The 113,493-nt window shown below is 73.0% G+C and carries 106 protein-coding genes, 3 tRNA genes, 1 pseudogene and 1 riboswitch (1 of these 111 only partly in view); of the genes and pseudogenes, 54 read left to right on the top strand and 56 right to left on the bottom strand.

The genetic code is table 11. The features are described 5' to 3' along the window. Positions 1-726 precede the first annotated feature (726 nt). The 5 genes from IF06_RS0114630 to IF06_RS0114650 all read right to left on the bottom strand — a co-directional run bounded on the left by IF06_RS0114630 (position 727) and on the right by IF06_RS0114650 (position 4,974). A tRNA-Val gene (locus tag IF06_RS0114630) sits at positions 727-798 on the bottom strand. A gap of 83 nt (positions 799-881) precedes the next feature. Then, complete coding sequence (locus IF06_RS0114635; protein ID WP_013287822.1) at positions 882-1,349, bottom strand: peroxiredoxin; 468 nt, start codon at positions 1,347-1,349, stop codon at positions 882-884. Positions 1,350-1,430: 81 nt separating this feature from the next. After that, complete coding sequence (locus IF06_RS0114640; RefSeq protein ID WP_013287823.1) at positions 1,431-1,865, bottom strand: DUF3052 domain-containing protein; 435 nt, start codon at positions 1,863-1,865, stop codon at positions 1,431-1,433. Positions 1,866-1,975: 110 nt separating this feature from the next. Then, the gene (locus IF06_RS0114645; protein WP_030271625.1) at positions 1,976-4,441 is read right to left on the bottom strand and encodes a transketolase C-terminal domain-containing protein; all 2,466 of its coding nucleotides are present in this window, start codon (positions 4,439-4,441) and stop codon (positions 1,976-1,978) included. Between the two features lie 62 nt (positions 4,442-4,503). Then, a complete protein-coding gene (locus tag IF06_RS0114650) occupies positions 4,504-4,974 on the bottom strand; it encodes a MarR family winged helix-turn-helix transcriptional regulator (protein ID WP_013287825.1) in 471 nt (156 codons plus the stop codon). A 186-nt stretch (positions 4,975-5,160) separates the two neighbouring features. Between IF06_RS0114650 and IF06_RS0114655 the strand changes: the two genes are divergently transcribed. Beyond that, positions 5,161-6,804 (top strand): alkaline phosphatase D family protein, encoded by a 1,644-nt coding sequence (locus tag IF06_RS0114655; protein WP_030271627.1) that lies wholly within the window; start codon positions 5,161-5,163, stop codon positions 6,802-6,804. Between the two features lie 41 nt (positions 6,805-6,845). On the opposite strand, the gene IF06_RS0114660 is transcribed toward IF06_RS0114655, so the two are convergent. After that, the gene (locus IF06_RS0114660) at positions 6,846-7,250 is read right to left on the bottom strand and encodes a secondary thiamine-phosphate synthase enzyme YjbQ (RefSeq protein ID WP_030271630.1); all 405 of its coding nucleotides are present in this window, start codon (positions 7,248-7,250) and stop codon (positions 6,846-6,848) included. A gap of 189 nt (positions 7,251-7,439) precedes the next feature. Between IF06_RS0114660 and aceE the strand changes: the two genes are divergently transcribed. Continuing rightward, positions 7,440-10,184, top strand: a complete 2,745-nt coding sequence (gene aceE / locus IF06_RS0114665) for a pyruvate dehydrogenase (acetyl-transferring), homodimeric type (protein WP_030271632.1) — start codon at positions 7,440-7,442, stop codon at positions 10,182-10,184. 138 nt (positions 10,185-10,322) lie between these two features. Here the strand turns inward: aceE and IF06_RS0114670 are convergent, their stop codons facing one another. Next, entirely contained in the window at positions 10,323-10,769 is a 447-nt protein-coding gene (locus tag IF06_RS0114670; protein ID WP_013287829.1) for an SRPBCC family protein, read from the bottom strand. A gap of 202 nt (positions 10,770-10,971) precedes the next feature. Between IF06_RS0114670 and IF06_RS0114675 the strand changes: the two genes are divergently transcribed. The 3 genes from IF06_RS0114675 to gltX are packed head-to-tail and all read left to right on the top strand — an operon-like array spanning position 10,972 to position 15,018. Next, positions 10,972-12,285 carry a GH1 family beta-glucosidase gene (locus IF06_RS0114675; RefSeq protein ID WP_030271634.1) on the top strand — a complete coding sequence of 438 codons (1,314 nt, stop codon included), beginning with the start codon at positions 10,972-10,974 and terminating at the stop codon, positions 12,283-12,285. Next, positions 12,282-13,559, top strand: coding sequence for an MFS transporter (locus IF06_RS0114680; RefSeq protein ID WP_013287831.1), 1,278 nt, complete (start codon positions 12,282-12,284; stop codon positions 13,557-13,559). The genes IF06_RS0114675 and IF06_RS0114680 overlap by 4 nt, the downstream gene beginning before the upstream one ends. Before the next feature lie 49 nt (positions 13,560-13,608). Further along, entirely contained in the window at positions 13,609-15,018 is a 1,410-nt protein-coding gene (gene gltX, locus IF06_RS0114685; protein ID WP_030271635.1) for a glutamate--tRNA ligase, read from the top strand. A 169-nt stretch (positions 15,019-15,187) separates the two neighbouring features. Here gltX and IF06_RS0114690 read toward each other — a convergent pair whose 3' ends face one another. Beyond that, the gene (locus tag IF06_RS0114690) at positions 15,188-15,790 is read right to left on the bottom strand and encodes a copper resistance CopC family protein (RefSeq protein WP_013287833.1); all 603 of its coding nucleotides are present in this window, start codon (positions 15,788-15,790) and stop codon (positions 15,188-15,190) included. A gap of 192 nt (positions 15,791-15,982) precedes the next feature. Between IF06_RS0114690 and IF06_RS0114695 the strand changes: the two genes are divergently transcribed. Next, positions 15,983-16,645, top strand: coding sequence for a hypothetical protein (locus tag IF06_RS0114695; RefSeq protein WP_013287834.1), 663 nt, complete (start codon positions 15,983-15,985; stop codon positions 16,643-16,645). A 55-nt stretch (positions 16,646-16,700) separates the two neighbouring features. Here the strand turns inward: IF06_RS0114695 and IF06_RS0114700 are convergent, their stop codons facing one another. Then, positions 16,701-17,030: a hypothetical protein gene (locus IF06_RS0114700; protein WP_013475622.1), complete on the bottom strand. Its 330-nt coding sequence runs from the start codon at positions 17,028-17,030 to the stop codon at positions 16,701-16,703. Between the two features lie 105 nt (positions 17,031-17,135). Here IF06_RS0114700 and IF06_RS0114705 point away from each other — a divergent pair, with 105 nt between their 5' ends. From IF06_RS0114705 to fabF, 5 genes are all read left to right on the top strand, one after another. Continuing rightward, positions 17,136-18,410, top strand: coding sequence for a PucR family transcriptional regulator (locus tag IF06_RS0114705; RefSeq protein WP_269635915.1), 1,275 nt, complete (start codon positions 17,136-17,138; stop codon positions 18,408-18,410). Positions 18,411-18,507: 97 nt separating this feature from the next. Continuing rightward, positions 18,508-19,677: an acyltransferase domain-containing protein gene (locus IF06_RS0114710; RefSeq protein ID WP_030271641.1), complete on the top strand. Its 1,170-nt coding sequence runs from the start codon at positions 18,508-18,510 to the stop codon at positions 19,675-19,677. Beyond that, positions 19,678-20,622: a beta-ketoacyl-ACP synthase III gene (locus tag IF06_RS0114715; protein ID WP_013287838.1), complete on the top strand. Its 945-nt coding sequence runs from the start codon at positions 19,678-19,680 to the stop codon at positions 20,620-20,622. Between the two features lie 83 nt (positions 20,623-20,705). Beyond that, complete coding sequence (locus IF06_RS0114720; RefSeq protein ID WP_007072348.1) at positions 20,706-20,945, top strand: acyl carrier protein; 240 nt, start codon at positions 20,706-20,708, stop codon at positions 20,943-20,945. 2 nt (positions 20,946-20,947) lie between these two features. Beyond that, positions 20,948-22,174 (top strand): beta-ketoacyl-ACP synthase II, encoded by a 1,227-nt coding sequence (gene fabF, locus IF06_RS0114725; RefSeq protein ID WP_013475619.1) that lies wholly within the window; start codon positions 20,948-20,950, stop codon positions 22,172-22,174. Positions 22,175-22,275: 101 nt separating this feature from the next. Here fabF and IF06_RS0114730 read toward each other — a convergent pair whose 3' ends face one another. From IF06_RS0114730 to IF06_RS0114740, 3 genes are all read right to left on the bottom strand, one after another. Further along, positions 22,276-22,497, bottom strand: coding sequence for a hypothetical protein (locus IF06_RS0114730; RefSeq protein WP_013287840.1), 222 nt, complete (start codon positions 22,495-22,497; stop codon positions 22,276-22,278). A 71-nt stretch (positions 22,498-22,568) separates the two neighbouring features. Beyond that, positions 22,569-24,293, bottom strand: coding sequence for a glycoside hydrolase family 3 protein (locus IF06_RS0114735; RefSeq protein ID WP_036310856.1), 1,725 nt, complete (start codon positions 24,291-24,293; stop codon positions 22,569-22,571). 33 nt (positions 24,294-24,326) lie between these two features. Next, positions 24,327-24,818: a DUF3145 domain-containing protein gene (locus tag IF06_RS0114740; protein WP_030271647.1), complete on the bottom strand. Its 492-nt coding sequence runs from the start codon at positions 24,816-24,818 to the stop codon at positions 24,327-24,329. A gap of 327 nt (positions 24,819-25,145) precedes the next feature. On the opposite strand from IF06_RS0114740, the gene IF06_RS0114745 reads away from it, so the two are divergent. Continuing rightward, a complete protein-coding gene (locus IF06_RS0114745; RefSeq protein ID WP_013287842.1) occupies positions 25,146-25,475 on the top strand; it encodes a hypothetical protein in 330 nt (109 codons plus the stop codon). 37 nt (positions 25,476-25,512) lie between these two features. Here IF06_RS0114745 and IF06_RS0114750 read toward each other — a convergent pair whose 3' ends face one another. Beyond that, on the bottom strand, positions 25,513-26,136 hold the full coding sequence (locus IF06_RS0114750; protein WP_013475616.1) for a carbonic anhydrase: 624 nt from the start codon (positions 26,134-26,136) through the stop codon (positions 25,513-25,515). 148 nt (positions 26,137-26,284) lie between these two features. Here IF06_RS0114750 and IF06_RS0114755 point away from each other — a divergent pair, with 148 nt between their 5' ends. From IF06_RS0114755 to IF06_RS0114770, 4 genes are all read left to right on the top strand, one after another. Continuing rightward, on the top strand, positions 26,285-27,199 hold the full coding sequence (locus IF06_RS0114755) for an alpha/beta fold hydrolase (protein ID WP_030271650.1): 915 nt from the start codon (positions 26,285-26,287) through the stop codon (positions 27,197-27,199). A gap of 124 nt (positions 27,200-27,323) precedes the next feature. After that, positions 27,324-29,438, top strand: a complete 2,115-nt coding sequence (locus IF06_RS0114760; protein ID WP_030271652.1) for a HelD family protein — start codon at positions 27,324-27,326, stop codon at positions 29,436-29,438. A 104-nt stretch (positions 29,439-29,542) separates the two neighbouring features. Beyond that, positions 29,543-30,457 carry a cation diffusion facilitator family transporter gene (locus IF06_RS0114765; RefSeq protein WP_030271654.1) on the top strand — a complete coding sequence of 305 codons (915 nt, stop codon included), beginning with the start codon at positions 29,543-29,545 and terminating at the stop codon, positions 30,455-30,457. Between the two features lie 144 nt (positions 30,458-30,601). Further along, positions 30,602-30,732: riboswitch (cyclic di-AMP (ydaO/yuaA leader) on the top strand. A gap of 4 nt (positions 30,733-30,736) precedes the next feature. Then, positions 30,737-31,810: a coiled-coil domain-containing protein gene (locus IF06_RS0114770; protein WP_013475612.1), complete on the top strand. Its 1,074-nt coding sequence runs from the start codon at positions 30,737-30,739 to the stop codon at positions 31,808-31,810. A 25-nt stretch (positions 31,811-31,835) separates the two neighbouring features. On the opposite strand, the gene IF06_RS0114775 is transcribed toward IF06_RS0114770, so the two are convergent. Both IF06_RS0114775 and IF06_RS0114780 read right to left on the bottom strand, forming a co-directional pair. After that, complete coding sequence (locus IF06_RS0114775) at positions 31,836-32,288, bottom strand: SRPBCC family protein (RefSeq protein ID WP_013287848.1); 453 nt, start codon at positions 32,286-32,288, stop codon at positions 31,836-31,838. A gap of 103 nt (positions 32,289-32,391) precedes the next feature. Then, complete coding sequence (locus IF06_RS0114780; RefSeq protein ID WP_013287849.1) at positions 32,392-32,751, bottom strand: STAS domain-containing protein; 360 nt, start codon at positions 32,749-32,751, stop codon at positions 32,392-32,394. 418 nt (positions 32,752-33,169) lie between these two features. Here IF06_RS0114780 and IF06_RS0114785 point away from each other — a divergent pair, with 418 nt between their 5' ends. The 4 genes from IF06_RS0114785 to IF06_RS0114800 all read left to right on the top strand — a co-directional run bounded on the left by IF06_RS0114785 (position 33,170) and on the right by IF06_RS0114800 (position 35,516). After that, entirely contained in the window at positions 33,170-33,574 is a 405-nt protein-coding gene (locus IF06_RS0114785; protein ID WP_013287850.1) for a hypothetical protein, read from the top strand. Positions 33,575-33,734: 160 nt separating this feature from the next. Beyond that, positions 33,735-34,409 carry a BON domain-containing protein gene (locus IF06_RS0114790; protein WP_030271660.1) on the top strand — a complete coding sequence of 225 codons (675 nt, stop codon included), beginning with the start codon at positions 33,735-33,737 and terminating at the stop codon, positions 34,407-34,409. A gap of 58 nt (positions 34,410-34,467) precedes the next feature. Next, positions 34,468-34,965, top strand: coding sequence for a redoxin domain-containing protein (locus IF06_RS0114795; protein ID WP_013475609.1), 498 nt, complete (start codon positions 34,468-34,470; stop codon positions 34,963-34,965). Further along, positions 34,962-35,516 (top strand): DsbA family protein, encoded by a 555-nt coding sequence (locus IF06_RS0114800; protein WP_013475608.1) that lies wholly within the window; start codon positions 34,962-34,964, stop codon positions 35,514-35,516. Before IF06_RS0114795 ends, IF06_RS0114800 begins: the two co-directional genes overlap by 4 nt. Positions 35,517-35,519: 3 nt before the next feature. Here the strand turns inward: IF06_RS0114800 and IF06_RS0114805 are convergent, their stop codons facing one another. Further along, positions 35,520-38,315, bottom strand: a complete 2,796-nt coding sequence (locus IF06_RS0114805) for a LuxR C-terminal-related transcriptional regulator (RefSeq protein ID WP_030271661.1) — start codon at positions 38,313-38,315, stop codon at positions 35,520-35,522. A 155-nt stretch (positions 38,316-38,470) separates the two neighbouring features. Between IF06_RS0114805 and IF06_RS0114810 the strand changes: the two genes are divergently transcribed. From IF06_RS0114810 to serS, 5 genes and pseudogenes are all read left to right on the top strand, one after another. After that, a complete protein-coding gene (locus IF06_RS0114810) occupies positions 38,471-38,914 on the top strand; it encodes a hypothetical protein (RefSeq protein ID WP_013287855.1) in 444 nt (147 codons plus the stop codon). After that, on the top strand, positions 38,911-40,047 hold the full coding sequence (locus IF06_RS0114815) for an alcohol dehydrogenase catalytic domain-containing protein (RefSeq protein WP_030271662.1): 1,137 nt from the start codon (positions 38,911-38,913) through the stop codon (positions 40,045-40,047). Before IF06_RS0114810 ends, IF06_RS0114815 begins: the two co-directional genes overlap by 4 nt. A 31-nt stretch (positions 40,048-40,078) precedes the next feature. Next, a pseudogene (locus tag IF06_RS32165) lies at positions 40,079-41,253 on the top strand (saccharopine dehydrogenase family protein). A 31-nt stretch (positions 41,254-41,284) separates the two neighbouring features. After that, positions 41,285-42,421: a MerR family transcriptional regulator gene (locus IF06_RS0114825; protein ID WP_030271663.1), complete on the top strand. Its 1,137-nt coding sequence runs from the start codon at positions 41,285-41,287 to the stop codon at positions 42,419-42,421. Between the two features lie 427 nt (positions 42,422-42,848). After that, positions 42,849-44,132 (top strand): serine--tRNA ligase, encoded by a 1,284-nt coding sequence (gene serS / locus IF06_RS0114830; protein ID WP_013287859.1) that lies wholly within the window; start codon positions 42,849-42,851, stop codon positions 44,130-44,132. Here serS and IF06_RS0114835 read toward each other — a convergent pair. From IF06_RS0114835 to IF06_RS0114850, 4 genes are read right to left on the bottom strand one after another with little or no spacing between them, the layout of a single operon-like run. Beyond that, positions 44,119-45,096 (bottom strand): cytochrome c biogenesis CcdA family protein, encoded by a 978-nt coding sequence (locus tag IF06_RS0114835; RefSeq protein ID WP_030271664.1) that lies wholly within the window; start codon positions 45,094-45,096, stop codon positions 44,119-44,121. The genes serS and IF06_RS0114835 overlap by 14 nt on opposite strands. Further along, complete coding sequence (locus IF06_RS0114840) at positions 45,093-45,680, bottom strand: TlpA family protein disulfide reductase (protein WP_030271666.1); 588 nt, start codon at positions 45,678-45,680, stop codon at positions 45,093-45,095. The genes IF06_RS0114835 and IF06_RS0114840 overlap by 4 nt, the downstream gene beginning before the upstream one ends. Before the next feature lie 15 nt (positions 45,681-45,695). Beyond that, positions 45,696-47,162: an NADH-quinone oxidoreductase subunit NuoF family protein gene (locus tag IF06_RS0114845; RefSeq protein WP_013287862.1), complete on the bottom strand. Its 1,467-nt coding sequence runs from the start codon at positions 47,160-47,162 to the stop codon at positions 45,696-45,698. Next, positions 47,159-48,859 carry a hypothetical protein gene (locus IF06_RS0114850; protein ID WP_013287863.1) on the bottom strand — a complete coding sequence of 567 codons (1,701 nt, stop codon included), beginning with the start codon at positions 48,857-48,859 and terminating at the stop codon, positions 47,159-47,161. The genes IF06_RS0114845 and IF06_RS0114850 overlap by 4 nt, the downstream gene beginning before the upstream one ends. A gap of 290 nt (positions 48,860-49,149) precedes the next feature. Between IF06_RS0114850 and IF06_RS0114855 the strand changes: the two genes are divergently transcribed. Together IF06_RS0114855 and IF06_RS0114860 are read left to right on the top strand one after the other, a co-directional pair. Next, positions 49,150-50,595, top strand: coding sequence for an alpha-amylase (locus IF06_RS0114855; protein ID WP_030271667.1), 1,446 nt, complete (start codon positions 49,150-49,152; stop codon positions 50,593-50,595). Positions 50,596-50,668: 73 nt separating this feature from the next. Then, positions 50,669-51,559 carry a L,D-transpeptidase gene (locus IF06_RS0114860; protein ID WP_030271669.1) on the top strand — a complete coding sequence of 297 codons (891 nt, stop codon included), beginning with the start codon at positions 50,669-50,671 and terminating at the stop codon, positions 51,557-51,559. 40 nt (positions 51,560-51,599) lie between these two features. On the opposite strand, the gene IF06_RS0114865 is transcribed toward IF06_RS0114860, so the two are convergent. Continuing rightward, on the bottom strand, positions 51,600-52,343 hold the full coding sequence (locus tag IF06_RS0114865; RefSeq protein WP_030271671.1) for an SDR family NAD(P)-dependent oxidoreductase: 744 nt from the start codon (positions 52,341-52,343) through the stop codon (positions 51,600-51,602). Positions 52,344-52,482: 139 nt separating this feature from the next. On the opposite strand from IF06_RS0114865, the gene IF06_RS0114870 reads away from it, so the two are divergent. Beyond that, entirely contained in the window at positions 52,483-53,334 is an 852-nt protein-coding gene (locus IF06_RS0114870; RefSeq protein WP_013287867.1) for an alpha/beta hydrolase, read from the top strand. Positions 53,335-53,348: 14 nt separating this feature from the next. Here IF06_RS0114870 and IF06_RS0114875 read toward each other — a convergent pair whose 3' ends face one another. Together IF06_RS0114875 and IF06_RS0114880 are read right to left on the bottom strand one after the other, a co-directional pair. Beyond that, positions 53,349-53,603, bottom strand: a complete 255-nt coding sequence (locus IF06_RS0114875) for a hypothetical protein (protein ID WP_030271674.1) — start codon at positions 53,601-53,603, stop codon at positions 53,349-53,351. After that, positions 53,600-53,914, bottom strand: a complete 315-nt coding sequence (locus IF06_RS0114880; protein ID WP_030271676.1) for a DivIVA domain-containing protein — start codon at positions 53,912-53,914, stop codon at positions 53,600-53,602. The genes IF06_RS0114875 and IF06_RS0114880 overlap by 4 nt, the downstream gene beginning before the upstream one ends. A 367-nt stretch (positions 53,915-54,281) precedes the next feature. On the opposite strand from IF06_RS0114880, the gene IF06_RS0114885 reads away from it, so the two are divergent. From IF06_RS0114885 to IF06_RS0114905, 4 genes are all read left to right on the top strand, one after another. Further along, positions 54,282-55,160: a helix-turn-helix domain-containing protein gene (locus IF06_RS0114885; protein WP_030271678.1), complete on the top strand. Its 879-nt coding sequence runs from the start codon at positions 54,282-54,284 to the stop codon at positions 55,158-55,160. After that, positions 55,153-55,353 (top strand): DUF397 domain-containing protein, encoded by a 201-nt coding sequence (locus tag IF06_RS0114890; RefSeq protein WP_030271680.1) that lies wholly within the window; start codon positions 55,153-55,155, stop codon positions 55,351-55,353. The genes IF06_RS0114885 and IF06_RS0114890 overlap by 8 nt, the downstream gene beginning before the upstream one ends. Positions 55,354-55,585: 232 nt before the next feature. Beyond that, positions 55,586-55,792: a DUF397 domain-containing protein gene (locus IF06_RS0114900; RefSeq protein WP_030271682.1), complete on the top strand. Its 207-nt coding sequence runs from the start codon at positions 55,586-55,588 to the stop codon at positions 55,790-55,792. 83 nt (positions 55,793-55,875) lie between these two features. Next, positions 55,876-57,015: a site-2 protease family protein gene (locus IF06_RS0114905; RefSeq protein WP_030271684.1), complete on the top strand. Its 1,140-nt coding sequence runs from the start codon at positions 55,876-55,878 to the stop codon at positions 57,013-57,015. A gap of 1 nt (position 57,016) precedes the next feature. On the opposite strand, the gene IF06_RS0114910 is transcribed toward IF06_RS0114905, so the two are convergent. Next, the gene (locus IF06_RS0114910; protein WP_030271687.1) at positions 57,017-58,243 is read right to left on the bottom strand and encodes an FAD-binding protein; all 1,227 of its coding nucleotides are present in this window, start codon (positions 58,241-58,243) and stop codon (positions 57,017-57,019) included. 67 nt (positions 58,244-58,310) lie between these two features. Between IF06_RS0114910 and IF06_RS0114915 the strand changes: the two genes are divergently transcribed. Further along, entirely contained in the window at positions 58,311-58,766 is a 456-nt protein-coding gene (locus tag IF06_RS0114915; protein WP_030271689.1) for a hypothetical protein, read from the top strand. Between the two features lie 192 nt (positions 58,767-58,958). Here the strand turns inward: IF06_RS0114915 and IF06_RS0114920 are convergent, their stop codons facing one another. After that, positions 58,959-59,888 carry an LLM class F420-dependent oxidoreductase gene (locus IF06_RS0114920; protein ID WP_013287879.1) on the bottom strand — a complete coding sequence of 310 codons (930 nt, stop codon included), beginning with the start codon at positions 59,886-59,888 and terminating at the stop codon, positions 58,959-58,961. 87 nt (positions 59,889-59,975) lie between these two features. On the opposite strand from IF06_RS0114920, the gene IF06_RS0114925 reads away from it, so the two are divergent. Both IF06_RS0114925 and IF06_RS0114930 read left to right on the top strand, forming a co-directional pair. Continuing rightward, complete coding sequence (locus IF06_RS0114925) at positions 59,976-60,284, top strand: ArsR/SmtB family transcription factor (RefSeq protein ID WP_013475589.1); 309 nt, start codon at positions 59,976-59,978, stop codon at positions 60,282-60,284. Between the two features lie 3 nt (positions 60,285-60,287). After that, the gene (locus tag IF06_RS0114930; protein ID WP_030271694.1) at positions 60,288-60,818 is read left to right on the top strand and encodes an SRPBCC family protein; all 531 of its coding nucleotides are present in this window, start codon (positions 60,288-60,290) and stop codon (positions 60,816-60,818) included. Between the two features lie 9 nt (positions 60,819-60,827). On the opposite strand, the gene IF06_RS0114935 is transcribed toward IF06_RS0114930, so the two are convergent. Together IF06_RS0114935 and IF06_RS0114940 are read right to left on the bottom strand one after the other, a co-directional pair. Next, positions 60,828-61,211 (bottom strand): hypothetical protein, encoded by a 384-nt coding sequence (locus IF06_RS0114935; RefSeq protein WP_013287882.1) that lies wholly within the window; start codon positions 61,209-61,211, stop codon positions 60,828-60,830. Positions 61,212-61,291: 80 nt separating this feature from the next. Further along, complete coding sequence (locus IF06_RS0114940; RefSeq protein WP_030271696.1) at positions 61,292-62,053, bottom strand: GNAT family N-acetyltransferase; 762 nt, start codon at positions 62,051-62,053, stop codon at positions 61,292-61,294. A gap of 158 nt (positions 62,054-62,211) precedes the next feature. Here IF06_RS0114940 and IF06_RS0114945 point away from each other — a divergent pair, with 158 nt between their 5' ends. Together IF06_RS0114945 and IF06_RS0114950 are read left to right on the top strand one after the other, a co-directional pair. Then, the gene (locus tag IF06_RS0114945) at positions 62,212-62,679 is read left to right on the top strand and encodes an SRPBCC family protein (RefSeq protein ID WP_013475586.1); all 468 of its coding nucleotides are present in this window, start codon (positions 62,212-62,214) and stop codon (positions 62,677-62,679) included. A 369-nt stretch (positions 62,680-63,048) separates the two neighbouring features. Beyond that, positions 63,049-63,483: a hypothetical protein gene (locus tag IF06_RS0114950; RefSeq protein WP_013287887.1), complete on the top strand. Its 435-nt coding sequence runs from the start codon at positions 63,049-63,051 to the stop codon at positions 63,481-63,483. A 144-nt stretch (positions 63,484-63,627) separates the two neighbouring features. Here the strand turns inward: IF06_RS0114950 and IF06_RS0114955 are convergent, their stop codons facing one another. Both IF06_RS0114955 and IF06_RS0114960 read right to left on the bottom strand, forming a co-directional pair. Beyond that, entirely contained in the window at positions 63,628-64,113 is a 486-nt protein-coding gene (locus tag IF06_RS0114955) for a hypothetical protein (RefSeq protein WP_030271698.1), read from the bottom strand. Further along, positions 64,110-64,616, bottom strand: coding sequence for a SigE family RNA polymerase sigma factor (locus IF06_RS0114960; protein WP_013475583.1), 507 nt, complete (start codon positions 64,614-64,616; stop codon positions 64,110-64,112). The genes IF06_RS0114955 and IF06_RS0114960 overlap by 4 nt, the downstream gene beginning before the upstream one ends. Before the next feature lie 135 nt (positions 64,617-64,751). Between IF06_RS0114960 and IF06_RS0114965 the strand changes: the two genes are divergently transcribed. Beyond that, a complete protein-coding gene (locus tag IF06_RS0114965) occupies positions 64,752-65,543 on the top strand; it encodes an aminoglycoside N(3)-acetyltransferase (RefSeq protein WP_030271701.1) in 792 nt (263 codons plus the stop codon). A 131-nt stretch (positions 65,544-65,674) separates the two neighbouring features. On the opposite strand, the gene IF06_RS32170 is transcribed toward IF06_RS0114965, so the two are convergent. Continuing rightward, positions 65,675-66,115 (bottom strand): DUF732 domain-containing protein, encoded by a 441-nt coding sequence (locus IF06_RS32170; protein ID WP_232236686.1) that lies wholly within the window; start codon positions 66,113-66,115, stop codon positions 65,675-65,677. A gap of 72 nt (positions 66,116-66,187) precedes the next feature. Here IF06_RS32170 and IF06_RS0114975 point away from each other — a divergent pair, with 72 nt between their 5' ends. Next, positions 66,188-66,658 carry a hypothetical protein gene (locus IF06_RS0114975; protein ID WP_232236687.1) on the top strand — a complete coding sequence of 157 codons (471 nt, stop codon included), beginning with the start codon at positions 66,188-66,190 and terminating at the stop codon, positions 66,656-66,658. 379 nt (positions 66,659-67,037) lie between these two features. Here IF06_RS0114975 and IF06_RS34345 read toward each other — a convergent pair whose 3' ends face one another. Beyond that, positions 67,038-67,358: a hypothetical protein gene (locus IF06_RS34345; protein WP_232236688.1), complete on the bottom strand. Its 321-nt coding sequence runs from the start codon at positions 67,356-67,358 to the stop codon at positions 67,038-67,040. Here IF06_RS34345 and IF06_RS34350 point away from each other — a divergent pair. After that, positions 67,345-67,677, top strand: a complete 333-nt coding sequence (locus IF06_RS34350; RefSeq protein WP_232236689.1) for a hypothetical protein — start codon at positions 67,345-67,347, stop codon at positions 67,675-67,677. The genes IF06_RS34345 and IF06_RS34350 overlap by 14 nt on opposite strands. Positions 67,678-68,858: 1,181 nt before the next feature. On the opposite strand, the gene IF06_RS0114985 is transcribed toward IF06_RS34350, so the two are convergent. From IF06_RS0114985 to IF06_RS0115000, 4 genes are all read right to left on the bottom strand, one after another. Continuing rightward, on the bottom strand, positions 68,859-69,533 hold the full coding sequence (locus IF06_RS0114985) for an HAD family hydrolase (RefSeq protein WP_232236690.1): 675 nt from the start codon (positions 69,531-69,533) through the stop codon (positions 68,859-68,861). A 452-nt stretch (positions 69,534-69,985) separates the two neighbouring features. Beyond that, entirely contained in the window at positions 69,986-70,828 is an 843-nt protein-coding gene (locus IF06_RS0114990; RefSeq protein WP_030271705.1) for a helix-turn-helix domain-containing protein, read from the bottom strand. Positions 70,829-70,845: 17 nt separating this feature from the next. Further along, entirely contained in the window at positions 70,846-71,391 is a 546-nt protein-coding gene (locus IF06_RS0114995; RefSeq protein ID WP_030271707.1) for a DUF6879 family protein, read from the bottom strand. Between the two features lie 2 nt (positions 71,392-71,393). Beyond that, positions 71,394-71,597, bottom strand: coding sequence for a hypothetical protein (locus IF06_RS0115000; protein ID WP_052166186.1), 204 nt, complete (start codon positions 71,595-71,597; stop codon positions 71,394-71,396). Between the two features lie 274 nt (positions 71,598-71,871). On the opposite strand from IF06_RS0115000, the gene IF06_RS0115005 reads away from it, so the two are divergent. From IF06_RS0115005 to IF06_RS0115030, 7 genes are all read left to right on the top strand, one after another. Further along, entirely contained in the window at positions 71,872-72,300 is a 429-nt protein-coding gene (locus tag IF06_RS0115005) for a hypothetical protein (protein WP_030271711.1), read from the top strand. An 89-nt stretch (positions 72,301-72,389) separates the two neighbouring features. Further along, complete coding sequence (locus IF06_RS0115010; protein WP_157551502.1) at positions 72,390-72,854, top strand: hypothetical protein; 465 nt, start codon at positions 72,390-72,392, stop codon at positions 72,852-72,854. 3 nt (positions 72,855-72,857) lie between these two features. Next, positions 72,858-74,288 carry an FtsK/SpoIIIE domain-containing protein gene (locus IF06_RS0115015; protein ID WP_030271714.1) on the top strand — a complete coding sequence of 477 codons (1,431 nt, stop codon included), beginning with the start codon at positions 72,858-72,860 and terminating at the stop codon, positions 74,286-74,288. Beyond that, a complete protein-coding gene (locus IF06_RS32175; RefSeq protein WP_036310844.1) occupies positions 74,285-74,947 on the top strand; it encodes a hypothetical protein in 663 nt (220 codons plus the stop codon). The genes IF06_RS0115015 and IF06_RS32175 overlap by 4 nt, the downstream gene beginning before the upstream one ends. Next, the gene (locus IF06_RS0115025) at positions 74,944-76,665 is read left to right on the top strand and encodes a replication initiator (RefSeq protein ID WP_030271718.1); all 1,722 of its coding nucleotides are present in this window, start codon (positions 74,944-74,946) and stop codon (positions 76,663-76,665) included. Before IF06_RS32175 ends, IF06_RS0115025 begins: the two co-directional genes overlap by 4 nt. Further along, entirely contained in the window at positions 76,662-76,850 is a 189-nt protein-coding gene (locus IF06_RS33140) for a helix-turn-helix transcriptional regulator (RefSeq protein ID WP_084588817.1), read from the top strand. Before IF06_RS0115025 ends, IF06_RS33140 begins: the two co-directional genes overlap by 4 nt. Further along, positions 76,847-77,980, top strand: coding sequence for a tyrosine-type recombinase/integrase (locus tag IF06_RS0115030; protein WP_036310847.1), 1,134 nt, complete (start codon positions 76,847-76,849; stop codon positions 77,978-77,980). Before IF06_RS33140 ends, IF06_RS0115030 begins: the two co-directional genes overlap by 4 nt. Positions 77,981-77,994: 14 nt before the next feature. On the opposite strand, the gene IF06_RS0115035 is transcribed toward IF06_RS0115030, so the two are convergent. From IF06_RS0115035 to IF06_RS0115050, 4 genes are all read right to left on the bottom strand, one after another. Further along, a tRNA-Ile gene (locus IF06_RS0115035) sits at positions 77,995-78,071 on the bottom strand. 120 nt (positions 78,072-78,191) lie between these two features. Then, the gene (locus IF06_RS0115040) at positions 78,192-79,427 is read right to left on the bottom strand and encodes an NAD(P)/FAD-dependent oxidoreductase (protein WP_030271722.1); all 1,236 of its coding nucleotides are present in this window, start codon (positions 79,425-79,427) and stop codon (positions 78,192-78,194) included. Further along, on the bottom strand, positions 79,420-81,555 hold the full coding sequence (locus IF06_RS0115045) for an MMPL family transporter (protein ID WP_030271724.1): 2,136 nt from the start codon (positions 81,553-81,555) through the stop codon (positions 79,420-79,422). The genes IF06_RS0115040 and IF06_RS0115045 overlap by 8 nt, the downstream gene beginning before the upstream one ends. A 176-nt stretch (positions 81,556-81,731) precedes the next feature. Beyond that, positions 81,732-81,804, bottom strand: a tRNA-Asn gene (locus IF06_RS0115050). Between the two features lie 267 nt (positions 81,805-82,071). Between IF06_RS0115050 and IF06_RS0115055 the strand changes: the two genes are divergently transcribed. After that, the gene (locus tag IF06_RS0115055; protein ID WP_013287896.1) at positions 82,072-82,458 is read left to right on the top strand and encodes a hypothetical protein; all 387 of its coding nucleotides are present in this window, start codon (positions 82,072-82,074) and stop codon (positions 82,456-82,458) included. 96 nt (positions 82,459-82,554) lie between these two features. Beyond that, a complete protein-coding gene (locus tag IF06_RS0115060; protein WP_013287897.1) occupies positions 82,555-83,739 on the top strand; it encodes an ROK family transcriptional regulator in 1,185 nt (394 codons plus the stop codon). A 4-nt stretch (positions 83,740-83,743) separates the two neighbouring features. Here the strand turns inward: IF06_RS0115060 and IF06_RS0115065 are convergent, their stop codons facing one another. The 17 genes from IF06_RS0115065 to IF06_RS0115150 form a co-directional block, all read right to left on the bottom strand. Then, positions 83,744-84,754, bottom strand: coding sequence for a sugar phosphate isomerase/epimerase family protein (locus tag IF06_RS0115065; RefSeq protein WP_013475574.1), 1,011 nt, complete (start codon positions 84,752-84,754; stop codon positions 83,744-83,746). Between the two features lie 173 nt (positions 84,755-84,927). Continuing rightward, a complete protein-coding gene (locus tag IF06_RS0115075; protein WP_030271727.1) occupies positions 84,928-87,036 on the bottom strand; it encodes a ThuA domain-containing protein in 2,109 nt (702 codons plus the stop codon). Positions 87,037-87,053: 17 nt separating this feature from the next. After that, a complete protein-coding gene (locus IF06_RS0115080; RefSeq protein WP_030271729.1) occupies positions 87,054-89,888 on the bottom strand; it encodes an RICIN domain-containing protein in 2,835 nt (944 codons plus the stop codon). Positions 89,889-90,163: 275 nt separating this feature from the next. Further along, complete coding sequence (locus IF06_RS0115085) at positions 90,164-91,231, bottom strand: polyprenyl synthetase family protein (RefSeq protein ID WP_030271731.1); 1,068 nt, start codon at positions 91,229-91,231, stop codon at positions 90,164-90,166. Continuing rightward, positions 91,228-92,622 (bottom strand): alkaline phosphatase family protein, encoded by a 1,395-nt coding sequence (locus tag IF06_RS0115090; RefSeq protein ID WP_030271733.1) that lies wholly within the window; start codon positions 92,620-92,622, stop codon positions 91,228-91,230. The genes IF06_RS0115085 and IF06_RS0115090 overlap by 4 nt, the downstream gene beginning before the upstream one ends. Further along, positions 92,619-93,806, bottom strand: a complete 1,188-nt coding sequence (eboE, locus tag IF06_RS0115095; RefSeq protein WP_030271735.1) for a metabolite traffic protein EboE — start codon at positions 93,804-93,806, stop codon at positions 92,619-92,621. The genes IF06_RS0115090 and eboE overlap by 4 nt, the downstream gene beginning before the upstream one ends. Next, positions 93,806-94,657, bottom strand: a complete 852-nt coding sequence (locus tag IF06_RS0115100) for a TatD family hydrolase (protein WP_030271737.1) — start codon at positions 94,655-94,657, stop codon at positions 93,806-93,808. Before IF06_RS0115100 ends, eboE begins: the two co-directional genes overlap by 1 nt. 1 nt (position 94,658) lies before the next feature. Then, the gene (locus tag IF06_RS0115105) at positions 94,659-95,264 is read right to left on the bottom strand and encodes an EboA domain-containing protein (protein WP_030271739.1); all 606 of its coding nucleotides are present in this window, start codon (positions 95,262-95,264) and stop codon (positions 94,659-94,661) included. A gap of 34 nt (positions 95,265-95,298) precedes the next feature. After that, positions 95,299-96,195, bottom strand: a complete 897-nt coding sequence (locus IF06_RS0115110; RefSeq protein WP_030271741.1) for a sugar phosphate isomerase/epimerase family protein — start codon at positions 96,193-96,195, stop codon at positions 95,299-95,301. Further along, complete coding sequence (locus IF06_RS0115115) at positions 96,192-97,100, bottom strand: SCO3242 family prenyltransferase (protein WP_030271743.1); 909 nt, start codon at positions 97,098-97,100, stop codon at positions 96,192-96,194. The genes IF06_RS0115110 and IF06_RS0115115 overlap by 4 nt, the downstream gene beginning before the upstream one ends. Further along, positions 97,097-98,245, bottom strand: coding sequence for an inositol-3-phosphate synthase (locus IF06_RS0115120; protein ID WP_030271745.1), 1,149 nt, complete (start codon positions 98,243-98,245; stop codon positions 97,097-97,099). Before IF06_RS0115120 ends, IF06_RS0115115 begins: the two co-directional genes overlap by 4 nt. Before the next feature lie 210 nt (positions 98,246-98,455). After that, positions 98,456-99,628, bottom strand: coding sequence for a Gfo/Idh/MocA family protein (locus IF06_RS0115125; RefSeq protein WP_369752285.1), 1,173 nt, complete (start codon positions 99,626-99,628; stop codon positions 98,456-98,458). A gap of 53 nt (positions 99,629-99,681) precedes the next feature. After that, the gene (locus IF06_RS0115130) at positions 99,682-100,734 is read right to left on the bottom strand and encodes a substrate-binding domain-containing protein (protein ID WP_013287910.1); all 1,053 of its coding nucleotides are present in this window, start codon (positions 100,732-100,734) and stop codon (positions 99,682-99,684) included. 93 nt (positions 100,735-100,827) lie between these two features. Then, entirely contained in the window at positions 100,828-101,916 is a 1,089-nt protein-coding gene (locus IF06_RS0115135) for an ABC transporter permease (protein ID WP_013475563.1), read from the bottom strand. Further along, positions 101,913-103,481: a sugar ABC transporter ATP-binding protein gene (locus IF06_RS0115140; protein ID WP_030271749.1), complete on the bottom strand. Its 1,569-nt coding sequence runs from the start codon at positions 103,479-103,481 to the stop codon at positions 101,913-101,915. The genes IF06_RS0115135 and IF06_RS0115140 overlap by 4 nt, the downstream gene beginning before the upstream one ends. Then, positions 103,478-104,656 carry an ROK family protein gene (locus IF06_RS0115145; RefSeq protein ID WP_013287913.1) on the bottom strand — a complete coding sequence of 393 codons (1,179 nt, stop codon included), beginning with the start codon at positions 104,654-104,656 and terminating at the stop codon, positions 103,478-103,480. Before IF06_RS0115145 ends, IF06_RS0115140 begins: the two co-directional genes overlap by 4 nt. Positions 104,657-104,864: 208 nt before the next feature. Then, on the bottom strand, positions 104,865-105,956 hold the full coding sequence (locus IF06_RS0115150) for a YihY/virulence factor BrkB family protein (RefSeq protein WP_030271751.1): 1,092 nt from the start codon (positions 105,954-105,956) through the stop codon (positions 104,865-104,867). A gap of 1,027 nt (positions 105,957-106,983) precedes the next feature. On the opposite strand from IF06_RS0115150, the gene IF06_RS0115155 reads away from it, so the two are divergent. The 5 genes from IF06_RS0115155 to IF06_RS0115175 form a co-directional block, all read left to right on the top strand. Beyond that, positions 106,984-109,230, top strand: coding sequence for a TRAP transporter permease (locus tag IF06_RS0115155; protein WP_030271753.1), 2,247 nt, complete (start codon positions 106,984-106,986; stop codon positions 109,228-109,230). Continuing rightward, positions 109,206-110,225, top strand: a complete 1,020-nt coding sequence (locus IF06_RS0115160) for a TAXI family TRAP transporter solute-binding subunit (protein ID WP_013475559.1) — start codon at positions 109,206-109,208, stop codon at positions 110,223-110,225. Before IF06_RS0115155 ends, IF06_RS0115160 begins: the two co-directional genes overlap by 25 nt. Positions 110,226-110,289: 64 nt before the next feature. After that, positions 110,290-112,626, top strand: a complete 2,337-nt coding sequence (locus IF06_RS0115165; protein ID WP_013287917.1) for a nitrate- and nitrite sensing domain-containing protein — start codon at positions 110,290-110,292, stop codon at positions 112,624-112,626. Further along, complete coding sequence (locus IF06_RS0115170) at positions 112,623-113,015, top strand: roadblock/LC7 domain-containing protein (protein ID WP_013475557.1); 393 nt, start codon at positions 112,623-112,625, stop codon at positions 113,013-113,015. The genes IF06_RS0115165 and IF06_RS0115170 overlap by 4 nt, the downstream gene beginning before the upstream one ends. Beyond that, positions 113,012-113,493, top strand: partial view of a TAXI family TRAP transporter solute-binding subunit gene (locus IF06_RS0115175; protein ID WP_013475556.1) — the 5' portion only. Its footprint extends 487 nt past the window's final position; 482 of the gene's 969 nt are visible here — the first part of the coding sequence; it begins with the start codon at positions 113,012-113,014; the stop codon falls past the right edge of the window. The genes IF06_RS0115170 and IF06_RS0115175 overlap by 4 nt, the downstream gene beginning before the upstream one ends.

The following is a 113,493-nucleotide window of genomic DNA, read 5'->3' on the forward strand; positions in this document are numbered from 1 at the left end:
CCACACAACCGCCCATGATCGACGGTGGCTGCACCCGTTCACACACCACACCAAGCCCCAGCTCAGCCAAGGTCAACATCCCCGGCTGGAGTACTAGCGCCGGAGCAATTTCGCCATCCCCGTCTGCCGTCGACCCGCCCTACTGGGGAGCGGGCCGGGCCCGCCACGTCAAGCGGACCTTGACGCACAGTCGGACGCTGGGGGGTCGGGCGGTGGTCTGCTCGGCTGGCCCGGGTCGGTGGCAGGCGGGATGGCCCGCGCACTCACCCACGGACCGCAACGCGCCGACGGGGTTGCAACCATCTCGGAGCCCGAGCGCCCCCGCCGGAGGCGCAGTAACCGCAGCCCCGCAACCGCCGCCAGCTCGCCGACGCGGCCGGCGTGCGCTCCCCTACGCCGCGCGGGCTCGTGGCCGCGCGGCCCGGCCGGCTGCCGGCCCACCACCCCATCGGTCAACGGCCTGTCGTTCTGCGGCGGCCCCTTGGGCTTCCCGCTCTCCGCGCCAGACGCCGGGCGTGTTGCGTGGCCGGAGTCGGAGCGCCAGCGGAGCGACGGACGCGCGCCCAGGCGGCGGCGCGTGCGGCCCGTTCAGGGCCGCCTTGACGCGATGCGTCAGGCGCTCGGCAAGCTCGATGGACGGCTGTCATAGACCCTATTGCTGTCAGCGTTGCTGTCACCGCCCCGAGGAACGATCTTCTCGGGGCGGTTTCTGCTGGTGGTGAAGGGTGGGCGCGGCAGGTTTCGAACCTGCGACCCCTCGCTTGTAAGGCGAGTGCTCTCCCACTGAGCTACGCGCCCGGAACGCCCGTACGGCGGGCCGGAGCGGCCAGCTTACCTGCCCGCCTCCGGCCCCGCGCAACGACGTGCCTGGGGTGTGGGACTCAGGCGGCGACGGCCTCGGCCAGCGCCTTGCGCCAGCCCTGCTGGTCGCGCGCCTCGCCGGGCATGTTCATCTCGGCGAACCGGACCACGCCGGCCTTGTCGATGACGAAGGTGCCCCGGTTGGCGATGCCCGCGACGTCGTTGAAGACGCCGTACGCCTGCGCCACCGCGCCGTGCGGCCAGAAGTCGGACAGCAGCGGGAACTGGTAGCCCTCCCGGTCGGCCCAGATCTTGTGGGCGTACACGGAGTCGACGCTGACGGTCAGCACCTGGACGTCGTCGTTGACGTACTCGTTGAGGTTGTCCCGCACCTCGCACAGCTCGCCCTGGCAGATGCCGGTGAAGGCGAGCGGGTAGAAGACCAGCAGCACGGTCTTGCTACCGCGGAGGTCGGAGAGCCGGACCTCCTGGTTGTTCTGGTCCTTGAGCAGGAAGTCGGGCGCCTCGGCGCCAACCTCGATGGGCATGCGTGCTCCCTCGGGATCGGGTCTGGAGATGATCAGCCTGCCACACCCGGCGACCGCGGTCGCCGGGTGTGCGGCGCCGCCCTACTTCTTGCTCTTGGACCCGCGACGCATGACGAGGCGGGCTCCGCTCCAGTCGCGGCCGGCGTTGATGGTGGAGGTCTGCTGGAGCCCGGCGGTCTGCGCGCTCTCCGCGACCTCGCTCGGCTCGACGTGACCGTCGCGGCCGGCCTTCGGGGTCAGGAGCCAGACCACGCCGTTGTCCGCGAGCGGCCCGAGGGCGTCGACGAGGAGCTCGAACAGGTCACCGTCGCCGTCGCGGTGCCAGACCAGAACCGCGTCGACCACCTCGTCGGTGTCCTCGTCGACGAGTTCCCCACAGCGGTCGGTCAGGGCGTCCCGGAGATCGGTGTCGACGTCGTCGTCGTAGCCCATCTCCATGACGACCATGCCCGGCTCGATACCGAACCGGTCCGCCAGGCTGCGTACCCCGTCGGCCTGGCCAGCGGTCGCGCTCACTGTCGAGTGCCTCCTCATCTATCCCTGCTCGTGGCGTCGGGTGACACCGTCGGGCTCAGTCCACACAGTTGCGGCTCGCCGCGCAAGTGGCGCACCGGGTGGAACGGAATTTACCGTGCCAGCAGCGTACGGGCACCCTGGGTGATGGCTTCCGCGGAGACCAGAACCTGACGGGCAGCCGGACCTAATGGTACAAACGAGTCAAGTGCGGCTACGCGGCGTGCAGCGCCCACGTACCCGGTGTCGACGAGCGCGGACAGGACGCCCTCGCCCACCCCGCCGGTTCGCCGCGTCTCGTCCACCACCAGCACCCGGCCGGTCGCCGAGGACTCCCTGATGATGTCGGCCACCGGCAGCGGGGCCAGCCAGCGCAGGTCCACCACCCGGCTGCCCACGCCCTCCTCGGCGAGCGTGGCGGCGGCGCGCAGCGACATCCGCACCCCGTTACCGAACGTGATGATGGTGAGGTCCTCGGCGGAGCCGATCCCGTAGACGCGGGCCCGCCCGATCGGCACGTGCCGGTCCGCCCAGGCGCCCGGCTCGGCGTACTCGGTGGTCCACTCGTCGTCACCGTCCGTGTACAGGTCACGCACGTGGTAGAGCGCGATCGGCTCCACGAACACGCAGACGCTGCCGTCCACCCGGGCCGCCGCCAGGCAGGTCCGCAGCATCGGCGCGGCGTCGTCCGGCCGGGCCGGCACGGCCACCACCAGCCCCGGTACGTCCCGCAACGCCCCCAGCGAGTCGTCGTTGCGGTCGTGGCCGCCGAGTCCTTCCGGGCTCGCCAGGCCGGGCACCCGCACCACCATCGGGTTGCGGAACGCGCCCCGGGACAGGAACCGCATGGTGGCCGCCTCGCCGCGGAGCTGGTCCTCGGCGCCGTGCAGCAGGGTCAGGTGGCGGATCTCGGGCACCGGCAGCAGACCGGCCAGCCCGGCGCCGAGCCCGAGCCCGAGGATCGAGGTCGCGTCCGGCAGCGTGTCGAACACGCGCGCCGCCCCGAACCGGTCCCGCAGCCCCTCGGTCACGCCGTACACCCCGCCCTGTGCGGCCACGTCGTGGCCGAAAACCGCCGTCCCGGGGTGGTCGAGCATGCCGTCGGCGAGCGCGGCGTTGATGCTCTGCGCCAGCGTGAGCGGGCCGGTCAGCTCCGGCGGCTTGCCGCCGAACGCCTCCGCCCGCGCTCCGGCGCCCGGCCCGACCGCGTGTGCCGCCGCCTCGGCGACCGCGCGGGACACCCGTACCGGCCGGCGCGGCGCCAGCTCCCGCACGATCTCGACCGGGGAGGCGAGCTTCGGCTCGTCCAGCACCTCCTCGGCGACGCGGCGCAGTTGCCAGCCCCGCTCGTCGTAGCGGGCGAGCAGTTCCTCGCCACTGGCGTACCCGGAGGTCACCAGCAGCCGCGCGGTGGCCAGCAGCGGGTCGCGGGCCGCGTCGCCGTCACCCTGCTCCATCAGGCGGACCGCGCTCAGGTGCAGCACGGCGGGCCGGCGCTGCCGGCGTACCCACTCCGCCGCCTCCGCCGCGACCCGGTAGGTCGCGGCCACGTCCGTGCCGTCGGCGGCGAAGTACCTGATGCCGGGCCGGGCCCGCAGCGTGGCGGCCACCCAGCCCTCGGCGGAGGCGCCGCCGTCGGCGCAGACGAACAGCACCGGGATGCGCAGGCCGGTGTGGTCGTACCAGCCGGTCGTGTTCAGCGCGGCCGTGGCCGCGGCGTGGTCGGCCGCGCCGTCGTCGAAGGCGCAGACCACCACGGCGTCGGCCGGCCAGGGCGCCGCCTCGGCCTCGCCGTCGGCGGGCCGCGCGCCGCGGCGCAGCCGCTCCAGCGCGAGCCCCAGGCCGACGGCGCGCGGCAGGTGCGAACCGGCGGCCGACGTGGTCGGCACGACCGCCAGGTCGGCGCGGCCGAAGACCTTCGCCCGCCCGCCGGCCGCGGGCTCCTCGGCGGAGGCGACGATGCCGCGCAGCACGTCGCGCGCCGCCGCCGCGAACGCGTCGTCGGGCGCGGGCTGCGGCAGATCGGGTACGACGACAGTCGCGTCCCCGTCCGCGTCCACGACGATCCCGGCGCCCACGGGGAGGCTGGCCGCCTCCGTCTCCCCCGGGTCAACGTCGAGATCTTGGTGGGAAACGGCCCCCGGAGGGGCGCTTTCGCTCCAAGATCTTCCCGGTTCCGGGGTGGTGGGTGGGGCGTCGGCGCCGGTCGCGGGCGGCAGGTCCGGCGGGGCTGCGGGGAAGGCGCCGGCGGCCTGGGCCGCGCGCAGGCAGTAGAACGCGCCGGAGCGGGCGTGCAGCAGCGCGGGATCGGTCGGCCGCAGCGCGGCTGCCACCGCGGCGTCGCCCTCGTGACCGGCCGACTCGACAGTGAAGTACCCCTCACCGAAGCCCGACAGCCACCGCCCGGCCAGGTCGAGCAGCCGGCTGGTCAGCTGCGCGTCGAACAGGGCCAGCGCCTGCGCCCCGGTCAACGCACCGCCGTCGGGCAGCGGTTCGGCCAGGTCGCGCCGCTGGTCGGGCGCCCCGAGCGCGGCCAGTTCGGCTCGGAGCCGGTCGTCGAGATCGTGCGGGGTGGTCACGCGGACAGCATTACCGACTCGGGCCCGCCTCGCCCAGTCGGACACGTTCCGCCCGGCGTGGCTCAGACCTGGCCACACTCCTGCGGACAGCCTCCGTCGGAGACCTTGAGCACCAGGTCCCGCAGTGTGGCCAGTTCGTCGGTGCTCAGGGCGTCGAGGAGTCGGGAGTCCGACATCACCTGGCGGACCCGGTCGCGTACCTGCCGCCCCCGCCCGGTGACCACGAGCGCCTTCTGCCGCCGGTCGGCCGGATCGGTACGCCGTTCCACCAGCCCGGCCTGCTCCAGCTTGTCGGCCAGGCCGGTGACGTTGGACCTGTCGCAGCCGAGCTGCTCGGCGAGGTCACGGGCCGGGAGCGGGCGGTCCGGGTCCAGCTCGTGCAGCGCCCGGGCGACCGCCGGGGTGAGGCCCAGCGCCGCGATCCCCTCGTCCTGGTGGTGCCGCAACGCGGCGGCGACGTGCAGGATCCGGCGCACGGTCTCCCCGGCCAGGTCCGCCCGGTCACGGACGGTGGGAACGGTGGATTGCGCCATCCGATCATCGTATGGGCGAGTCGATCTTCGATCAGCCGAACGGTCAGGCACCTCCTGCAACCGATTGCCGATCATGAAGCGCTGTTCGGCGGAAATTCCCGGCCGGTCGTCCGCCCTTCACCTGACGGCCATCGACGTCCGTGAGGCTGCCGGGAGTCGACGAACCGGACTCCGGGGAGGAAAACCGTGGCTCTGTCCCGACGTACCATCCTGCTCAGCGGCGCGGCGCTCGGCGCCGCCGGCGCGGCAGCCGGCCTGCCGGTCGCGGCCGCCGCGTCGCCCGGCCCGCTGCGCCGCGACCCGTTCACGCTCGGCGTGGCCTCCGGCGACCCGGACCACGAGGGCTTCGTGCTCTGGACCCGGCTGGCGCCGGAGCCGCTGGCCGAGGACGGCCTGGGCGGCATGCCGTCGCGGGTCGTGCCGGTGTCCTGGGAGGTGGCCGCCGACGAGCGCTTCCGGCACGTGGTGCGCCGCGGCGTACGGCTGGCCCGGCCGGAGTCTTCGCACAGCGTGCACGTCGAACTGGACGGCCTGCTGCCCGGACGGGAGTACTTCTACCGGTTCCGGGCCGAACGCTGGGCGTCCCCGGCCGGGCGCACCCGCACCGCCCCGGCGCCGTGGTCGATGCCCTCCGCGCTCGCCATGGGCTTCGCCTCCTGCTCGCAGTACGAGCACGGCTACTTCACCGCGTACCGGCGGCTGGCCGAGACCGAGCCGGAGCTGATCCTGCACCTCGGCGACTACCAGTACGAGTACGCCAAGGACACGTACAACGTCCCCGGCGGCAACCCGCGCGACCACGAGGGCCCGGAGACCCGGACGCTGGCGAACTACCGGCAGCGGCACGCCCAGTACAAGACCGACACCGACCTCCAGGCGGCGCACGCGGTCGCGCCCTGGGTGGTGGTCTTCGACGACCACGAGGTGGAGAACAACTGGGCCGACGAGGTGCCCGAGGCGCCCGACCCGGAGTTCCCCGCACGGCGGGCGGCGGCGTTCCAGGCGTACTACGAGAACATGCCGCTGCGCCGCACCTCGATCCCGCGCGGCATCGACATGCAGCTCTACCGGCGGGTGCGCTGGGGCCGGCTGGCCACCTTCCACATGCTCGACACCCGGCAGTACCGGGACGACCAGGCGTGCGGTGACGGCTACAAGAGCTGCGCCGAGGCGTCCGACCCGGCCCGCTCGATCACCGGCGCCGCACAGGAGGCGTGGCTGCTGGACGGCTTCCGCCGTTCCGAGGCCCGCTGGGACCTGCTCGGCCAGCAGGTGTTCTTCGCCCAGCGGGACAACAACTCCGGTCCGCTGACGGTGACGAGCATGGACGCCTGGGACGGGTACGTCGCATCCCGGGACCGGATCACCCGGGGCTGGACGGCCGCCGGGGTGCGCAACCCGGTGGTGCTCACCGGCGACGTGCACGCGCACTGGGCCAGTGACCTGAAGCTGGACTACGCCGACCCGACCTCGCGCACCGTCGGCAGCGAGCTGGTCTGCTCGTCGATCACCTCGACCGGCGACGGCGCCGACTCGCCGACCGGCTCGCACCCGTGGCTGGCGTTCAACCCGCACCTGCGCTTCCAGAACAACCTTCGGGGGTACGTCCGCACCACTATCACCCCGACCGAGCTGACCGCCGACTTCGACGTCCTGCCGTATGTGAGCCGGCCGGACGCGCCCGCGTACACCCGGGCCACGTTCGTGATCGAGGACCGCGTACCCGGGCTGAACCTGACCCACGACCGGCCGCCGGCCGCGGCGCGCACCGCCGGCCCCGGCGTCGACCAGGGCCGGCAGACGGTGGAGGCGGAGACGGTCCGCCCGTGACGGCGCGGCCGGGCCGGGCGTCGCACGCCCGGTCCGGCCGGTCAGCCGGCCAGGAACGAGAAGCGCACCTGACGGTCGGGGTTGTCGCCGTTGGTGTCGACCAGGCAGATCGACTGCCAGGTGCCGAGCTGGAGCCGCCCGCCGAGCACCGGCAGCGTCGCGTACGGCGGCACGAACGCCGGCAGCACGTGGTCGCGGCCGTGCCCGGGTGAGCCGTGCCGGTGCCGCCACCTGTCGTCGGTGGGGAGCAGGTCGTCGAGCGCCCGGAGCAGGTCGTCGTCGGAGCCGGCACCGGTCTCGATGATCGCCAGCCCGGCGGTGGCGTGCGGGACGAAGACGTGCAGCAGGCCGTCGCCGGCCCCGGACACGAACCGTTCGGCCTCGCTCGTGATGTCCCGGACGGTCGGCCGGGAGCCGGTCCGGACGGTGATCACCTCACTGCGCATACGGCGCATTCTGCCGCAGTGCCCGGTTCACCGCCCCGCCCGCCGATAGCGCATCCGGTGATAGCGCAAAGTTACTGATGGGTACCTGTGTTCAGCGTCGCGTCTGGGGGTGGGAGAGGTGACGGCACACGCCACCAGGGGGCAGGATGGCGCTAGAGACCTATCCCACACGAAACCGAGGGAACGCCTGTGGCTACGGAACGCAAGCGCCCGGTGATCACCGCTGGTCTGCCGAGCCAGCTTCCGGACATCGACCCTGAAGAGACCAGCGAATGGGTCGAGTCACTCGACGGTGTCATCGACGAGCGCGGGACAAAGCGAGCCCGGTACGTCATGCTGCGCCTGCTGGAGCGGGCCCGCGAGCGGCAGGTCGGGGTGCCGTCACTGACCACCACCGACTACATCAACACGATCCCGCCGGAGCGCGAACCGTGGTTCCCGGGTGACGAGCATGTCGAGCGGCGGCTGCGGGCGTACATCAGGTGGAACGCCGCGATGCTGGTGCACCGGGCGCAGCGCCCGGAGATCGGCGTCGGTGGGCACATCTCCACGTTCGCCAGCTCGGCGTCCCTCTACGAGGTGGGCTTCAACCACTTCTTCCGGGGCAAGAACCACCCGGGCGGCGGCGACCAGATCTTCTACCAGGGTCACGCCTCCCCCGGCATGTACGCGCGGGCGTTCCTGGAGGGCCGGCTCAGCGAGAGCCAGCTCGACGGCTTCCGGCAGGAGCTGTCGCACCCCGGCGGCGGGCTCCCGTCGTACCCGCACCCGCGGCTGATGCCGGACTTCTGGGAGTTCCCCACCGTCTCCATGGGCCTCGGCCCGCTGAACGCGATCTACCAGGCGCGGTTCAACCGCTACCTGCACCACCGCGGCATCAAGGACACCTCCCAGCAGCACGTCTGGGCGTTCCTCGGCGACGGTGAGATGGACGAGGTCGAGTCGCTCGGCGCGATCGGCGTGGCCGCCCGCGAGGAGCTGGACAACCTCACCTTCGTGATCAACTGCAACCTCCAGCGCCTGGACGGACCGGTCCGCGGCAACGGCAAGGTCATGCAGGAGCTGGAGGCGTTCTTCCGGGGCGCCGGCTGGAACGTCATCAAGGTGGTCTGGGGCCGCGAGTGGGATCCGCTGCTCGCCGCCGACACCGACGGCGCGCTGGTCAACCTGATGAACACCACGCCCGACGGTGACTACCAGACCTACAAGGCGGAGTCCGGTTCGTACGTGCGGGAGCACTTCTTCGGCCGCGACCCGCGGACCCGCAAGATGGTCGAGCACCTGTCCGACGACGAGATCTGGAACCTCAAGCGGGGTGGCCACGACTACCGCAAGCTCTACGCGGCCTACAAGGCGGCGATGGAGCACACCGGCCAGCCGACGGTGATCCTCGCCAAGACAATCAAGGGCTGGACGCTCGGCTCGCACTTCGAGGGCCGCAACGCCACCCATCAGATGAAGAAGCTGACGCTGGAGGACCTGAAGCTCTTCCGCGACCGCCTCTACCTGGACATCCCGGACAAGCAGCTGGAGGAGAACCCGTACCTCCCGCCGTACTACACCCCGGGCGAGAAGTCCGACGAGATCGCGTACCTGAAGGACCGGCGTCAGCAGCTCGGCGGCTACCTGCCCACGCGCAGCACCGCGCGCAAGACGCTGGCCATCCCGGGCACCGAGCGGTTCTCCGACGTCAAGCGCGGGTCGGGCAAGCAGAAGGTCGCCACGACGATGGCGTTCGTCCGCCTGCTCAAGGACATCATGAAGGACAAGGAGTTCGGCAAGCGCTGGGTGCCGATCATCCCGGACGAGGCCCGTACCTTCGGTATGGACTCGCTGTTCCCGACCCAGAAGATCTACTCGCCGCACGGCCAGCGCTACACCTCCGTGGACCGGGAGCTGTTCCTGTCCTACAAGGAGTCGACCACCGGCCAGATCCTGCACGAGGGGATCAACGAGGCCGGTTCGGTGGCCTCGTTCACGGCCGCGGGCACGGCGTACGCCACCCACGGCGAGCCGATGATCCCGCTGTACATCTTCTACTCGATGTTCGGCTTCCAGCGCACGGGCGACGGGTTCTGGGCGGCGGCGGACCAGATGGCGCGGGGCTTCGTGCTCGGCGCGACAGCCGGCCGGACCACGCTCAACGGTGAGGGCCTCCAGCACGAGGACGGCCACTCGCTGCTGCTCGCCGCCACCAACCCGGCGGTGGTCTCCTACGACGCGGCGTTCGCCTTCGAGCTGGCGCACATCGTGGAGAACGGCCTGCACCGGATGTACGGCGAGGCGCCGGAGAACATCTTCTACTACCTCACCATCTACAACGAGCCGATCTTCCAGCCGGCCGAGCCGGAGGGCGTGGACGTCGAGGGCATCCTCAAGGGCATCCACCGCTACTCCCCCGCGCCGCAGGTCGGTGACGACGCGCCGAAGGCGAACATCCTCGCGTCCGGCACCGGCATGCAGTGGGCGCTCAAGGCCCAGCAGCTGCTCGCCGAGGACTGGGGCGTGTCCGCCGACGTGTGGTCGGTGACGTCCTGGACCGAGCTGCGCCGCGACGCGGTGGAGTGCGAGGAGCACAACCTGCTCAACCCGGGCGAGGAGCCGCGCGTGCCGTACATCGCGCGGAAGCTGGCCGACGCCGACGGGCCGAAGGTCGCTGTGAGCGACTGGATGCGCGCGGTGCCGGACCTGATCGCGCGCTGGGTGCCCGGGGACTACACCTCGCTCGGCACCGACGGCTTCGGCATGTCGGACACCCGGCACGCGCTGCGCCGCCACTTCCACGTGGACGCCGAGTCGGTGGCGGTCGCGACGCTGCGCCAGCTCGCGCTGCGCGGCGTGGTGCCGGCGCACGTGCCGGCCGACGCGGCCCGCAAGTACGCGCTGGACGACGTCAACGCCGCCCCGGTCGGCGAGACCGGCGGCGACAGCTGAAAGGAAGGGCCCCTTCTTAACGCCTCCGGTAGAGGAGGGGCCCCTTCTTAACACCTCGGGCACAGACGACGACGGCCCGGCGTCCCTGGCGGGAACGCCGGGCCGTCACCATCGCGGGCGACGCCGGGACGGGCTCGGTCAGCCGACGGCGGCCAGGTCGGTCAGCCGGGCCAGCGAGTCCTCCAGGTCGGCGCCGACCCGGCGCAGGCCGAGCCGGAGCAGGGCCGCCTTGACGGGTCCGGCGGGCCACCGCACAACGATCAGGCGTACGACGGTGCCGCCACCCTCCTCGTCCGGGGTCAGCTGGACGTAGATCTCGGTGCGCGCCTCGGCCCGGGCGCCGGCGCCCTTCGCGCGTTCGCGCCAGCCGATCAGGGTCGGCTCCTGGAAGGCGATCACCTCGGCCTCGTGCGCGGCGCCGCGTCCGGCCTGGACCAGCTGCCGCCGCCCGAATCCCTCCCCGGACAGGACCTCGGCCGCGCGGACTCCCGCCAGCCAGGCCGGCAGCTGCTCGGCGCGCTGCACGACGTCCCAGACCACATCCACCGGCGCCGCCACGTGCGCGCTTCGTTCCACGAGGATCATGAGTATCTTTCCCCCACTTAAATCACATCCGCGATATTTGGCACTCTATGTGTAAATCGGACTTAAGCGGACGGGTTCGGAAAAGACACGCCGAACTCCCTTGCGTCACCCAGTCATCTCGGCCTATGGCGCGTCGGTCCGCAGAGCCCTAGAGTCGCGAGCACGCTTCACGTTCCTGGAGGGTGACTTGACGACCGCGCCGATGCCCGAGTTCCCCGCCGGCTTCCGCTGGGGGGTCTCCACCTCCGCGTACCAGATCGAGGGTGCGACCACAGTCGACGGGCGTGGTCCGTCCATCTGGGACACGTTCGCCCACGACCCGGGCCGGATCGCCGACGGCAGCACCGGCGACCAGGCGTGCGACCACTACCACAGGTACGCCGAGGACACCGCGCTGCTGGCCGGGCTGGGGGTGTCCGCGTACCGGTTCTCGATCGCCTGGCCCCGGATCCAGCCGGCCGGCACCGGCCCGGCGAACGCCGCCGGGCTGGACTTCTACGACCGGCTGGTGGACGGACTGCTCGCCGCCGGTGTGGACCCGGTCGCCACGCTGTTCCACTGGGACCTGCCGCAGGCGCTGGAGGACGCCGGCGGCTGGCTCAACCGGGACACCGCCGCCCGCTTCGCCGAGTACGCCGACCTGACCGCGGCCCGCCTCGGCGACCGGGTGAAGCTCTGGATCACGCTCAACGAGCCGTTCATCCACATGAGCCTCGGCCACGGCATGGGCGAGCACGCGCCGGGCCGCACGCTGCTGTTCGACGCCTTCCCGGTGGCCCACCACCAGCTCCTCGGGCACGGCCTCGCGGTCGCCGCGCTGCGCGCCCGCAGCACGTCCCCGGTGGCGATCGCCAACAACTACTCCCCGGTGCGCCTGGCCGGCGACACCGACGCGGACCGGGCCGCCGCCGCGGCGTACGACGCGCTGCACAACCGCCTGTTCACCGATCCGCTGCTCGGACGCGGCTACCCGGACGCGCTCGGCCCCGACCCCGCAGTGGTACGCGACGGCGACCTGGACGTGATCGCCGCCCCGATCGACGTCCTCGGCGTCAACTACTACAACCCGACCGGCATCCGGGCACCGGAGGCGGGCTCGCCGCTGCCGTTCGAGATCGTGCCGCTGGACGGCTACCCGCGTACCGCGTTCGACTGGCCGGTGGCCCCGGACGGGCTGCGCGAGCTGCTGCTCCTCCTGCACGAGCGGTACGGCGACGCGCTGCCGCCGATCCAGGTCACCGAGAGCGGCTGCGCGTACGACGACGCGCCGGACGCCGACGGCCGGGTGCACGACCCGGAGCGGATCGCGTACCTGGACGGGCACATCCGCGCGGTGCGCGAGGCGATGGCCGGGGGCGTGCCGGTGACCGGGTACTTCGTCTGGTCGCTGCTGGACAACTGGGAGTGGGCCGAGGGCTTCACCAAGCGGTTCGGCCTGGTGCATGTCGACTTCGACACCCAGCGGCGGACGCCGAAGTCGTCGTACACCTGGTTCCGGGATCTGGTCCGGCGGTGACCACTGTGAACCCGACGCCGGCCTCGCTGCCGGCGGCGCTCGCCGAGCCGACCGTCCCGGTACGGCGGAGCTGGATCGCGCTGATCTTCGCGGCCAACCTGGGCGTCTGGATGGCGTTCTTCACCCCGATCCAGGTGCTGCTGCCGCAGCAGGTGGAACGGATCGCCCCGGCCGACAAGGAGGCCATGCTGGCGGTGGTCACCGGCATCGGCGCGCTCGCCGCGGTGCTGGCGAACCCGCTCGCCGGGGCGCTGTCCGACCGCACCTCGCTGCGGCTGGCCAACCGGCACTTCGGCCGCCGCCACGTCTGGACCGCGCTCGGCGCGGTCATCGGCGCGCTCGCCCTGGTGCTGCTGGCCCGGCAGAACACCATCGCCGGGGTGGCGGTGGCCTGGGTCGCAGCGCAGGTCTGCTTCAACGCGATGCTGGCCAGCCTCACCGCCGCGATCCCGGACCGGGTGCCGGTGGCGCAGCGCGGCGGCGTGTCCGGCTGGGTAGGCATCCCGCAGGCGCTGGGTCTGGTGCTCGGCGCGGTGCTGGTCACCGCCGTGGTCACCGGAAACGCCGCCGGGTACGCGGCGATCGCGCTCGCCGTGCTGCTGCTGTCGCTGCCGTTCGCGCTGCTGACCCAGGACGACCACCTGCCCCGGGAGCACCGCTCACCGCTGCGGCTGCGCTCGCTGTTCGCCTCGATGTGGATCAGCCCGCGCCGCCACCCCGACTTCGCCTGGGCGTGGTTCACCCGGTTCCTGGTGCAGACCGGCAACGCGCTGGGCACGCTCTACCTGCTCTACTTCCTCACCGACGGGGTACGGGTGGCCGACCCCGAGGGCTCCCTGCTGGTGCTGATCCTGCTCTACACGCTGGGCATGATGCTCACCGCGGTGGTCGCCGGGCGCATGTCCGACCGCTCCGGCCGGCGCAAGGTCTTCGTGATCACCTCCGGGCTGATCATGGCGGTGGCGGCGGTGCTGCTGGCGGCGGCTCCCACCTGGCCGATGGCGATCGTCGCGGCGCTGCTGCTCGGCGCGGGCTACGGCGTCTACCTGTCGGTGGACGCCGCGCTGATCACCCAGGTGCTGCCCGCCGCCACCGACCGGGCCAAGGACCTCGGCGTGATCAACATCGCCAACTCGGCGCCGCAGGTGCTCGGGCCGGCGCTGTCCGCGCCGATCGTCGTGCACCTCGGCGGCTACCCGACGCTGTACGCGGTCACCGCGGCGGTCACCCTGCTCGGCAGCGCCCTGGTCGTGAAGATCAAGTCGGTGCCCTGACCCGGCCCCCTGCCGGAAACCCCTCGCGGTCCGCCGTAGGCTGGGGGGCGTGACGGTACGTGTACGCTTCGCCCCTTCCCCGACCGGTATGTTCCACGTCGGCGGCGCCCGTTCGGCGCTGCAGAACTGGATCTTCGCCAAGCAGCAGGGCGGGGTGTTCGTGCTGCGCATCGAGGACACCGACGCGGCACGTAACCGGCCCGAGTGGACCGAGGGCATCCTGTCCGCGCTCGACTGGATCGGCATCGCCCGGGGCAGCTACGAGGGCCCGTACTTCCAGTCCTCGTACGCGGGCGAGCACCGGGCCGCCGCGCAGCGGCTGTACGAGGGCGGCCGGGCCTACTACTGCGACTGCACCCGCGAGGACGTGCAGGCGCGTACCGGCCCGCAGCAGCGCGGCTACGACGGCTTCTGCCGGGACCGCGGCCTGGAGCCGGGCGAGGGACGGGCACTGCGTTTCCGGACGCCGGACGAGGGCGAGACAGTGGTGGTCGACCTGGTCCGCGGCGAGCCGACGTTCGAGAACAAGCTGATCGAGGACTTCGTCATCGCCCGTGGCGACGGCTCCCCGGTGTTCCTGCTGGCGAACGTGGTCGACGACATGAGCATGGGCATCACCCACGTGATCCGGGCCGAGGAGCACCTGCCGAACACCCCGAAGCAGCAGCTGCTGTGGGACGCGCTCGGCGTCAAGCCGCCGATCTGGGCGCACGTGCCGGTGGTGGTGAACGAGAAGCGGCAGAAGCTGTCCAAGCGGCGGGACAAGGTCGCGCTGGAGGCGTACCGGGACGAGGGCTACCTCGCCGACGCGATGCGCAACTACCTGATGCTGCTGGGCTGGGCGCCGTCGGGCGACCGGGAGATCGTGCCCTGGTCGGTGATCGAGGAGGAGTTCCGGCTGGACGAGGTGAACCCGTCCCCGGCGTTCTTCGACGAGAAGAAGCTGCGCGCGTTCAACGGCGACTACATCCGGGCGCTGCCGGTGGAGGACTTCGTCGAGGCGTGCCGGCCGTGGCTCACCGGTACCGAGACCATCGCCCCGCCGCCGTGGCAGCCCGACGAGTTCGACCCGGCCGCGTTCGCGGCGGTGGCCCCGCTGGCGCAGACCCGGATCGCGGTGCTCAGCGAGATCGTGCCGAACGTCGACTTCCTGTTCCTGGCCGACCCGCTGATCGACGAGGCGGCATGGGCCAAGGCGATGAAGGAGGGCGCCGCCGACCTGCTGGACGCGGCGATCGTGGCGTTCGAGGCGCTGGAGTCCTGGGACGCCGAGTCGCTGAAGGCCACGCTGGAGGCGGTCGGCGCGGAGCGCGGGCTGAAGCTCGGCAAGGCGCAGGCGCCGGTACGCGTCGCGGTCACCGGGCGCACCGTCGGCCTGCCGCTGTTCGAGTCGCTGGAGGTGCTCGGCCGCGACCGTACGCTGACCCGGCTGCGCGCCGCACGCGTACGCCTGGTCTGAGCCGCGGCACGGCGCCCGTTCCCGACGCTCGGGCGTGTCGTGGCCAGAAAGCGGTTCCTCTATTGGCCGATATGCCTCTGAGTCATAATTATGACTCAGAGGCATATCTGTTTTCGGCGATCATTGCGCCAGCAGTGTCACGCAGAGTGGTCCCGCGCACTGGCCACGATCACCGGCGGGTGGCCCGGCGGCGCAGCAGCAGCCCGCTGCCCAGCGCCGCGAGCACCACCACCGTGCCGGCCGCCCACAGCCAGCCCGTACCCCCGTCATCGTCCGCCCCGGCGGCGGCCGGGGTGGGGCTCGGCACCGCGCTGGTGGGCAGAGCGGCGGAAGTGGCGGGGGCGGCGCTGGTGGGCGGCACCGTCGCCGACGGCGACTCGGCCGGGGTGCCGGTGGTCAGGGTGAACCGGACCTCCCCCTTGATCGGGTGGCCGTCGTCGGAGGCCAGCCGGTAGGTCACGATGTAGAGGCCGGCCGCGCCCGGCCGGAACGGCACGATCACGCGCTTGCCGGAGAACGTCGGCGCGCCGCCGGTAGCGGCCACGTTGTCCGGGCCGGTGACTGTGACCTCGGTCGTCGCCTCCTTCGGCGTGGCGAGGAACCGCAGCTCGATCCGCTCCGGTGCGGCGGCCAGCCGGGCCCCGTCGCGCGGATCACTGCCGGTCAGCGAGTTGTGCGCGGCGGCGGGCGCGGCCGGCAGCAGCGCGAACGCCGCGACCACCCCGAGCACCACCGCCCAGGTACGCGCCACACGGGCGACCCTGCCCCCCATGGTTCCCTCCGTCCGGGTAGGATCCGGCCGATGATCATCGACCGCTCATTGGTCGGTCTCAGCTCGCAGATAGTTCCAAATACTCTTCCACCAGCTGCAACCGAGCGCCGTTCTGCGGAGTCTTTGTGGTGGACACCGGTCCAGTGTGACCTGCAGCGGAAGCCAGCCATCGAACGGGGCGAGGAGGCGGCGATGATCCGAAGGGTGAAACGGCTGCTGGTCGCCGTGACCGGGAGCGTGGCGGCCCTGGCGTGCACGCTGGCCCTGACCGGCACCGCGGCGGCCCAGGCGGCGCCCAAGCCGAAGCCGGCCCCGACCGGTGTCGACATCAGCGGCGAGCGGCTCGACGCGCCGCTGAAACTGCGCGCCGACACCAGCCCGAACGAGGTCAACCTGGTGATCGACCAGGTCAAGTGGCTGGGCACGACCGGCCAGCTGCGCGGCCCGGCCGCGAAGGATCTCGGTCCGAAGTACACGGTGGTGGTGCTCGCCGCCGCCGGCCCGCAGCGCACCTACGACCTGTTCCCGCTGGCCAAGGGCGGCCCCCGGATCTACCGGCCGGGCAAGCAGCCGGACCTGAGCAGCACCCGGGCCGGCTGGTTCTTCGGGCGGCTCAACATGCCCGAGACGCTGCGCTCGGTCGGCGTGCCGATGCCGGCGCAGTTCGACACGCTCGCCGGAGGCGTCGGCGGCGGCGAGCGGGTGCTTCCGGAGGAGGCGCTCGACCCGGTGCAGAACATCGACACCGCGCTCGGCGAGCTCCAGCGGCTGCTGCTACTCAACGTGGGCATCGTGCTCGTCATCACCGCCGGGCTGGCCGGCATCGCGCTGCTGGTCCGCCGCCGCACCCGCTGAGCCCGGCCGCACCCGCTGAGCCCGGCCGCACCCGGTCAGCCCGGCAGGCGGTGCGTCAGCACCAGCGGCGCGGCGGGCGCTCCCGGCGTGTGGTGCGGTTGCGCGGGCGTACCGCGCCGTGACGGTGGGCTCCCGCCCAGCCCGACAGGTCGCTGCGGCAGCTCCGGTCGGCCGGCTCGTCGTCGGCCAGGTGCGCCGGTTCCGCCGCCCGCTGCCGGGGCACGCCCGGCTCGTCCTCGGCACGCTCCGGCACCCGGCCGGCCGGCTGCTCCCCCTGGTGGTTCAGGCACGGCCGGCGCGGGTGCGTGGCAGTCGCCGGCTGGTCGTGCCCCCGCCGGCAGGCCTCACCCTGGGCGCAACCGTGCTCGGCCTCCCCCTGCGCCATCCCCGGCCCCCCTCACGCGTCGCCCTCGCCCGCCCGGCCGGAGTCTGGCCCGGCGTGCCCTGACACCGTACTGGCCCGGCCGGACGAGATCGTCAGCGCGTACCGGTGGAGATCGTCACGCCGCGGCGAGGGCGTCACCTCGAAGTGGATCCGCTGGTCACGCCGTGTCAGGCTGGTGCGGTGAGCGAACCGGGCGGAACGGAGACGTCGGCGACGCTGCGTCGCATCGAGCGGGCGGCGGGCGGCCTGGCCACCGCCAGCGTGGCGCGGATGGACGAGACGCTGCCGTGGTTCCGTGAGCTGCCCGCCGACCAGCGCTCCTGGGTCATGCTCGTCGCCCAGGCCGGCGTGCGCTCGCTGGTGCTGTGGCTGCGCCAGGGCGGCGGCGCGACCGACCGCACCCAGGAGGTGTCGGACGAGGTCTTCGCCGCCGCACCGCAGGCGCTGGCCCGCTCGATCAGCCTCCAGCAGACCGTGGCGCTGATCAAGGTGACCATCGACGTGGTCGAGGAGCAGGTGTCGGAGCTGGCCGTACCGGGCGAGGAGCAGTCGCTGCGGGAGGCGGTGCTGCGCTTCTCCCGGGAGATCGCGTTCGCCGCCGCGCGGGTCTACGCCCGGGCCGCCGAGAGCCGCGGGTCCTGGGACGCCCGGTTGCAGGCGCTTCTGGTCGACGCGCTGCTGCGCGGCGACTCCCCGGACGTGCTGGCCAGCCGCGCCGCCGCGCTGGGCTGGACGGACGCGCCGCCGGTGGCGGTGGCGGTGGGCCGCTCCCCCGGCGGCGAGGTGGCAGCCGTGCTGCACACCGTCTACCGGCAGGCCCGGCGGATCGGCGTCGAGGTGATCGGCGGCGTGCACGGCGACCGCCTGGTCATCGTGCTGGGCGGGGCTGCCGATCCGGTGGCGGCCACGGAGAAGCTGCGTACCGCCTTCGGTGAGGGGCCGGTGGTGGTCGGGCCGGCGGTGCCCAGCCTGGACGAGGCCACCGAGTCGGCGCGGGCCGCGCTGGCCGGGTTCCGGGCCGCGCCGGCCTGGCCGACCGCGCCGTGCCCGGTCGCCGCCGACGAGCTGCTTCCGGAACGCGCGCTGGCCGGTGACACCGAGGCCCGCCGCCGGTTGCGCCACGACGTGTACGCGGCACTGGCCCGCTCCGGCGGCGAGCTGCTGGAGACGCTCGACGCGTTCTTCGCCGCCGGCGGCACGCTGGAGAGCGCGGCCCGGGCGCTGTTCGTGCACCCGAACACCGTGCGCTACCGGCTGAAGCGGATCGCCGAGGTGACCGGATTCTCGCCGCTGGCCCCGCGCGACGCGTTCGCGTTGCAGGTCGCGCTGACAGTGGGACGCCTCGACCCGGTGGTGCCGACGGTCTCCGACCGGCGATGATCGCCGACAATCTTTGTAGGATTCCTCTAAAGGTTCTAGTGCGGTTTGGTGCCGTACGTTACAGCGCGGCACGCCGGTATCCGTCAGAGTCGTACACGTGCTCGCCGTACTCTCTCCCGGACAGGGTTCGCAGAAGCCCGGCTTCCTCGCGCCGTGGCTCGACCTCCCCGGCGCCGAGGCGCGTCTGCGCTGGTGGTCGGCGCTGGCCGGGGTGGACCTGATCCACCTGGGCACCCGGGCGGACGCGGACGAGATCAAGGACACCGCCCGTACCCAGCCGCTGCTGGTCGCCGCCGCGCTGCTCGCCGCCGAGCACCTGCCGATGCACGACGTCGGGCTGGTCGCCGGGCACAGCGTCGGCGAGCTGGGTGCCGCCGCGCTGGCCGGGGTGCTGCCGGCCGAGGCCGCCGTGACGCTCGCCGGCGTACGCGGGCGGGAGATGGCCGCCGCCTGCGCGCTGGAGCCGACCGGGATGGCCGCCGTGCTCGGCGGCGACCCGGACGAGGTGCTCGCCGCGCTGACGGCGCACGGGCTGCACCCGGCCAACCGCAACGGCGCCGGTCAGATCGTGGCCGCCGGCGCTGTCGACGCGCTGGACAGGCTCGCAGCCGAGCGGCCGACCCGCACCCGGGTCATCCGGCTCCAGGTGGCGGGCGCGTTCCACACGCCGTACATGGCGCCGGCCGAGACCGCGCTCGCCGCGGTCGCCGCCGGTGTCCCGGCCTCCGCCCCGGCCCGGATCCTGCTGTCCAACCTCGACGGCGCACCGGTCGGGCACGGCCCCGAGACGGTACGCCGGCTGGTCCGGCAGGTGACCGCTCCGGTCCGCTGGGACCTGTGCACGCGTACGCTGGCCGACCTCGGCGTCACCGGCGTGATCGAGCTGCCGCCGGCCGGCACCCTGGCCGGGCTGGTCAAGCGGGAGCTCAAGGGCGAGGGCGCGCCCGAGATCGTCACCCTGAACACGCCGGCCGACCTGCCCGCCGCGCGCCGCCTGATCGCCCGGCACGCCGGTCCCGCCGCCCGGCCGGGCGCGCCGTCGTTCCGGGTGGTCGTCTCCCCCGCCGCCGGCCGCCTCGACCTGTCGGCCGGACCGGCCGAGGGTGCCGGGGTACGCGCCGGACAGGTCCTCGGCCACGTCACCACGGGCCGGGGGCCGGTCGAGGTGACCGCGCACGACAACGGGCCGCTCGTCGAGTGGCTCGCACACCACGACGACCCGGTCGCACCGGGCCAGCCCCTCGTCCGTATCGGAGGAACGCACTAAATGGCCGGCAGCCGGATCGTCGCGATGGGGCACTACCAGCCCTCCCGCGTCGTCACGAACGACGAGATCGCCCAGATGGTCGACACCAACGACGAGTGGATCCGGGACCGGGTCGGCATCGTCACCCGGCGGATCGCGGGCGACGAGACGGTGGCCGACATGGCCACCGCCGCCGCCGGCAAGGCGCTCGCCAACGCCGGGCTGACCGCCGCCGACATCGACCTGGTCGTGGTGGCGACCTGCACGTCCGTGGACCGCAGCCCCAACGTGGCCTGCCGGGTCGCGGCCAAGCTGGGCATCAACGCGCCCGGGGCGTACGACCTCAACACCGCCTGCTCCGGTTTCGCGTACGCGCTGGGCACCGTGGACCACGCGATCCGGGCCGGCGCGGCGCGCAACGCGATCGTCATCGGCGCGGAGAAGCTCTCCGACTTCACCGACTGGACCGACCGCTCGACCTGCATCATCTTCGCCGACGGCGCCGGGGCGGCGGTGGTCAGCGCGACCGCCGACGACGAGCCGGCCGGGATCGGGCCGGTGGTCTGGGGCTCCGCGCCGGAGAAGAGCGACGCGGTCCGGATCGAGGGCTGGCAGCCGTACATCACCCAGGAGGGGCAGTCGGTGTTCCGGTGGGCCACCACCGCGCTGGCCCCGCTCGCGCTCCAGGCGTGCGAGCGCGCCGGGGTGGACCCGTCGGAGCTGGCCGCGTTCGTGCCGCACCAGGCCAACGCCCGGATCATCGACGGCATCGCCAAGCGGCTGAACATCCCGGACGCGATCATCGCCAAGGACATCGTCGAGTCCGGCAACACGTCGGCGGCGAGCATCCCGCTGGCCCTGTCGAAGCTGGTCGAGCGGCGGGAGGTGCCCTCGGGCGCCCCGGTGCTGCTGTTCGGTTTCGGCGGCGGCCTGACCTACGCCGGTCAGGTCGTGCGCTGCCCCTGAGACCCCCTCGGGCGCGAACGCGCCGAGGTGTGTGACCGGCGACGCCGGTCACCGGTAACCCCCGATGAGAGGAACCAACCGCAATGACCCGTGACGAGATCACCGCCGGCCTCGCCGAGATCCTCGAAGAGGTTGCCGGGGTGAACCCGGACGACGTGGCCGAGGGGAAGTCCTTCACCGACGACCTCGACGTCGACTCGCTCTCCATGGTCGAGGTCGTGGTGGCGGCCGAGGAGAAGTTCGGCGTCAAGATCCCGGACAACGAGGTGCAGAACCTCAAGACCGTCGGGGACGCGGTCAGCTACATCGAGGCGCAGTCCTGATCATGAGTCGTCCCGACGTCGTCGTCACCGGGCTCGGCGCGACGACCCCGCTCGGCGGGGACGTCGCGTCGACCTGGGACGCCATGCTCGCCGGCCGCTCCGGGGTGGGTGCGCTCACCCAGGAGTGGGCCGCGCAACTGCCCGTCCGGATCGCCGCCGAACTGGCGGTCGACCCGTCCGAGGTGCTGGACCGGGTGAAGCTGCGCCGGCTGGACCGCTCGGAGGCGATCGCCATCATCGCCGCCAAGCAGGCGTGGGCAGACGCCGGTCTGGACGAGGCCGGGCCGGACCCGGAGCGCCTGGCGGTGAGCGTCGGCTCGGGCATCGGCGGCGCCACCACCCTGCTCGCCCAGGACGACATCCTGGAGGCGTCCGGACCGCGGCGGGTCTCCCCGCACACCATCCCGATGCTGATGCCGAACGGCCCGGCCGCCTGGGTCGGTCTGGAGCTGGGCGCCAAGGCCGGGGTGCACACCGTGGCCAGCGCCTGCGCGACCGGCGCGGAGGCGATCGCGCTGGGGCTGGACATCATCCGCGCCGGCCGGGCCGACGTGGTGGTGGCCGGCGGCACCGAGGCGGTCATCCACCCGCTGCCGATCGCCGGCTTCAGCTCGATGCGGGCCATGTCGACCCGCAACGACGAGCCGGAGCGGGCCTCCCGGCCGTGGGACTCGGGTCGCGACGGCTTCGTGCTCGGTGAGGGCGCGGGCGTGGTGATCCTGGAGCGCGCCGACCACGCCGCCGCCCGGGGCGCCCGGGTGTACGCGCGCCTGGCCGGCGCGGGGATCACCTCGGACGCGTACGACATCGTGCAGCCGCACGCCGAGGGTGAGGGCGCCATCCGGGCCATCGCCCGGGCGGTCGCCGACGCGGACGTGGCCCGTACCGACATCGTGCACGTCAACGCGCACGCCACCTCCACCCCGGTCGGGGACATGCTGGAGATCGGCGCGCTGCGTCAGGCGGTCGGCGACCACCCGGTGCTCACCGCCACGAAGTCGATGACCGGGCACCTGCTCGGTGCGGCCGGCGCGCTGGAGTCGATCGCCACCATCCTGGCCATCCGGGACGGCGTGATCCCGCCGACGATCAACCTGGACGACCCGGACGAGGGCCTGACCCTGGACGTCGCGGCGCACAAGGCACGTCACATGGAGATCCCGGCGGCGCTGAACAACGCGTTCGGCTTCGGCGGGCACAACGTGGCGCTGGTCTTCACCCGCCCCTGAGGTTCCGCCCTGAGGTAAGGAAGGGCCCCTTCTTAACAGTAACTGTTAAGAAGGGGCCCTTCCTCTACCGCAGGCGTTAAGAGGGGGCCCTTCCTTACACCTCAGCCGCGGTTGCGGGGGTGCTGCCGGGCGGTCCGCTCGTTGCCGCGCCGGTAGTTGCCGGTCCACCGGGCCATGGCCAGCTGCGGGTCGTCGCCGACCTCGGCCAGGAACTGCGCGGCCCGGCCGCCGCGCAGCGTGCCGGCGACCCGGCCGTGATGCGTGATGACCACCGTGCCGTCGGCTCGCTCGACGTAGCGGAAACCCTGTGCTGCCTCTCCCATGGGCGCCACCCTGCCAGCCGGGGCCGCCCGGACGCATCCGGGTTTCGGCGCGATCCGGGCGGGCGGCCGGGTCAGGTGCGGCAGGTGGTGGCCGGCAGGCCGGAGACCGGCACCGGGGAGCGGCCGGCCGGGCGGGCCTTGCCGGCGAGCACCGCGGCGAGCCCGGTCATCGAGGCCCGGGTGGAGGAGTAGGTCGCCATCAGCGTCGGGGACTTCGCCCCGGACAGCACGTACGGCGTGTCCATCGCCACCGTCACGGCGGCGCCGGCGCTCAGGTCCTTCGCGCCGTCGCCGTAACCGACCAGGTGCACCACCGTGCCGCCGGAGGGCACCACCTTGACCCCGGCCGCGGTGAGCGCCTCGGTCAGCAGCTTGCGGGTGCGCTCCCGGCCGCCGGAGGAGGTCACGCTCACCGGGCCGGTCACCGCCCCGCCGCACTTGCCGCGCAGCACAGTCACGGCGGCGGTGGCCAGGTCGTCGGCGGCCTTGCGGTGGGCTGCGCCGTCGAGCGTGGACAGCGCGGGCGCGTCCCGCCCGGCCAGCCGGAACTTCATGGTCAGCACCCGGGTGACCGCCTCGACCAGGCGGGCGCGGGGCAGCGAGCCGTCCTTGAGCGCGGCGCGCAGCCCGTCGTACGCCTGGGTGACGTTCGGGGTCATCAGGATGAGGTCGTTGCCGGCGTTGAGCGCGCGCACCGCGGCCTCGCCCGGCGACCACTTCTTCGCCGGGGCCATGTTCATCCCGTCGGTGATCACCACGCCCTGGAAGCCGAGCTGGCCGCGCAGCACGTCGGTGAGCAGCTTGCGGGAGAACGTGGCAGGGGTGCCCGGGTCGACTGCCTTGACGTCCAGGTGGGCCGACATCACCGCCATGGCCCCGGCGCCGATGCCGGCCCGGAACGGCGGGAACGCGAGGCGGTCCAGCTCGGCGCGGGACTGCTTGATCACCGGCAGTTCGGTGTGCGAGTCCTCGGCGCTCAGGCCGTGCCCGGGGAAGTGCTTGACCGCGGCACCGACGCCCTCGGCCTGCAGGCCGCGTACCGCGCCCGCCACCTGGGGGGACGCGGTCGCCGGGTCGGCGCCGAAGGACCGGGAGCCGATCACCGCGCTGCGGGTCGCCAGCACGTCGGCGACCGGCGCGAAGTCGAGGTTGACGCCCATGGCGGCCAGCTCTGCCCCGGCGGCCCGCCAGGCGGCCTCGGTCAGCGCCGGGTTCCCGGCGGCGCCGGCGGCGAGCGGGCTGGGCAGCAGCGTCACCCCGTCGGTGATCCGGGTGACCACGCCGTACTCCTGGTCGGTGCCGATCAGGAAGGGCGCGGCACCCGCGGGCAGCTTGCCGGCGGCGGCGCGCAGTCCGTCGGTGAGCGCACGGACCTGCTTGGGGTTGTCCACGTTCGTGGTGGCCTGGTTGCCCGAGGTCGGGTCGTCGGCGCTGAAGCCGACCAGGATCAGCCCGCCGAGCCGGTACTTCGCCACCATCTCGGCGGGGGTGTCGACCCCTGCCAGCGCCCGGTTCCCGGCCGCCGACCCGGCCGACACGTCGGTGGCCGAGCTGCCGTACGCGTACGGCATCAGCACCTGCCCGACCAGGTCCTCGTCGCTCAGCGTGCCGACGAGCGCGGCCGCGCGGGCGGCCGGATCGGCGGCCGGCGGGTCACTCGGCGCGGGCGCTGCGGACGACGGCGCCGGGCTCGTCGGGGCAGGTCGGGGCCGGTCCGGCCCGTCCGAGCACCCGGAGACGAGCAGCGCGGTCAGTGCGGCGAGCGCGACGGCGGAGCGCCGCGGGGAAATCGACACGCGGCCCACCGTATCGGGGCAACTCGGCCGCCGTCACCCGACCCGGGTGAGCAGCGTCCCCGGCGCACCGTCCCCGGCGTACCGGTAGGGCTCCAGTTCGGCGTCCCAGGCGGTGCCGAGCGCCTTGTCCAGGGCGTGGGCCAGCGCCTCCGGGCTGCGTGCGGCGGCCATCAGGCTGCGGAGCCGGTCCTCGCCGAGCTGGATGTCGCCGGCTGCGCCGACAGCGGCGCGGAACAGGCCGCGGCCCGGTACGTACATGAAGCGCTCGCCGTCGACGCCGGGACTGGGTTCCTCGGTGACCTCGAAACGGATCATGGGCCACTGCCGGAGGGCAGCGGCCAGCTCCGCGCCGGTCCCCGGGCTGCCGGTCCAGCCGCACTCGGCGCGACGGGCGCCCGGATCGGCGGGCTGCGCCGTCCAGTGCAGGTTGACCGGCGCGGCGAGGACGCGCGCGATCGCCCACTCGACGTGCGAGCACACGGCGAGCGGGGTCGAGTGGACGTATACGACGCCACGCGTTGGCACGGTGACCTCCCGATGAGCCGAGGTGCGTCTTCCCCTACGACCTCGTCCTACCGAGTGGTACCTGGCACACATGATGACCCGTGTGACTGGTGGTGCGCCAGCGAATCGGAAAATTCGCCGGGCCCCGGAGCGGGAAATACCCGGGTGGTGGAGCTGGTTGTGCCCTCTGACGCCGCGACGACCAGCCAGGTGTCGTGGTCGTGTACAGTTCTCTGGGCGGTTCTGTGCCGCCGTACATCTTCGCGGGCCGGCGCCCACCCGGGCGTCATCCGCATACAGCCCCCGGACGGCTTCCGTCCCCACCGTACGTCTGCAAGGAGTACCTCCGTGGCGAGCAACACCTCTAAGACCGCGCGCGCGTCCGTCCGGGCCGGCCAGGCTGGCCAGGGTGGCGCCCTCAGCGTGCTGGGCGAGTTCAAGTACCTGATCCCGCTCAACGGCGGCAAGCACGCCTACGTGCGCAACCTGACCAACGGCAAGACCGCGCACCTGCGCACCGACTCCGACGCCTTCGTCGAGGAGATCCGCGTGCTGGCCGCCGCCGGCCACGCCGCCAAGATCCGCGCCGAGATCAACGGCCTGGCCGCGTCCTACCCGGACCACGGCTGGGACGCCACCGAGAAGCGCCTCGTCGAGGCCGGCGTCTTCGAGGGCTGAGCGCTCTCACCCGCACCACCGCGACCGCCCGCCGGGATCACCCCGGCGGGCGGTTTCGCGTCTGCTCCTGCGGCAACAGCGTCACCTCGCCCGTGGCCAGGTCGTAGAGCGCGCCCTCCACTGCCAGCTCACCTGCGTCCACCGGCCCGGCCAGCCGGTCGTCGCGGCGCAACGCCGCCACCGTGCGCCGGACGTGGCGGCGGATCGCCAGCGGATGCGCGTCCGGGTCGTCCACCCCGACGTCGGTGACCGCCGGGGCGATCCGGTCCACCACGTACGCCAGGTCCCCGCCGGGCCGGCGTCCGGTGCGCAGCGCCTCGACGGTCGAGCCGACCGCGCCGCAGCGCTCGTGGCCCAGCACCATCACCAGGCGTACGCCCAGTTGCTCCACCACGTACTCGATCGAGCCCCGGACGGCCCGGTCCAGCACGTGCCCGCCGGTACGGATCACGCAGATCGAACCGAATGTCTGGTCGAAGATCGCCTCCAACGGCACCCGGGAGTCGATACAGCCCAGCACCACCGCGTACGGCTGCTGGTCGCCGGAGGCCACCGCCGCGGCGGCGGTGACGTCGTGCCCGTGCACCGGCTGCCCGCTGACGAAACGGCGGTTGCCGGAGAGCAGCTCGGCCAGCGCGGCGCGCGGGCTGGTGGACGGCATGCCTCCCAGCCTGGTCACCGATCCGACCTCGTGGGGCCGGACGGGAATCTTCTCTCCGGGCCGGTTGCCGTGGTCTCATGGCGGGTAACGCCGGTGTCACCGCCGGGTCATCCGGTGGACACACATCGGCGGGCCCGGGAGGTGGACGATGCCGGACCTGGAACTGCGGCTCCCCGACGACGTACGCCTGCACGTCAGCGTCACCGGGCCGGTCGACGCCGAGGTGACCGCCGTCCTGCTGCACGGCTGGACGCTGGACGGGCGCAGCTGGCACCGTCAGGTCGCCGAGCTGCGGGAACGCTTCGGCGGCCGGGTCCGCCTGGTCACGTACGACGCGCGCGGCCACGGCCGGTCGAGCTGCCTGGCGCTGCGCGACGCCACCCTCGCGCAGCTCGGTGACGACCTGGCGGCGGTGATCGACGAGATCGTCCCGTCCGGTCCGATCGTCCTGGTCGGGCACTCGATGGGCGGGATGACGGTGATGGAGTACGCCCACCGGCACCCCGGCCGGTTCGCCGCGCGTACCGCCGGGCTGGTCTTCGTCTCCACCACCGCCGAGGGGCACACGCACACCGCGTACGGCCTCTCCCCCCGGATCACCCGGCTGATCCGCCTGGCCGAGACCACAGGCGCCGGGGTGCTGGCCCGCTGCGGCGGCTGGCGGCCCCCGCACGCGCTGCTGCGCGCGCTGCGCCCGAGCATCCGCTGGATGCTGTTCGGCGACCGCTGCGACCCGGCCGACATCCGGCTTGTCACCTCAGCGGTGGCCCGGGCCACGCTGCGCTCGATCGGCGGTTTCCGCGCCTCGATCGGCGCCCAGCACCGGCTGGAGACGCTCGCCGCGCTCGGCGGGCTGCCGGCCGCCGCGCTGGTCGGGGACCGGGACCGGCTCACCCCGCCGCCCTGCGCCGAGTCGATCGCGGCGGCGCTGCCCACCACGGAGCTGACCGTCTGCCCGGGTGCCGGGCACATGCTCATGATGGAGCGCCCCGACGAGGTGAACGCCGCCCTCGCCGGCGTGCTGGACCGGGTGCTGGCCGGCCGGCCGGCGACCCGCCTCTGAGCGTCTCCCGCTCGCGAGCGGCACTGACGTACGCCACGTGCGCGGCATGCCCCGGCGTGGCGGTTGCCGGCGGCCCGTACCCTCATTCAGCCCGTCGTGCCCTCCGAACACAGGAGCATCCGCGTTGACCGACCAGACCACGCTGGACCGGGAGATCGCCGCCGAGCAGCGCCACCTCGACCGGGTGTACGCCCGGCTGGCCGAACTGCGCCGGTCGGCGGCCGACGCCGAGCGGGAGGGCTACCGGCTGGCCCGGGTCGGCAACTTCGGTGCGCTGGTCGAGCGGGACGCGATGGTCTTCCACGCCGCCCAGCGCCGGCACGTGCTGGACGCCGAGCACGAGGGGCTGGTGTTCGGCCGGCTGGACCTGCGTACCGGGCAGGTGCTGCACGTCGGCCGTCTCGGCGTGCGGGGCGTGGACGCGGAGACGCTGGTGGTGGACTGGCGGGCACCCGCCGCCGCCGCGTTCTACCAGGCCACGCCCGCCGAGCCGCGCGGTGTGGTGCGCCGGCGCACGATCCAGTCCGCGTCCGAGAAGGTCACCCGGATCGAGGACGACCTGCTGGACCCGGAGGCCGCGCCGCCGGACATGGCGGTGGTCGGTGACGGGGCGCTGCTTGCCACGCTGTCCCGGGCCACCGGCCGGGGCATGCGCGACATCGTCGCCACCATCCAGCGCGAGCAGGACGAGGCGATCCGTTCCCCCGGCAACGGCGTCACGATCGTCTCCGGCGGCCCCGGTACCGGGAAGACGGCGGTGGCGCTGCACCGGGCCGCGTACCTGCTCTACTCCGACCGGGCCCGGTACGCCGGCGGCGGCATCCTGGTGGTCGGCCCGTCCGGCGTGTTCGTCGAGTACATCGCCTCGGTGCTGCCGTCGCTGGGCGAGGAGACCGCCACGCTGCACTCGCTGGGCTCGCTGTTCCCCGGCCTGTCCGCGTCCCGGACCGACCCGCCGGACGTGGCGGCGGTGAAGGGTTCGCTGCGGATGCGCCGGGTGCTGGAACGCGCGGTACGCGACGCGGTGCCGGACTCCCCCGCCGAGCTGCGCCTGCTCTACCGGGGCGAGCTGCTGCGCCTGGAACGCCCCGCGCTGGACGCGATCCGGAACCGGACGCTGGCCCGTGGGGCGCGCCGCAACGAGGTACGCCGGGCGGCGTTCGACGCGGTGCTCGCCGCGCTCTACGCGCAGGCCCGCACGCTGCGGGTGGGCCGCCTGCCGGAGCAGCCCGCGTTCGAGGACGAGATCATCGAGCGGCCGGAGTTCCGCGAGTTCCTCAAGGCCTGGTGGCCCCGGCTGCACCCGAGGCACGTGCTGGACTGGCTGGCCCGCCCGGACCGGCTGCGCCGCTACGCCGGTGGGATCCTCTCCTCGGCGGAGATCCGGCTGCTCGGCGACGCGTACCGGAGCCTCGCGACCGAAGGGCTGACGGTGGCCGACATCGCGCTGCTGGACGAGCTGGACGCGCTGCTCGGCAAGCCGGTGCGGCGGGCCCGCCCCAAGCGCGACCCGTACCAGCTCGCCGGTGGCGTGCGCGAGCTGAGCACGTACGCCGATCGGCAGCGCGCCGCCCGCGCGGCGGCGCGGGAGCGTCCGGACGACTACCGCGACTACGCGCACGTGGTGGTGGACGAGTCGCAGGACGTCTCGCCGATGCAGTGGCGGATGGTCGGCCGGCGCGGGCGGCTGGCGTCCTGGACGGTGGTCGGTGACCCGGCGCAGACCGCCTGGACCGGCGACCCGCAGGAGCTGGACCGGGCCCGGGACCAGGCGCTGGGCCGGCGCAAGCGGCACCGCTACGAGCTGACCACCAACTACCGCAACTCGGCGGAGATCTTCGCGGTGGCGGCGGCGGAGATCCGCCGGCTCTACCCGGATCTGCCGCTGCCCGACGCGGTGCGGTCCACGGGCGTGCCGCCGGTCGAGCGCACGGTGCCCGCCGCCGACCTGCCGGCGGCCACCGTCGAGGCGGCCGAGGCGCTGCTCGCGCAGGTGGAGGGCACCGTCGGCGTGATCACGCCGGTGCCGCGCCGGGACGAGGTGGCCGGCTGGCTGGGCGGGCTCGGCGCGGGCCGGCTCCAGGTGGTGACCAGCCTCCAGGCCAAGGGCATGGAGTACGACGGCGTGGTGCTGGTGGCGCCGAGCGAGATCCGGGCCGACCCCGGTTCGGGCGTGCGCACGCTCTACGTGGCGCTGTCCCGGGCCACCCAGCGTCTCACCACGCTCGACCCCTCCTGACGGACACCCGACCGTGACCCGGCTGTCACCCATCGTTCAGTTGCATACATAGCGATGTGAACATACATTGGGCCTGGCCGGTACGGGGCAGGAAGGGTGTTGGCGTGGGTGCAGGTCATGACCACAGCGGCGCGGTGACCAACGCGGCGCACCGCCACCGGGGCCGCCTCTGGGCCGCCTTCGCGCTGCTCGCCGCCCTGATGGTGGTCGAGGCGGTGGCCGCCTTCACGACCGGCTCGCTGGCGCTGCTCTCCGACGCCGGGCACATGTTCACCGACGTCCTCGGCATCGGCATGGCCCTCGCGGCGATCACCGCGACCCGCCGCGCCGGCACCGACCCGCAGCGCACGTTCGGGCTCTACCGGCTGGAGGTGCTCGCCGCCCTCGCCAACGCCGTGCTGCTCGGCGCCGTCGCCGTCTACGTCCTGGTCGAGGCGGTACGCCGGTTCGGCGAGCCGCCGGAGGTGCTGGCCGGCCCGATGCTCGTGGTGGCGGTGCTCGGCCTGCTCGCCAACATCGTCGCGTTCGCGCTGCTGCGCGCCGGGTCGAAGGAGAGCATCAACCTGCGCGGGGCGTACCTGGAGGTGCTCGGCGACCTGCTCGGCTCACTCGGCGTGATCGCCGCCGCGCTGGTCATCGCGGCGACCGACTGGTGGTGGGCGGACCCGCTGGTCGCCGTCGGGATCGGCCTGTTCATCCTGCCGCGCACCTGGCGGCTCGGCCGGGCCGCGCTGCGCATCCTGGTGCAGGCCGCGCCGGAGCACCTCCAGGTCACCGCCGTGCACGACCGGCTGGCCGCCGTACCCGGCGTGGCCGAGGTGCACGACCTGCACGTCTGGACGCTCACCTCGGGCATGGAGGTGGCCTCGGCGCACCTGACCACCGACCCGGGCGTGGACCCGGGCGTGGTGCTGGCCGCCGCGCGGGCCGCCCTGCACGAGGACTTCTCCATCGATCACGCCACGTTGCAGGTCGAACCCGGAGCGTCGGCCGGAGTGTGCGGACAGACCGAGTGGTGATTAGGACACACTTAAATCGCTGTGGCTAATGTAGTCTTATGCCGGTTTTGCCCCGCCTAGTGGCACTGCTCCACGGAGCCGTGCCCGGGCAGCGCCGGTAGTCTCGGTCGCGGCCGCACCCGCGGGCGCCACCCGGCCCCGGTGGGGCGGCCGTCGCCTAATCGTCCGCAGGGACGAGCCGGGGAACCACGTACGTGGGGTGCATCCGCGTCAGCGGTAGGGATCTTCCGTCCCGAACCCGTCAGCTAACCCGGTCGGCGTTGACGGAAGGACGTGTGAATGCCCCCAGTGGCACCTGTACGACGGACGGCCGCCCGGTTGGCGGCCCTGCTCGTCGCGACGCTGACCCTCGGCGTCGCGACCGTTCCGGTCTCCCCCGCCTCGGCGGCGCCGGCGACCGGCCTGCTCGCCGCAGCGCCCGGCGACGACGAGGGTGGCACGCCCGAACTGCGTGCCCAGCTCGACGCGGCCAGCAAGGGCTGGCTGGAGGCGAAAGCCGCGCTGAACCGGTCGGTGAGCCGCCAGAAGCAGCTGAACGAACAACTCAAGACGGTCGGCGCCGAGCTGGCCGTACGCGACGCCAAGGTCGGCGAGATCGCCGCCGTGGCGTACCGCAACGGCCGTCTGGGGACCGCCGGGGCGCTGCTCGGCAGCAGCAGCCCGGAGGGCTTCATGGACCGGGCCGCCGCGCTGGAGCAGGTCGCCGCGCACGAGGACCGTACGCTGCGCGACCTGATCACCACCCGGGACGAGGCCACCCGCACCCGCGCCCAGCTCGACGGAGAGATCCGCGAGCAGCGCAAGCAGGTGACGGTGATGGCCAAGCGCAAGGAGCAGGCCGAGCGCGCCCTGGAGGTGGCGAACGACCGGGCCTCGCGCAGCAGCAGCGGCGGTGGCAGCGTCCAGGGCACCTCCAGCAAGAACGCGAAGCCGGCACCGCGCAACTCGGACGGCTCCTGGCCGTCGGAGTCGTGCAGCGTCAACGACCCGACCCCGGCGAACGGCTGCATCACCCCGCGCACGCTGCACGCGCTGCAACAGGCCAAGGCGGCGGGCTTCACCCGGTACGTCTCGTGCCACCGGCCCAGCGGCTCGGGTGAGCACCCGAAGGGGCGGGCCTGCGACTTCGCCGCGCAGAAGAACGGCTTCGGCGGCGTGGCCACCGGCGGTGACCGGACGTACGGCAACAACCTGGCCGCGTACTTCGTGCGCAACGCCGACCCGCTCGCCGTGCTCTACGTGATCTGGTTCAAGCAGATCTGGCTGCCCAGCAGCGGGTGGAAGTCGTACAGCGGCGGCAACGGCGACCCGTCCAGCGACCACACCAACCACGTGCACCTGTCGGTGTACTGAGCGCGCCCCGAGAGGGCCGGCCGGATCAGGCCGGCCGGCCCTCCAGGGTCGCTCCGAGACGAGCCGCCAGGCCCAGGTGAGCCGCCCGGGCCTGGCGGAACGCGTACCCGAACAGTGGCGCCGGAGCGGTGAGCGTGATCTCCACGTCGATGCGTACCGTGCCGTCCGGCTCGTCGCGCAGCCGGGTGTGGTTGCGGACCGTCGTCGCGGGCTGCTGACGCGCCACTGTGACGACCTCGTCCTCGCCGGCGATCAGCACGTCCGCCTGGTACGTGACCGGGAAGTGCAGCGGGCCGAGTTGCAGCCGGTCGGTGATCGCGTAGCTGGCCAGCGCGCCCGGCCGGGCCGGCAGCTTCCGGACCCGGACGATCAGCGGATGCAGCTCGCCCTGGCGACTCAGGTCACCCAGTAGCGCCACCGCTTCGGCCCGGGTGCACCGGGCCTGCACGGTGTAGCTGAAGCTGTCGCTGCTCTGCAAGCGGGCCCCCTCGCCGTCGTGCGTCGCGACGATCGTCCCGTACCGACGCCGGACTGGCAACGGGTAGAAAGTCCCCTGGCTGCAGGGGGTGTGAACGGCGCGCTCAGGCGCCGGGCAGCACCTCGGGGGTGTCGTCGGCGAACCACGGCTCGGGCGCGCCGAACAGGCCGAGCAGGCCGGTCACCCAGAGCTGCCGGTGCACGAACCGGCTCGGCTCGGTGACCACGAGCTTGACGCCGCTGACCTCGCAGGTCTGGAAGCCGGCGACCATGGCGCTGATGCCGACCGAGTCGATGAACGTGACGAGCCGCATGTTCAGCTCGATTCGCGAGGGACGGCCCTTGGCGAGCACTTCGGCGATCGCTTCCCGCACCTCGTACGCGGTGTCGACGTCGATCTCCCCACGGGGCGCGATCTGGACGACACCACCCGGCCGCACCGACTTCACGATCGACAGGCTCACGCGAGCACCTCCACTCGCCCATGACGGGCGCCTCATCAGTACGCGGGCCGCGACCGAGAGTATTCCTCCAACGGCCCGGTCGCCACCCCCCGGGATGAGCAATTCGCGAACTGGGCACACCTGGGCGTACCCAATCCGGACCTCCGGGTTCCAGTTTCCCCTGTATGGCGGGTCGCGGCCAACCATGCGACCGGGCGGGCCCGCCGATCCGCCGACCAGGGTAGCGGGCGCACGCACGTCCCGTCGGCACCGGTCCCGGCGCGTTCGGGTGGTTCGTCCCGTTCGCTGCTCACGGCCGGGAACCACGGCGTGGTTTGCCACGCGCCCCGGTGGGGCACTGCCCGAGACAGTGAACCCGCCGGATGGACACCGGAGTCCGAAGTGGCCGCCGGCCTTCGGCACCCGAGGAGGTAGAACGATGTTCGGATCCAACCTGCTGGACCGCCGGGGCAAGGCCGAGCGGGTCGCCGACCAGGCGTGGCAGAACCTGCTCTCCGCCGCCGGTTCCGCCGGTGACAGCGTGCGCGACGCCACCCGGACCGCCCGCCGCAGCTCCTCCGGCCTGGCCGACGACGCCACCGACCTGGTCGGCTCCGCCGCCGACGAGGCACGCCGCCGGGCGTCCCTCGCCTTCGACGCGCTCGCCGGCCGCCGGCCCGCCCTGCCCTGGACGCTGCTGATCGCGGCGGCGCTGGCGGGCGCGGCGATCGGCTGGGCCGCCGGCACCGCGGCGCGCGCCGCCGGCAGCCGGGACCGGGCCGCGGACGAGATCGAGTTCGTGGACGTGGACCGGCCGAACTCGCCGGCCGGCCTGGACGGCTGACCCGCCGGTACGCCACGACGACGGCCGCTCCCGGGACTCCCGGGGGCGGCCGTCGTGCTGCCTCACCCGCCCCGGGTGAGGCCCGCTCACCCGGGGCGCGCGCAGGATCGCGGGTGCGGGACCACGTGCCCGCGCCGCCATCGACGGGAGGGGGAGCCGGATGGCCACCGACACGATCACGCGTACCGACCGGGACATCCAGTCCGCCGTGCTCGACGAGCTGACCTGGGAGCCGCGGGTCGGCCCGGACGAGATCGGGGTGACCGTCACCGAGGGCGTGGTGACGCTCACCGGACGGGTGGACAGCTACGCCAAGAAGTGGGCCGCCGAGCGGGCCGCGCACCGGGTCGCCCGCGTCCGCGCGGTCGCCAACGACATCGCCGTCCGGATCGACACCGCGGCCGGGCGGGAGGACCCGGAGATCGCGGTCGCGGCCGTACGGGCGCTGGAATGGGACGCGTTCGTGCCGATCGAGGCGTTGCAGGTGACGGTGGCCGACGGCTGGGTCACGCTGCACGGCGAGGTCGAGTGGGAGTACCAACGGCGGGCCGCCGAACGCTCGGTCGCCCGGCTCACCGGCGTGTGCGGGGTGAGCAACGGCATCGCGGTACGCCCCGCCGTGCGCGCCGACGGCGGTGACCTGGCCGAGCGGATCGTGGATGCGCTGGCCCGCAACGCCGCCACCGAGGCCGAGCAGGTCGACGTGCGGGTGCACGGCGACACGGTGCTGCTGGACGGGCAGGTCCACTCCGCAGGCGAGCGCGAGGAGATCGAGCGGGTGGTGTGGAACGCCCCGGGCATCCGGGAGGTGCGCAACCACCTCGCCGTGCGCTGACGGAACCACCCCGCCCGGGTGAGCCCGCCTCACCCGGGCCGCGGCCATGGTGGGAGGCATGAGTGATCCGAACGGGCTGATCACACCCGGGCGGGCCGCGCCCGGGTTCACGCTCCCGGCGGCGCCGGACGGACGGGAGGTGGGCCCCGGGCAGTTCCGGGGCCGTCCCGTGGTGCTGGCCTTCTACCCGGCGGACTGGTCACCTGTGTGCGGCGAGCAGATGACCCTGTACCAGGCCGCCCTGCCCGAGCTGGAGCGGTACGACGCGGTGCTGCTGGGCATCTCGGTGGACAGCGTCGACTCGCACCGGGCGTTCGCCGAGAGCCGGGGTATCCGGTTCCCGCTGCTCGCCGACTTCGAGCCCAAGGGCGAGGTGTCGCGCCGGTACGGCGCGTACGCGCCGCACGGGCAGTCGGACCGGGCACTCGTGGTCCTCGACCCGGACGGCCGGGTGGCCTGGAGCCATCTGTCCCCGCCCGAGGTGAACCCGGGCGTGGACGGGATCCTCGACGCACTGGAACAGCTGGACGCGGATCGGCGGGTGAGTACCGGATGACCACGCCCCTTCAGGTCACCACCGCGCGGCTGCGGATCCCGGTGACCGAACGCGACCATGTCCGCGGGCCGGTGGACGCGCCGGTCACCGTCGTCGAGTACGGCGACTTCCAGTGCCGGTTCTGCGGCGCCGCCTACCCGAACCTGGCGGAGGTGCTGCGCCAGCGGGCCGACATGGTGCGTCTGGTGTACCGGCACTTCCCGATCACCAACGTCCACCCGTACGCGGAGACCGCCGCGGAGACCGCCGAGGCCGCCGCCGCCCGGGGCCGGTTCTGGGAGATGTACGACTGGCTCTACCAGCACCAGGACCAGCTCGACCAGGTGCACCTGTCGCTCGGCGTCGAGCAGATCGGCCTGTCGCCGGAGGAGATCGCCGCGGAGGTCGGCCGGCAGGAGTACGCCGACCGGGTCCGGCAGGACTTCGTCGGCGGCATCCGCAGCGGCGTCAACGGCACCCCGACGTTGTTCGTCAACGACGTCCGGCACGACGGCGGCTACGACCTGGCCGAACTGCTGGCAGTGGTGGACGCCGCCACCGACGACGGCTGACTGTCAGATCAGCCGCAGCTCGCGCGCCCGCCGGACGGCGTCCCGCCGGCGGGTCGCGTCGAGCTTGCGGTAGATGTTGCGCACGTGCGTCTTGACCGTGTTGACCGACAATGACAGCTCGGCGGCGATCTCCACGTTGGACAGGATGCTCTGGAGATAGCGCAGGATGGTCAGTTCCCGCTCGGTGAGCGGCTCGTCGAGCGACCGGGCCGGACCGTCGGCCGGTGCCGCTGCCGGTTGCGCGTCCACGCCCCGGACCAGCTCGCTCACCGTGGCCCAGTACGCGGTGCCCGAGTCCAGGCGCGCGGCGAGCAGGTCCCGTACCCCCGGGTCGGCCCGGGTGAAGACGCGCCGGAAGCCGTCCGGCTCGGCGAGCGCCAGCACCTCCTCCAGCAGCCGTCCGGCGCGCCGAGCGTCACCGGAGGCGTCGGCGAGCGCCGCGTCGAGCAGCCCGGCGCCCAGCCGCACCGGCAGCGGCCAGTCCGCCGCGTCGGACGCGGTCCAGTCGGGCAGCGCACGCTCGGCCGCGCGGGCGTCACCGGCGCGCAGCCGCAGCCGCGCGGCCACCAGCGCCGGCGCCGGCCCGTCACCCGCCGCGTCGAGCAGCGTCCGGGCACCGTCGACGTCGCCGACGGCGGCGCGTACCTGGGCCTCGTCGGCGGCGAACCATTCGCCCAGCTCCGCGCCGGGCGCGACCGCGCGCGCCCCGGCGAGCGTGCGCAGCGCGCCGCCCGGGTCGCCGCCGTCGGCCAGCAGCCCGGCCCGGCACAGCGCGGTGAGCGCCGCGCCGCCCGGCTCCGCACCGGCCGGCCCGGCGAGCGCCAGGTGGGCCGTGGCCTCCGCCGGCCGGTCCCGCTGCCAGTCCACGAACGCCAGCGCCAGGTACGCGTAGCCGCAGTCGGACCGCGACGACCAGCCCTGACACGGCGGCATCGCCAGCGCCTCCCGGGCCAGTTCCTCGGCGGCCCGCAGCGCGCCCCGGGCCGCCTCCAGCAGCGCCGAGCGGCTGACGCAGAGCAGTTCGGTACGCGGCCGCCCGGCCCGCCGCGCCGCCTCCCGCGCGGCGGCGAACCGGTCCCGGGCCGTGGACAGCTCCCCCTCGGCCAGCGCGGCCAGCCCGTGCGCGGCACCGGCCACCGCGCGCACGTCGTCCCGCTCGGCCGTCCCGGCGCGCGGATCGCCGGGATCACCGGCAACGGCACTGTCGGCGTCCGGGCCGCCCGGGGACTCGTCAGCGGCGATGGTGGCCAGCAGGCGGTCGGCGGCCCGGCGTACCTCCTCGTGGTCGCCGCCGAGCCGGGCGAGGCTCAGTTCCACGGCGGCGGCCAGCCGGCCGAACCGGTCACGGCGGGGCGCGGGCAGGCCGGCGGCCTCGGTCAGCGCCCGCCGCAGCTGCGCGTCGGCGGCGACCCGATCCCCGGCGTACGCCCGTTCGGCGGCGGCGGCCAGCGCCAGCTCCGGATCCCGGCGGACCGCCTCGGCCGGCGGCTCGGACGGAGCGGGTACGGCGGCCGGCTCGTCCGGCGCCAGCTCGGGCCAGCGGGTGACGAGCAGTTCGGTGGCGTCGGCCCACTCACCGGCGAGAAGCGCATGCCGCAGCGCCTCGGCCGGACGGTCGTGGGTGCCGTACCAGCCGGCGGCCCGCCGGTGCAGTTCCCGCACCTCGTCGGCGGGCAGCCGGTCCAGCTCGTCGCGCAGCACGTCGGCCAGCAGCGGGTGCGGCCGGTACCAGGGTGGGCTGCCGCCGTCCTGGTGGAGGAAGCCGCCCTCCCGGGCCGCCTCGGCGAGCAGGTGCCCGGCGTCGGGCCGCCCGGTCAGCGCGGCCGCCAGGTCGGCGTGGACCGCGACGGCCACCGCCACCCGGCGCAGGACGTCGCGGGTCGCCGGTTCCAGCGGGGCGAGCACCTCGTCCCGCAGGTACGCGGCGACGTCCGGCTGGTCACCGGCGAACCGTTCCACGGTGCGCGCCGGGTCGGCGCCGTCGCCGAGCGCGAGCGCGGCGAAGCGCAGCCCGGCCGGCCAGCCGGTGGTCCGTTCGACGAGCCGGGTCACGGCCGGGGCGGGTACGGCCACGCCGTGCGCGACGAGCAGGTCGGCCACCTCGTCGGCGGTGAACGCCAGGTCGTCGGCGCCGATCACGGTCAGCTCGCCGGCCAGCCGCCAGCGGTGCAGCGCCAGCGGTGGTTCGCCTCGCGCGCCGGCCACCAGCCGCAAGCGGCCGTCGGAGTGCCGGAGCAGGAACTCCAGCCCGGTCAGGGCGGCCGGGTCGGTGACCCGGTGCAGGTCGTCCAGGACCAGCAGCACGGGTCGTTCACGGGTGGCGAGCGCGGCGGCGAGCGTTTCGAGCTGCTCGGGCCGGGGCGGCCCGTCCGGCATCGGTGGCGGCCCGTCGTCCGGATCGTCGGCGGCGGCGGTACGCAGGGCCGCCGCGAGGTAGCCCCAGAGCCGCCGGGTGGTCTCCCCCTCGGCCACCGTGACCCAGGCCGGCGCCGGCCCGTCCCGTTCCCCCTGCGCCCAGGTCGACAGCAGCGTCGTCTTGCCCCAGCCGGCCGGCGCGCAGACGAGCGTCACCGGCCCGGACGCGCCCTGTTCCAGCCGGTCGAGCAGCCGGGGACGCAGCAGGACCGGCTCGGGCGGCACGGGCGGCGTCAACCGGGACGCCAGCAGCGGCGGGCCACCCGGCAGCGCACCACCGGCGACATCGGGCGAATCGAGGCCGGTGGTGAGCAGATCGGGCGTACCGGTGATGTCGCTTGTGCCGCTCGGTGCGGTGACGACCTGGTCTGCCTCCTCCGGCATGCGTCCCTCCCCCCGTCGGTGCGGGCAGCGGTTACCCGCAGCGCGCCGGTTCACCCCTTCGGGGCGAACCCCGCTCACCCGGGCGGCGCGCACCCTGTAGGCACGCGGGGTGGCCGGACGGGTTGGCCGGCCACCCGGGGACGGCGGGAGGTCAGGTGGCGCGGAGCGGGCGGCTGGCGGCGGGCGTGCTGGTGCTGGCGGGGGTACGGGTGCTGGCTCCGGCGGGCGCGCGGGTGCTGGCCCGCCGCCGGGCGCGGCGGTCCGGCGCCGACCCGCGGCCGGGCCGGTGGCAGGTGGTGACGATCGCCGGGGCGCCCGAGCAGGTGCTCCCGGCCGGGCGGTGGCCCGAGCCGCTGCGCCGCCTCGACGGCGCGGTCGAGCTGTGGGCCCGTCCGGCCCCCGGCGGTCGCGGTACCGAGCTGGCGGTCCGCCCGCTGGGCGGGGAGTGCACGCTCCCGGGGTTCGCCGCACACCTGGTCGGCGACGACCCGGGCCGGTTCCTGCGCCACGTGCTGCGGCAGACCAAGCAGCTCCTGGAGACCGGCGAGGTGCTGCGGGCGGACCGTTCGCCGCTGGACCGGCCGGGGACCGTGACGTGAGGGCGCTGTGCTGGGCGGGAGCCGGTCTCGTGGAGGTGCGCCGCGTCCCGGACCCGGAGCTGCGCAACGCCCAGGACATGATCGTCCGGGTCCGGCGGAGCACGACCTGCGGCGCGGACCTGCCGCTTCTGGCCGGGCAGGTGCCCGAGGCGTCCGCCGGGGAGGTGCTCGGACGCGAGTTCCTCGGCGACGTGGTCGAGGTCGGTCCGGAGGTACGCCGGCACCGGGTCGCCGACCGGGTGGTGGTGGGCGCGGCGGTGGCCTGCGGGGCGTGCTGGTTCTGCCGGCAAGGGCTGCCGGCGTGCTGTGACAACGGCACGAGCGGCGTGGCGGCCGAGCCGGAGTGGGGGCAACCCCCCGCCGGCGGGTACGGCCGCCCGGCCCGGCTGGGCGGCTTCGCCGGTGGTCACGCCGAGTACGTGCGGGTGCCGTACGCCGATGTGGGCGCGTTCGCCGTGCCGGAGTCGGTGAGCGACGAGCGGGCGGTGTTCGCCGCCGACGCCGCACCGGCCGGCTGGTACGGCGCCGAGCTGGGCGAGGTCGCCCCCGGCGACGTGGTGGCGGTCTGGGGCGCGGGCGCGGTCGGCCAGCTCACCGCCGACGCGGCGGTGGCCCGGGGCGCGGACCGGGTGGTGGTGGTCGACGACCGGGACGACCGGCTGCGGATGGTCACCGGGCACGACGGCGTGGAGGCGCTCAACCACAGGTACGTGGACGTGCTCGCCGAGCTGCGCGAACGCAGCGGCGGCCGGGGCCCGGACGTGTGCGTCGACGCCTCCGGGGTGCCGGCCGCGCCGGGCCGGTGGCCGGTGGCCGAGCCGGACGGCGGGGCGGCGCTGCGCGAGGCGGTGCACGCCTGCCGCAAGGGCGGCGTGGTGGTGGTGCTCGGCGCCCGGCCCGGATTCGTGGACCGGTTCCCGCTCGGCGCGTTCGCCGACAAGGGGCTCGCCGTCCGCGCCGCCCGGCGCCGGGGCAGTGCCGCGATCCCGGCGCTGCTGGAACGGATGGCCCGCGACGAGCTGGTCACCGAGCACCTGGCCACCCATCGGATGCCGCTGGAGCGCGGCGCCGAGGGGTACGCGTTGTTCCGGGAGCGGGCCGACGGCTGCGTCCGGGTGCTCTTCACACCGTGAAGGTGAGCGCTGTGGATGGCACACTCGGCGGATGCGCGCAGACCGTCCGTACGACCTCGTCCTGTTCGGCGCCACCGGCTTCACCGGCGGACTGACCGCCGAGTACCTGGCCCGGCACGCGCCGGACCGGCTGCGCTGGGCACTCGCCGGGCGCAACCCGGACAAGCTGGCCGCGGTGCGGGACCGGCTGGCCGCGATCGACCCGGCCCTGGCCGACCTGCCGCTGCTCACCGCCGACGTGACCGACCCGGCGTCGCTGCGGGCGGTGGCGGAGAGCGCCCGGGTGGTGGCCACGACAGTCGGCCCGTACGTGCACCACGGCGAGCCGCTGGTGGCCGCCTGTGCCGCAGCCGGCACCGACTATCTCGACATCACCGGCGAGCCGGAGTTCGTCGACCGGATGTACGTGCGGCACCACGCCGAGGCGGTGCGCACCGGGGCACGCCTGGTGCACGCCTGCGGCTTCGACTCGATCCCGCACGACCTGGGCGTCTGGTACACGGTCAAGCAACTGCCGGCCGACGGGCCGATCGCCGTGGACGGCTACGTGCGGGCCGGTGGCCGGTTCTCGCCGGGACGTACCACTCGGCGCTCACCGCGTTCTCCCGTACCGGTGAGATGAGCCGGGCGGCGCGGGCCCGCCGGGCGATGGAGCCCGGCCCGGACGGACGCCGGGTCCGCGCGGTGCCGGGCAAGGTCGGCCGGGTACGCGAGTTCGGCCAGTGGGCGGTGCCGCTGCCCACCATCGACCCGCAGGTGGTCCGCCGGTCCGCGGCGGCCCGCCCGGAGTACGGCCCGGACTTCCGCTACCGGCACTTCGCGGCGATGAAGCGGCTGCCCACTGTGCTGGTCGCCGGCGTCGGACTGGCCGGTGTGGTGGGGTTGGTGAAGGTGGCGCCGACGCGGCGCTGGCTGCTCGGGCGGCTCGCCTCCGGGCAGGGCCCGACCGCCGAGCAGCGGGCCAAGTCGTGGTTCCGGGTGCGGTTCGTGGGCACCGCCGGCGACCGGCGGGTGGTGACCGAGGTGGCCGGCGGCGACCCGGGTTACGACGAGACGGCCAAGATGCTCGCCGAGTCGGCGCTGTGCCTGGCCTTCGACGACCTGCCGGAGACCGCCGGGCAGGTCACGCCGGTCGCGGCGATGGGTGACGCGCTGCTGGATCGGCTGGTACGCGCGGGCATCACGTTCCGCACGCTGCCGGCGTGAGGTTGACCCTCGACCCGCTTGAGGTCACAGGATGACGGCCGTGGAGAGCGAGCTTCGCAGCATCGGCGAACTGGCCCGGGCCAGCGGGTTGACGGTCAGCGCGCTGCGGTTCTACGACCGTTCCGGCGTGCTGGCCCCGGCCCGGGTGGACCCGGTGACCGGCTACCGCTGGTACACCGAGGAGCAGGTGGACCCGGCCCGCCTGGTAGCAGGGCTGCGCCGGGTGGGGATGCCGCTGGCCGGCATCGCCGAGGCGCTGCGGAACCGGCACCGGCCGGCCGAGGTGCGCCGGCTGCTGGACGCGCACCTGCGCCGCCTGGAGGACGGCCTGGCCGACGCGCGTCGCGAACTCTCCCGGATCCGTAGCCTGATCGACCCGGAGGAGACCATCGTGACCACCCGCCTCGTGCTGTCCCGCACCGACCTCGCCGCCGCCGTGGACGCCGTACGCTTCGCCGTCGGCGCCGACCCCGGCCTGCCGGTCCTGTCCGGCGTGCTGGTGGAGGTCGAGCCGGACGGCGTCCGGCTGGTCGCCACCGACCGGCACCGGCTCGCCGTGGCCCGGGTCGGCGGCACCGTCGACGGCCCGCCGGTGAGCGCGCTGCTGCCGGTGGCCGCCGTCGACGAACTCCGCGCGCTGCTGGATCTCGACGGCGCCGACTCCGCCGAGGTCGTCGTCGCCACCGACCGGGTGACTGTCACGGTGGCGGGCCGGCCGCTGACCGCCGTCCCGTTGCCGTACGACTTCCCCGACTACCGGCGGCTGCTGCGGGCGCAGCTCGGCGACGTGCCCACGTACCGGATCCCGTTCGACGGCGCGGCGCTGCGCGCGGCGCTCACCGCCGACGGCGTCCCGGTCTGCCACCGCGCGCACGAGGGAGTCGAGCACGAGGTGGTGGCGCTCGGCCTGGACGGCCGGGGTGAGCTGCGCCTGGTCGACCCGAACGGCGTGGTCGCCGCCGGGGGCGTGGAGGGCGGGGCGGGCGCGGCGGGCGCGGGCGGCCCGGATGCGCTTCGGGTGGCGGTGAACCGCGAGTACCTGCTGGACGCGCTGGGGTCCGGCGACGGCCAGCTCGTGCTGGAGCTGGACGGCCCGATCGCCCCGCTGGCCGTACGGCGGGCCGACGACGCGCACGCCTTCTCGGTCCTGATGCCGGTACGCCTCTGACGTTCCGCGCTCGCCGGCGTCGGTACCGCCCTGCGGCAGGCATCCGTGACTGTACGTGACGCCGCCGCCCTCCTGGGTGCGTCACCCCTCGCGCACTTTGCTCTGCAGCCATCCGCGCGACGCTGACGCTCCGTCGAACGCCGCGTCGGTGGCTGCAGAGCAAAGTCGCCGGAGGGGCATGTCCGCCGGAGAGCGGATCCGCGAGATTGACCAGGTCAGCGAACTAGCGAGCCGCAGCGGGGCGGCACGAGCACCGGAGCACCATCACGGAAAGTAAGAACGGCGCACCGACGGCGGCACCACCACGCACCGTCACCGGAAAGGGCCTCGCGGCGGCGGGCTGCGCGGGCCGGGCCGGGGCGGCGGGGGCGCGACGGTAGCATCTGGAGGTCCCACCTGACTGCCTGGACGGAGGCGTACGAGCAGCATGCTCGACATGGAGTTGATCCGGAAGGATCGCGAGGCGGTGGCGACCGCGCTGGCGAAGCGTCTGGATCCCGCCGAGGTCACCCGGGCGCTGGACGACATCCAGCGGCTCGACCAGGAACGACGCGCCCTGATCACGGAGATCGACGCCGAGCGGCAGCGCCGCAAGGCCGAGGCGCGCGCGTACGCGGAGGCGAAACGGTCCGGCGGCACGCCGCAGCCGGTCGCCCCGGAGGCCGAGCGCAAGCAGCTCGCGGAGCTGGAGTCCCAGCTCGACGAGGTGCAGTCCCGGCTCCGCTCGGCGATGAGCGAGCTGCCGAACCTGCCCGCCGAGGACGTGGTCCCCGGCGGCAAGGAGGCCAACCGGGTGGTGCGGACGTTCGGCGAGGCGCCGGCCATCGAGAAGGTACGCGACCACGTGGAGCTGAGCCGCGCGCTCGGCCTGGTCGACCACGAGCGGGGCGTGAAGCTCGGCGGCTCGGGCTTCTGGATGTACACCGGTCTGGGCGCCCGGCTGGAGTGGGCGCTGGTGAACTGGCTGATCGAGCAGAACATCCAGGCCGGCTACGAGTTCCTGCTCCCGCCGCACCTGCTGCTGGACAGCGCCGGTTTCGCCGCCGGGCAGTTCCCGAAGTTCCACGACGACGTCTACCACATCGACAAGCAGTCGTCCTCGCGCGGCCAGTTCCTGCTGCCCACCGCGGAGACGGCGATCCTCGGCGCGTACCAGGACGAGATCCTGGAGACGCCGAAGCTGCCGTTGAAGGCGTTCGCGTACACGCCGTGCTACCGGCGCGAGGCGGCCGGTTCGCACTCCGACGAGCGCGGCACCGTGCGCGGCCACCAGTTCAACAAGGTGGAGATCTTCCAGTTCACTCTGCCGGAGCAGGCGGGCGAGGCGCTGGAGGCGATGGTCGGGCACGTCGAGGGCCTGGTCGGCAAGCTCGGTCTGCACTTCCAGACCAGCCTGCTCGCCGCCGGTGACGCGAGCGCCTCGATGAAGAAGACGCTCGACGTCGAGGTGTGGATGCCGAGCACCGGCAAGTACAAGGAGGTGTCGTCGGTCTCCTGGGCCGGCGACTACCAGGCCCGCCGGGCGGCGATCCGCTACCGCGAGCCGGGCGCGAAGCAGACCCGTTTCGTGCACACGCTCAACGGCTCGGCGCTCGCCACCAGCCGCCTGTTCCCAGCCATCCTGGAGCAGTGCCAGCAGCCCGACGGCTCGGTGGTGGTCCCGGAGGTCCTCCGCGACAAGCTCGGCACCGACCGCCTCACCCCGCGCTGACCCGCGTCCCCGTCCCCGCCCCCGTCCCCGTCTCTCCCCCGCGATCTTGCACTTCCGGCCCGCGAGAAGTCCGCTTCACCCCTTCCGCCCGGGCACCAACTGCAAGATCGCGGGAGAGGGAGCGGGGGAGGGAGAGGGAGCGGGGGCGGCGGGTGAGGGCGGCGAGGAGCAGCGCGGCTAGGAGCAGCGTCGTGAGGACGGCGGGGCCTAGCGTGTCGACTGTGCTCACCACTGACTGCTGGATGCGGGCGGCGGTGCGGATGACCGGGTCGGTGAAGGCGTCGTAGCGGCCCTGGGCGAGGCGTACCTCGTACCAGCCGTACCAGGCGACGTAGCCGCCCGCTACCAGCAGCACCAGGCCGCTCAGCCGCGGCACCCACGCGCCCGCGCCGCGCAGCCGCGCCACGACCCGGCCGCGCAGCAGCGCCACGGCGAGCGCGGCCACGCCGACCACGAGCGCCATCCCCAGCGCGTACGCGCCGAACAGCGCCAGGCCGCGCAGCGGCGACCCGGCCCGCAGGCTGGTCACCACGATCGCCAGGAACGGCGCGATCGCGCAGGTCAGCGACGTGAGCGCGTACGCCGCGCCGAACAGCGCCATGGACGGCCAGGTGCGGGTGAGCCGGGGCGCGACACGCAGCGGGCGCGGCGTGGGCAGCTTCCGACCGGCGAGCAGCCAGCATCCGGCCAGCGCCAGCAGCACGCCGAGCGTCACCGTCAGCCACGGCAGCCGGGGCCGCAGCCAGTCCGCCGCCGGTGCCAGGGCGAGCCCGAACGCGCCGAACACCAGCACGTACCCGAGGGTGAGACCGGCCGTCGCGGTGAGCGCGCGTCCGACCGCGCCGCGCCCGCCGTCGGGGCCGGCGACGAGCAGCGAGAGGTACGCGGGCAGCATCGCGAAGCCGCACGGGTTGACCGCGCCGAGCATGCCCGCGGTGAGCGCGAGCAGCAGCGCGCCGGTCATCCCCGGGCCAGCGTCTCGACCTGCCGGGTCAGTGCCTCGCCGTCCAGGAATCCCTGGTGGACGACCCGGCCGGTGCGGTCCAGGACGACGAATGTGCTCTGCTCGGCCACCTTGAACCGGCGCCACAGCGCGCCCGCCCGGTCGTCGATCTGTGTCGTGCCGCCCAGGTCGAACTCGGTGACGAACGACTTCATCGCCTTCTGCTCGCCGAGTCCGGCGACGCCGACGATGGGGACGGTGTCGCGGTAGGTGGGGGCGATCTCGGCCACCGTCCACGCCTGGCTGGCGCAGGTGGCGCACCAGGGCGCCCAGAACCAGAGCACGACCGGCCGCCCGGCCAGGGCGGCGGCGTCGAACGCCGTACCGTCGAGGGTCTTGCCGGTGAACGACAGCGCGGCCGGCACCGTGGCCGGTGACGCGGACGCCGGTGCGGATGCCGGCCCGGACGGGGACGCGGCGGCCGGGGGTGCCGGTGCGACCGCTCCGGCCCGGTCCCCGGGCTCGGGCCCGGCGGCGCAGGCGGTCGCGGCGGCGAGCGTGGCGGCCAGTACGGCGGCGGCTGTCACACGAGCGGCGGTACGCATCGGCGGCTCCTGGTTCTACTCGGCCCGGACCAGGCGGAGCGCGAGTTCGGGACAGACCTTGACCGCCTTGAGCGCGCCCTCGCGCAGCCACGTCGGCACCGGGGTGGGCGGGAACGCCGGGTAGCCGTTGCCGTCGAGCCGGATGAAGTCCGGTACGACGTGCGCACACAGCCCGTGGCCGTCGCAGCGCGACCAGTCCAGGGTGAGCTTCTGCGGGTTGGCGTCCGGCGCGCCGGGCAGGCCCATCATGCCCTTGACGCGTTTGCCGCAGCCCTCGCCGGTGGCGTGCAGCCGCAGGTCGTCGGCGAACACCTCCATGGCGGACAGCGCGAACCGGGCGGTGCCGTCCGGGTGGCTGCACGCGCCGCGTCCCTTGACGTCGCCGGCGGCGGCCCGGACCAGTTCGACCGGTGCGCTGCCGGAGACCGCGAGGTCGACCGAGCGGGCCAGGTCGGGCAGGCCCATCTTGCACGGGCCGCACTGCCCGGCGGACTCGCCCGCGAGGTAGCGCACCACCTGGGCGGCCTCGCCGAGCGGGCAGGTGTCGGCGCCGAGCGGCACGATGATGCCGGCGCCGAGCGTGCCGCCCACTGCGGTGAGCCCTTTGCGGGACACCTCGGCCCGCTCGGCGGCCGCCGCGGTGATCCACTTGCCGTGGTAGCCGCCCATCAGGATGCCCGGGCCGGGCGGCACCTCGCACAGGTCGAGGATCTCCCGCAGCGGTGTGCCCGCGGCGCACTCCACCACGGCGGGGCGCTTCGCCGACCCGGTGACTGTGAGCAGCACGGTGCCCGGCTCGTCGTCGGTGCCGAGCGCGGCGTACTCGTACGGGCCGATCCGGGCGGCGACGGCGAGCTGGGAATACGTCTCGGCGTTCGACAGCAGCGTGGGCAGACCGCCGACGCCGGAGTCGCTGGAGCGCTTCTTCGTGCCGGGCGGGATGTGCGGCAGGCCGTTGATGCCGTTGACCAGCGCGCCGCCCTCACCGGAGATGAACCGGTGCGGCACCGTGACGATGGTGGTCGGCACCGGCATCCGCCGTTCCTGCAACGCCTCGGTCAGCGAGGGCCGGCCCACGTCGTCGTCGGCCACCCCGATCACGATCTCCTCGGCGTCGAGCGCGAACGCGGCGAGCGCGGCGCCGTCCAGGATGAGGTGCGGGGCGCGGGTGAGCAGCACCTTGTCCTTCCAGCTGGCCGGCTCCCCCTCGGTGGCGTTGACCACCACCACGGCGCCGAGGTCCTGCCGCTCGCAGGACTCCAGCACGGCGCGCAGCTTGCGGGCGAACGGGAAGCCCGCGCCGCCCTTGCCCTTGAGGTCGATCGCCTCGGCGAGTCGCAGCAGCGCCGCCGGTTCCATCGGGCCGATCGGGCCGTGCACCTCCTCGTGGGCCAGCAGGTCGAGCCGGCCGAACTCGGCGAACCCGGCGGTCAGGCGGGGCTCGCCGACACAGGCGACCGGCGGGACCGTCGTGCGCGTCACCGGGCCTCACCTCGCAGCCCGGCCCAGTACGCGCCGTCGACCGCGTCCGCGTCGGCCCGCTTGCGACGGCCGGACCGGCTCTCCTTGCCCGCGCGCATCGCCCGGCGGGAGGCGAGGTCGACGAGCGTCGGGGTGTCGTCCACGAACGCCTCGTCGGCGGCGTAGCGGGCCGGCGGGCGCCAGTAGTCCGGCTCCTCCGGCACGTCCTCCTCGTCGCGGTAGCGGCGGCCGGACCCGCTGAGCGGTTCGGCCGAGAGCGGGGTGCCGGAGATCGGGCCGGCCGAGATCGGCTCACCGGAGATCGGGCGGCTCTCCCAGCGGCGCGGGCTGTCCCACGGCTCCTCCGGCTCGTCGGTCGCGCGCGGCGGCGCGGAGTAGCGGGCAACCTCGGCCGCGGTGGCGTACCGGCTGCTGTCCGGGGGTGCGGAGTGGCGGCCGCCGGTGTCCGGCGGCGCCGAGTGCCGGCCGCCGCTCTCCGGCGGAGCCGAGTACCTGGCGACCAGATCCTCGTCGTCCCGGGACCGGCGGCTCACCCGCTCCTCGTTCCGGGACCGGCGGGTCACGCGCTCCTCGTCGTCGCGGCGACGGCGGCGGGGCCGCTCGCCGTCGGTCCGGCGGGCCGGCGCCGCCTCCTCGTCGCGGGCGCGGACGACGGGCTCGCGCTCCTCGTCGCGGCGGCGGGCGGGCGCCTCCTGGGTGCGGGCGCGCCGGGCAGGCGCGTCCGGTTCGGCGTCGCGCCGCCGGGCGGCTGCCGCGCGGACCGGCTCGCGCAGCGACCCGGGTTCCGGCACCACGGGTACGGCGAACCGCTCCGGGTCGCGCCGCCGGGCGGTGCCCGCCGGTGCGGTCCAGGTGGCTGTCGCCTCGGCCCAGCGGCCCCGGCCGGTGCCGCTGTCCTCCTTGTCCGCGGCCTTCTTCCGGGTGAGCGCGGCGAACACGCCGGTACGCTCCTCGCCCTTGCCGGCCATCGCCTTGTTGAGCGCGACGGCCTGGTGCTGCTCGCGGCTGCGCTTGCCGAGGTGGACCGAGACGCGGACCAGCAGCGCCATCACCACCAGCACCACGCAGGCGAGGTAGCTCAGCACCACCCAGCCGGCGGCGGGCCGGCCGGCGTTGAGGCCGTGCACGAGCGCGAACGGCCAGGACACGTACGCCATCGAGTGCAGTCCGCGCCAGAACCACTTCGGGCCGACGCCGGCGAACCGGACCCGGATCAGGCCGGTCCAGAGCACGCCCACCATCAGCAGCGCGGCGACGGTGCCGAGCCCGATGTAGAGGCCGCTGCCGCTGATGAACGGCACCACCGCGTCGGTCGGCCCGGCCCGGCCGATCGCGACCTTGGTGATGACGTGGAAGACCAGCCCGGCCACGCCGAGCACGCCGGTGGCGCGGTGCGCCGACTGGAGCAGCACGCGGTGCCGGATGAGCAGCACCAGGCGGTCGGTGGCGAGCAGGCCCAGCATCACGGTGATGCTGAGCGAGACCAGGGCGACCACCCCGGCGAAGAACTCGGTGAAGAAGAATCCGTACGAGTACATGACGCCGCCGGCGCCGGCCAGCTCCACCCCGGCCCACGCGAGGCCGAGCGCGGAGGCGGTCAGCGCCACCATCGCGGACTTCGACATCGTCCGGGCACCACGACTGGTGGTGGTGGTCCGGACGGTCGTCGCCTTCTCGTTCTGCTGTGCCCGGGCCATCTGCTCCTCGATCGTCTCGCGGCGGCGCCCCCACCGGCCGACCCTGCTCCCACCTCAGGTACGGAGGGACGGCTCGGACGGATCACCTCCGGTGGCGAATTTCTCGGCCGGATTCTCGAACCGTCCGGACCGGACGCGCGTGTAGCGCCTGACGCAACGACGGATGCCCATGCGTTGACAGACTTTGCAACAGGCTCGTAACCTTGCCGCAAAATTTCAGGCTGGTTGCAAGAAGCCAGCACTGATACAGGCTCCACTCCCCCGCATCCCCGCACCCCGCAGGAGTCCTGATGCATCGACGCCGATGCCGCGCCGCCGCGCTCGCCCTGGGTCTGGCCGCGAGTCTGCTCGTCCCCCTCACCGCGGCGGCACCCCCGGCCGCCGCCGCCACCCCCGGCGCCAAGAAGGTCATCGTCCAGCTCTTCGAGTGGAACTGGACCTCGGTTGCCGCCGAGTGCACCAGCACGCTGGGCCCGAAGGGCTACGGCTACGTGCAGGTGTCCCCGCCGCAGGAGCACGTCAACAGCAGCCCGTGGTGGGTGTCGTACCAGCCGGTCAGCTACCGGATCGAGTCCCGCAAGGGCACCCGCGCGCAGTTCCAGTCCATGGTGAACACGTGTCACGCCGCGGGCGTCAAGGTGATCGTCGACGCCGTGGTCAACCACATGTCCGGGCAGGACAACGGCGGCACCGGCTGGGCCGGCTCGTCGTACGGCCACTACAACTACCCGGGCGTCTACTCGGCGCAGGACTTCCACTACTGCGGCCGCAACGGCAACAACGACATCGCCAACTACAACGACCGGTACGAGGTGCAGAACTGCGAGCTGGTCAACCTCGCCGACCTCAAGACCGAGTCGGAGTACGTGCGTGGCCGGCTGGCCGCGTACCTCAACGACCTGCTCTCGCTCGGCGTCGACGGTTTCCGCCTGGACGGCAGCAAGCACATGCCGGCCGCCGACATCGCGGCGATCAAGGCCAAGCTGAACCGCAGCGCGTACCTGGTGCAGGAGGTCATCTACGGCGCCGGTGAGCCGATCCAGCCGACCGAGTACACCGGCAACGGCGACGTGCACGAGTTCCGGTACGGCAAGGACCTGGCCCGGATGTTCAACAACGAGCGGCTCGCGTACCTGCGGAACTTCGGCGAGTCCTGGGGCTACCTGTCGAGCGCGAAGGCGGTGGTCTTCACCGACAACCACGACACCCAGCGCGAGGGTGGCGTGCTCACCTACCGCAACCGCGGCACGTACGCGCTCGCCAACGCGTTCATGCTCGCCTGGCCGTACGGCACCCCGGCGGTGATGTCGAGCTTCACCTACAGCGGCCGGGACCAGGGCCCGCCCGCCGACGGCAGCAACCGGATCACCAACGTCACCTGCTACTCGGGCTGGGAGTGCGAGCACCGCTGGCCGGTCATCGCCAACATGGTCGGCTTCCGCAACGCCACCGAGGGCGCCGGGGTCTCCAACTGGTACGACAACGGCTACCAGCACATCGCGTTCAGCCGTACCGGCAAGGGCTACCTGACGATCAACGACGAGGACAGCGCGGTGAACGGCCGGTCGTACTACACCGGGCTGCCGGCGGGCCGCTACTGCGACGTCATCCACGGCACGTTCAGCAACGGCTCGTGCAGCGGCCCGGTGATCACCGTGGACTCGTCCGGCTGGTTCGCCGCGAACATCGCCGCGCACGACGGAATCGCCATCCACATCGGCGCGAAGCTCAGCTGAGCCACCCGGGCCGCGAAGCCCCCGTACCCGCAGTACCGGGTACGGGGGCTTCCGGTCGGTTACAGTCGGTTTCGTGCTTTTCGACCGGTTCGCCACGCGCCGGCCTCCCGGCTGGCTGATCGCCGCGCTCGCCGTACCGCTGCTGCTCGTCACCGCGCTGCTGGTCGGCCGCGCGCTCACCGCCGCGCCCGCGCGCCAGGCGGCGCCACCCGCCGCCGCGCCACCGGCCACGACCGCCGCGCCGAGCCCGTCGCCGGTGGAGTCGGTGCCGCCCGCCGCGCCGGCACCGGACGACCTGCCGGTGGTCACCTACGACCCGGCGCCGCGCGGCTTCCCGCCCGACCCGGACCCGGCCGACACCCGCCCGCTGAGCGAAGGGCTGCGCCCGAACCGGAACGTGGCCGCCTACGACGCACCGGGCGGCCGTCCGCTGGCGTTCCTCGCGCCGACCATCAGCGGCGTACGGCTCACCGTGCCGATCGTCGACCGCCGCTCCGGCTGGACGGCGGTGCTGCTGCCGTCGGCGAACCGCACCATCGCCTGGCTGCCGTCCGGCGGCTGGACCACTGTGGTGCTGCGCGACCAGATCGTGGTGGAGCGGCGCACCCACCGCCTCACCTGGAGCCGGGACGGGCGCGCGATGCGCACCTGGCCGGTCAGCCTCGGCATGTCCGGGCAGCTCACCCCGCTGGGCCGTACGTTCGTGCTGGGCCGCACCCCGCCCCCGGAGGCCGTCTACGGCGGCGTCGACATCTTCGCCCTCGGTGCGATCCCCGACGACCCGGACGCGGTGCCGACCGGGTTGCGCGGGGCCCACATCGGCCTGCACAGCTGGTACAACGACGACACGCTCGGCAAGAACGTCACGAACGGCTGCATCCGGCTGACCCGCAGCGCCCAGCGCCTGCTGCTGACCGAGGTCGAGCCGGGCACCGCCTTCGTGGTGGTCGACCGCCTGCCCTGACCGGGCTCGGCCCAGCAGCCGGCCGTCGGCCCGGATCCGCTCAGGCCGTCGCGCCGCCGTCGACCGCGATCGACGCGCCGGTGATGTGCCGTCCGCCGGCGCCCACCAGGTGACTGACAGTCGCCGCCACGTCGTCCGGATCCGCGTACCGGCCGAGGGCGATGTGCGACCGCTGCCCGTCCGCGCCCGCGCTGTCCGCCGGGTTCATGTCGGTGTCGGTCGAGCCGGGCAGGATCAGGTTGACGGTGATCCCACGCGGACCGAGCTCGCGGGCGAGCGCCCGGGTCAGCCCGTTCACGGCGCTCTTGGTCATCGCGTACGCGCTCACCCCGGGTGCCGGGACACGGCTGGCGAAGCTGCTGCCGATGTTGACGATCCGCCCACCCACACCCATGTGGCGTACCGCCGCCTGGGTGACGAGGTAGACCCCGCGCACGTTCACCGCGATCGCCCGGTCCAGGGCCTCGAGGCTGACCGACTCGATCGGCCCACCCGCGAACACCCCGGCGTTGTTGACCAGGATGTCCAACCGCCCCAACTCGGCGACGGTCCGCTCCACGGCGCCGACCACGGCCGTCGCGTCGGTACTGTCCGCATTGATCGCCAGCCCGGTCCGGCCGTACGCCTCGATCTGGCTCACCACGGACTTCGCGCTGTCCTCCGCGGTGCGGTAGGTGAACGCGACGTGGATGCCGTCCTCGGCCAGCCGGCGCGCGACGGCGGCGCCGATACCCCGGCTCCCGCCCGTCACCAGGGCAACCCTGTCGGCAAGTCTGACCGTCATGCCGTCATCCTGACAGTCGACTCAGGACGCTGATCATCCGGGCCACCCGTCCGTTCCCTGTCCGTTCGATCAGACAGGATTGCCGGCACCCAGTCCGGGTACGCGCGGGCCGTCCAGCGGCGAAACGGGGAGACTAGACATGAGCGCACCGACGGGACGGGTCGACACGATCGTGCTCATCCACGGGCTCTGGATGACCTCGCGGAGCTGGGAGCACTGGGCGCAGCGGTACGCCGCGCGCGGCTTCCAGGTGCTCACGCCCGCCTGGCCCGGCATGGACCGCGAGGTGGAGGAGCTGCGGGCCGACCCGGCGCCGATCGCCGCGCAGCGCATCGCCGACATCGCCGACCACTACGAGGCGATCATCAGGGACCTGCCGCGCCCGCCGATCATCATGGGCCACTCGTTCGGCGGCCTGATCGCCCAGTTGCTGGCGGACCGCCGCCTCGGCGCCGCGGTGGTCGCCGTGCACCCCGCGCCGGTACGGGGCGTGCTCAAGCTGCCGCCCAGCACGCTGCGCTCCGGGTACTCCATCCTGCACAACCCGGCCAACCGGCACCGCGCGGTGCCGTTCACACCGGAGGACTTCCGGTACGCCTTCGGCAACACCATCAGCCAGGAGCAGTCCGACGCGGCCTGGGAGCGGTACGCCGTACCGGGCGCCGGACACGTGCTGTTCGAGGCGGCGTTCGCCAACCTGGATCCGAACTCGGCCACCGAGATCGACAAGAAGCGCAGCGACCGCGCCCCGCTGCTGATCACCGCGGGCGGCGAGGACCACGTGGTGCCCGCGTCGCTTGCCACCAGCATCTCCAACCTCTACCGGAGTTCGACGGCGCTCACCGGCTACCGGGAGTTCCCCGGCCGGTCGCACTTCGTCGGCGGCGAACCGGGCTGGGAGGAGGAGGCGGACTTCGCGCTGGAGTGGGCGGTGGAGGCGGCGAACGAGTTCTCCCCGACGGTGGTCGCCGAGGCCCCTCGACGGCGCTGACCCCCGGCGGTCGCTCATCGCGGCCGGAACCGCCGGGAGCACTCACCGTCGTGTCCGGGCCGGAGCAGACACCGCTGCCCGCCGGGCAGCAACCGGTCGCAGAACACCCAGTGGCGGACGTTCTGGTCGTCCTCCGCCGAGACAGTGGTGCCGCCCGGCTCGGTCTGCGGCAGAACGTGGGTCCAGTACGCCACCACCCTCGCCAGCCGCTGAGCGGAGAGCAGGTCGTTGACGACGACCGGCAGATGGATCACCCAGCGCTCGGTCACCTGTCGTACCCCCGTTCGTTGCGGGCCTGGGCCTGCTCCGACTGCCAGCGGCGCAGCGCGTTCTTGATCCGGTCCGTCTCCCGGCGGCTCTGCGCCAGCGCGTCGTAGACGGCGGCCAGGTCACCGGCGACGCGGTCGAGGAACTCCCGCACCTCCTGCGGGTCGAGCCCGCGCCGGCCCAGCGGGGTCGTCCGGAAGCTCCGCTCGCGCACCTGCCAGGGGCGCAGCGGGTGGTAGGCCGACGAGCGATAGCAGGTCGATCCGAGGACCGACCGCCGGCGACGCCGGACACGCCGGAGGAAGACGCGCATGGCAGGACCTGCCTCTCACCGTCGAGATCGAACCGTGGAAGGGGTGGATCCGCCGACCCGCCCCGCACCGGCGGACCCACCCCGGCACCTGCCACCGCAGCCTTCGACCAGCAGTACGTCAGCAGGGCTCACATGGCCACTGAGCAGCGAGAACTCCACAGTGGCCGCAGAGGCAGTGAAGCACTGGACAAGCGCAATTGCAACATTGCAATAGCAGCTTGGCGATAGCGACCTACCCAAAGAAAGATACTCGCTGTGACGTGTCTATTGATTGCGAGACAGGACGGCGCTTCAATTGGACGTCCACTTGTTGAGGAACAACCGCAGTCGGAGGCAGTGCGTGTCACAAGGAGTCACCGGCTCGACGATGTTGCGGCGGCAGATCGGCCGCAAGTTCGAGTCACTGCGCAAGTCCGCAGGACTGACGATGGAGCAGGCTGCGGAACGTCTGGACCGAGCGCGGGCGACGCTGCATCGGATCGAGAACGGTGCCGAGCACGTCCGCTTCCGGCAGGCAGACGTACAACAGATGCTCGACCTCTATGGCGCATCCGCCGACGACCGTGAGCTGCTGCTTGCCCTGACGGCAGCCACCAGAGAGAACAAGAACTGGTGGCACGACTATGTCGGCTCGGGCCTACCGCGCTGGTTCCAGCTCTACATCGGGCTCGAAGCTGCCGCATCCACCATCCGGCAGTACGAGGCCGAACTGGTTCCCGGCTTGCTCCAAACACGCGCCTACGCCGAGGAGGTCTTCCGAACGCCTGGCGGCTCGATCGACGCGAAGGACAGCAGCGAGCGTCAGCGGGCGGTCCAACTGCGCGTCGAGCGGCAGGCGCTTCTCACCCGGTTCTCCGCGCCGCAACTCAGCGTGATAATCAACGAGGCCGTGTTGCGTCGACGAGTCGGCAGCGCCACGATCATGGCCGAACAGCTTCACCAGATCCTGAAGGCAGCAGAGCTACCCAACGTGACCGTCCAAGTTGTGGAATTTTCCGCCGGGCTGCATGCCGGGGCCATGGCGGGAGCCTTCTCGATCTTGGACTTCCCGAAGGACAGCAACGGCAAGGAGCTGGAACCACCGGTGGCTTACCTGGAGGCAGCGACCGGCGCCATCTACCTCGACAAGCCGCACGAGATTGCCGCCTACGACACCATCTGGGCCGACATGACGAGCCGCGCCCTCACCGAGTCCCGATCGAAGAGTCTGATCCAGCAAGTCGCAGAGGAGTACTCCCGTGCCTGACCTGACCGGCGCAGTCTGGCGCAAGTCGAGTCGCAGCAACAACGGTGGCAACTGTGTCGAGGTCGCCGACGGCCTGCCCGGCGTCGTGGGGCTACGTGACAGCAAGGAACCCGCCGGCTCGGCCCTCGCCTTCCCGCCTAGCAGTTGGACCGCCTTCATCCGGGCCGTCAAGAACGAGACGCTCGGCCAGTGACCGGCCGTCTCGGCTGGTGGCAGGCGTACGACGACGTGCTGCCGGACGATGCGGACCGGCCCGGCCGCACCATCCAGATCCTGATCTTCGGCGCGGACGAGTGCGGGTCGATGGGCAGCACCTTAAGCGTGCTGACCTTCCCGAGCCGGCCGATCCGGGGGTCGTCTACGTCGAGACCCGCGCGGGTAGCCTCATCCTGGGGGCGATCGACGAGCTGTGAGAGGACGCGCGGGTGGAAGAGGTCAACCAGGCGGCGGTGACCTGGCGCAAGAGCACCCGCAGCAACGGCTCTGGAAACTGCGTCGAAGTCGCCGACGGCCTGCCCGGCGTGGTCGGGCTACGCGACAGCAAGGACCCCGCCGGTCCGGCCCTCGCCTTCGACCGGGCAGCCTGGTCGACCTTCATCGCGAGCGTCAAACAGCGGTCCTTCCGCCGCTGACGCCCTGAGGGCTCTGCCCTGGTGCCCTGTGAGATGCCACCCGGCCCTGGTGTGCGGGTGGGTCCGCCGGGTATGACGGGAACATGAGGGCGAGTTTCCGTCTGGGCCGGATCGCGGGCGTACCGGTCGGCGTCAACTGGAGTGTCCTGGTCATCTTCGTGCTGATCGCGTGGGCGCTGTCGGCGAGCCTGTTCCCATCCTCGTACCCCGGTCACTCCCCCGTCGCCTACTTCGCGGCCGGTCTGGCCGCCGCCGTGGTCTTCTTCCTCGGCCTGCTCGCCCACGAGGTGGCGCACGCCGTGGTCGCCAAGCGCAACGGCATCGAGGTCGAGGGCATCACGCTGTGGCTGTTCGGCGGCGTCGCCGAGCTGAAGGGCGAGGCGAAGGACCCGGGCGCCGAGCTGCGGATCGCCGGGGTCGGGCCGCTGGTCAGCCTGATCATCGGCGTGTTCTTCGCGGCGATCGCGGTAGCGGTCGCCGCCGCGGGCGGGCACGGGCTGCTGCTCGGCGCGCTGGCCTGGCTGGCGGGCATCAACGTGCTGCTGGCGATCTTCAACGTGCTGCCGGCCGCCCCGCTGGACGGCGGGCGGCTGCTGCGCGCGGCGGTCTGGAAGTTCACCGGCGACCGGACCAAGGCGTCCGTGGTGGCGGCCCGCGCGGGCTGGGTGCTCGGCGTCGTGCTGATCGGGCTCGGGCTGTGGCGGTTCTTCACCGGCGCCGGGTTCGGCGGGCTGTGGCTGGCGCTGATCGGCTGGTTCCTGCTCGGCGCCGCCGGCCAGGAGGAACGCGCCGCACGGATGGGCGACGCGCTGCGCGGCATCCGGGTGGGCGACGTGATGACGCCGCAGCCGCAGACCGCGTCCGGCGACCTCACAGTGGCCGACTTCGTCGACCACTACCTCTTCGCGTACCGGCACTCGGCGCTGCCGCTCACCGTCGACGGCAGGCCGGTCGGTCTGGTCACGCTCGATCGGGTACGCGGCATCGCGGCGGACCGCCGCGCCTCGACCACGCTGGCCGAGGTGTCCTGCCGGGCCGACGAACTGGTGCTCGCCCGCCCGGACGAACAGCTCACCGACCTGCTCCCCCGGCTCAACGAGTGCTCCGACGGCCGGGCGCTCGTGGTGGTCGACGACCAGCTCGTCGGCATCGTCTCGCCCAGCGACATCAGCCGGGCGGTCCAGCGTGGCAGCCTCCGCCAGCAGGTGCCGGCCGGGCGGTAACTCAGTCCCGGGGGAAGTAGCGGTCCATCTCGGCGGTGCGGAACTTCCCCTTCGGGTCGAACTCGCGCAGCAGCGCGGCGAAGTCGGCGTGCCGGGGGTACGCGGCGGCGGGATCGCGCTCGAACAGCTTGCCCCAGTGCGGGCGCGGCGCGAACGGGGCCAGCCGCTCCTCCACCTCGGCCAGCACCGGCGCGACAGCCACCGGGTCACCGATCCAGGTGAAGTGCAGCGCCAGCGAGTCGCGCCGGAAGTTCGGGCTGAGCCACAGCTCGTCGGCGGCGATCGTCCGCAGCTCGCAGATCTGGAGCACGGCGGCGATCCGGTCGGCGACCGGGTCGAGCGCGGCGAGCGCCGCCGACGCGTCGGACCGGGCCACGTGCCACTCCGACTGCAACTCGTCGCCGCTGCTCGGGGTGAAGCCGAGCCGGAAGTGCGGCAGCCGCTCGTGCCACGGCCCCGGCTCACCGAGCTGCGCGGTGCAGTGCTCCGGTGACATGCCGGGCACCGGGTGCCGGGGCGAGTCGGCGGCCACCGTGTCCAGCCAGTCGGCGGGGGGCGGGGCCTGGTCGGCGTACTGCTTGACCCACACCTGGTCGAAGCGCTCCGAGCGCCACGAGGTGAAGACACTGACGCTGTACGCGGCGTCCAGCGCCTCGTCCAGCGCCGCGCGGGGCAGGCCGAGACGGACGTGCTGGCGCACCGCGTACGTGGGCACCACGTCGAGCGTGAGCCGGGTGACAACGCCCAGCGCGCCCAGGTTGACCACCAGCCCGGCGAACCGCGGGTCACCGCGGTCCACGGTGATCAGGTCGCCGTCGGCGGTGACCAGTTCCAGCGCGGCGACGGCGGCGGCGAGGTTGCGGTTCCGCGCGCCTGAACCGTGGGTGGCGGTGGCGACCGAGCCGGCCACCGAGATGTGCGGCAGCGAGGCGAGATTCGCCAGCGCGTACCCCTGAGCCTGGAGCGCGGTGGCCAGGTCGCCGTAGCGCAGGCCGGCCGCGACGGTGACCGCGCCGCGGTCGGGGTCGAGCGCGACGGTGGGCGGCAGGCCGTCCAGCGCGACCTGGATGCCGGTGGTGTCGCCGAGCCGGTTGAACGAGTGGCCGGTGCCGACGGCCCGGACCAGGTCGGCCTCCGCGACCAGCCGACGCAGGTCGTCGGTCGAGGTCGGCCGCGATCGGGTACGCGCCGACCAGCTGACGTTTCCGGCCCAGTTGGTGTCCGTCATGCGCTGCATCATCCGCCATCATGCGGCGGCAGGGTTGCCCCGGCCACTCGGCGGGAATCCTGGCGGGATGAGCAGCTACCGCGACCCGAGCCTCCGCGGCGACGTGTACCCGTCGGAGGAGGAGATCGACCCGACCGGCGTGGACCCCGACGCTGCGGAGATGCCGCCCGCCGCTGTGGGGGTGGCGCCCGCCGCTGCGGGGATGCCGCCTGCCGCCGTGGGGGTGACGCCTGCCGCTGTGGGGATGGGGCCTGCCGCGACCGCGCCGGTGCCGGGGCCCACGCCGGAGCCCGAGCCGGACCCGGTGCCTCATCCGGGGCCGCCGCCACGCCAGGCGTCCGGCCGGTCGATCGTGACCCGGCACCTGGACGGTTCCGTCGAGGTGGTGACCGACCTGGACGGCGACGGCGTGGCCGACGTGGTGCAGGTCGACCTGGACGGCGACGGTGTGCCCGACGTGACGTACCTGGACAGCGACCGCGACGGCCGCCTCGACACCGTCCGCCGCGCCACAGCCAGCTGACCCGTCCGCCGCCCACCCTCACGCCCCGCCCCGCCCCGCCCCGACCGGCTCGGCCCGCCCCGGCTCGTCGATCTTGGAGTTGTGGCGCCCGGATTGTCGCTCAAGCGAGGCTTGTCAGGTGCCACAACTCCAAGATCGACGGGGACGGCCGGGGCGGCGGGGCCGGGCCGCAAAGGGGCGGGCGAGCCCGGGTCAGAGCTGGGGCATCACCTCGGCGGCTACCAGCTCCAGGTGGTCCAGGTCGGTCAGGTCAAGCACCTGGAGGTAGGCGCGCGAGCTGCCCGCCTCGGCGTACCGGCCGAGCGTGTCGACCACCTCGGCGGGCGTGCCGGCGGCGCCGTTGGCGCGCAGCTCGGCCGGGTCGCGCCCGATCGCCTCGGCGCGGCGCTTCACCTCGGCCTCGTTGCGGCCGCAGCAGAGCACGAGCGCGTTGGACCAGGTCATCGTGGACGGGTCGCGGTCGATCTGGGCGCACGCGTCGCGTACCCGCCCGAACTGCGCGACGGTGTCCTCGACCGAGGCGAACGGCAGGTTGAACTCGTCGGCGTACCGGGCGGCCAGGCGGGGTGTGCGCTTCGGGCCCATGCCGCCGAGCAGGATCGGCGGGCGGGGGCGCTGCACCGGCTTGGGCAGCGCGGGCGAGTCGCTGACCGGGTAGTACGTGCCGGGGAAGTCGAACGTGGAGCCCGCCGGGGTGGACCAGAGCCCGGTGATGACGGCGAGCTGTTCCTCCAGCCGGTCGAACCGCTCCCCCAGCGACGGGAACGGGATGCCGTACGCGGAGTGCTCCTCGGCGTACCAGCCGGTGCCGATGCCCAGCTCGACCCGGCCGCCGCTCATCTGGTCGACCTGCGCCACGGTGATCGCCAGCGGGCCCGGCAGCCGGAACGTGGCGGCGGTCATGAGCGTGCCGAGCCGGATCCGGGTGGTGTCGCGGGCCAGCCCGGCGAGCGTGGTCCACGCGTCGGTCGGGCCGGGGTCGCCGCTCACCGAACCCATCTTCAGGTAGTGGTCGGAGCGGAAGAACGCGGCGAAGCCGGTCTCCTCCGCGCGGCGGGCCACGGCGAGGAGCTGGTCGTATGTGGCCCCCTGCTGGGGCTCGGTGAAGATCCGCAGTTCCATCCCCCGAGCATATGGAGCCCGCCGGGCCGGGGCGGCGCGACCTGTCATTCCTTGCCAGGCATATAACCAATGAGGCATATTGCAAGGGTGACCGTCGACGCCTTCACCGTCCTGGCCGAGCCTTCCCGGCGCCGCATCCTGGACCGGCTGCGCCGCGCGGAGAGCAGTGTCGGCGAGCTGGTGGACGCGCTGGGCATGAGCCAGCCGGCGGTCTCCAAGCACCTGCGGGTGCTTCGCGATGCCGGCCTGGTCACCTGCCGTACGGCGGCGCAGCGGCGGATCTACCGGGTCGACGTGGCGCCGCTACGCGCAGTCGACGACTGGCTCGGGCCGTACCGGTCGATGTGGACCGCGCATCTCGACGCCCTGGAACGCCATCTCGACAGTCAGGAGTGACAGATGGACCGCGACACGTTCCGTCCCGGCCCGCTCGCCCGGGTGGATCTGGAACCCGCGAACGACAGGTGGGACCTGGTCTTCGTCCGCGCCCTGCGGCACCCGCCGGAGACGGTGTGGGCCGCGCTCACCGACCCGGATCAGCTCGCCGCGTGGGCGCCGTTCCTGGCCGACCGCGACCTGGGCCGCACCGGTGACGCCGTGCTCAGCACCGTCGACGGCGAGCAGGCCCACCCGGCGCCGGCCCGGGTGCTGCGCGCGGACCGGCCGCACCTGCTGGAGTACACCTGGGGCGACGACCTGCTCCGCTGGGAGCTGGCCCCGACCGGCGACGGCACCACGCTCACGCTGCGGCACCGGGTCGGCCGGCCCGACCTCGCCCCGATGACTGCTGCCGGCTGGCACCTCTGCCTGGACGTCGCCGCCCATCTGCTCGACGGCGACCCGGTCGGCCCGATCCGGGGCGCGGAGGCGAAGGACTTCGGCTGGGCGGAGCTGCGCGACGCGTACGCCGAACGCCTGAACCGCGGCTGACGACGGTCGTCACGCGGTCCGGCGGCGCAGCCACCCGGCGGCGCCGCCGACCAGCGTCGTCCCGATGGTCGTGCCGATCGCCACGAGCGCCGCCCCGACCGCCCACAGGCCGGTGTCGTCGGTCGAGGCGGCGTGCACCGCCCACGGGACGGTGAACGCCACTGTCATCACCGTTGCCACCAGCCAGATGTTCAGCCACCAGCCGCCTACCGCGGCCAGCGCGCCCAGGGTCAGCACCGCGGCGGCGACCTGCCAGACCGCGTACGGCCCGCTCATGTCGCCGGTCTGCGGGTCCACGGTCCAGCCGGACTCCCAGCTCAGCCAGGCCACCCAGGCGCCGGCCGTGGCCAGTGCCAGGAGCAGACCGCCGAGCAGCGTACGTCTCGTTGTCACGCATTCGATCCTGCCCGGCCGGCGGGCCGGGCGAATGAGCACGCGTACTCGATTCGCCACCTCGGGACGCATCGAGTGGGCTACGCGTCGGGGATGCGGACCGTGAGCACCCGGGTGAGGACGCGGAAGCCGGCCGCGTCGTACATGCGGCGGGCCGGGTTGCCGTCGACCACCGACAGGCCGACTGACGGCAGCCCGACCTCCCGCGCGCCGCGCAACGCGTGCACGAGCAGCGCCCGGCCGAACCCGCGCCGCTGTGCGCGGGGCGCCACACCCAGGTTGAGGATCCAGACGCAGTCGTCGTCGGTCCACGGCACCGGCCCGGCGCACAGCACGTGCCCGGCGCTGCGGCCGTCCGGGTCGATCAGCCGGGCCGAGGCGGGCACCAGGGGTGGCACCGGCTCGCCGGTGTCGAACATCGCCCGTACCTCTTCGGTGTCGCTCGGCTGCCAGCGGCCGTCCGGGTGGTCCGGGCAGTACGCCGCGTCCAGCCCCGCGGCGAGGTCGTCGTCCCAGCCGGGGGCGCCGAGCGACCAGCCGTCCGGCAGCGCCACCGGTTCGGGTACGCCGGTCAGGTCGTGCCGCATGTCGGTGGCGGCCCGGTCCAGCCTCAGCCCGTCGGCCACCAGTGCCGCCGCCAGCGCCTCGTCCGGCGTCTCCAGCCGGTGCCCGGCCAGGTCGCGCCGCACCTGCGCGACGAGCCGGGTGAGCGGCGCCTCGGGCAGCGGCCGGACGTCGGCCGCGACCGCCGTGCCGTCGTCGTCCCGCAGCCGCATCCGGGCCAGCGGGGTGTCGTCGTCACCGAGCAGCAGCGAGTCGTGGAGGTGTTGTCGTACCGGCATTCGCGGCAGCGTACCGGGCGCGCCCCGCTCCCGCTCCCCGCCGATCTTGGACTTATGGCGCCTGAATCGCCCGTCTCAGCCGCATTCGTTCACGACCACAACTCCAAGATCGACGAGGAGCACCCGCGGGCGGGAGGGTGCGGGCCTAGGGTTGGGGGGTGAGCAGGATCGATCGGGGCAGCAGGACGATCGCCGCGCCACCGGCGGCGGTGTACGACGCGCTCGTCGACCGGGCCGCCCTGGAGGCGTGGTTGCCGCCGGACGGGATGCGCGGGCGGATCGAGCGCTGGGATCCACGGCCGGGCGGCGGGTTCCGGATGGTGCTCACCTACCTCGACCCGGCCGGCAGCCCCGGTAAGACGTCGGACGCGACGGACGTGGTCGACGTCGGGTTCGCCGAACTCGTACCGGCGCTCCGGGTGGTGCAGACGGCCGTGTTCCAGGCCGACGACCCGGCGTACGCGGGCACCATGACCATGACCTGGCACCTCGCGGCGGCAGGCGACGGCACCGCTGTGACGGTCACCGCCACCGGTGTGCCGCCGGGCATCGACCAGAGGGTGCACGAGGAGGGCATCGCGTCCTCGCTGGCACACCTGGCCGCGTACCTCGAACCGGGCGCCTGACCACGACGGAGGCCGGGAATGGCGGCGGCTTTTGCGGGTAGCCGCCGGCGGTGACCGGGCAGCGGGCGGGGCGCGGCGGCCGGCGGGGGTCGTCGCGGCGCGCCGGCCTGGACGCGGAACGGTTCGACGAGGCGTGGGAACGCGTGAACGAGCGCGGCCGCGCGGCCGGGCGGGACCGGATGCAGCAGTTGCGGATCAAGTCCGTACTCGCCGTGCAGGCCGGACTTGCGGCGGCGCTGGCCTGGGCCGCCGCGCGCTGGCTCACCGGCATGCCGAGCCCGATCTTCGCCCCCGGACGCGGGCGTGCAGGTGCATGTCGTGCCGTCCGTCGTCGTGCACGGCAGCGCTGCGCTCGGCTAGGGTGCGCCTGTGGCAGTGACGGCAGCGGGCGTCTTCCGGCGTACACCGCAGGAACGGGCCGACCAGCGACTCGCCTGGGAACGCGCCGACCAGCCGTTCTTCGCCGCCGGGGCCTGCCACATCCTGGCCTGGGTGTGCCGGGACACCTACCCGGATCGGCCGATCGGTCTCGCGGGGTTGCGGTTCGCGGGTCAGAGCCAGGTCTTCCACGTGTACGCGACCTGGGCGGACCGGGCGTTCGACCACGCCGGCTGGAACCCGGAGGCGGATCTGCTCGCGGCCAACCGGGAGTTCGAACGGCGTCCCCTGGAGCGGATCGCGATCGTCGACGATCTCGCCACCTTCTGCCGGGAGCACTTCTCCCGCATGCCACACCAGTACTGGGGTGATCCGCTCCCCCGCGCCCGCGACTACGTGAACCGGCACGCCCCACCGTGGGAGTGACGCCGAACGTCGGTAGGGCCGTCTCCACCCGGCTCGGATCGGCCGGGCGTACCCACATGGACTGACCGCGCCGAGGGCCGGGCCCGCCACGGTCGGGGCGGGCCCGGCCCTCGCACCGGCCCGGAGGGTGCCGGCGTACGACGGTCAGCGCCTGATGGGGCTGGGCGACGGCATCGCACCGCCCGGCGGGCTCATGCCCTCCGGACCCAGCGGGACGGGTGACGGGACCGCGCTGTCCGGCGTGCTCGTGCCCTCCGGGCCTACCGGGACGGGCGACGGCTCGCCCGGGCGAGTCGGGTCCGCGCCGTCCGGCATCCGCCGGCCGTCCGGGCCGACCGGGACGGGCGACGCCAGGCCCGGCGGGGCCGGAACGGGCTCGGTCCGGTCCGGCTGCGGGGCGCTCGTGCCCGGCTGCGGCGAGATCACCGGGTCGTCGCTGCGGCCGGCGTAGGCGAACGGCGCCCCGATCACCAGCACCGCCAGGATGCCCGCCGCACCTGCCGCCACCGTGTTGCGTCGACGGTTACGCACGCGCCGTTCCGCCCTGGTCAATGAGTCCTGCACAGTCGGTGCCTCCTCGGCGATGTCGGTGAGGGTGGAGCGGAGCAGACCTTCGAACGGATCACTCATCGCCGCATCTCCAGAAGCTCGCTGTCCGGCAGGATCTGACGCAGTCGGGTGACCGCCCGGTGGGTCCGGCTGCGCACCGTCCCGACCGAGCAGCCCAGCAGTTCGGCGACCTGGGCCTCCGGCAGGTCCTCGTAGTAGCGCAGGACCACGACGGTGCGCTGCGCGGGCGGCAACTCCCACAGCGCCGCCCGCAACGCCAGCCGGAGATCCGTACCGCCGGCCGGGTCGGCCACCACCGGCTCCCGCACGCCGGCCGGGGACTCCCGACGACGGCGCAACCGCCGCCACCAGCTCACCTGCTCCCGGTACATGACGGCACGGAGGTAGCCCTCCGGGTCGGCGTGCCGGATGCTCCGCCACTTCGGAATGATCTTCGACAGCGCCGACTGGAACAGATCCTCGGCACTGCTGCGGTCACCGGTGAGCAGGTAGGCGACCCGTATCAGCGCCGGGGCACGGCTCGCCACGAACTCGGCCAGCACCGCCCGCTCGTCCTCGTCCACCGCACCACCCTCGTCTCCTCGTTCACCAGTGACAGACGCCGGACGGCACCGCCGCTATCCCGGGATCGGCGAAACGGCTTCCGCGGGCCTCGGCACCGTCCCGGTCCAGGCTCGGCCCCGCCTACACTGCGGCGGGTGGACCAGGCCGCACCGCACACCGTCAGCTCGATCGCGTACGACCTGCGCGCGCTCGGCATCGTCCCGGGTGACGTTCTGCTGCTGCACTCGTCGTACCGGAGTCTCGGGTTCGTCGCCGGTCGCACCGAGGCGGTGGTGCGGGCGCTGTTGGCGGCGCTCGGGCCGGAGGGCACCCTCGTCGTGCCGACGCACACCCCGGAGAACACGGACCCGGCCGAGTGGCGGCATCCGCCCGTACCCGAGGCGTGGTGGCCGGTCATCCGCGCGCAGACGCCCGGCTTCGACCCGGCGTGCACGCCGAGCCGGTGGATGGGCGCGGTCGCAGAGACGGTACGCACCTGGCCGGGCGCCCGCCGCAGCGACCACCCGCAGGTGTCCTTCGCCGCGCTCGGCGCGCACGCCGCCGACGTCGTGGAGGGGCACCGCCTCGACGACGCGCTGGGCGAGCACTCGCCGCTCGGCGCGGTGTACCGGCTCGACGGCAAGGTGCTGCTGCTCGGCTGCGACCACAGCTCCAACACCTCGCTGCACCTCGCGGAGTGGCGGCAGGCGTCGCCGCCGCGGGCGGTGACGGGCTCGGCGGTACGGCTGCCGGACGGCACGAGCCGGTGGACCACGTGGACAGACGTCGTCACCGACGAGGACGACTTCGACCGGCTGGGCGCCGACTTCGAGGCGACAGGCGGCGCGACGACCGGCCAGGTCGCCAGCGCGACGGCACGGCTGATGCGCCAGCGCGCCCTGGTCGACTTCGCCACCGCCTGGATGGCCACGAACCGCGCGCACTGACCTTCCGCCTCGGGCGGGCTTTCGTCGATCTTGGAGTTGTGGCGCCTCGGATGTCCCGCACGCGGCCTTTGTGAGGTGCCACAACTCCAAGATCGATGTAGCGAGGGCGCCGGGAACGACGGGCCGCGCGTTCAGTCCGGCGGCTTGGGGGCGAAGGGGTTACGGCGGGGCTGGCGTAGTTCCCACTCCGCCGGGCAGAGGTGGGTCCACGCGGCTCCCGTCACCGATCGCCGGTCGGGCAGCTCGTCGCCCCAGGCCAGCGAGCGGTTCTCGACCTGCCGGACGTAGCGCTCGTAGACGACAAGCTCCCGGTACTCCGGATCGTGCCGCCAGAGCGCGTACGGCTGCTCGCGCAACCAGTCGCATGCCGCGTCGCCCTCGGCGACCAGATCCGCGGTCGGCGGCAACACCGCCAGCGGCCGACCGTTCTGCCGGTCGCCGTACTGCTTCAGGTACGCCAGGTATCCGTCCTCGTCCCGAGGGTGGGTCACGTGGACGCCGACGACGGTCACCGGCAAGGCGAGCAGCGCGGTCACGGCCAGTGCCGACACCACCCACAGGCGTCTGTTCACGCGGCAACCATAGACTGCGGTGCATCTGCCCGCCGCCCCTGGCAGCGGCGCGCCACGCCTACGATCTCGCGCATGAACTCGCCGCGCCTGCGCCTTCTCAGCTGCCTCGTCGTGCCGTTGCTGGCAGCCTGCGCCGCCGAACCGTCCGAGATGGTGGCGGAGGTGCCGCCGACGTACACCTGCTGCGAGGACCTGGACGTCGACAGGCCGTACCAACCGGGCCAGACCCTGACCGTGCAGTGGACCGTCGAGTCCCCGGACGAGCCCGGCTTTACCTCGCCGCAGGTCGAGTTGACCGCACGGCTGACGGGTCCGTTCGGCACTGTGGACGACCTCAAGGCCGCTTCGGCGGTCCCGGGGCTGGTCACCTTCACGGCGACACCGGTCCGGCCGACCGGCATTCCGGGCGAGCGTCCCGCCAGCACGATCGTGATCGGCCCCGACGCCGAGCCGGGCTTCTACGACCTGGTCACCTCAGTGATCGACGGAGGCAACGCCACGTCCAGTGGCAGCAGCATCGTCCGGGTCGTGCCCGAGCGATGAGCGCCGGCTTCCAGGAGCAGGCATCTCCCGAGGCGGCCCCGGCTCGGCGCGGCACCAACCGCAGGCGTGAGTTGGGTAGAGCGCTCCCGACGGGCCCGGCCCTCGCCGTGGTAGAGGTCCGCCCGGTCCTGGAAGCCCATGACCCGGGCGAGTTCATCAGTGGAATGCGCGGGGCCACCCCACTCGGCCAACCCGCGCCGTAGCAGGAACCGCTGATCCGAAGTGAGATCAACCGTTACGACGTCAGCAGCGCTCATGCGCGCGATTGTCACCCGGGCGGTCCATCTGGTTGATGGCCGCCACTGCGTCCGACATGTATCGTCACGCTCCCGCAAGATCGCGAGATGGGATACGACGTGACGGTACGACGGTTCGGGCTCTACGTGGCGGTCGCTGCGATGCTGCTCACCGCCTCGGCGTGTGGCCGCGCCGACGAGACACCGGGCACGCCCACCGCCGTGGCGGCGAGCACCGCTACGGAGTCACCCACTCCCATGCCCTCGGCGCCGACGGCCACACCGAGCCTCGCGCCCGAGCCCTCGCCGACCCCCCGCCCCTCGCAGACCTCACGGTCCTCGGGGACTCCCCGGTCCTCGACGGCCCCCGCGGCCGCGCCCACGACCAGGAAGGCCACGCAAGTGGCCACCGCCAGCAGCAAGGCGGCCTGCACCACCGTCAGAGGTCCCTTGGAGAAGGCCATCGCCGGCCTGATCATCCTGGTCGGGGTCGCCTCCAGTTCGACAGTGGAGGCCGAGCTCGTCAACGCCCGGGCGGAGGCGTCCACCCGATTGGTCAACCTCGAGGCGGTGGCGAACAGGGTGGCCGGCGAGCAGACCGACCGCACGCTGCGGAAGAAGTTCCAGGTGCTCACCATGGCCGCAGGCCGGAAGGACGTCGAGGTCCGCTCGATCAAGCCCAAGCTCGAATACGCGGAAGCGATCGTGAAGGTGGCGAGCGACACGGGCGACCTGGAGAGCGCGGTCGACAAGCTCGAGCCGACCTGCGGCAGGTACTGGTAGCTCGGCTGAGCAGGGCGTCTCGCGTGGCAGGGCGGGCGGCATCGAACGCATCCCGCCTTTCGGTACGGTGACGCTTCACGGGTCGCGCCCCAACCGTCGAAGGCCTCGCCGTTCAGGAGGTGACGCGCGTGCGATGGACCAGCCGCATGTTGTGGTGGCCGCTCAGCGTCTGCCTGATGGTGACGCCAGCAGCCTGTACGTCCTCAAGCGGTTCCGGCCAGGGTGAGGCCCGACCACCCGCACCAACTGCATCTCTGGGTACTGACCCGAGCGCGTCCCCGTCAACTGACGGGAGCGCCAGGCAGGAGTCATGCACTGTATCGGTGGATGCGATGCAGGAACCGCCGGCGGGTTATCGGCTCGTGGGAGAGGACGTCGCGGTACCTGACCGGCCGGTGCTTCAAGCAGAGGAATCGGGGCAACCGGACCCGGCAGCCCGGCTGTTCGCCAAATGGGGATTGGTCGTACGCGGCGGCGCAGTGGTCGATCTTCGGGTGGCATCCGGCTGGGAGGACAGGGCGCGTCTCGGATGGGGCTCGTCAGTGGTGCCGGCCGTGCGCGCCCGTGTGCGCGCCTGCGCACCTGTCGACGACCAATCTCAGTGGCTGGCCTTCGTCGGCGGCACGTGGGTTGCGCGGGCGACCTGCCTACCGCTCACAATTCGGTCGCGGGGGCAGACGGCGCAAGTACAGCTAGGTATCGGTGTCCCGTGCGACGGAACCGACCCGCCAAGTTCCTAGGAAGGCTCGCCAGGAACTTCGCTATCTCCTCGTCGCAGTCGTAGACCGGCCTCAGTGCGGACTGAGAGCGTCGGACCGGACCTCGACGCGATGCGTGCGGGTCGCCACCAGCATGGCCGACCAGGGAAAACGGGTGGTGGGGCGGGCGGGGTTCGAACCCGCGACCGAGGGATTATGAGATCAAAATGGGCACCCCAGCGACCTGCCCGAGTGGCCTCCTAACAGCGGAAACGCCTCTCGACGTCTCTCACCACTCCCCCACCGTCCGTCGACCTCTTGCGGACTGGATGCGGACTGCTCGAACCAGACGGCGGCCTTGGGATTAGAAAGATCGCGGACGGCTGGTCGGGTGGCTACACGCCTGATCAGCCGTCCGTCGTTGTCTGGGGACGTCGGGGTCAGCCGGTGGTCTTGGCTGTACGACTGGCTGTACTGACCGCTCTACTCGGCCGGCTCCATGACCTTGGATGGCTCTCGGAGCATGGCGGGCAGCTCACCCAAGGTATGGATAACAGGCCCGCCCCAGCTGGGGTCGGTGTCGTTGTGCTCCGTGGTCCGGAAGACGGTCATACCGACCGCTGCCGCCCCGGGCAGCTCACCGTCTGAGCCGTCGCCGACGAAGAAGCACTCCGCCGGCTCGACTCCCAGGCGCTCGGCAGCAAGGTGATAGATCGCCGGGTCGGGCTTGGCCAGCCCGACATCGCAGGAGAAGATCGCGACGTCGAACCGTCGGGCAAGCGGACTCTGCGGCCACGGCTCGGAGGTGTCCGAGGTGGCGTTGCTGATGAGGGCCAGTGGATGACCATCGGCGCGTAGCGCGTCGAGCACGTCGAGGGTGGCCGGAGAGACGCTGTCGAGCACTCGGCGTCCGAGGGCTCGCCGATGCTGACCGGCCCGTGCCACCTGTGCGTCGGTCGGTGTGCCGCCGAGGCGTCCGGCGAGGATGCGGATGGTCTCCTCCACGTCCCACCGGACCAGCCGGTCCCGCCAGGTGGCGTGGTACGCGGCGACCAGCTCGGCCGGAGCCACGCCGACCATGACCGCCATTTCGCCGACTACCCGGTCACGTTCCTCGTCAGCCCCGTGGATCAAGGTATGGAAGAGGTCGAAGATCACTGGTCGAGACATCTCAGCATCCTACTGAGATCGTCACCGCTGTCACCTTGCTTGCCATCCCGTCTGCCGCCGACCCACACACCGTGGAGCGGGCCAGGGCCAGGGCGACAAGGTGGAGCGCCCTACCGGACGAACGACCTTGTCGCCCTGGCCCTGGTCTGCTCGGCTCTGCCTGGGTCGGTGGCTGGCGGGATGGCATCCCACCACCCACGAACCGCAACCCTTCGGCAATCCATCTCGGAGTCGTCTGGCCCCCGCCGGAGGCATGCCCTTAATTGGCCGGCGCGCCGGCCGATGCCGGCGCTTGCGCCGCCAGCAGGCCGAGCGCGGCCGGCGCGGCCCGCTTGCGGGCCGCCTTGATCTGATAGAGCGGAATTCGGCAACGCAACGCGGGTACTGCGTGTCCTCCGTCGGCTGATGTGCGACACGCGTCCGCCAGGTGATCCGCGCGGCTAGCTTGCGAGGGCGTGAGCTGCCCGCACGATGAGCTTGCGAGCGTCCTCGCCGGTAACCGCTTCCGCCCAGAGTTTCTCCATGGCTTTGGCGTACGCCGCGGCTTCCTCGTCGCGGTGGGTCGTCTCGCCGACGAAGGTTTCTACGATCGCAACGTCGTCGTACATCTGGAAGGAGTTTTGCGGCGTGGTGGCGAGCTGGGTACCAAGCGGCAGGATGCCGAAGCGGATGTTCGGTACGCCGACAACGGTTTGTAGGCGGTCGAGCTGGCCGCGCATCACCTCGGGTGGGCACAGGAGCCACCGCAGCACGGGCTCGGCTAGCAGGAACTCAAACCGCTTGCTGGTGTCGTACAGGAGGTGTTGACGCTGCATGCGAGTGGCTACAGCGGCGTCCACGTCGGTGACGTCGAGGTTGTGAAGCTCGACCATTTCGTCAAGGATCCTGCGCGCGTAGTCGGCGGTCTGGAGCAGGCCGGGGACGTACACGGTCTCGAAGTGCCGGATGACCCGCGAGTCGGCAACCATCTGGTTGTAGTTGTCCTGAACGGCAACCTGACCTTGGCGCATTCGGCGACGCCAGTCGCGGTGCACGGCCTGAACTTCGCCGAGCATCCTCAGCAGGTCTTGGGCTGCCTCGTCCGCTCCGCAGGCATGCGCCCACGCGTGAATGTCGGCGGGCGACGGCAGTTGCCGGCCGTTCTCTAGCCGGGAGACCTTTGACGGTGCCCAGCCGTTCGCCTCGGCGAGCTGCTTGCCGGACAGGCCGGCCTGCGTGCGCAGGGCACGCAGGCGATCGGCCAGTCCTTCGGGCTGGGTCAGCCACTCTTCGATCGGGTTCATTGCTCGACTTCCTCGTGCTAGGCGACTGCGCTCCGAGCGTTGACCGGAGCGGCGTAGTGGACTGCCAGGTCCCGCCACGCACACGCCTGCACCACGGTCGCCGGATCGGTAACCAGTTCGTTGCCGACCCGGTGACCCACTTCGTCAAAACGCATTATGACGAGTCGGTTGGAGTCCAACAGCCACCAGTCGAGGTTGCCCGCTGCCGGCAGCAACCCGATCTCGTTCGCCTTCTCCCGCGTCAAGTAGTGGATCTCTTCGCCGGCTTCGACGTTCCAGCGGCCGATCCAACGTTCCCACCGCTGGTAATCAGTCGGTGGGTCCTCGTGCACCCGAACGCGTTCGATCCGCTTGCCTTGCCGGGTCAACTCGGCGATCTGCTCAAACCAGGCGGCAAGCCCGGGGACCTCGGTCGGTGGCTCCGGGTCGCCGGCCAAGAACTTCGCCACCGTGTCGTGTTCGCTGGGCTCCAGATACACCGGCTGAAGCTCCAGCCGGAACGCGGTGTGGTCGAACGTCCGGAGCTGGTCGGCGAACTCGTCGTCGGTAAGCGGTGTTCCCATGTTCAGCCCATCTCGCGCAGGCGGTCCAGCACGTTCGCGGGTACGAACACCCCGTCCTCGTTGTCCGCCAACTGGCGGAGCTGTGCACGGGTCTCATCGTCGAGCTTGACGCCCTGGACGACGTAGCCGCCCTCGGTCTTGTACAGCGCCGGGCAGCCGCCACCTCCGGAGGTGGCGTCCTTCCACAGGAACTCCAGGTCCCACATGCTCTGACCCCTTCCATCGCTGCGTCCCGCGACGCAGATGCCTCGATGCTGCACTGCTGTGCATCTTCACGCAATCGCCCCGGCCGCCAAATCAGGGCGACCGGGGCGAATTGGTGCGAGTGACGGAACCTGGCACCGCCAAGTCTAGAGCAATTGCGCGCAATTGCTTGACGATGCACGAGGCAGCGAGCATCATCGAACTACGCCGGACAGCCGGCGCACACGACAAGTCACAGGCCGGGGAAGCCGGCCGACTCACCAGGAGGTACGGGGCATGTCGATCCCCAACTCGATCAAGGTTCCGGTTCCGTTCGACTACGTGTTCCCGGCGGGTGCGCTGTGCCTGGGGGTGGAGCCGGTGACGGACTTCGACAAGCGCGGCCAGGGCGACGACCAGGCCCGTGACAAGGACACGGGCGAGCGCCTGTGGGTGGTCAAGGTCCTCGACCTGGACCCGGAGGCCGGGAAGTTCGGCGGCACGAAGGAAGTGAAGGTGAAGATCGCCGCGCCGGTGCAGCCGGTGCCTCCGGCGTCGAAGATCCCGGGCTATCCGCCGGCGGTCACCTTCTCCGACGTGACCCTGACCCCGTACGTCGACTCGCAGCGGTGCAAGGGCTCGGGCAAGTGCCGGGCGCGTCAGGCGTGGTCGATCCGCGCGGGCGCCATGACCGAGCCCGCCGCCGCGACGAAGCAGGCGGCCTGACCAGAACTGCACGCGCGGGGCGGGCTCACCGACCAAGACGATTCCCGCCCCGCGCTCTGACCCTCATCTCCTTGGAAGGAGTTGGGCTGATGCCCACGCTAGCTGACGCTGCCCGCATCGTCGGGAACCCGCGCCCCGCCCCACGCCGCACCACCCACCGCCGGACCGTGATGCGCCTCGCCGCTTCGGGTATCGGGGCGGCCCGCGAGGTCTACACCACCGTTCCCTCCGACGCCGTCCGCGTGGCCGCGCTGGTGGAGATCTCGGCCGCTGCTGCTGCCCTCGCCCGGACGGTGGTGAAGCTGCGCCGCCTCGACCCGGACCTGATCGCCCCGCACGTCTCCGACCGGGTCGACCTGCGGGCGGTGCTCGGCCGTGGCCGGTGGCTGCCGACCATGACCCGCCACGTTCCCGCCCCGTTGACCGGCCCGGTCGACCTGGCGGCCCTCGGGCCGTCCCGGATGCCGGTGCGCCGCCGGGTGGTGCGCCGTCGTCCCGGTTCGCCGGGTCAGGGCTCGCTGTTCGCCGCGACGGCGACGGTTGGGGAGGGCTGAGGGATGCCGCTGGTCAACGTGATCCGGGGTGAGCGTATCGACGCCGCCCCGCTCAACGTCCGCACCCCGTTCGTGCGCATCCCGCTGTGGCTGGCCCTGTCCTGGTGGACCCTGAAAGGACTCGCCCGCCTGGCCGTGGTCCTGGTCCGGTTCTGGTACGTCACCGTGCCGGCGCTGTTCTTCGGCTGGCTGTACCTGCGGTTCGGCTGGGTCGGTCCGGTCGGCGTCGTCGCCCTGGTCGCCGCCGTCGCTACGGGGTGGGGGTTCGGGCATCGGGCATCGTGGCTGCGGTTCGGGTGGTGGCCGGTCCTGGCCCGGTTCCGCCGATGGCTGTACCGCCGCAACTGGCACGCCGCGATGGTGACCGCGAAGCTGGCCGTCTCGTTCGACTCCCACACGGTGTTGCCGGTGCTGCGGAAGGTGCAGTGCGCGGGCGGCGTGGATGTGGTGACGGTGCGGATGGTCACCGGCCAGATCCCCGACGACTTCGCCCGCGTTGCGGAACGCCTCGCCCACACGTTCGGCGTCCGCCAGGTGAAGGCGGTACCGGGCTCGCGGCCGGATGTGGTGCTGCTGCACCTGTTCCGCGGTGACCCCCTCGCCAAGCTCGTGCGTCCGCTGCCGGTGCCGGCGGTCCCGGAGTTCACCGCCCTGCCGGTCGGCCGCCGTGAGGACGGCGAGGGTTACGACCTGCGCCTGTTCGGCACACAGGTTCTCGTCGTCGGGGCCACGGGTGCGGGGAAGGGATCGGTCATCTGGTCGCTGGTCCGCTCCCTGGCCAACGGCGTCACTTCCGGCCTCGTGCAGTTGTGGGGCCTGGACCCGAAGGGCGGGATGGAGTTGGGGATGGGCGCGCCGATGTTCGCCCGCTTCGCCCGCAAGGACTACCCCGCGATGGTGGAGCTGATCGAGGAAGCCGCCACCGTCGCCAAGGACCGCGCCGGGAAACTCTACGGCCGCACCCGCCAGCACACCCCGACGCCGGATGAGCCGCTGATCGTCGTCGTGATTGACGAGCTGGCGAACCTGACCGCGTACCTGACCGACCGGCAGTTGAAGGACCGCGTCAAGGCCGCCTTGTCCATCCTGCTCAGCCAAGGCCGGGCAGTCGGCGTCCACGTCGTGGCCGCGATTCAGGATCCGCGTAAGGAGGTGCTGCCGTTCCGGGACCTGTTCCCCACCCGCATCGGCCTGCGGCTGGCCGAAGCCGCTCAGGTGGATCTGGTGCTGGGTGAGGGGATGCGGGACCGGGGCGCGCTGTGCGATCGCATCCCGCAGTCCCTGCCGGGGGTGGCGTTCGTGGTCATCGACGGTGACCCCACCCCCATGCGGGTCCGGTTCTCCTACCTGACCGATGACGAGATCCGCGACATGGCCCACACCTACGGCCGCCTCCGGGTCATCGACGGCGAAATCCTGGACGGTGCCGCATGAAGCCCCACCCCACCACCACCCGCACCGACCGGATCGAGGGCCTGGTCCTCGTCGTCATCCTCCTCCTCGTCGCGGGCTTCGCCGGGGCCGCGTCGTTCACCCACGTCAAAGACTGGACCCTCGACAATTCCCCGCCGGGGACCGGGGCGTGGTTCGGCTGGGCCAACGCCGTCATCAGCGAGTTGGTCCCCGTCGCCGCGCTGCTCACCATCCGCCGCCGCAAGCGCAACCACCAACCGGTCGGCTACCCCATGTTCCTGCTCATCGCCGCCGTCCTCCTGTCCCTGGCCGCGCAGCTCGCCGTCGCCAAACCTGGCCTGTCCGGGTGGCTGCTGTCGGCTGTCCCCGCGCTGGCGTTCATGGGCCTGTCCAAACTCGTCCTCACCACCGCCCCGGCCTCGGCCCCTGTCCCGGCTCCTGTCCCCTCCCGCCCGGTGCCGCCGCCTGCTCCCGTCCCGGCTGTGGCTGAGCGGGTCGCGCCGCCCGCCCCGGCCTCCGTCGCCCCGGCTGTGGCTGAGCCGGTCGCGCCGGTGCACGCCGAACCCGCCCCGGTCCCGGCTCCTGTCCCGCCGGCCCGGCCGACGCCTCTGGCTCCGGTGCCGCCGGCCGCGTTCACCCGCCGCAACGGCGTCCCCATGCTCGGGGAGGGGAGCCGATGACCCTGTCTCCGACGCTGCCCGGCCTCGAACCCGCCACCCCGGCGCAGGCTCCGAGGCCGGGCTCGCGGGCCGCCCGCATGCTCATGCCCCGCTCCGTCGACGTGGTCAAGGATCTGGCCGCCGACTACGGCGTCTGCACCCGCCCCGTCTCGCTGCGCCGCACCGATCTCGACTCGGGGCAGACCGAAGTGATCGACATGCCCTGCGGCGCCACGCAGGAAGCCAAGTGCCCGGCGTGCGCGAAGCGGGCGAGGAAGCTGCGGCAGCAGCAGATCCGTGAGGGCTGGCACCGTGACGACGAACCCGACCCCGGTCCCCGCCCGGCGACCGAGGCGCAACAGGCGCTGATCGTTGCCCGCGCTCACCTGGAATTCGCCCGCGACGAAGCCGCCCGCACCTCGCAGTGGGACCAGGTCGCGGACCTGGACGACGCCATCGGGGAGCTGGAGGCCGAGATCACCACCGAAGGACTCCGGGGCCGACCGGCACCACCACATGCCTCCGAGGACGGCGAGGACGGTGACGGGAAGCGGCGGGTCCGCTCCACCAAGCGCCGTCAGGACGCCCCGGACCTGCCCCGCCTGCCGGTGGAGAACCGCACCATCGGGCGGACGTTCGAGGGCCATGGCGGCATGGTGTTTCGGCCGTCGATGTTCCTGACCCTCACCCTCGGCTCCTACGGCCGGGTGCACTCCGACGGCACGCCGGTCGACCCGGACGCCTACGACTACCGGCGCGCCGCCTGGGATGCCGTGCATTTCCCCCGGCTCCTGGACCGCTTCTGGCAGAACCTGCGCCGCGCGGTCGGCTGGAACGTCCAGTACGCGGGCGCGGTCGAGCCGCAACGCCGTCTCGCTCCGCATGCGCATTTCGCCATGCGCGGCACCATCCCCCGCGCCCTCGTCCGCCAGGTCGCCGCCGCCACCTACCACCAGGTCTGGTGGCCCCCGGCGGACGAGCCGGTCTACGAACCGGGAAGGGCACCGCGATGGGACGCCGACGCCGCCGGCTACACCGACCCCGACACCGGCCGACTACTCCCGTCCTGGGATGACGCCCTGGACCAGGTCGACGCCGATCCCACCGCCGAACCCGTGCACGTCGCCCGCTTCGGCGTTCAGGTCGACGCCAAAGGCGTGCTCGCCGGGACCAAGGACGCGGACCGGTGCGTCGGCTACATCACCAAGTACCTCACCAAGCAAGCCGCCGACTGCCACGAGGTCACCACCGGCCGCCAACGCGCGCACCTCGAACGGCTCTGGGCCGAGCTGCGGCACACGCCCTGCTCGGAACGGTGCGCCAACTGGCTGTTCTACGGCATCCAGCCGAAGAAGGCCCGACCCGGGTTGAAGCCCGGCAACTGCAAGAACAAGGTCCACAAACGGGAAACCCTCGGCATCGGTGGGCGGCGGGTGCTGATCTCTCGGCAGTGGTCCGGCAAGACGCTGACCGATCACCGGGCCGACCGCCGCGACTGGGTCAAGGCCCTGCTCGGGGTCACCACCGACGCCGACACCGCCCCGGCCGGTGACGAGCAACGGCATGCCTGGGAACTGGCCAAGCCCACCGATCCCGACGTTCCGCCGATCGGACACCGGGTGCTGCGGGCCATCTCCGAACGCATCCAATGGCGCGCCCAACTCGACGCCGCCAGACGCGCCGCCGCCGACCCGCCCAACGTTTCGGCAACCACCACCGCTCAGAGGGGAGCAGCATGAAGACCCGGACCATTGAGCCGCTGTGGACGGCTGAGGACGTGTCGACGTTCCTGGGCGTGCCGGTGAGCACCCTCTACCAGTGGCGGTATCGGCGTCTCGGTCCGCGTGCGCGGAAGGTGGGTCGTCATCTGCGGTATGACCCGGCCGATGTGCGAGCCTGGCTCGATGAGGCGGCGGACCGATGAGCGTGGTCAAGCGGCCGAACGGCAAGTGGCGTGCTCGGTACCGGGATGCTGCGGGCAAGGAGCACGCTCGGCACTTTGACCGCAAGGTCGACGCCGATCGGTGGCATGCCTCGATGAAGACGGCACTTGCTCGGGGTGAGTGGGTGGATCCGGCTCTCTCGCGGGTCACGGTTGGCGATTGGGCCGCTAGGTGGTTCGCCAATCAGGTGCAGCTCAAGCCGTCGACTCGGCAGCGCTACGGCAGTCTCCTGCGGCGGCAGGTGCTCCCGGTGTGGGAACGTGTCCCGCTTTCGGCAGTCACGCACGCCGACGTTGGCGAGTGGGTACGCCGGATGACGCAGGCCGGTCTTGCGCCATCCACCGTTCGGCAAGCTCACCGAGTGTTCTCGCTGCTGCTGGCCCACGCGGTGCGGGATGGTCGGCTGACTCGCAACGTCGCGTCAGGTGTGCGACTCCCCCGCGTCGGGCGCGCGGAGAAGGTGTTCCTGACGCACGGCCAGGTGGGCGAGCTGGCTGCGGCGGCAGAGCCGCACGGGCTGATCATCCGGGTGCTCGCCTACACCGGGCTTCGCTGGGGCGAGCTGGCCGCGCTGCGCGTGCGGCGGATGGATCTGGTGAAGCGCCGGCTGCTGGTGGCGGAGTCGATGACCGAGGTCAACGGTCGGGCGGTGTTCGGTACGCCGAAGACGCACCAACGGCGGTCGGTGCCGCTCCCCCGCTTCCTGGTCGAGCCGATCACCGCGCAGATCGCCGGTCGTTCCGGTGACGAGCTGGTGTTCACGTCCCCGGCCGGGGAGGTGTTGCGTAACAACAACTTCCGTCGTCGGGTCTTCGATCGGGCAGCTGTGTCGGTCGGGCTCGCGGGCCTGACGCCGCACGAGCTGCGGCACACTGCGGCCAGTCTTGCGGTGGCTGAGGGTGCCAACGTGAAGGCGGTGCAGCGGATGCTCGGGCACGCTTCGGCGGCCATGACGTTGGACGTGTACGCGGACCTGTTCGAGGACGACCTGGACCAGGTGGCGGATCGCCTCGACCGGGCGGCAGGTCGTGCTGCTGCGGACTCAGTGCGGACTGAGGGCGTCGGACCGGACCTCGACGCGATCGGTCCGGGTCGTCGGCAGCATGGTTGACCAGGGGAAACGGCTGGTGGGGCGGGCGGGGTTCGAACCCGCGACCGAGGGATTATGAGTCCCCTGCTCTAACCGGCTGAGCTACCGCCCCGTGACCGCGCCGGATCGTAACCCGCCGATCGCTGCGCGGACCACCACCTACCGGGCGGAAACACGGCCGCGACAGCACGATGGGCAACGCGAGGATAACAACGCGCTACCCGCCGATGGCTCACCCGCGCCGCAACTCCGCGAGGACCGCGCCGACCGTACGCCACCCGCTGGCGAGCGCCCCCTGGATGGACGGGCTGTCCCGGTGGTCCCCGGCCACGTACAGGCCGTCGCCGAGCGCCACCGGCTTGCGCAGCCGGCCCTGTGGTGGCGGTGCCGCTGGGAGCGCGTCCGGCACGGCGACTGTGGTGAGGTGGGTCCAGTCGGCGGTGGAGCGGCCGTAGAGGCGGTCCAGTTCGCGTCGGATCACCGGTTCGGGCGGTGCCTGCGGGCCGACCACCGAGGTGGCGACCAGGTGCTGGCCGTCCGGCGCGTACGTGGGCGCGGCCCGGCTCACCACCACCGTGTTGGCGATCAGTTCCCGCCGGTCGCCGTCGAGCAGCAGGATCGGCTCGTCCAGCGGCGCCGTGTCGGTGCGGTGGTAGTAGGTGGTGTACGCGTGCATGCGTACCCTCGGCAGCCCTGGCAACAGCGTGGCCGCCGCGGGCGGGTCCACCGCGACCACGACGGCGCGGCAGGTGATCTCGCCGGACGGGGTGCGGACCCGGCCGGGCGCGACGTCGGTGACCGGGGTGTTCAGCTCGATCAGCTCGGCGGGCAGCGGCGCGGCGAGCGCCTTCGGCAGCGCCTGCATCCCGTCCGCGGGCAGGCCGATCCGGCCGCGGGCGAAGGAGCGCATGACGACCGCGAGGACGTGGCTGGAGGTGGCCAGCTCGCGGTCGAGCAGCACGCCGGACAGGAACGGCCGGAGCAGTTCCTCGATGATCGCGTCGGAGAGCCCGGCCCGGCGCAGCGCCTTCTCGGCGCTGGTCTCGGGTGTGTCGAGGAGCCGCCCGACCGGCACCGTGGCGTAGCCGGCGGCGAGCGTGGCGAACCGCAACCGATCGGTCAGCGATCCGATGCCGGCGGTGAGCGTGCCGGGTGCGCCGGTGGGTTCGCGCAGCGGGTTGACCAGGCGTTCCAGCCGGTCGCCGCGGCGCACCAGCACGCCGGAGGTGAACCAGCCCATCGTGAGAGTGCCGACGTCGACCAGTCCGGTGAGCCGCGGGTAGGCGGTGTTGAGCACCTGGAAACCCCGGTCGAGCAGGAACCCGTCGACGCGGTCGGTGGCGACCCGCCCGCCGAGCCGGTCACCCGCCTCCAGCAGCCGCCACGGCACGCCGGCGCGGTGCAGCCGCCGGGCGGCGGCGAGACCGGCCAGGCCGCCGCCGACGATCACCACGTCCGTGTCAGGCACGGTCCACCCCCGCCCCGGCCCGGTCGCCCTCGCGGTGCGACCGCGACAAGCGGCCCGGCCACCAGACCTTCGGCCCGATGTCGTACGCGAGCGCGGGCACCAGCAGCGAGCGGACCACGATGGTGTCCAGCAGTACGCCGACAGCGACCGCCACGCCCAGCTCGACGAGCACCACGAGCGGCAGGACGGCGAGCGCGGAGAACGTGGCGGCGAGCACGATGCCGGCGGAGGTGATCACGCCGCCGGTGACGGCCAGCCCGGCGAGCACACCGGCGCGGGTGCCGCGGCGCACCGATTCCTCACGGACCCGGCTCATCAGGAAGATGTTGTAGTCGATGCCGAGCGCGACCAGGAAGACGAACGCGAACAGCGGGAACGACTGGTCGACGCCGGGGAAGTCGAAGACGTACCGGAACAGCAGCGCGCACAGGCCCAGCGTGGCCAGGAACGACAGCACCACGGTGGCGATCAGCAGCACCGGGGCGACCAGGGCGCGCAGCAGCAGCGCCAGGATGACCGCGATGACCAGCAGCACCACCGGGATGATCACGTCGCGGTCGCGTACCGAGGCGTCGGCGGTGTCCACGTTGATCGCGGTGAAGCCGCCGACCACGGCGTCGGCGCCGGGTACCCGGTGCACCGCCTCGCGCAGGTCGCGGATGGTGCGTTCGGCGCCGTTGCTGTCCGGCGGGTCGGCGAGCGTGACGTTGAGCTGCACCCGCCCGTCGACCACCTTCGGGGGCGCGTTCGGGTCGGGCGGCGCGTTCTCGCCCCGCTCGCCGAGCGGCAGCACCGAGGCGACTCCCGGTACGCCCTGCGCCACCTGGGCGACCTGCCGGGCGGTGCCCTCGGTGGTGAAGATGGTGGCAGGGCTGCCGGTGCCGGCCGGGAAGTGCCTGTCGATGACCTCCTGCCCGGCCACCGAGTCGGTGCGCTGGGTGAACAGCTGGGACTGGCCGAGCGTAGTGGCGCCGAGCTGGGTCACCCCGATCGCGAGGGCGGCGAGCACCACGGCGGTGACGACCCAGACGGTACGCGCGCGGCGCGCCACGAAGCCGGCGATCCGCCCCCAGATGCCGTGCTCGGTGCGCGGGTCGGCCTGGTCGTTGCGGGGTCGCCGGGGCCAGAACGCCCACCGGCCGCCGAGGACCAGCAGCGCGGGCAGGAAGGTGAGCATGACCAGCAGCGTGGCGGCGATGCCGACGGCGCTGACCGGGCCGAGCGCGCGGTTGGAGTTGAGGCTGGACAGCAGCAGGCAGAGCAGGCTCACGATGACTGTGGCGCCGGAGGCGATGATGGCCGGGGCGGCGCCCTTCCAGGCGGTCCGCATGGCGTCCCACGGGCGCTCGTGCCGGTGCAGTTCCTCCCGGTAGCGGGCGATGAGCAGCAGCGCGTAGTCGGTGCCGGCGCCGAAGACGAGCACGGTGAGGATGCCCTGTGCCTGCCCGTTGAGCTTGACGATGTCGTGGTCGGCGAGCAGGTAGACGAAGACGGCGGCGAGCGAGTACGACATCCCGGCGGCCAGCAGCGGGAAGATCCAGAGGACCGGGCTGCGGTAGACGACGAGCAGGATGACCAGCACCACTGTCAGCGTGACCAGGAGCAGCGGCCCGTCGATCGCGCCGAACACCTCGATCAGGTCGCCGAGCAGCCCTGCGGGTCCGGCCACGTCGACGGTGAGCCCGTCGCGGTCCGGGCCGGCGATGTCGCGCAGGCGTTCCACAACGGACCGGATCTGTTCGCCCTCGGAGCTGTCGATCGGCACGATCACCTGGGCGGCCTGCTCGTCCTGGCTGACGACCGGTGGCGGCAGCGGACCGACCACGCCCGGCACCTCGGCGAAGCGGGCCGCGTCGGCTCGGATGCGCTGCTGGTCGGCCGGGGTGAGGCCGCCGGGTCGTTCGTAGACCACGAGTGCCGGGGTGGTCTCCCGGTCGACGAATCCGGCGGCCAGGTCCTGCGCCCGGGTGGCCTCGGCGTCGGCCGGGAGGAAGGAGGCGTTGTCGTTGGTGGAGACCTCGCCGAGCTTGCCGGAGTAGGGGCCGGCGATGCCGCCGACGATCAGCCAGCCGAGCACCACCGCCACCGCGATCAGCGTCGCGGTCCAGCGGCTGCGTCCTGCGGCCATCTCCACCGTCCTCGAATCGACGCATCAATCGACGCAGCGGGAGTCTAAGTCGACGCCGACCATCCTGCCGGGCGAACGAGGACTCGGGGGCGAAAACCGGGCAGCCCGGCACGCGAAGGGGACCAGCGACGACTAACGCCCGCCGGCGATGCCGACGGGCGTGACGTGGAGCGAAGCTCCCCCGATTGGACTCGAACCAATAACCTGCCGGTTAACAGCCGGCTGCTCTGCCAATTGAGCTACAGGGGACCGTGCACCGCTCGGTTCGGATCTCTCCGCTCCGTGCGACGGGGACAAGAGTACAGGACATCGGGGGGTGGTGCGCCAGGGGGTTACCGGAGGAGGACCGGACCGGCTGACGCGCCAGGATTACGGACAAATCGTCATCTCGGCACAGGGAGGCATGAGCGGAGAGCAGGATGGGTAGTTAGCCGTCGACAGAGAAGCAGGCGCGAGACGGTCATTCCGCCGAGCTGGCGGAAACCGGCGAGAGCGTCAGGTACGGAAGGAGCCGCCATGCGCGGAAAGATCATGTTTCTTGGCGGGCTGGCTGCGGGATTCGTCCTGGGCGCCCGTGCCGGCCGGGAGAAGTACGAGGAGCTGGTGGTCCGCGGGCGCAAGGTGCTCGACCACCCGACCGTCCAGGAGGCGGCCGGGGTCGCGCAGGCCCAGGCGACCCGGCTCTACTCGGAGGGCAAGGACAAGCTGGGGCAGACCAAGCTCGGTGAGAAGCTCGCCACCAACGGCGGCAAGCCGGGCATGACCGACGCCGACAAGCCGTTCGCCGGCACGCCGGCCGCGGTCGGCAGCCGCAGCGCCAACGGGACGGGCTCGACCAGCGCGTCCGGCTCGACCACCACCGGCACGAGCACCAAGCCGTCCAGCACCGGCAACACGCTCTGACACCAGCGGACAGCGGGCCGGTCACCTCCGGGTGACCGGCCCGCTCCCGTGTGCGCGGGCGGCGATGTGGCACATTCTCCGTGGGGAGGTGACCAGATGCCGATGGTCGGACCGGAGACGGCGGATCAGGCGCGACTGCTGCGCCTGCTGCGCGACGACGGCCCACGCTCCCGGGTCGAGCTGGCCGACCTCCTCGGCCTGCCCCGGGCCCGGTTCGCCGCCGAGGTCGACCGGCTGACCACGCTCGGCCTGGTGGAGACCGCCGGGCCGGCCGCGTCCCGGGGCGGACGCCGCTCGTCGCTGCTGCGCATCGGCGCGCAGGTCCGGTTCGGCGCGGTGCTCGTCGGCGACGGCCTCCTGCGGGTCGCGCTCACCGACGGCGAACTGAACCCGCTCGCCCGGCACGACGAGCCGGTGGACGTCCGGCTCGGCCCGGACGTGGTGGTCGGGCGCATCGTCGAACTGCTCGGCAAACTGCGTGTCGAGGCGGGACTGTCGTCGCTCACCGGCGTCGGCGTCGCGCTGCCCGCGCCGGTCGAGGTCCGCGACGGCACGCCGGTGTCCGCGCCGGCCCTGCCCGGCTGGCACCGCTTCCCGGTACGCGACACGCTCGCCGCCGAGCTGGGCTGCCCGGTGCAGGTCGACAACGACGCCAACGCGATGGCCCTCGGCGAACGGCACGCCGGCACCGGCCGCCCGTTCGACGACTTCCTCTACGTCAAGCTGGGCGAGGCGATCGGCTGCGGGCTGGTGCTCGCCGGCGCGCTCTACCGGGGTGCGGCCAGCGGGGCCGGCGACATCGGCCACTTCCAGCTCACCGAGGACGGGCCGCTCTGCGGCTGCGGCAACAACGGGTGCGTCGAGGCGTACTGCGGGGATGTCGCACTGGTGCGCGAGGCGGTGAGCGCCGCGCGGGCCGGGCGCTCGACGGCGCTGGCGGACCGGCTGGCCGCGGCCGGGACGCTGTCGGTGGCCGACGTGGCGGCGGCGGCCACCGAGGGCGACCCGGCGGCGCAGACGCTGGTGCGCGACGCCGCCCGCCGGCTCGGGCGGGTGCTGGTCGGGCTGGTCAGCTTCGTCAACCCGGCCATCGTGATCATCGGCGGCGCACCCGGCGGGATCGGGCCGGTGCTGCTCGCGGAGATCCGGGGCGTGGTCTACCGGCGCTCCACGCCGCTGGCCACCGGCAGCATGCCGATCGTCCTGTCCGACCTCGGCGACACCGCCGGCCTGGTCGGGGCGGCGCGCCTGGTCAGCGACCAGGTCTACGCCGCCCGCTGACCGGTCAGTCGCGGCTGCTGCTGAAGGCGGCGTCGAAGGCCGCGGACGGGGCGTCGAACGCCAGGCGGCGGACGAACTGGAGCGCCTCCGGCGCGCCGACCAGGCGGTCCATGCCGGCGTCCTCCCACTCGATCGAGATCGGGCCGTCGTAGCCGATCGCGTTGAGCGCCCGGAAGCAGTCCTCCCACGGCACGTCGCCGTGGCCGGTGGAGACGAAGTCCCAGCCGCGCCGCAGGTCGGCCCAGGGCAGGTGGGAGGAGAGCCGGCCGCGCCGCCCGTCGCCGGTACGGACCTTCGCGTCCTTGCAGTCGACGTGGTAGATCCGGTCGGCGAAGTCGAAGATGAAGTTCACCGGGTCCAGGTCCTGCCAGACGAAGTGCGACGGATCCCAGTTGAGCCCGAACGCCTCCCGGTGCCCGATCGCCTCCAGCGTGCGCTTCGTCGTCCAGTAGTCGTAGGCGATCTCGCTGGGGTGCACCTCGTGCGCGAACCGCACCCCCACCTCGTCGAAGACGTCGAGGATCGGGTTCCACCTGTCGGCGAAGTCCTGGTAGCCGCGCTCGATCATGGCCGGCGGCACCGGCGGGAACATCGCCACCGTGTGCCAGATGGACGAGCCGGTGAAGCCGACGACTGTGTTCACGCCGAGCTTCGCCGCCGCCCGCGCGGTGTCCTTGATCTCCTCGGCGGCCCGCTGCCGCACCCCCTCCGGCTCACCGTCGCCCCAGATCCGGGCCGGCAGGATGTCCTGGTGCCGCTCGTCGATCGGGTGATCGCAGACGGCTTGCCCGACCAGGTGGTTGGAGACGGCGAACACCTGGAGGTTGTGCTTGGCGAGGGTGGCCCGCTTGCGCTCCACGTACGAGTCGTCGGCGAGCGCCTTGTCCACCTCGAAGTGGTCGCCCCAGCAGGCGATCTCCAGCCCGTCGTAGCCCCACTCGGCGGCGAGCCGGCAGACCTCGTCGAACGGCAGATCGGCCCACTGGCCGGTGAAGAGCGTGATGGGTCGCGCCATTGTCCTTCTCCCCTGTGGTGATGGGGGATTCCGTCGCGGACCGGGGCGAGGACGACCGGAGGCGGCGGCGCGTGGGAACCGGTGGACGCCGGAGCGTCTGCTCCCGGACGGGTTGCGCCTCCCGCCGGGTCACCGGCCACCTCGCGGTCGCCGCCTCCACTCTATGGCCTCCGTCAGGGCAGGGTCCAGCGCTGGTTCGCCGCGCCCGTGCACGTCCACAGGTGCACCGCCGTGCCGTCGGCCGAGTTGTTGCCGGACACGTCCAGGCACTTGCCCGACTGCGGGTTACGCACCGTGCCGTCCGCCTGCGCGGACCAGGTCTGCGCCCCGGTGCCGTTGCACGTGTAGAGCTGAATCTTCGTGCCGTCCGCACTGCCGCCGCCCGACACGTCCAGGCACTTGCCGAGCGCCTTCACCGGCCCGTTCGGCGTCACGGTCCACGACTGCGCCGACGAGCCGTTGCAGGTGTAGAGCTGGATCTGGGTGCCGTCGGCCGACGATCCGCTCCGCACGTCCAGGCACTTGCCGGCGAGGCCCTTGATCGGGCCGGCGCCGCCGGTGCCGGTCGAGCGGACCAGCGTGAAGTCGTCGACGTCGAACAGCCCGGAGCCGCTGCCGGTGAACGTCAGGTGGACCGTCTGCGTACCGGACGGCACGCCTGTGAGCGCGGTGCTCACGTCGGCGAACGTGGTCCAGCTACCGGTGTTCGGCACCGCCACCTGGCCGAGCACCGGGCCGCTCGGCGAGCCGGTCCGCACCTGGAGTGTGCCGCCCGGGCCACCGGACACCACCCGGGCGCGCAGCGACGTCACACCGGTCAGGTCCAGACCCGGGTACGCGGCCCAGTCGCCCGGGTCCACGTACCCCAGGGTCTGGCCGCCGTTGGCACCGGCCTTGGGGTACGCGCTGACGCCGCTCGCCGAACCGAACGCCTCGGCCTGGACGGTGGTGTTGCCGGTCGGCGGCGGCGTGCCGCCGAGTTCCTTGATCCGGATGTTGCGGAACGACACGTCGTCGCCGGTGCCGTGGTTCTGGATGCCGACGTGCCCGGCGAGCGACCGCACCGGGTCGGTGTTCGTGAAGTCGTTGATCCGCACGCCGTTGAGGAAGACCTGGAGCCGCTCGGACTCGACCAGGATCTCGTAGGTGTTCCACTCCCCCGCCGGGTTCAGCGCCGCGTCCCGGGCCGCCAGGTCGGCGGACTTGAAGCCGTAGACCGCGCCGGTGGTCCGGTCGGCCGCGTCGGTGGGGTCGATCTGGATCTCGTAGCCGTTGTTCACCGCCGAGTTCGGGTCGCTCGACGGCGGGAAGCCGACGAACACGCCCGAGTTGTCGTCACCGGCCAGCCGCCAGTCCAGCTTCAGCGAGTAGTTGGTGAACTGCTTCGCGCTGTACCAGTACAGGCCCATGCCGCCGACCGAGGTGAGCGTGGCGTCGGCATTGGTGAAGCTGCCCGGCCCGGCCTGCGACCAGCCGGTGGTGCCGCCGTTGTAGAGCGCGGTGTAGCCGGTCTCCGGCCGGCAGTCGGCCTTCGTGCGCCCGGCGGCGTAGCGGATGCCGCCGAGCAGGTGCGCCCGGAACGCCGCGTCGGCGTAGGACGCCTGGGTGTGGCCGCCGCCGGTGTAGAAGGACCGGCCGCCGCTGTACGTCTTGCACCAGGCGTGCGGGTGGTCGCCGCCCATCGAGCCGCCGGAGTACGTGGACTCGTCCAGGCTGGCCAGCACGTGCGCGGTGGAGCGGGCGTTGGTGCGGTAGTCGTACCACTCGTCGGTGCGGTTCCACCGCTGCGGCAGGTGCGCGGTGGCGGCGTGCGCCCGGTCCTCCACCTTCACCGTGGCCGGCTGGATGGCCGGGTGGGAGGCGAACCAGGCGCCGACGAGGTTGCCGTAGAACGGCCAGTCGTACTCGGTGTCGGCGGCGGAGTGCACGCCGACGTACCCGCCGCCGGCGCCGATGTACGCCTCGAACGCCGACTGCTGGCTGGCGTTGAGGACGTCCCCCGTGGTGTTGAGGAAGATCACCGCCTCGAAGCGGGCCAGGTTGGCGGTGGTGAACTGGGCGGCGTCCTCGGTCGCGGTGACGGTGAAGTTGTTCGCCGCGCCCAGCTCCCGTACGGCCTGCGTGCCGACCGCGATGGAGTCGTGGCGGAAGCCGGCGGTCTTGGAGAAGACGAGCACGTCGTAGGGGGCGTCGGCGGCGGCTGCCGGGCCCGCGGGGACGGTGCAGGCGATGGTGGCGAGGACGGCGGTCACCGCCCCCAGTGCGGTACGCACGAGTTTCATCTGGTTCTCCTTCATCCTCACGGCAGGGTCCAGCGCTGGTTCGCCGCGCCGGTGCAGGTCCACAGGTGCACCGCCGTGCCGTCGGCCGAGTTGTTGCCGGACACGTCCAGGCACTTGCCCGACTGCGGGTTGCGCACGGTCCCGTCGGCCTGCGCGGACCAGTTCTGCGCGCCGGTGCCGTTGCACGTGTAGAGCTGGATCTTCGTGCCGTCCGCGCTGGCCCCGCCGGATACGTCCAGGCACTTGCCCAGCGCCTTCACGGTGCCGTTCGGCGTCACGGTCCACGACTGCGCCGTCGTGCCGTTGCAGGTGTAGAGCTGGATCTGGGTGCCGTCGGCGGTGGCGGCGTTGCGCACGTCCAGGCACTTCCCGGCCAGGCCCTTCACCGGGCCGGTACGGACCGCCGACGTGGTGAGCGTGAACGCGTCCAGGTCGTAGAGCGCCCCGGTGCCACCGGCGAACGTCAGGTAGAGCGTGGTGGTGCCGGCCGGCGGATTGGCGATCGTGCCGGTGACTGTGGTGAACGTGTCCCAGGCGCCGGTGACCGGGACGGTGGCCGAGCCGAGCACGGTGCCGGTGGCCGAGCCGGACCGCACCTGGAGCGTGCCGCCGGCTCCGGCGGACGACACCCGGGCGGTGAACCCGGTGGCGTCGGCGAGCAGGTACGGCTGGAACGCGATCCAGTCCCCGTTGTGGATGTCGCCGACGGTCTTGCCGCCCTCGGCGGTGGCCTTGTCGAACGTGTTGATCCCGGACGAGGTCTTGAAGTGCTCGGCCTGCCGGTGCCGGGGCTGGAGCGTGTGCTGGGTGTGCGTGGTGAGGCCGCCGGAGTCGGTGTACTCGGCGTCGAAGACGGCGAAGATGTTCGCCGCGTCGTCGTGCTCACCGTCGACGGGTACGGCGATCGAGCCGGTGCAGCCGGTCGCCGAGGTGATCTGGTGGCCGTGCTGGTCGTGGCCGAGCACGTAGGTCATCTTGACCTTCGTGCAGTCGATCGTGGCGTCCTCCGGGTCGGTGACGGTGATCCGGAACGGCACGGTGTCGCCGAAGGAGAACAGCTTGCCGTTGCCGGGCGTCTCGATGACGACTGTCGGCGCGGTGTTGCCCACTGTGATCGTCACGCTCGCGGTGCCGGTGGCGCCCTGCGGGTCGCGCACGGTGAGGGTGGCGGTGTACCTGCCGTTGGTGGTGTAGGTGTGCGAGGGGTTCGCGGCGGTCGAGGTGCCGCCGTCGCCGAACGTCCAGGCGTACGTCAGCGCGCCGCCCTCCGGGTCGGACGAGCCGGCCGAGGAGAAGGCCACAGTCAGCGGCGCGGCGCCGGAGGTCCGGTCGGCCGCGGCGCGGGCCACCGGGGCGCGGTTGGCGCCGCCCAGGTAGTCGAAGCGGTACAGCGCCGAGTTGGCGTCGCCGTTGAAGTAGCCGGTGCCGTAGTCGAGCACGTAGTACGCGCCGTCCGGGCCGAACGCCGAGTCCATCACCTGCTTGCCGGTCCACGGGAAGCTGTCGATGGTGCCGGGTGAGCCGTCCGCGCCGACGTGGATCGGCTTGATCCAGCCCCGGCCGAACTCGGTGGCGAAGAACTGCCCGTCGAAGGACTGCGGGAACTTCGTGGTGGACGGGTTCGCCGCGTCGTACCGGTAGACCGGGCCGCCCATCGGCGACTCGGAGCCGCCGCCGAACTCGGGCGGGCTGCCGGCGTCACCGGCGTAGCGGATCCAGGACGGCTTCGCCGCCGGCAGCGTGGCCAGGCCGGTGTTGCGGAACGAGTTGTTCGTCGGCCCGCCGGTGCAGTTGAACTTCGGGCCGGCGGTGCCGGCGGCGAAGTCCCACTCGGCGTACGTCTCGGTGGCGGTGTTGGTGCCGGTGCAGTACGGCCAGCCGTAGTTGCCGGGCGCTGTCACCCGGTTGAACTCGACCTGCCCGGACGGGCCGCGGGCCGTGGTGGTGCCGGCGTCCGGCCCGTAGTCGCCCACGTAGACGACGCCGGTGGCCTTGTCGACGCTGATTCGGAACGGGTTGCGGAAGCCCATCGCGTAGATCTCCGGGCGGGTCCGCGCGGTGCCGGGCGCGAAGAGGTTGCCGGCCGGGATCGAGTACGTGCCGTTGGTGTTCACCTTGATCCGCAGGATCTTGCCCCGCAGGTCGTTGGTGTTGCCGGCGCTGCGCTGCGCGTCGTACCCGGGGTTGCGGTTGGTGCGCTCGTCGATCGGCGCATAGCCGGCCGAGTCGAACGGGTTGGTGTCGTCGCCGGTGGACAGGTAGAGGTTGCCCGCGGCGTCGAAGTCGATGTCGCCGCCGACGTGGCAGCACAGCCCCCGGTCGGCCGGTACGTCGAGCACGTCGACCTTGCTGGCCTGGTTGAGCGTGAAGTCGGCGTTGAGGGTGAACCGGGAGAGCCGGTTGACGCCCTGCCAGGCGGAGAAGTCGGTGCCGGTGGCGGGCGCGTCCCCCGCCGGGGTGGACAGCGGCGGCGCGTAGTAGAGGTAGATGTGCCGGTTGGAGGCGAAGCCGGGGTCGACGCCGACGCCCTGGAGCCCCTCCTCGTCATGGGTGTAGACAGGCAGCGTGCCGATGACCGTGGTGGCGCCGGCCGCGTCGGTGCGGCGCAGCGTGCCGTTGCGGGCGGTGTGCAGGACCGACCGGTCGGGCAGCACCGCGAGCGACATCGGTTCGCCGGTCTCGGCGACACCGCGGGCGAGTTCGACCTGCTGGAAGTCGCTCGCCGGGATCGGGTGGGCGGACGCCGGGACGGACGCCGCGGCCGCTGTGACGGTGCCGGCGGTGGCCGCGAGCAGCAGCGCTGCGGCAGCGGCGAACGGTCGTCGGGCACGGGGGTGGTGGTGGCTGGACATGCTGTGCTGTCCCTTCCTGACGCGCGCAGCCAGGAACGGGCGCGCGTCGCGCCGGATGCCGAGCAGGGGGATGCTGCGCCGGCCTGCCGGGGAGGTCGGCGGGCCGCGACCTCCGGTCGGGACCGGAGGTCACCTCGCCGAGGCGGGCGGTGCGGGGCGGTCGCCTCGGCGAAACAGCGTTGTGCTGTGCACGACATTAAGACCTTTCGATCAGCCTGTCCATAGCTTCTGATCGATCGGCTTTGACTTTCGGCGCTCAGCGACAAAAGTAGGTGTCACTCGTGGCGGTCGACCGCCCGCTCCGCGAGCGCCGCCAGCACCCGCCGCGCCGGCTCCGCCAGCGGCAACGCGTCCAGCGCGACAAGTGCCGCGTCGGCCCGGGTACGGATCATCCGCTCCACCGCCTCCCGGGCGCCGGACTCCTCGACGATGCCCCGCACCTCGGCCGCGGCCGCCTGGTCGAGGCCGGGATCGCCGACCAGCTCCCCCAGCCGGGCCGCGCCGGCCGGCGAGGCGGACGCCCGGGCCAGCGCCAGCAGCACCGTCGGCTTGCCCTCGCGCAGGTCGTCCAGGTTGGACTTGCCGGTCACCGACGGGTCACCGAAGACGCCGAGCAGGTCGTCGCGCAGCTGGAACGCGTCACCGAGCGGGTCGCCGAACCCGGCCAGCGCGGCCACCTCCTCCGGCGCCGCACCGGCGAGCGCGGCACCGATCTGCACCGGGCGGGTCACCGTGTAGCGGGCCGTCTTCAGCCGTACCACTGTGAGCGCGTTCGCCACGGAGCCGTCCCCGGCCGCCCCGACCACGTCCAGGTACTCCCCCGCGATCACCTCCGAGCGCATCCGGGCCAGCAGCACGTGCCCCCGGCGCAGCCGCTCGGGCGGCAACCCGCACCCGTGGAACATCTGCGCCGACCAGGTGGCGCAGAGGTCGCCGCAGAGCACCGCGGCCTGCCGGCCGTACGCCGCCGGGTCGCCCGGCCAGCCGGACGCGGCGTGCAGCTCGGCGAAGAACCGGTGCAGCGTCGGCGCGCCCCGGCGGCGGTCGCTGCGGTCCACGATGTCGTCGTGGATCAGCGCGAACGCGTGGAACAGCTCCAGCGACGCCGCGGCGACCACGATCGGCGAGGCGTCCGGGCCGCCGAACCCCCGCCAGCCCCAGTAGCAGAACAGCGGTCGCATCCGCTTGCCGCCGGCCAGGACGAACCAGCGCAGAGCAGTGTGGACGGCCCCCGTACCGTCATCCGGCCGATCCGGCTCTCTCGCGTCCAGGAACGCGGCTAGCGCGGCGTCGAAGCGGCCCCGCAACAGGGCCGGATCGGTCGGTGCGACGGTTACGGTCATGGTGCCTCCCTGGCCAGTCCGGCGAGTTCGAGCAGCAACGCCTTCACATCGGTGGCCTCCACCCGGGGCCGGATCGCGGCCCGGTCGGAGCAGAGCAGCACCGGGCCGTCCGCCGGGTCGGCGGGCAGGCGCCCGTGTGAACCACGCACCGCACGCGCGCCCGCGTCCAGCCCCACCACTGACATCAGGTAGCGCAGCCCGAGCTTCTTGCGGGCCAGCGCCACCGCCGCGCGGCGCTTCGCCGCACCCGGCGCGGCCGGGTCGAAGAACAGCTCGGCCGGGTCGTAGCCGGGCTTGCGGTGGATCTCCACCAGCCGGGCGAAGTCGGGCGCCCGCGCGTCGTCGAGCCAGTAGTAGTACGTGAACCAGGCGTCCGGCTCGGCCACCAGCACCAGCTCACCCGAGCGGGGGTGATCCAGCCCGTACCCGGCCTGCCCGGCGGCGTCGAGCACCTCGGCCACGCCCGGCAGCGACGCGCAGAGCTTCGCCACCGCCGGCACGTCCGCCGGATCCTTGACGTAGACGTGCGCCACCTGGTGGTCGGCCACCGCGAACGCCCGCGACGTCCACGGGTCGAGATATTCCATCCCGGCCTGGGTGTAGACCCGCAACAGCCCCTCGGCGCGCAGCATCCGGTTCACGTCCACCGGGCGGGACACGTCGGTGATGCCGTACTCGGACAACGCCACCACTGTGGCGTCCCGCTCCCGCGCGGCGTCGAGCAGCGGACCGAGCACGGTGTCCAGCTCCGCCGCCGCGGCGGCTGCCTGCGGGCTGGACGGGCCGAAGCGTTGCAGGTCGTAGTCCAGGTGCGGCAGGTAGACCAGCGTCAGGTCGGGAGCGTGATCGGCGAGGATGCGCTGCGCGGCCCGGCTGATCCACGCCGAGGACGGCAGCCCGGCACCCGGCCCCCAGTAGCTGAACAGCGGGAACGTGCCGAGCGCGTCGGTGAGGGTGTCCCGCAGCTCGGGCGGGTCGGTCCAGCAGTCGGGCTCCTTGCGCCCGTCGGCGTGGTAGACCGGGCGCGGCGTGACCGTCCAGTCCACGTCCGCGCCCATCGCGTACCACCAGCAGACGTTCGCCACCCGGTAGCCCGGCTCGACGCGACGGGCCGCCTGCCACACCTTCTCGCCGCCGACGAGCCCGTTGTGCTGCCGCCAGAGCAGCACCTCGCCCAGGTCGCGGAAGTACCAGCCGTTGCCCACCACGCCGTGCCCGGCGGGCAGCTCGCCGGTGAGGAACGTGGACTGCGCTGAGCAGGTCACCGCCGGCAGCACGGTGCCCAGCTCGGCGGCGAACCCGGCGTCGGCCACCGCGCGCAGCCGGGGCATGTACGCCAGCAGCCGCGGCGTCAGCCCGACCACGTCGAGCACCACGAGCCGCCGGCTCACGAGGGCGTCCCCACCGTCGTGGCCAGGCCGAGCGCGGTCAGCTCGTCGCGGGCGAACGCCAGCTCGGCGGCGATGCCGGCGGCCAGCTCCGCGTCGCCGCGCGGCCGCCGCGCCTCCGGCAGCACCCCCCAGGTGTACGTCTCGACGTCGAGGTGGTCGCAGCCGGCGACGGGACCGGCGTACAACGCGGCCAGCGCCTTGCGCAGCACCGGGACCGTGGAGCGCAGCGGCGGCTCGGGCGGTGCGTGCAACGGCACGTGGTAGTGCACCCGCCACGCCCCGGGCAGCCGCGCGTCGAGTGCGGCGTCGAGGTCGTCGGCCGCGTACGCCGGATCGGCCGGATCGGCGGCGCCTGCGCAACCGGCAGCCCGCGTCTGGTGCAGGAAGCGCGGTTCGACGAACCGGCGCAGCGCCGCGCTCGCGGCGGGCGGGTCAGGGGCCTCGACCGCTGCGGACACCTGGACCTTCACCACGGGGAGACCGGCGGCACGCAACCCGGCCAGGGCATCCGCCGGCTGCTCCCAGGCACACGCCAGGTGCGCGAGATCCACGCAGATCCCGAGCCGGTCGGTATCCATGTCTGAGAATACCTCGCGTGCTTGTCCCGTCGACTCCACCAGACAGCCCGGTTCCGGTTCGAAGCCGACCCGGATCACCCGGCCGGTCTCCCGCTGCACCGCGGCCAGGCCCCCGGCCAGCGCGTCCAGGCGACGCCGGGCGGTGGCGGCCCGCCCGGCGTCCCACGGGGTGCGCCAGGCGATCGGCAGCGTCGAGATCGAACCCCGGACGGCGTCGTCGGGCAGCAGGTCGGCGAGAACCCGAGCCAGGTCCAGCGTGTACGCCGACCGTTGCGGCGTGGTCCAGTCCGGGTGGTACACCGCGCCCTTGACCACAGGGGCCTGGAACGCGGCGTACGGGAAGCCGTTGAGCGTGACCACCTCCAGCCCGCGTACCGCCAGCTCGTGGCGCAGCCGGCGCCGGGCCGGAGGGTCGGCGGCGAGCGCGACGGCGACCGGCGCGGCCAGCCAGAGTCCGAGCCCGAGCCGGTCCACGTCGAGCGCCCGGCGGACCGCCACCGCGTACGTGTCGAGCTGGGCGACGATGCCCGGCAGGTCCTCGGCCGGGTGCACGTTCGTGCAGTAGCCGAGATGGACGGTCGTGCCGTCGGCGTGGCGCAGCCGCATCACTGCCCCCCACGGGCGATCGAGTTGCCGGCGAAGGTGGGGTCGCTCGCCTCCAGGTCGGTCAGGTCGAGCCGGCCGGACTGGCCGTAGAACTCCACCGGGTTGCGCCACAGCACCCGGTCCACGTCGTCGGCGTCGAACCCGGCCAGCAGCATCGCCTCCCCGGTGGCCCGGGTCAGCAGCGGATCCGACCGGCCCCAGTCGGCCGCCGAGTTCACCAGCATCCGTTCGGTGCCGTACCGCTTCAGCAGCTCCACCATCCGCGGCGGCGACATCTTCGTCTCCGGATAGATCGAGAAGCCCAGCCAGCAGCCGGTGTCCCGGACCAGCTCGACAGTCACCTCGTTGAGGTGGTCGACGAGCACCCGTCCCGGCGCGATGCCCGACTCGGCGACCACCGCGAGCGTCCGCTCGACGCCGCGCGCCTTGTCCCGGTGCGGCGTGTGCACCAGCGCCGGCAGGTCGTGCGCGACGGCCAGGGCGAGCTGACCGGCCAGCGCGGCGTCCTCGGCCGGCGTCATAGCGTCGTAACCGATCTCGCCGACCGCCACCACGCCGTCCTTGTCCAGGTAGCGGGGCAGCAGGTCGAGCACCGGGCGGCAGCGCGGGTCGTTCGCCTCCTTCGGGTTCAGCGCCACAGTGGCGTGGTGCCGGATGCCGAACTGGCCGGCCCGGAACGGCTCCCACCCGATCAGCGAGTCGAAGTAGTCCACGAAGCTGTCCACGCTCGTACGCGGCTGGCCCAGCCAGAACGCCGGCTCGACCACCGCGCGGACGCCCGCGGCGGCCATCCGCTCGTAGTCGTCGGTGGTGCGGGACGTCATGTGGATGTGCGGGTCGAAGATGCGCATGTCACGCCTCCGTCGTGGGGATGGTCAGCCGGCGCAGCAGGTCGGTCGCGTCGGCGGGCATGTCGCGGCCGGCGGCGTGCCGTTCCGCGGCGAACGCGGCGAGCATCCGGGCCAGCTCGCCGTCGGCCCGCTCCGGCAGGCCGTCGACGACCGCCAGCGGCACGCCGGTGAACACGCACTTGAGCACCGCCTGCCGCCAGGTCGCCTGCTCCAGGTGCCGGGCGTACGGGCCGAGCGCCGCGGCCACCAGCCGGGTGTCGTTGGTGCGGGTCGCGTCGTGCAGCAGCGGCACGCACTCCGCGCCGATCGGCAGCAGCGGCAGCGCGCGCAGCACGGCGCGTTTCTCGGCGGCGTCGCCCTGCCGGTACAGCGTCTCCGCGGCGGCGGCGTGGCCGTGCGGCAGCGCGGTCAGCAGCAGCGCCCGGGCCGCCTCGTCCGCCGTCCAGCCGGGCGGGTCGGGCACCGGCAGGCGACCGCACCGCCGGGCAGCGGCGGCGAAGAACCGCCCGATGGCCGTGGGTTCGGTCGCGACGCGGCGCAGCGCCGCGTCCAGCCACTGCGGATCGGGTACGCCCCGAAGCGCGGCGCGCAGTCGGTCGGGTGTCATGCCGTCTCCCCTCTGCCGGGTGGAAGGTGGTGGGTCACCGCCCCTCGCCGCGCGAGGCGGCGGCGCGCAGGAAGTCCAGTGAGCGGGCGGCGACGGCCGGTGCGGCGTGCGAGTGGCGGGGCAGTTCCACGGCCACCAGCCCGCGGTAGCCGGCGTCGGCCAGGGCGCGCAGCACCGGCGGGAAGTCGATCTCGCCGGTGCCGAACTCCAGGTGCTCGTGCACGCCCCGACGCATGTCGTCGATCTGCACGTTGACCAGGTGCGCGGCGACCGCCGACACGCACTGCGGCACCGGCATCGGCTCCAGGCAGCGGCAGTGCCCGATGTCGAGCGTGATGCCGAAGCCGGGCGGCGCGCCCAGCGCCTCGCGCAGCCGCCACCACCCGGCGATGTCCTCGACGAACATGCCCGGCTCGGGTTCGAAGCCCAGCGGCACGCCCGCCTCCGCCGCCGCGGCGCACACCGTCGCGCAGCCCGCCACCAGGCGGTCGGCGGCGACGCCGGGTGGTACGCCGGGTGGGCGTACCCCGGCCCAGAAGGAGACCGCCTCCGCGCCCAGGTCGGCACCGATCCGGACGGCCCGGCGCAGGAACTCCACCCGCCGAGCCGGGTCGTCGTGCAGCAGCGTCGGCGCGTGCTTGTGCCGCGGGTCGAGCAGGTACCGGGCGCCGGTCTCGACCACCACGGCCAGCCCCAGCGCGTCCAGCCGTCGACTGATGGCCGCGACCCGGCGGGCCAGGCCGGGGGCGAACGGGTCCAGGTGGTCGTGGTCGAGGGTGAGCGCGACGCCCACGTAGCCGAGGTCGGCGAGGACCGCGAGCGCGTCCCCGAGCCGGTGGTTGGCGAAGCCGTTGGTGCCGTACCCGAAGCGCAGCGCGCCCGGCCCGGACAGCGGGCCGGCGGTGGGCCGGGTGGCCGCCGCGGCGGTCATGTCGGCGAGATCAGTCGGGCCAGGCGGCGGCCGAGCGGCGCGGCGCCGGCCACGGCGAGGCCGAGCAGCCGGGCCCCGGCGCGGGCGGTCAGCGCGCCCTGCAACGCGGGCAGCCCGGTGATCCCGGCGCCGACCGCGGCTCGCACCCGGGCCGGTGACGGGTCGGCGAGCACGCGGGCCTGCGCCCGGCCGTACCGGGCGGCGTACCCGGCGGCGAGCACCGCCGGCACCAGCTCCCCGAGCCGAAGGAAGGGCCCCCTCTTAACGCATCCGGTAGAGGAGGGGGCCCCGCTTAACACGGTCGGCCGGGCCGGGGTGGTGAGCGCGATCAGCGCGGTGCCGGCGAGCGTGAGGCCGGGCAGCCGCCGGTCCGCGCCGGTCACCTCGCGGCGGGACAGCGCGGTCACGGTCCAGGTGTGCGCGGCGACTGTGAGCGCGGCCGGGAGCGCCCGGACCACCCGCCCGCCGGACGCGCCGAGCAGCACGTCCAGCCCTCGGCACGCGGCCATCACCGCCGGCCCGGCGGCGGTGTTCTTCGCGCGCAGGTCGTACCCCCAGATCGTGGCCGCGAGCGGCAGCGCGACTGCCGCCGCCCGGCGGCCCCCGGCGGCGGTGGCGACCGCGAGCCCGGCGGCGGTGAGGCCGGACGCGACGCCGAGCGCGACCGACGGGCGCACCCGGCCGGACGGGATCGGCCGCTCCGGCCGCTCGACCGCGTCCAGCCGCCGGTCAGCCCAGTCGTTGGCGGCCATCCCGGCCCAGTACAGCAGCACCGACGCGCCGGCCAGGGCCGGTGTACGCGGACCGAGCGCACCGGCGGCCGCCGCGCCGGAGAGCACGTCCCCGGGTACGGAGAGCGCGGCGGGCGCCCGGACCAGCTCGGCCAGGTCGGCCAGGCGGGTCACGGCGTCACCCGGGCGTGCAGGCCGGCGGCGAACTCCCGCAGCACCGTCCACTGTTCACCGAGCGCGTGGCCGGTCGCGCCGAGCGGGTCCTTGAAGAAGAACGCCAGCTCGGTCAGCGGGCCGTGGCGGCCGGCGGCGTGCGCGGCGGCGGTGAGCCGGGCCAGGTCCAGCACGAGCGGCGCGGCGAGCGCCGAGTCGCAGCCGTGCCAGGTGAACTCCATCCGCATTCCGGTGCCCAGGAAACCGGCGAACGTGACCAGGTCCCACGCGGTCTTGAAGTCGCCGAGTTCCTCGACGTACTCGATCCGGGTGTGGCCCTGCGGCAGGTAGCCGAGCGTCTCGGCGAGCACCCGCTGTTTGCTGCCCACCTTCGCGGCGTTGGCGGCCGGGTCGGCGAGCGTGGCGCCGTCGCCGCCGCCGAGCAGGTTCGTGCCGGACCAGGAGCGCACGGCCAGGTGCCGCATCGCGAACATCGGCGCGAGCACCGACTTGAGCAGCGTCTCGCCGGTCTTGCCGTCGTGCCCGGCGTACGGCAGCTTTCGTTCGGCGGCGAGCGCGGCCAGGGCCGGCAGGCGGGCGCCCGTGGACGGGGTGAAGTCCACGTACGGGCAGCCCGCGGTGAACGCCGCGTACGCGTATCCGGAGCTGGGCGGCAGCACGTCGGCCGGGCCGGTCAGCGCGTCGCGCAGCGCGGCCAGGTCGCTGTGGGCCGGGTGCGGGGCGGGCGCCGGTTCGGTGGCGGCGACGTTGACCACCACCACCCGGTCCAGCCCGTTCCGGCTGCGGAAGTCGGTCAGGTCGCGCACCACCGCGGCGATCCGCTCGCCCTGGCCGCCCTCGGTGGGCGCGGGCCGCAGCGACGCCTCGACGGCGGCCAGGTCGGGCGCCACGGCGTCGGCCAGCCGGGCGGGCAGCACGCCTGCGGCGGCGAGCGCCTCGGCGCGTTTGGTGAGCGGGGTGGTGACCACGTCGTGGCCGCCGAAGACGAGATCGGCGAAGCCCGGCAGGGCGGGCCCGCGCAGGTCGGGCAGCTCGGTCACGCAGCCGGTCGGCGCGGTGAGCCCGGCCCGCAGGGCCAGTCCCCCGACCACGCTCGTGGTGGCGACCGAGCCGCGCGCACCCACCAGCCAGACACCCGTACGCATTCGCGCTACCTCCCCAGGTATGGCCGGTCCACCGGTGCGGCCGGGGAATCCCGGTCCGGCCGCACCGGAGGGCCGTGCTGGTCGTGCCGGCGGACACCGGCGGCACGCTCCCCGGAGCCGGCCTCGTCCCCGCCGCGGGGCGCAACCGCGGCGGGCCCTCGCCGGCCGGCGCCGGTGAGTGTCGACGGACCCCGTAGGGGCCGTCTCGGGTCAGGCGGAAGCTTCGGCCAGAGCGGGCTCCACCTCCGTCCAGGCGGCCCGCTCGGCCGAGCGGGTCACCGCGTCGAGCACGAGCTGGACCTGCAACGCGTCGGCGAACGACGGGGCCGGGTCGGCGCCGGTGGCGACCGCCTCGACGAAGTCGCGCGCCTGGTGGGTGAAGGAGTGCTCGTAGCCGATGATGTGGCCGGGCGGCCACCACGCACCCAGGTACGGGTGGTCCGGCTCGGTCACCAGGATCCGGCTGAAGCCCTGCTCGGCGGCCGGCCGGGTGGCGTCCAGGAACTCCAGCTCGTTGAGGCGTTCCAGGTCGAACACGACGCTGCCGCGCGAGCCGTTGATCTCGACCCGCAGGGCGTTCTTGCGGCCGGTGGCGAACCGGGTCGCCTCGTACGTGGCCAGCGCTCCCCCGTCGAGCCTGGCCACGAACACCGCCGCGTCGTCAACTGTCACCTGGCCCGTCGCGCTGCCGTTGCCGTCGGCCTGCGCGGCCAGGCCGCTCGACCCGGCGACGAGCGGCCGCTGACGCACGAACGTCTCGGTGAGCGCGCTGACCCCGGTGACGAGCTGGCCGGTGACGTACTGGGTCAGGTCGATGATGTGCGCGCCGATGTCACCGAGCGCGCCGGAGCCCGCCCTGTCCTTCTGCAACCGCCACACCAGCGGGAACTGCGGGTCGACGATCCAGTCCTGGAGGTAGGTCGCCCGGACGTGCCGGATCTCGCCGATCCGCCCGTCGGCCACCAGCTGCCGCATCAGGGCGACAGCGGGCACCCGCCGGTAGTTGAAGCCGCACATCGCGCGTACCCCGGACTCGCGTGCCCGGGCCGCGGCCTCGGTCATCTCGCGGGCCTCGGCGACGCTGTTCGCCAGCGGCTTCTCGCACAGCACGTGCTTGCCCGCGGCGAGCGCGGCGAGTGCGATCTCGCGGTGGCTGTCCCCCGGCGTGCAGATGTCGACCACGTCGATCTCGTCGGACTCGACGAGCCGCCGCCAGTCGGTGGTGTAGCCGTCCCAGCCGAGCCGGTCGGCGGCCTCGGCCACCTTCGGCTCGTCGCGGCCGCAGACGAGCGCCATCCGCACCCGCGCCGGCAGGTCGAACACCCGGTTCACGGTGCGCCACGCCTGGGAGTGCGCGGCGCCCATGAACGCGTAGCCGACCATGCCGACCCGAAGGATGCTGTCGTGACTGGACAAGGTGGGTCTCCCCCCGTGTGTCAGAACCCGAGCTTCAGGTAGTCGCTCGCGTTCTCCTTGGTGATCGTCTCGGAGGCGAGCACGATCTCCTTCGGTACCTGGAGTTCGACCAGGTCGGACATGCCCTTGCCCTGGCCGATCAGGCGGGCCAGGGAGATGGCCGAGGAGGCCATCGACGGGCTGTAGGTGACTGTGGCCTTGAGGACCGTGTTGTCGGCGGCGATGTCCTCCATGGCCTTCTTGGAGCCGGCGCCGCCGACCATGACGAATTCCTTGCGGTTGGCCTGGTTGACCGCCGCGAGCACACCGATGCCCTGGTCGTCGTCGTGGTTCCAGACCGCGTCGATCTTCGGCAGCGCCTGGAACAGACCGGTGGCGGCCTGCTGCCCCGAGTCCACTGTGAACTCCGCGGGCCGCCGGTTGGCGACCTTGAACCCGTACGAGGCGAGCGTGTCGGCGAACCCCTTCGACCGTTCCTGGGTCAGCTCCAGCGACTCGATGCCGGGGATCTCGCCGATCACCGGGTTGCTGACGCCCTTGGCCTTGAGCTGCTCGGCGATGTAGGTGGCGGCGGCCACCCCCATGCCGTAGTTGTCGCCCTTGATCTGCAGCCGGTAGGCCCGCGCGTCCGGGAAGGCCCGGTCCAGGTTGACCACCGGGATGCCGGCCTTCATCGCCTCCAGGCCGAACGCGTTGAGTTCCTTGCCGTCGTGCGGCAGCAGCACGATCACGTCGGGCTTCTGCGAGATCAGCGTGGACAGCGCCGCCCGCTGGGCCGCCGCGTCCGCGCCGGCCTCGACCGACTTCAGCTCCACGTCCTGGTACGCCCCGGCCTGCGCCTTGGCGTTGTTGGTGATGGCGGCGATCCAGCCGTGGTCGGCGGCCGGGGCGGAGAAGCCGATGCTCACCTTCTTGCCCGTCTCGGTGTTGGCGCCGGAACCGGCCGCCTTGGTCTGCGCCTCGGTCGGGTTCTGCTCGTTGCTGGTACAGCCGGCGAGCAGCACCCCGGCGGAGACGGCGGCCCCGCCGAAGAGCAGCCGGCGGCGGGACAGGTCATGGCGCGGTGTTCTCATGACGCCTCCTGGGATGAGGTGGTGGGGTGGTTTCGGGTGTGGCGGGCCGGACCACAGTCGGTACGACGGCAGCCGGGGTGTGCGCGGGTGGGGTCAGGTGGTGGTGGCCCGGTTGCGGGCGAGGAACTGGGTGAGACTGCCGAACTGCACCTGCTGGACCAGGACGGCGGCGACGATGATGCCGCCCTTGACCATGTTCTGGGCCTCGGCGGAGAGGTTGTTGATGGCGAACAGGTTGGTGATGGTGGAGAAGATGATCACCCCGAGCAGGGAGCCGATGATCGTTCCCCGCCCGCCGCTGAGCAGCGTGCCGCCGATGATCGCGGCGGCGATCGCGTCCAGCTCGTAGAGGTTGGCCATCGCCGCCTGCGCGGAGGTGGCCTGCGCGGTCAGCATGACCGCGGCGATGCCGCAGCACAGGCCGGACAGCGCGTAGAGGAGCACCGTGTGCCGGCGGACGTTGATGCCTGCCAGCCGGGCCGCCTCCGGGTTGCCGCCGACCGCCACCGTACGGCGGCCGAACGTGGTCCGGTTCAGCAGCACCCAGCCGGCCGCCACCACCGCCACCAGGATGTAGACCAGCAGCGGGATGCCGAGCACGTTCGTGCTGGCGATGCCGTTGATGAACGTGTTGCCCGACACCTGGGTCTGCTTGTCGGAGATCTCCGCCGCCAGCCCCCGGGCGGCCACGAGCATGGCGAGCGTGGCGATGAACGGCACCAGCCGCCCGTACGAGACGAGCAGCCCGTTCACCACGCCGACGGCGAGCCCGACGGTCAGCGCGGTGAAGATCATGCCGCCCGCGCCATAGCTCTGCGTGGCCACTGTGGTGCACCAGACCCCGGCGAGGGCGACGATCGCGCCGACCGACAGGTCGATGCCCCCGCCGATGATCACGAACGTCATGCCGACGGTGACCACGCCGACCACCGAGGCGAGCTTGAGGATGGTGAGCGTGTTGCCCCACACCCAGTTCGGGTCGCCGTAGAGGTCGGGGCGGGTCAGGACGCCGATGACCACCAGCACGACCAGCGTGGCGAGCAGGCCGAGGTTGCGCTTGACGCCCTCCCCGCCGTCACCGCGCCACCAGGAGAGCTTCGCCGGCGCGCCGACCTTCGCGGTCTCCGTCCGCTCCACCGGCGGCGACTGCGCGGGCAGCGAGGATTCTCTGACATCGCTCATGCCGGTGCGCCTTCCATGAGAGACCCCGCCATGACGAGGTCGAGCACTGTGTTCTCGTCCAGTTCGCCGGCCGGGGCCTCGCGGACCACCCGGCCCTCCCGCATCACCAGCACCCGGTCGGCCAGGCCCAGCACCTCGGGCACCTCGCTGGAGACCAGCAGCACCCCGACGCCACGGGCGGCCAGATCGCGGATCACCTGATACAGCTCGGCGCGGGCGCCCACGTCCACGCCCCGGGTCGGCTCGTCGAGCAGCAGCAGCCGGGTGTCACCGAGCAGCCACCGCCCGACCACCACCTTCTGCTGGTTGCCGCCCGACAGCGTGCGCACCGGCCGGCGTACGTCCCGGGGCCGCAGCTCCAGCGACGCGGCGATCCGGTCCGCCTCGGCGCGTTCCCGTCCGGTGTCGGTGAAGCCGAGGCGGGCGTACCTGCTGAACGTGGCGAGCGTGACGTTGCGGTAGATCGGTTCGCCGAGCAGCAGCGCCTGACTCTTGCGCTCCTCCGGCGCCATGCCCATCCCGGCCCGTACCGCCGCGCCCACACTGCCGGGACGCAGCGCACGGCCGTCCACCCGGACCGTCCCGGCGTGCGCCCGACGCGCGCCGAAGATGGTCTCCAGCAGCTCCGACCGGCCGGAACCGACCAGCCCGGCGATGCCGACGATCTCTCCCGCCCGGACCCCGAGCGAGACGTCGGCGAACTCGCCGTGCCGGGTCAGCCCGTCCACCCGCAGCAGCTCCGCGCCGTCCCCGTGGTCGGCCGGGCGCTGCGGGAAGACGTACTCGATGGCCCGCCCGGTCATCCGGGCGACCAGGTCGCGGGTCGGCGTCTCGCGGGCCGGCAGGCTCGCCGCCGTGGTCCGGCCGTCCTTGAGTACGGTGACCCGGTCGCCGATCTCGCGGATCTCCTCCAGCCGGTGCGAGATGTAGATGACCGCGATGCCCTGCGCGGTGAGTTCCCGGATGATCCGGAACAGGTTCGCCACCTCGTCGTGGGCCAGCACCGCGCTCGGCTCGTCCATGATAATCAGCCGCGCCTCGTGGGACAGCGCCCGGGCCATGCTGACGATCTGCTTGCCGGCGGCGGGCAGGTGCCGCACCAGCCGTCCCGGCGGGATCTCCGGGTGGCCGAGCCGTGCCAGGATCTGCCGGGTACGCCGGGCCATGTGCCCCCGCCGGACGAAGCCGAACCGGCGCGGCTCGTGGCCGAGGAACGCGTTCTCCGCCACCGACAGGTCGTCGACCAGGTCGAGTTCCTGGTAGATCGTGGCGATGCCGGCGCGCATGGCGGCCTGCGGGTTGGCGAACGAGGCCGGCTCGCCCCGCCAGATCGCCTCGCCGGAGTCCGGCCGGTGCACCCCGGCCAGCACCTTGATGAGTGTGGACTTACCGGCGCCGTTCTGCCCCAGCAGGCAGTGCACCTCGCCGGCCCGTACCTCCAGTTGCACGCCGTCGAGCGCGCGTACCCCCGGGAACGTCTTGACGACGTCGGTGAGGCGCAGGACCACCTCGCCCGCGACGGCGTCCGCGGGCGCCTCGACGAGCGGCTTGCCGGTGTCGTTCACGCTGCCTCCCCGAATGCGAGGTCACTGGCCAGCACCGCCGCGCCGGCGACGCCGGCGCGCGGGCCCAGCTCGGACAGGACGACGGGCAGGTTGCCGGTGGCGAGCGGCAGCGAGCGGCGGTAGACCACGCTGCGGATCTCGGCCAGCAGGATGTGCCCGAGCTGGGCGAGCCCGCCGCCGATGACGATCATCGACGGGTTGGTGAAGCTGACCAGCCCGGCCAGTACGCTCCCGACCCGCCGGCCGCCGTCGCGGATGAGCTGGATGCAGGTGACGTCCCCCTCGATCGCCCCCTGCGCCACGTCGAGCGCGGTCACCACCCCCCGGGCCGCGAGCCGCTCGGCCAGTGCCGGGGACACCTCGGTGCGGGCCGCGACTGTCGCCTCCCGGGCCAGCGCCGCGCCGCTGAACACCGCCTCGAGGCAGCCGAGGTTGCCGCAGCTGCACATCGGGCCGTTCGGGTCGACCTGGATGTGGCCGATGTCCCCGGCGCAGCCGTCGGTGCCCCGGTAGACCTCGCCGTGCAGGTAGATGCCGCAGCCGATACCGGTGCCGATCTTGATGAACAGGAAGTCGTCGACCGAGTGGGCCACGCCGCCGTGCCGCTCGCCGATCGCCATGATGTTGACGTCGTTGTCGACCACGGCCGGGCAGCCGTGCTCACGGGTGAGCAGCTCGCGGACCGGGAACCGGTCCCAGCCCGGCATGATCGGCGGGGAGACCGGCACGCCGTCGCGGAAGCTGACCGGCCCCGGTACGCCGATGCCCACCGCGTCGAGCCGCTCGTACGCGCCGTCCACCTTGGCCTTGTGCAGCAGCTCGTTGACCCGCTGGAGCGTCACCTTCGGGCCGGAGCGGATGTCGGCGGTCTCGGTGTAGGCGGCCACCGTCTCCAGCCGGCCGTTCACCACCTCCACGTCGATCGAACTGGCGCCCAGGTCGACGGCGGCGAACCGCAGGTGCGGGCTCAGTTCGACGAGGGTGGAGCGCCGCCCGCCCCGGGAGGCAGCCAGCCCCGCCTCGGCCACGTAGCCGAGGGAGACCAGGCGTTCCAGCTCGGCGAGCAGGCGCGGGCGGGGCATCTGGAGCCGGTCGCCGAGTTCGGCGCGGGACACCGCGCCCTCGTCCCGGAGCAGTCGCAGAAGCCGTACGTGCAGGGGGTCGACCGTCCGCACCGGCAGTCACCTCCGCATCGGAAGTCCGTCACATCGACGACGGCGATGTGTGTTGTGTCCGACACAGTAGGAGCCTTCCGGGCCGCATGTCCATAGCTTCGGCACGTCTGATGCAAACTTTTGTCCATACGAACAAAAGCGAGTTCCGGATCATGAAAACACATCGCCCCGCCGGGGATTCTTCCGGGCGGGGCGATGCGTTCTGGGGTCAGCGGGAGTGCGCGCGGCCCTTCTTGCGCAGCTTGCGGTCGTCGCGCAGCTCGACGTAGGGCTCCTCGTCGGCCGGGTGCCCGGCGGCGATGGCGCGGCTGCGCTCCAGCTCGGCGTCGAACTCGGCGCCGAGCAGGATGGCGACGTTGCTCAGCCAGAGCCACACCAGGAAGATGATCACGCCGGCCACCGCGCCGTACGTCTTGTTGTACGAGCCGAAGTTGCTGACGTAGAGCGCGAACAGGCCGGAGACCACCAGCCAGAGCACCACCGCGAGCACGCCGCCGGGGCTGACCCAGCGGAAGCCGCCGTGCCGGGCGTTCGGCGAGGCCCAGTAGAGGATCGCGAACATCAGGCTCACCAGCACCAGCAACACCGGCCACTTGGCGATGTTCCACACCGTCACGGCGGTCTCGCCCAGCCCGATCGCGTTCCCGGCCTGCTCGGCAAGCCCGCCGGTGAACACCACGATCACGGCGCTGATCAGCAGCATCACGCCGATCACCGCGGTCACGCCGAGGCGCACCGGCAGCGTCTTCCAGATCGGCCGCCCCTCCGGCACGTCGTAGATGCTGTTCGAGGCGCGCATGAACGCGGCGACGTAACCGGACGCCGACCAGAACGCCGCCACCAGACCGACGATCGCCGCGATGCTCGCCAGCCCCCCGGACTGGCCCGCCTGGTCGATAGCGCTCTCGATGATGCGGCGGATGTTCTCCTCCGGCACCGCCTGCCCGACGGTGTCCCGTACCCCCTCGGTGGCCCGGTCCCCGAGCAGGCCGAGCACCGAGATCAGCACCAGGACGCCCGGGAAGATGGAGAGCACGCCGTAGTAGGTGAGCGCGGCGGCCCAGTCGGTCAGGCTGTCGTCCTGGAACTCCCGCACGGTCCGCTTGAGGGTCGCCATCCAGCCCGTCGCCGACAGGTCGGCCGGGCTGTCCGGCCCGTCGTCCGGCCCCACCGGTCCGGTGCGCTCGCGCCCGTCCGGCCGGTCGTGCCCGGCGCGGGCGTCGTCGCGCGTGGTGGGGGCGTCCTCGCGCCCGTCGCGGGTGTCCTCGTGGACGTCGTGGGCGTCGTCGCGGGCGGCCATGGCACCTCCTCGTCGTCATGTCGTCCCGCACGACATGCCCTGACGAGGGCAGCGATAACCACCGCACCCGCAAACCGGCCGCTCGGCCGCCGGCGACCGCCCCCACCCACCTCCCTGTCGGCCTCTTCCGCGGCCCCGCCCTGCCCTCAACTCCCACCCGCTCCACTGCCCGCGCCCTGTCGCCGCCTCCCCCGTCGGCACCTTCCGCCCGCTCGCCGCCTCGGGCTCTGCAGCCACGCGCGCGACAGACACGCTCCGTAACCATGTGCGCCGATGGATGCAGAGCAAAGGCGGCGGGGGCAGCGCTCCCACCGTCGCCCCACCACTCCCCGCCCGAAATCCCGGCGAGCCGTCGCTCCACCGCGACCACCGATCGCCGCCATCACGACGACCGTCACGACGAGTGGAACGTCATGGGTGTCAAACGGGGCCGGAAGCACCCATGACGTTCCACTCACCGAGGGTCGGCCACCGGTCGACCGGCCACCGTGTGCGGAAGCGAGAGCGCGGTGTACGGGCGGCGAAGGCCAGGGCGCTGAGGTAACGCGTGATCCGTCTTCCGATGCCACCACCTCGGCGAAGTGGAGTCGATCGTGGAAACGCGAGACGGCGAACACGCTTTCCAGCCATTTCCCAACCGGGTGAGCGTGGCGGGCGCGAGCGCACACAGCACGGCGCGAGCGGGGCGCTGTGGGCGCCGTCCGCGCGAGCCGCCACGAAAGACGCACTCGCCTCAGTGGACACGTTGCGTGACGACAAGCATCCCCGGCACGTTCATTCTTCATCGTTGTAAGTGATATCGGGAGAGAGCCGGGAGAACCCTTCTCCCGCCATTGCGAAACAGTTTCAAGAAATAAGTGACGCGAGTGAGCGAAGCTCCATTCCGTCACTCATTGCAATCACGATCGGCAATGTTCCCAACATGCGCGCTATTCGCGTATCGTGCCCCCTCGTGCCGCCCGTTCGCCCCTCCGACGCGACTCCCCCCAAACCCCGGCCGCCGTCCGGCGGACGACCGGGGTCCGACGTGGACGCCGAGGTGGTGTCGCTGCCGCCGGACGACGGAAGCGTCGCCGGACCCGAGTGGGCCGACGACGGGCCGGGCGAGACCCACCACCACAGCCGAGCAGCGCACCACACCGCAGGCGAGCACCACACCGCAGGCGAGAACGAGACCCGCGACAAGAGCGAGAGCCCGGAACAGACCCAGGACGCCCGCGAACTGGCCGCCCGGTTCGAGGAGGAGAAGCCGGGACGCGTACTCGCCGGACCGGTCGGTGTCCTCTTCACCGGCATCACCGTCGCGGTCGGGCTGCTGACGCTCTGGCAGGTGTTCTTCCCGCTGGCCCAGGGCAGCAAGTACTACCTGATCTTCTTCCTGGCCGGCGTCCTGCCGATCGTGTTCCTCGCGTACCCCTCGGGGGTGCGGCTGCGACGCGCCAAGGCCGACGCGGACGACCGGCGCGGACCGACGCCCGTGGACTGGCTGCTGGCCCTCGCGGCGCTCGTCGTCTGCCTCTACCCGGTGCTGCCGGTCACCATCGGCGCCGGTGGCGGCGGGTACGACGCCTTCCTCGACCGGCAGGGCCTGCTCGATCCGCTGGACGTGGCGTTCGGCACCGGGCTGCTGCTCCTGCTGCTGGAGGCGTGCCGGCGCACGACCGGATGGATCCTGCCGGCGGTCTGCGTGCTGTTCCTCGGGTACGGCTACTACGGCGGGCTGCTGCCGCAGTCCTGGCCGGTGGCGCACGCGGGGCTCGACTTCGGGCAACTCGTCGACGCGTTCTACAACTCCGACAGCGGCTTCTACGGCACCCCGCTGGACGTGGCCGCCTCCTACATCGTGCTGTTCACCATCTACGGCGCGGTGCTCAACCTGTCCGGCGCGGGCCGGTTCTTCGTGGAACTGTCCGCCGCCGCGTTCCGCCGCTCCCGGACGGCCGCCGGGCGCACCGCAGTCGCCTCGGGTTTCCTGCTCGGCACGGTCTCCGGCTCCGGCGCCGCCACCACGGTCAGCATCGGCGCGGTGACCTGGCCCATCCTGCGCCGCGCCGGCTACCCGGCCGAGCGGGCGGGCGGCATGCTCGCCGCCGCCGGTGTGGGGGCGATCCTGTCGCCGCCGACGCTGGGCGCCGCGGCGTTCATCATCGCCGAGTACCTGGGCGTCTCCTACCTCCAGGTGCTCGGCTGGGCGACGGTGCCGACGATCCTCTACTACCTGGGCATCCTGCTCTCCGTCGAGATCGACGCCCGGCGCTCCGGGGTCCGCCCGGTGGTCATCGACACCGGCTCGGCCTGGCGGCTGCTGGCCCGCTTCGGCTACCACTTCCTCTCGCTCTTCGTGATCATTGTGGTGCTCGCGCTCGGCGCGTCGGCGATGCGCGCGGTCGTCATCGCCACCGCGCTCGCCGCCGTGCTGTCCTTCCTGGACCGGCGCCACCGCCTCACGCCGGCCCGGCTGGTGGAGGCGCTGCGCGACGGCGTACGCGGGGTGCTCGCGGTGAGCGCCGTCTGCGCCGCGGCCGGCATCATCACCGCCACCACCACGAAGACCGGCCTCGGGCCGCAGGCCGCAGCGCTGCTGATCGACGGGGCGCAGGCGGTCAGCTCCGAGCCGGCAGTGGTGCTGGCGCTGACCGCGGTGCTCGCCGCCGTCGCGCTCAGCCTGCTCGGCCTCGCGGTACCGGTCACCGCCTCGTTCGTCATCGGCTGGGTGATCATCGGACCGGCGCTGCTCAACCTGGGCGTCGAAGCGCCCGCCGCGGCCATGTTCGTCTTCTACTTCGCGGTGCTGTCCGAGGTCTCGCCGCCGACCGCGCTCGCAGCTGTCGCCGCCGCCGCGGTCACCGGCGGCCGGCTGGTGCCGACCATGTGGCAGACCCTGCGGTACGCGCTGCCTGCGTACCTGATCCCGCTGGCCTTCGTGATCACACCGACCGGTCTCGGCCTGCTCGGCATCGGCGGGGCCGGGCGGATCGTGACGGCCGGCCTGGTGTCGGCACTGGGTGTCGCGGTGCTGGCGGTCGCGGCCGGCGGCTGGCTACCCGGTGTGGGCCCGGCCGGCGTGCCGGAGCGGATCGTCGGCGCGATCGCCGGGCTGGTGCTGCTCTGGCTGGAACCACTGCCCATGGCGATCGGCGCGGCGCTCGCCGCGCTCGCGGTCGCGGGCGTGTACGTCCGACGTGGCGCCGCCGGGCACGCCGGCCGCCCGGCGGTCGAAGAATCCGTGGACCTTGGGGAGGAGAGAGAGTGGGACGGATCGACGCGAGGATAGTGGCGGGTGTCGGGGCACTGGTCCTGGTCGCCGCCGGTGCCGCCGGCTGCGGGGGCCGTCAGGACGGCGCGGCGAAGGACGACGCCGCCCGCGAGGTCAGCTGCAAGGTCACCAAGGACACCCGGGTCGGCATCGCCACCGGCAACGCCACGGGCGTCTACTACGTGGTCGGCAACGCGCTCGCCGGTGAGCTGAGCAAGTCCACCGACGGCAAGCTCACCGGGACGGCCGCCGAGACCGGCGCCTCGGTGCAGAACGTCGAACAGCTCGTCGCCGGCCAGTACGACGTGGCGTTCTCGCTGTTCGACACCGCCGTCAACGCGGTGCAGGGCAAGGGGAGCTTCAGCTCGCCGCAGCCGGTGAAGGCGCTGGCCCGGATCTACGACAACTACACGCAGGTGGTGGTCCGCGCCGACGCGGGGATCACGTCGGTGGCCGACATGAAGGGCAAGAAGATCTCCACCGGCTCGCCCAAGTCCGGCACCGAGGTCATCGCCAACCGGCTGCTCACCGCCGCCGGACTGGACCCGGCCAAGGACATCCAGGCTCAGCGGCTGGACCTCACCAAGACCGTCGACGGCATGAAGGACGGCAGCATCGACGGCTTCTTCTGGTCCGGCGGCGTGCCGACCGGCGGGGTCACCGACCTGTTCACCACATCGGGCGACAAGGTGAAGTTCGTCGACATCAGCCCGCTGCTGCCGAAGATGGCCGAGCTGAACCCGGCGTACCAGGCGGGCACCATCGGCAAGGACATCTACCGGACCCCGGCCGACGTGCCCACCATCGTGGTGCCGAACGTGCTGCTGGTGCGGGACAACCTGGACGCCGACGTGGCCTGCGCGATCACCCGGACGGTGTTCGACTCCAAGGACGCCCTGGCCCAGGCGAACCCGGCGGCGAAGGGCATCGAGCTGGGCAACGCCCGCAAGACCGACCCGGTGCCGCTGCACCGCGGCGCGGAGCGGGCGCTGAGCGACCTCGGCGCGAGCTGACCCGAACGGGCCGGGCCCGGACGCACGTCCGGGCCCGGCCCACCGACCCGACCCGGAGACCCCCGTGCCGCTGCCCCACCCGGCCCGCGTACGCCGGCATCACCGCTCCGCGGACCGCACCGGACGCCTCCGCTCGGTCCGCGTCCAACTGCTGGCCCCGATCCTGGTGGCCACCGCCGGTCTGGTCGTGCTGGGGGCGGCGCAGACCGGCGCCGCGCTCGACGCGTCCGCCGACGCCGACCGGGCCCGCGTGCTGGCCGGCACCGCCACCGCGACCGTACGGCTGGTGCACGAGCTGGAACGCGAACTGGCCGAGACGGCCGCGTTGCGCCAGCGCGGCGGTACGTCCGGCCGCCCGCTCGTGGACGCGCAGCGCCGGCGGGTGGACACGGCGGTGGAGCGCTACCGCTCGGCGCAGGGTGACGCGCGCCGGGCCGCCCCGGATCTGGCCGGGGTGCTCGACGACGTGGGCGGGCGCCTGGCGCAGCTCGCACCCACCCGGGACCTGGCGTTGGCCGGTGAGCGCGGCGACCCGGCGTACGTGTCGCTCGTGGAGTCGCTGCTCGCGGTCGCGGACGCGCTGCCGAGTCAGCTCCGCGACGCCGACCTGGCCAACCAGGCGCGCGAGGTGGCAGCGGTGGCCGCCCAGGAGCACCTGTCCGCGCTGGAGCGCGACCTGCTGCGGGCGGTGTTCGTCAGGGGTGGACTGCAAAGTGGCGAGCTGGCCCGGCTGGGCCGGCTGCGGGGTGCCCGGGAGCAGCGGCAGGCCGAGTTCCTGCGGATCGCCTCCGCCCCGGCGAACAGGGCCTGGTACCGGCTGGTCGACGGCACCGACGTGACCACTGCCCGCCGGATGGGTGACGCCGTGCTCGACTCCGACGGCGCGCCGGGCACGGTGAAGACCGACGGTGACGCCTGGTACGTGGCGCAGAGCGGCGCGATCCGCCGGTACAACCTGCTCGGCCGGGACCTGACCGACGGGCTGGACCGGGACGCGGCGGACCTGGCCGGGACGGCCCGGTTGCGTGCGGTGCTGACCGCCGGCGCGACGAGCACCGTCGCACTCGGCTCGCTCGTCACCGCAGTGCTGCTGGCGGTACGCACCAGCCGCCGGTTGCGTCGGCTGCGGGTGGCCGCGCTCACCATGGCGAACCGGGAGCTGCCGGAACGGATCACCGCGATCGCGGCGGGCGAGCGGACCCCGGCGGAGGGTCCGGCGACCCGGATGACCGACGGGATCAGGCGCGGCAAGGACGAGGTGGCGCAGGTCGCCGAGGCGTTCGACACGGTGAACCGGGCCGCGTTGCGGCTGGCCGGGCAGCAGGCCGAGTTGCGGCTGGACGTGACCCGGATGGCGGAGGCGCTGGCCCGGCGCATCCGTACGCTCATCACCCGGCAGCTGCGGCTGCTCGACGACTTCGAGCGCGAGGAGACCGACCCGGACGCGCTGGCCCGCCTGTTCGCGCTGGACCACCTCGCCGCCCGGTTGCGCCGCAACGGCGAGAACCTGCTGGTGCTCGCCGGTGGCGAGCCCGGCCGGGGGCACGAGGGCGCGTTGCTGCTGGACGACGTGGTGCGGGCGGCGGCCTCCGAGATCGAGGACTACCCGCGGGTCGAGATCGACGTGCCGACCGCTGCGGTGCACGGCGCGGCGGCCGGCAACCTGGTGCACCTGCTGGCCGAGCTGCTGGAGAACGCCACCGTCTACTCGCCACCGGAGGCCCGGGTGCTCGTCGACGGGCGGCGCACCGTCGACGGGCTGGTGCTGCGCGTACACGACCAGGGCATCGGTGTCAGCGAGAGCCGGCTGACCGAGATCAACGATCGGCTGGCCGCGCCGGCCACGCTGTCCAGCGCGGCGGCGGGCAGCATGGGCCTGCACGTGGTGGCCCACCTGGCCGCCCGGCACGGGATCCGGGTGCAGTTGCACAACCCGGGCACCGGCACTGTGGCACAGGTCGACGTACCGGAATCGGTGCTGACCCGGGTCGAGTCGGTGGCGTCCCGGCCGACGGCCGAGCGGCGACAGCGCGCCGCGGCCTGGTTCAAGTCCGGGCCGGCCGGTGGCCGCAGTCTCGTCACCAGCGCCACGACCGTCGGCCCGGTGCGCGGCGTCGCCGCCGTCCGCACGCCCGGTGGCGCGCTGCTGGCGCCGAGCGCGGCGCGGATCCGGCCGGTGAGCGTGCCGCCGACGCCCGTCCCGACCACCGCCGCCGGGCTACCACGGCGGCAGGTGGGCGGCCACCTGCCCGAGCCGATGCCGGACACCACCGCGCCGCCGCCGGCGATCGACCTGCTCGACCCCGAAGTGGTACGTGCCCGGCTGTCCGCCCTCGCCGAGGGGGTGGCCAGCGCGACCCGCCGTGCCCCGAACACCACACCCAACGGGAGAAGACCATGACCTCACCGTCCTCCGCCGGCCTGGACTGGCTGCTGGCGAACTTCGCCGAGCAGGTGCCGGACGTCTCGCACGCGCTCGCGGTCTCCGAGGACGGGCTGCGGCTGGCGTCCTCACCCGACCTCGCCCCCGACCAGGTCGACCAGCTCGCGGCGGTGATCAGCGGGCTGGCGAGCCTGACAGTGGGCGCGGCCCGGCTGATGTCCGCCGGCCGGGTACGTCAGCAGATCGTGGACATGGACGGCGGGGTGATGCTGGTGATGGCCGTGGGTGAGCGGGCGCTGCTCGGCGTGCTGGCCGCGCCCGGCTGCGACCTGGGGCAGATCGGCTACGAGACGGCGACGCTCGTGCAGCGGGTGGCGGAGGCGCTGGAACCGGCGGTGCGACGGTGACCGGCCGCCCGCTGCGGCTGCTGGCCGCGCTGATGACGGCGGTGCTGGTGGTCGGCTGCGCGGCCGAGGACTCCGCCCCGGAGGCGTGGCACGGCGGGCGGATCTTCCTGGCCACCGGCAACACCACAGGCGTGTACTACCAGCTCGGCGGCGGGTACGCCGACCTGATCACCCGCCACCTGCCCGGGTACGAGGCGCGGGCGGAGCCGACCGGCGCGTCGGTGGAGAACATCACCCGGGTGGCGAGCGGGGACATGGAGATCGCGTTCAGCCTGGCCGACACGGCGGCGGACGCGGTCGACGGGCGAGGGGCGTTCGACAAGCAGCCGCAGCCGGTACGGGCGCTGGCCCGGGTCTACAGCAACTACACGCACGTGATCGTCCGCGCCGACGGAAAGATCGGCAGCTTCGCCGACCTGCGCGGCAAGCGCATCTCCACCGGTTCGCCGAAGTCCGGCACCGACATCATCGCCGGGCG

It is taken from the genome of Micromonospora globosa, assembly GCF_000717585.1.
Classification (GTDB): domain Bacteria; phylum Actinomycetota; class Actinomycetes; order Mycobacteriales; family Micromonosporaceae; genus Micromonospora; species Micromonospora aurantiaca.

Coding starts and splice junctions, on each gene's coding strand:
- IF06_RS0114865 (WP_030271671.1), bottom strand. CDS start 52,343: ATGACGGTCAGACTTGCCGACAGGGTTGCCCTGGTGACGGGCGGGAGC.
- IF06_RS33140 (WP_084588817.1), top strand. CDS start 76,662: ATGAAGACCCGGACCATTGAGCCGCTGTGGACGGCTGAGGACGTGTCG.
- IF06_RS0114800 (WP_013475608.1), top strand. CDS start 34,962: ATGACCACGCCCCTTCAGGTCACCACCGCGCGGCTGCGGATCCCGGTG.
- serS (WP_013287859.1), top strand. CDS start 42,849: ATGCTCGACATGGAGTTGATCCGGAAGGATCGCGAGGCGGTGGCGACC.
- IF06_RS0114750 (WP_013475616.1), bottom strand. CDS start 26,136: ATGCCGTCCACCAGCCCGCGCGCCGCGCTGGCCGAGCTGCTCTCCGGC.
- IF06_RS0115075 (WP_030271727.1), bottom strand. CDS start 87,036: ATGAAACTCGTGCGTACCGCACTGGGGGCGGTGACCGCCGTCCTCGCC.
- IF06_RS0114840 (WP_030271666.1), bottom strand. CDS start 45,680: ATGCGTACCGCCGCTCGTGTGACAGCCGCCGCCGTACTGGCCGCCACG.
- IF06_RS0114855 (WP_030271667.1), top strand. CDS start 49,150: ATGCATCGACGCCGATGCCGCGCCGCCGCGCTCGCCCTGGGTCTGGCC.
- IF06_RS0114720 (WP_007072348.1), top strand. CDS start 20,706: ATGACCCGTGACGAGATCACCGCCGGCCTCGCCGAGATCCTCGAAGAG.
- IF06_RS0114790 (WP_030271660.1), top strand. CDS start 33,735: ATGGCCACCGACACGATCACGCGTACCGACCGGGACATCCAGTCCGCC.
- IF06_RS0115025 (WP_030271718.1), top strand. CDS start 74,944: ATGACCCTGTCTCCGACGCTGCCCGGCCTCGAACCCGCCACCCCGGCG.
- IF06_RS0114635 (WP_013287822.1), bottom strand. CDS start 1,349: ATGCCCATCGAGGTTGGCGCCGAGGCGCCCGACTTCCTGCTCAAGGAC.
- IF06_RS0114990 (WP_030271705.1), bottom strand. CDS start 70,828: ATGAACCCGATCGAAGAGTGGCTGACCCAGCCCGAAGGACTGGCCGAT.
- IF06_RS0114660 (WP_030271630.1), bottom strand. CDS start 7,250: ATGCGCAGTGAGGTGATCACCGTCCGGACCGGCTCCCGGCCGACCGTC.
- IF06_RS0114975 (WP_232236687.1), top strand. CDS start 66,188: ATGAACTCGCCGCGCCTGCGCCTTCTCAGCTGCCTCGTCGTGCCGTTG.
- IF06_RS0115120 (WP_030271745.1), bottom strand. CDS start 98,245: ATGCGTACGGGTGTCTGGCTGGTGGGTGCGCGCGGCTCGGTCGCCACC.
- IF06_RS0114880 (WP_030271676.1), bottom strand. CDS start 53,914: ATGCGCGTCTTCCTCCGGCGTGTCCGGCGTCGCCGGCGGTCGGTCCTC.
- IF06_RS0115170 (WP_013475557.1), top strand. CDS start 112,623: ATGACCTCACCGTCCTCCGCCGGCCTGGACTGGCTGCTGGCGAACTTC.
- IF06_RS0115010 (WP_157551502.1), top strand. CDS start 72,390: ATGCCCACGCTAGCTGACGCTGCCCGCATCGTCGGGAACCCGCGCCCC.
- IF06_RS0114730 (WP_013287840.1), bottom strand. CDS start 22,497: ATGGGAGAGGCAGCACAGGGTTTCCGCTACGTCGAGCGAGCCGACGGC.
- IF06_RS0114675 (WP_030271634.1), top strand. CDS start 10,972: ATGCCCGAGTTCCCCGCCGGCTTCCGCTGGGGGGTCTCCACCTCCGCG.
- IF06_RS0114905 (WP_030271684.1), top strand. CDS start 55,876: ATGAGGGCGAGTTTCCGTCTGGGCCGGATCGCGGGCGTACCGGTCGGC.
- IF06_RS0114920 (WP_013287879.1), bottom strand. CDS start 59,888: ATGGAACTGCGGATCTTCACCGAGCCCCAGCAGGGGGCCACATACGAC.
- IF06_RS0114870 (WP_013287867.1), top strand. CDS start 52,483: ATGAGCGCACCGACGGGACGGGTCGACACGATCGTGCTCATCCACGGG.
- IF06_RS0115030 (WP_036310847.1), top strand. CDS start 76,847: ATGAGCGTGGTCAAGCGGCCGAACGGCAAGTGGCGTGCTCGGTACCGG.
- IF06_RS0115015 (WP_030271714.1), top strand. CDS start 72,858: ATGCCGCTGGTCAACGTGATCCGGGGTGAGCGTATCGACGCCGCCCCG.
- IF06_RS0114825 (WP_030271663.1), top strand. CDS start 41,285: ATGACGGCCGTGGAGAGCGAGCTTCGCAGCATCGGCGAACTGGCCCGG.
- IF06_RS0114770 (WP_013475612.1), top strand. CDS start 30,737: ATGCCCCCAGTGGCACCTGTACGACGGACGGCCGCCCGGTTGGCGGCC.
- IF06_RS0115000 (WP_052166186.1), bottom strand. CDS start 71,597: ATGTGGGACCTGGAGTTCCTGTGGAAGGACGCCACCTCCGGAGGTGGC.
- IF06_RS0115110 (WP_030271741.1), bottom strand. CDS start 96,195: ATGACCGCCGCGGCGGCCACCCGGCCCACCGCCGGCCCGCTGTCCGGG.
- IF06_RS0115150 (WP_030271751.1), bottom strand. CDS start 105,956: ATGGCCGCCCGCGACGACGCCCACGACGTCCACGAGGACACCCGCGAC.
- IF06_RS0114695 (WP_013287834.1), top strand. CDS start 15,983: ATGATCCGAAGGGTGAAACGGCTGCTGGTCGCCGTGACCGGGAGCGTG.
- IF06_RS0115100 (WP_030271737.1), bottom strand. CDS start 94,657: ATGCGCATCTTCGACCCGCACATCCACATGACGTCCCGCACCACCGAC.
- IF06_RS0114835 (WP_030271664.1), bottom strand. CDS start 45,096: ATGACCGGCGCGCTGCTGCTCGCGCTCACCGCGGGCATGCTCGGCGCG.
- IF06_RS0115055 (WP_013287896.1), top strand. CDS start 82,072: ATGCGCGGAAAGATCATGTTTCTTGGCGGGCTGGCTGCGGGATTCGTC.
- IF06_RS0115125 (WP_369752285.1), bottom strand. CDS start 99,628: ATGGTCGGCTACGCGTTCATGGGCGCCGCGCACTCCCAGGCGTGGCGC.
- eboE (WP_030271735.1), bottom strand. CDS start 93,806: ATGCGGCTGCGCCACGCCGACGGCACGACCGTCCATCTCGGCTACTGC.
- IF06_RS0115080 (WP_030271729.1), bottom strand. CDS start 89,888: ATGTCCAGCCACCACCACCCCCGTGCCCGACGACCGTTCGCCGCTGCC.
- IF06_RS0114715 (WP_013287838.1), top strand. CDS start 19,678: ATGGCCGGCAGCCGGATCGTCGCGATGGGGCACTACCAGCCCTCCCGC.
- IF06_RS32175 (WP_036310844.1), top strand. CDS start 74,285: ATGAAGCCCCACCCCACCACCACCCGCACCGACCGGATCGAGGGCCTG.
- IF06_RS0114650 (WP_013287825.1), bottom strand. CDS start 4,974: ATGGCGCAATCCACCGTTCCCACCGTCCGTGACCGGGCGGACCTGGCC.
- IF06_RS0114850 (WP_013287863.1), bottom strand. CDS start 48,859: ATGGCCCGGGCACAGCAGAACGAGAAGGCGACGACCGTCCGGACCACC.
- IF06_RS0114995 (WP_030271707.1), bottom strand. CDS start 71,391: ATGGGAACACCGCTTACCGACGACGAGTTCGCCGACCAGCTCCGGACG.
- IF06_RS0114915 (WP_030271689.1), top strand. CDS start 58,311: ATGAGCAGCTACCGCGACCCGAGCCTCCGCGGCGACGTGTACCCGTCG.
- IF06_RS0114670 (WP_013287829.1), bottom strand. CDS start 10,769: ATGATCCTCGTGGAACGAAGCGCGCACGTGGCGGCGCCGGTGGATGTG.
- IF06_RS0114690 (WP_013287833.1), bottom strand. CDS start 15,790: ATGGGGGGCAGGGTCGCCCGTGTGGCGCGTACCTGGGCGGTGGTGCTC.
- IF06_RS0114930 (WP_030271694.1), top strand. CDS start 60,288: ATGGACCGCGACACGTTCCGTCCCGGCCCGCTCGCCCGGGTGGATCTG.
- IF06_RS0114795 (WP_013475609.1), top strand. CDS start 34,468: ATGAGTGATCCGAACGGGCTGATCACACCCGGGCGGGCCGCGCCCGGG.
- IF06_RS34345 (WP_232236688.1), bottom strand. CDS start 67,358: ATGGCCTTCTCCAAGGGACCTCTGACGGTGGTGCAGGCCGCCTTGCTG.
- IF06_RS0115105 (WP_030271739.1), bottom strand. CDS start 95,264: ATGACACCCGACCGACTGCGCGCCGCGCTTCGGGGCGTACCCGATCCG.
- fabF (WP_013475619.1), top strand. CDS start 20,948: ATGAGTCGTCCCGACGTCGTCGTCACCGGGCTCGGCGCGACGACCCCG.
- IF06_RS0115135 (WP_013475563.1), bottom strand. CDS start 101,916: ATGAGCGATGTCAGAGAATCCTCGCTGCCCGCGCAGTCGCCGCCGGTG.
- IF06_RS0114885 (WP_030271678.1), top strand. CDS start 54,282: ATGTTGCGGCGGCAGATCGGCCGCAAGTTCGAGTCACTGCGCAAGTCC.
- IF06_RS0114785 (WP_013287850.1), top strand. CDS start 33,170: ATGTTCGGATCCAACCTGCTGGACCGCCGGGGCAAGGCCGAGCGGGTC.
- IF06_RS0115085 (WP_030271731.1), bottom strand. CDS start 91,231: ATGACCGTAACCGTCGCACCGACCGATCCGGCCCTGTTGCGGGGCCGC.
- IF06_RS0114940 (WP_030271696.1), bottom strand. CDS start 62,053: ATGCCGGTACGACAACACCTCCACGACTCGCTGCTGCTCGGTGACGAC.
- IF06_RS0115130 (WP_013287910.1), bottom strand. CDS start 100,734: ATGAGAACACCGCGCCATGACCTGTCCCGCCGCCGGCTGCTCTTCGGC.
- IF06_RS0114700 (WP_013475622.1), bottom strand. CDS start 17,030: ATGGCGCAGGGGGAGGCCGAGCACGGTTGCGCCCAGGGTGAGGCCTGC.
- IF06_RS0114910 (WP_030271687.1), bottom strand. CDS start 58,243: ATGACGGACACCAACTGGGCCGGAAACGTCAGCTGGTCGGCGCGTACC.
- IF06_RS0114805 (WP_030271661.1), bottom strand. CDS start 38,315: ATGCCGGAGGAGGCAGACCAGGTCGTCACCGCACCGAGCGGCACAAGC.
- IF06_RS0115065 (WP_013475574.1), bottom strand. CDS start 84,754: ATGGCGCGACCCATCACGCTCTTCACCGGCCAGTGGGCCGATCTGCCG.
- IF06_RS0115045 (WP_030271724.1), bottom strand. CDS start 81,555: ATGGCCGCAGGACGCAGCCGCTGGACCGCGACGCTGATCGCGGTGGCG.
- IF06_RS0115005 (WP_030271711.1), top strand. CDS start 71,872: ATGTCGATCCCCAACTCGATCAAGGTTCCGGTTCCGTTCGACTACGTG.
- IF06_RS0114755 (WP_030271650.1), top strand. CDS start 26,285: ATGCCGGACCTGGAACTGCGGCTCCCCGACGACGTACGCCTGCACGTC.
- IF06_RS0115060 (WP_013287897.1), top strand. CDS start 82,555: ATGCCGATGGTCGGACCGGAGACGGCGGATCAGGCGCGACTGCTGCGC.
- IF06_RS0114955 (WP_030271698.1), bottom strand. CDS start 64,113: ATGAGTGATCCGTTCGAAGGTCTGCTCCGCTCCACCCTCACCGACATC.